This window comes from Bacillus sp. CPT56D-587-MTF (genome assembly GCF_058792335.1).
On record NZ_JBYTEF010000001.1, the window covers coordinates 773,831 to 889,173 of the forward strand.

100 protein-coding genes, 15 pseudogenes and 1 other annotated feature (1 of these 116 cut by a window edge) are annotated in these 115,343 nt (G+C 35.6%); of the genes and pseudogenes, 75 read left to right on the top strand and 40 right to left on the bottom strand.

Features of this window, described 5'->3' with window-relative positions; genetic code table 11:
* Window positions 1-111 precede the first annotated feature (111 nt).
* The 15 genes and pseudogenes from AC3WVZ_RS04050 (at window position 112) to AC3WVZ_RS04120 (ending at window position 9,345) form a co-directional block, all read left to right on the top strand.
* The gene (locus AC3WVZ_RS04050; RefSeq protein ID WP_000411162.1) at window positions 112-330 is read left to right on the top strand and encodes a hypothetical protein; all 219 of its coding nucleotides are present in this window, start codon (window positions 112-114) and stop codon (window positions 328-330) included.
* 49 nt (window positions 331-379) lie between these two features.
* Window positions 380-859 (top strand): hypothetical protein, encoded by a 480-nt coding sequence (locus AC3WVZ_RS04055; protein WP_100651206.1) that lies wholly within the window; start codon window positions 380-382, stop codon window positions 857-859.
* 231 nt (window positions 860-1,090) lie between these two features.
* Window positions 1,091-1,624, top strand: coding sequence for a hypothetical protein (locus AC3WVZ_RS04060; protein ID WP_000397230.1), 534 nt, complete (start codon window positions 1,091-1,093; stop codon window positions 1,622-1,624).
* Between the two features lie 635 nt (window positions 1,625-2,259).
* Complete coding sequence (locus AC3WVZ_RS04065) at window positions 2,260-2,670, top strand: Imm44 family immunity protein (protein ID WP_100651208.1); 411 nt, start codon at window positions 2,260-2,262, stop codon at window positions 2,668-2,670.
* A gap of 142 nt (window positions 2,671-2,812) precedes the next feature.
* On the top strand, window positions 2,813-3,280 hold the full coding sequence (locus AC3WVZ_RS04070) for a hypothetical protein (RefSeq protein ID WP_001242144.1): 468 nt from the start codon (window positions 2,813-2,815) through the stop codon (window positions 3,278-3,280).
* 320 nt (window positions 3,281-3,600) lie between these two features.
* A complete protein-coding gene (locus AC3WVZ_RS04075) occupies window positions 3,601-3,972 on the top strand; it encodes a hypothetical protein (RefSeq protein WP_065381916.1) in 372 nt (123 codons plus the stop codon).
* A 154-nt stretch (window positions 3,973-4,126) separates the two neighbouring features.
* Window positions 4,127-4,762 carry a hypothetical protein gene (locus AC3WVZ_RS04080; RefSeq protein WP_063220286.1) on the top strand — a complete coding sequence of 212 codons (636 nt, stop codon included), beginning with the start codon at window positions 4,127-4,129 and terminating at the stop codon, window positions 4,760-4,762.
* A 473-nt stretch (window positions 4,763-5,235) separates the two neighbouring features.
* On the top strand, window positions 5,236-5,676 hold the full coding sequence (locus AC3WVZ_RS04085) for a DUF7832 domain-containing protein (RefSeq protein ID WP_233936058.1): 441 nt from the start codon (window positions 5,236-5,238) through the stop codon (window positions 5,674-5,676).
* A 75-nt stretch (window positions 5,677-5,751) separates the two neighbouring features.
* Complete coding sequence (locus tag AC3WVZ_RS04090; protein WP_048656594.1) at window positions 5,752-6,069, top strand: ribonuclease E inhibitor RraB; 318 nt, start codon at window positions 5,752-5,754, stop codon at window positions 6,067-6,069.
* Window positions 6,070-6,336: 267 nt separating this feature from the next.
* Window positions 6,337-6,801 (top strand): DUF6882 domain-containing protein, encoded by a 465-nt coding sequence (locus AC3WVZ_RS04095; RefSeq protein ID WP_063220284.1) that lies wholly within the window; start codon window positions 6,337-6,339, stop codon window positions 6,799-6,801.
* 119 nt (window positions 6,802-6,920) lie between these two features.
* Complete coding sequence (locus AC3WVZ_RS04100; protein WP_061456910.1) at window positions 6,921-7,595, top strand: hypothetical protein; 675 nt, start codon at window positions 6,921-6,923, stop codon at window positions 7,593-7,595.
* Between the two features lie 40 nt (window positions 7,596-7,635).
* A complete protein-coding gene (locus AC3WVZ_RS04105; protein WP_001008993.1) occupies window positions 7,636-8,262 on the top strand; it encodes a suppressor of fused domain protein in 627 nt (208 codons plus the stop codon).
* A 108-nt stretch (window positions 8,263-8,370) separates the two neighbouring features.
* Window positions 8,371-8,555, top strand: a pseudogene (locus AC3WVZ_RS04110) (hypothetical protein); the annotation flags it as partial.
* A gap of 6 nt (window positions 8,556-8,561) precedes the next feature.
* Window positions 8,562-9,044 carry a hypothetical protein gene (locus AC3WVZ_RS04115; protein ID WP_033693220.1) on the top strand — a complete coding sequence of 161 codons (483 nt, stop codon included), beginning with the start codon at window positions 8,562-8,564 and terminating at the stop codon, window positions 9,042-9,044.
* Between the two features lie 136 nt (window positions 9,045-9,180).
* The gene (locus AC3WVZ_RS04120; RefSeq protein WP_000011709.1) at window positions 9,181-9,345 is read left to right on the top strand and encodes a hypothetical protein; all 165 of its coding nucleotides are present in this window, start codon (window positions 9,181-9,183) and stop codon (window positions 9,343-9,345) included.
* A gap of 42 nt (window positions 9,346-9,387) precedes the next feature.
* On the opposite strand, the gene cytK2 is transcribed toward AC3WVZ_RS04120, so the two are convergent.
* Both cytK2 and AC3WVZ_RS04130 read right to left on the bottom strand, forming a co-directional pair.
* Window positions 9,388-10,398, bottom strand: coding sequence for a beta-channel forming cytolysin CytK2 (gene cytK2, locus AC3WVZ_RS04125; RefSeq protein ID WP_074047566.1), 1,011 nt, complete (start codon window positions 10,396-10,398; stop codon window positions 9,388-9,390).
* 271 nt (window positions 10,399-10,669) lie between these two features.
* On the bottom strand, window positions 10,670-11,215 hold the full coding sequence (locus tag AC3WVZ_RS04130; protein ID WP_000410998.1) for a TetR/AcrR family transcriptional regulator: 546 nt from the start codon (window positions 11,213-11,215) through the stop codon (window positions 10,670-10,672).
* Window positions 11,216-11,384: 169 nt separating this feature from the next.
* On the opposite strand from AC3WVZ_RS04130, the gene AC3WVZ_RS04135 reads away from it, so the two are divergent.
* The 3 genes from AC3WVZ_RS04135 to AC3WVZ_RS04145 all read left to right on the top strand — a co-directional run bounded on the left by AC3WVZ_RS04135 (window position 11,385) and on the right by AC3WVZ_RS04145 (window position 14,669).
* A complete protein-coding gene (locus AC3WVZ_RS04135; protein WP_000301566.1) occupies window positions 11,385-12,302 on the top strand; it encodes an alpha/beta hydrolase in 918 nt (305 codons plus the stop codon).
* A gap of 146 nt (window positions 12,303-12,448) precedes the next feature.
* The gene (locus AC3WVZ_RS04140) at window positions 12,449-13,555 is read left to right on the top strand and encodes a metallophosphoesterase (RefSeq protein WP_063220280.1); all 1,107 of its coding nucleotides are present in this window, start codon (window positions 12,449-12,451) and stop codon (window positions 13,553-13,555) included.
* 136 nt (window positions 13,556-13,691) lie between these two features.
* The gene (locus tag AC3WVZ_RS04145) at window positions 13,692-14,669 is read left to right on the top strand and encodes an HD domain-containing protein (protein WP_063220279.1); all 978 of its coding nucleotides are present in this window, start codon (window positions 13,692-13,694) and stop codon (window positions 14,667-14,669) included.
* Window positions 14,670-14,712: 43 nt separating this feature from the next.
* Here the strand turns inward: AC3WVZ_RS04145 and AC3WVZ_RS04150 are convergent, their stop codons facing one another.
* Entirely contained in the window at window positions 14,713-15,837 is a 1,125-nt protein-coding gene (locus AC3WVZ_RS04150; protein WP_233936060.1) for an anti-sigma factor, read from the bottom strand.
* A gap of 5 nt (window positions 15,838-15,842) precedes the next feature.
* Window positions 15,843-16,328, bottom strand: coding sequence for an RNA polymerase sigma factor (locus AC3WVZ_RS04155; protein WP_000824008.1), 486 nt, complete (start codon window positions 16,326-16,328; stop codon window positions 15,843-15,845).
* Between the two features lie 137 nt (window positions 16,329-16,465).
* Between AC3WVZ_RS04155 and AC3WVZ_RS04160 the strand changes: the two genes are divergently transcribed.
* Complete coding sequence (locus AC3WVZ_RS04160; protein ID WP_000446855.1) at window positions 16,466-17,368, top strand: AraC family transcriptional regulator; 903 nt, start codon at window positions 16,466-16,468, stop codon at window positions 17,366-17,368.
* A 681-nt stretch (window positions 17,369-18,049) separates the two neighbouring features.
* Here the strand turns inward: AC3WVZ_RS04160 and AC3WVZ_RS04165 are convergent.
* Window positions 18,050-19,792, bottom strand: coding sequence for a sensor histidine kinase (locus tag AC3WVZ_RS04165; protein WP_233936062.1), 1,743 nt, complete (start codon window positions 19,790-19,792; stop codon window positions 18,050-18,052).
* 9 nt (window positions 19,793-19,801) lie between these two features.
* Complete coding sequence (locus tag AC3WVZ_RS04170; RefSeq protein ID WP_000283871.1) at window positions 19,802-20,506, bottom strand: response regulator transcription factor; 705 nt, start codon at window positions 20,504-20,506, stop codon at window positions 19,802-19,804.
* A 140-nt stretch (window positions 20,507-20,646) separates the two neighbouring features.
* Between AC3WVZ_RS04170 and AC3WVZ_RS04175 the strand changes: the two genes are divergently transcribed.
* The 9 genes and pseudogenes from AC3WVZ_RS04175 to aceB all read left to right on the top strand — a co-directional run bounded on the left by AC3WVZ_RS04175 (window position 20,647) and on the right by aceB (window position 29,343).
* A complete protein-coding gene (locus AC3WVZ_RS04175) occupies window positions 20,647-21,495 on the top strand; it encodes a CPBP family intramembrane glutamic endopeptidase (protein WP_233936063.1) in 849 nt (282 codons plus the stop codon).
* Between the two features lies 1 nt (window position 21,496).
* Window positions 21,497-21,853: pseudogene (locus AC3WVZ_RS04180) on the top strand (hypothetical protein).
* Window positions 21,854-21,884: 31 nt separating this feature from the next.
* Complete coding sequence (locus tag AC3WVZ_RS04185; protein ID WP_001006050.1) at window positions 21,885-22,184, top strand: DUF2101 family protein; 300 nt, start codon at window positions 21,885-21,887, stop codon at window positions 22,182-22,184.
* 237 nt (window positions 22,185-22,421) lie between these two features.
* The gene (locus AC3WVZ_RS04190; protein ID WP_001233315.1) at window positions 22,422-23,690 is read left to right on the top strand and encodes a M48 family metallopeptidase; all 1,269 of its coding nucleotides are present in this window, start codon (window positions 22,422-22,424) and stop codon (window positions 23,688-23,690) included.
* A 134-nt stretch (window positions 23,691-23,824) separates the two neighbouring features.
* A pseudogene (locus AC3WVZ_RS04195) lies at window positions 23,825-24,604 on the top strand (MCP four helix bundle domain-containing protein); the annotation flags it as partial.
* 156 nt (window positions 24,605-24,760) lie between these two features.
* Window positions 24,761-25,552: a methyl-accepting chemotaxis protein gene (locus AC3WVZ_RS04200; RefSeq protein ID WP_407543961.1), complete on the top strand. Its 792-nt coding sequence runs from the start codon at window positions 24,761-24,763 to the stop codon at window positions 25,550-25,552.
* 418 nt (window positions 25,553-25,970) lie between these two features.
* Window positions 25,971-26,627: an S-layer homology domain-containing protein gene (locus AC3WVZ_RS04205; protein WP_000727102.1), complete on the top strand. Its 657-nt coding sequence runs from the start codon at window positions 25,971-25,973 to the stop codon at window positions 26,625-26,627.
* A gap of 138 nt (window positions 26,628-26,765) precedes the next feature.
* Window positions 26,766-27,533, top strand: coding sequence for an S-layer homology domain-containing protein (locus AC3WVZ_RS04210; protein ID WP_127063856.1), 768 nt, complete (start codon window positions 26,766-26,768; stop codon window positions 27,531-27,533).
* A gap of 220 nt (window positions 27,534-27,753) precedes the next feature.
* Complete coding sequence (gene aceB / locus AC3WVZ_RS04215; protein ID WP_000107336.1) at window positions 27,754-29,343, top strand: malate synthase A; 1,590 nt, start codon at window positions 27,754-27,756, stop codon at window positions 29,341-29,343.
* A gap of 155 nt (window positions 29,344-29,498) precedes the next feature.
* Here the strand turns inward: aceB and AC3WVZ_RS04220 are convergent, their stop codons facing one another.
* Window positions 29,499-30,728: an IS110 family RNA-guided transposase gene (locus AC3WVZ_RS04220; RefSeq protein WP_233936067.1), complete on the bottom strand. Its 1,230-nt coding sequence runs from the start codon at window positions 30,726-30,728 to the stop codon at window positions 29,499-29,501.
* Window positions 30,729-31,099: 371 nt separating this feature from the next.
* Between AC3WVZ_RS04220 and aceA the strand changes: the two genes are divergently transcribed.
* Entirely contained in the window at window positions 31,100-32,377 is a 1,278-nt protein-coding gene (aceA, locus tag AC3WVZ_RS04225) for an isocitrate lyase (protein WP_000787346.1), read from the top strand.
* Between the two features lie 108 nt (window positions 32,378-32,485).
* On the opposite strand, the gene AC3WVZ_RS04230 is transcribed toward aceA, so the two are convergent.
* The 3 genes and pseudogenes from AC3WVZ_RS04230 to AC3WVZ_RS04240 form a co-directional block, all read right to left on the bottom strand.
* A complete protein-coding gene (locus AC3WVZ_RS04230) occupies window positions 32,486-33,277 on the bottom strand; it encodes a phosphotransferase (protein ID WP_000073790.1) in 792 nt (263 codons plus the stop codon).
* A gap of 19 nt (window positions 33,278-33,296) precedes the next feature.
* Window positions 33,297-33,581 (bottom strand): annotated as a pseudogene (locus AC3WVZ_RS04235) (DUF6584 family protein); the annotation flags it as partial.
* A 153-nt stretch (window positions 33,582-33,734) separates the two neighbouring features.
* Window positions 33,735-33,944, bottom strand: a pseudogene (locus AC3WVZ_RS04240) (DUF6584 family protein); the annotation flags it as partial.
* A gap of 283 nt (window positions 33,945-34,227) precedes the next feature.
* Between AC3WVZ_RS04240 and cspA the strand changes: the two are divergent.
* Window positions 34,228-34,431 carry an RNA chaperone/antiterminator CspA gene (cspA, locus tag AC3WVZ_RS04245; RefSeq protein ID WP_000301522.1) on the top strand — a complete coding sequence of 68 codons (204 nt, stop codon included), beginning with the start codon at window positions 34,228-34,230 and terminating at the stop codon, window positions 34,429-34,431.
* Window positions 34,432-34,628: 197 nt separating this feature from the next.
* Here cspA and AC3WVZ_RS04250 read toward each other — a convergent pair whose 3' ends face one another.
* Together AC3WVZ_RS04250 and AC3WVZ_RS04255 are read right to left on the bottom strand one after the other, a co-directional pair.
* The gene (locus tag AC3WVZ_RS04250; protein WP_000356912.1) at window positions 34,629-34,832 is read right to left on the bottom strand and encodes a hypothetical protein; all 204 of its coding nucleotides are present in this window, start codon (window positions 34,830-34,832) and stop codon (window positions 34,629-34,631) included.
* 345 nt (window positions 34,833-35,177) lie between these two features.
* Window positions 35,178-35,363 carry a hypothetical protein gene (locus AC3WVZ_RS04255; RefSeq protein ID WP_000391373.1) on the bottom strand — a complete coding sequence of 62 codons (186 nt, stop codon included), beginning with the start codon at window positions 35,361-35,363 and terminating at the stop codon, window positions 35,178-35,180.
* Between the two features lie 284 nt (window positions 35,364-35,647).
* Between AC3WVZ_RS04255 and AC3WVZ_RS04260 the strand changes: the two genes are divergently transcribed.
* From AC3WVZ_RS04260 to AC3WVZ_RS04285, 6 genes are all read left to right on the top strand, one after another.
* Window positions 35,648-36,229: a competence protein ComK gene (locus AC3WVZ_RS04260; RefSeq protein WP_065381911.1), complete on the top strand. Its 582-nt coding sequence runs from the start codon at window positions 35,648-35,650 to the stop codon at window positions 36,227-36,229.
* 435 nt (window positions 36,230-36,664) lie between these two features.
* Window positions 36,665-37,258 carry a TVP38/TMEM64 family protein gene (locus AC3WVZ_RS04265; protein ID WP_000347517.1) on the top strand — a complete coding sequence of 198 codons (594 nt, stop codon included), beginning with the start codon at window positions 36,665-36,667 and terminating at the stop codon, window positions 37,256-37,258.
* Window positions 37,259-37,314: 56 nt separating this feature from the next.
* Window positions 37,315-37,878 (top strand): signal peptidase I, encoded by a 564-nt coding sequence (gene lepB / locus AC3WVZ_RS04270; protein WP_000751919.1) that lies wholly within the window; start codon window positions 37,315-37,317, stop codon window positions 37,876-37,878.
* 116 nt (window positions 37,879-37,994) lie between these two features.
* Complete coding sequence (gene addB, locus AC3WVZ_RS04275) at window positions 37,995-41,510, top strand: helicase-exonuclease AddAB subunit AddB (RefSeq protein WP_065381910.1); 3,516 nt, start codon at window positions 37,995-37,997, stop codon at window positions 41,508-41,510.
* Window positions 41,507-45,229: a helicase-exonuclease AddAB subunit AddA gene (addA, locus tag AC3WVZ_RS04280; RefSeq protein WP_233936069.1), complete on the top strand. Its 3,723-nt coding sequence runs from the start codon at window positions 41,507-41,509 to the stop codon at window positions 45,227-45,229. The genes addB and addA overlap by 4 nt, the downstream gene beginning before the upstream one ends.
* 12 nt (window positions 45,230-45,241) lie before the next feature.
* Window positions 45,242-45,529, top strand: a complete 288-nt coding sequence (locus AC3WVZ_RS04285) for an RNA polymerase alpha subunit C-terminal domain-containing protein (RefSeq protein WP_000255728.1) — start codon at window positions 45,242-45,244, stop codon at window positions 45,527-45,529.
* A 137-nt stretch (window positions 45,530-45,666) separates the two neighbouring features.
* Here the strand turns inward: AC3WVZ_RS04285 and gerPF are convergent, their stop codons facing one another.
* The 7 genes from gerPF to AC3WVZ_RS04320 form a co-directional block, all read right to left on the bottom strand.
* Entirely contained in the window at window positions 45,667-45,882 is a 216-nt protein-coding gene (gene gerPF / locus AC3WVZ_RS04290) for a spore germination protein GerPF (RefSeq protein WP_001141566.1), read from the bottom strand.
* Between the two features lie 42 nt (window positions 45,883-45,924).
* Window positions 45,925-46,311: a spore germination protein GerPE gene (locus AC3WVZ_RS04295; RefSeq protein WP_000902324.1), complete on the bottom strand. Its 387-nt coding sequence runs from the start codon at window positions 46,309-46,311 to the stop codon at window positions 45,925-45,927.
* Between the two features lie 15 nt (window positions 46,312-46,326).
* Window positions 46,327-46,521, bottom strand: coding sequence for a spore germination protein GerPD (gene gerPD / locus AC3WVZ_RS04300; RefSeq protein ID WP_001052807.1), 195 nt, complete (start codon window positions 46,519-46,521; stop codon window positions 46,327-46,329).
* 6 nt (window positions 46,522-46,527) lie between these two features.
* Entirely contained in the window at window positions 46,528-47,142 is a 615-nt protein-coding gene (gene gerPC, locus AC3WVZ_RS04305; RefSeq protein ID WP_001070760.1) for a spore germination protein GerPC, read from the bottom strand.
* Window positions 47,143-47,209: 67 nt separating this feature from the next.
* Window positions 47,210-47,416: a spore germination protein GerPB gene (gene gerPB / locus AC3WVZ_RS04310; RefSeq protein ID WP_001012508.1), complete on the bottom strand. Its 207-nt coding sequence runs from the start codon at window positions 47,414-47,416 to the stop codon at window positions 47,210-47,212.
* 14 nt (window positions 47,417-47,430) lie between these two features.
* Window positions 47,431-47,652: a spore germination protein GerPA gene (gene gerPA, locus AC3WVZ_RS04315; protein ID WP_001111187.1), complete on the bottom strand. Its 222-nt coding sequence runs from the start codon at window positions 47,650-47,652 to the stop codon at window positions 47,431-47,433.
* Window positions 47,653-47,748: 96 nt separating this feature from the next.
* A complete protein-coding gene (locus AC3WVZ_RS04320; protein WP_000462841.1) occupies window positions 47,749-47,928 on the bottom strand; it encodes an aspartyl-phosphate phosphatase Spo0E family protein in 180 nt (59 codons plus the stop codon).
* A 247-nt stretch (window positions 47,929-48,175) separates the two neighbouring features.
* Here AC3WVZ_RS04320 and AC3WVZ_RS04325 point away from each other — a divergent pair, with 247 nt between their 5' ends.
* On the top strand, window positions 48,176-49,075 hold the full coding sequence (locus AC3WVZ_RS04325) for a fumarylacetoacetate hydrolase family protein (RefSeq protein WP_001213071.1): 900 nt from the start codon (window positions 48,176-48,178) through the stop codon (window positions 49,073-49,075).
* A gap of 36 nt (window positions 49,076-49,111) precedes the next feature.
* Here the strand turns inward: AC3WVZ_RS04325 and AC3WVZ_RS04330 are convergent, their stop codons facing one another.
* Window positions 49,112-49,393, bottom strand: a complete 282-nt coding sequence (locus AC3WVZ_RS04330; RefSeq protein WP_065382234.1) for a hypothetical protein — start codon at window positions 49,391-49,393, stop codon at window positions 49,112-49,114.
* A gap of 110 nt (window positions 49,394-49,503) precedes the next feature.
* Window positions 49,504-50,694: an ornithine aminotransferase gene (gene rocD / locus AC3WVZ_RS04335; RefSeq protein WP_000616662.1), complete on the bottom strand. Its 1,191-nt coding sequence runs from the start codon at window positions 50,692-50,694 to the stop codon at window positions 49,504-49,506.
* A gap of 150 nt (window positions 50,695-50,844) precedes the next feature.
* Between rocD and AC3WVZ_RS04340 the strand changes: the two genes are divergently transcribed.
* Window positions 50,845-51,210 (top strand): YisL family protein, encoded by a 366-nt coding sequence (locus AC3WVZ_RS04340; RefSeq protein ID WP_000233494.1) that lies wholly within the window; start codon window positions 50,845-50,847, stop codon window positions 51,208-51,210.
* 130 nt (window positions 51,211-51,340) lie between these two features.
* Here the strand turns inward: AC3WVZ_RS04340 and AC3WVZ_RS04345 are convergent, their stop codons facing one another.
* The gene (locus AC3WVZ_RS04345) at window positions 51,341-51,895 is read right to left on the bottom strand and encodes a DUF2777 domain-containing protein (RefSeq protein ID WP_000616046.1); all 555 of its coding nucleotides are present in this window, start codon (window positions 51,893-51,895) and stop codon (window positions 51,341-51,343) included.
* A 239-nt stretch (window positions 51,896-52,134) separates the two neighbouring features.
* On the opposite strand from AC3WVZ_RS04345, the gene asnB reads away from it, so the two are divergent.
* On the top strand, window positions 52,135-53,982 hold the full coding sequence (gene asnB, locus AC3WVZ_RS04350) for an asparagine synthase (glutamine-hydrolyzing) (RefSeq protein ID WP_000334000.1): 1,848 nt from the start codon (window positions 52,135-52,137) through the stop codon (window positions 53,980-53,982).
* Window positions 53,983-54,111: 129 nt separating this feature from the next.
* Here asnB and AC3WVZ_RS04355 read toward each other — a convergent pair.
* Window positions 54,112-55,481: pseudogene (locus tag AC3WVZ_RS04355) on the bottom strand (IS1182-like element ISBth7 family transposase); the annotation flags it as partial.
* Window positions 55,482-55,765: 284 nt separating this feature from the next.
* On the opposite strand from AC3WVZ_RS04355, the gene hemH reads away from it, so the two are divergent.
* From hemH to AC3WVZ_RS04370, 3 genes and pseudogenes are all read left to right on the top strand, one after another.
* A complete protein-coding gene (gene hemH / locus AC3WVZ_RS04360; RefSeq protein WP_000727377.1) occupies window positions 55,766-56,725 on the top strand; it encodes a ferrochelatase in 960 nt (319 codons plus the stop codon).
* Between the two features lie 59 nt (window positions 56,726-56,784).
* The gene (gene katB, locus AC3WVZ_RS04365) at window positions 56,785-58,251 is read left to right on the top strand and encodes a catalase KatB (RefSeq protein ID WP_001069177.1); all 1,467 of its coding nucleotides are present in this window, start codon (window positions 56,785-56,787) and stop codon (window positions 58,249-58,251) included.
* A 360-nt stretch (window positions 58,252-58,611) separates the two neighbouring features.
* Window positions 58,612-59,981, top strand: a pseudogene (locus AC3WVZ_RS04370) (IS1182-like element ISBth7 family transposase); the annotation flags it as partial.
* Between the two features lie 128 nt (window positions 59,982-60,109).
* Here the strand turns inward: AC3WVZ_RS04370 and AC3WVZ_RS04375 are convergent.
* Window positions 60,110-61,342 (bottom strand): ammonium transporter, encoded by a 1,233-nt coding sequence (locus tag AC3WVZ_RS04375; protein WP_233936071.1) that lies wholly within the window; start codon window positions 61,340-61,342, stop codon window positions 60,110-60,112.
* 158 nt (window positions 61,343-61,500) lie between these two features.
* Between AC3WVZ_RS04375 and AC3WVZ_RS04380 the strand changes: the two genes are divergently transcribed.
* Both AC3WVZ_RS04380 and AC3WVZ_RS04385 read left to right on the top strand, forming a co-directional pair.
* Window positions 61,501-62,856, top strand: coding sequence for an alpha-amylase family glycosyl hydrolase (locus AC3WVZ_RS04380; protein ID WP_065211711.1), 1,356 nt, complete (start codon window positions 61,501-61,503; stop codon window positions 62,854-62,856).
* 305 nt (window positions 62,857-63,161) lie between these two features.
* Window positions 63,162-64,057: pseudogene (locus AC3WVZ_RS04385) on the top strand (helix-turn-helix domain-containing protein).
* A 943-nt stretch (window positions 64,058-65,000) separates the two neighbouring features.
* On the opposite strand, the pseudogene AC3WVZ_RS04390 reads toward AC3WVZ_RS04385, so the two are convergent.
* Both AC3WVZ_RS04390 and AC3WVZ_RS04395 read right to left on the bottom strand, forming a co-directional pair.
* Window positions 65,001-66,370 (bottom strand): annotated as a pseudogene (locus tag AC3WVZ_RS04390) (IS1182-like element ISBth7 family transposase); the annotation flags it as partial.
* A gap of 131 nt (window positions 66,371-66,501) precedes the next feature.
* Complete coding sequence (locus AC3WVZ_RS04395; RefSeq protein WP_001040149.1) at window positions 66,502-66,993, bottom strand: YajQ family cyclic di-GMP-binding protein; 492 nt, start codon at window positions 66,991-66,993, stop codon at window positions 66,502-66,504.
* A gap of 230 nt (window positions 66,994-67,223) precedes the next feature.
* Between AC3WVZ_RS04395 and AC3WVZ_RS04400 the strand changes: the two genes are divergently transcribed.
* Together AC3WVZ_RS04400 and AC3WVZ_RS04405 are read left to right on the top strand one after the other, a co-directional pair.
* Window positions 67,224-68,078 (top strand): CvfB family protein, encoded by an 855-nt coding sequence (locus tag AC3WVZ_RS04400; protein WP_233936073.1) that lies wholly within the window; start codon window positions 67,224-67,226, stop codon window positions 68,076-68,078.
* A 285-nt stretch (window positions 68,079-68,363) separates the two neighbouring features.
* Window positions 68,364-70,466: pseudogene (locus AC3WVZ_RS04405) on the top strand (DNRLRE domain-containing protein); the annotation flags it as partial.
* Window positions 70,467-70,585: 119 nt separating this feature from the next.
* Here the strand turns inward: AC3WVZ_RS04405 and tnpC are convergent.
* On the bottom strand, window positions 70,586-71,989 hold the full coding sequence (gene tnpC / locus AC3WVZ_RS04410; RefSeq protein WP_233935200.1) for an IS66 family transposase: 1,404 nt from the start codon (window positions 71,987-71,989) through the stop codon (window positions 70,586-70,588).
* A gap of 102 nt (window positions 71,990-72,091) precedes the next feature.
* On the opposite strand from tnpC, the pseudogene AC3WVZ_RS04415 reads away from it, so the two are divergent.
* The 8 genes and pseudogenes from AC3WVZ_RS04415 to AC3WVZ_RS04450 all read left to right on the top strand — a co-directional run.
* Window positions 72,092-76,291: pseudogene (locus AC3WVZ_RS04415) on the top strand (RHS repeat-associated core domain-containing protein); the annotation flags it as partial.
* Between the two features lie 380 nt (window positions 76,292-76,671).
* On the top strand, window positions 76,672-77,106 hold the full coding sequence (locus AC3WVZ_RS04420; protein ID WP_224742196.1) for a WapI family immunity protein: 435 nt from the start codon (window positions 76,672-76,674) through the stop codon (window positions 77,104-77,106).
* A 217-nt stretch (window positions 77,107-77,323) separates the two neighbouring features.
* Window positions 77,324-77,522: pseudogene (locus AC3WVZ_RS04425) on the top strand (ribonuclease E inhibitor RraB); the annotation flags it as partial.
* Window positions 77,523-77,542: 20 nt separating this feature from the next.
* Complete coding sequence (locus AC3WVZ_RS04430) at window positions 77,543-78,328, top strand: RHS repeat-associated core domain-containing protein (protein WP_233936553.1); 786 nt, start codon at window positions 77,543-77,545, stop codon at window positions 78,326-78,328.
* Window positions 78,329-78,337: 9 nt separating this feature from the next.
* Complete coding sequence (locus AC3WVZ_RS04435) at window positions 78,338-78,580, top strand: hypothetical protein (RefSeq protein WP_233936077.1); 243 nt, start codon at window positions 78,338-78,340, stop codon at window positions 78,578-78,580.
* Between the two features lie 232 nt (window positions 78,581-78,812).
* Window positions 78,813-79,520, top strand: a pseudogene (locus tag AC3WVZ_RS04440) (RHS repeat-associated core domain-containing protein); the annotation flags it as partial.
* Between the two features lie 431 nt (window positions 79,521-79,951).
* The gene (locus tag AC3WVZ_RS04445) at window positions 79,952-80,821 is read left to right on the top strand and encodes an RHS repeat domain-containing protein (protein WP_492226180.1); all 870 of its coding nucleotides are present in this window, start codon (window positions 79,952-79,954) and stop codon (window positions 80,819-80,821) included.
* 384 nt (window positions 80,822-81,205) lie between these two features.
* Complete coding sequence (locus tag AC3WVZ_RS04450) at window positions 81,206-81,469, top strand: hypothetical protein (RefSeq protein WP_053565029.1); 264 nt, start codon at window positions 81,206-81,208, stop codon at window positions 81,467-81,469.
* A 39-nt stretch (window positions 81,470-81,508) separates the two neighbouring features.
* Here the strand turns inward: AC3WVZ_RS04450 and prsA are convergent, their stop codons facing one another.
* Both prsA and AC3WVZ_RS04460 read right to left on the bottom strand, forming a co-directional pair.
* On the bottom strand, window positions 81,509-82,366 hold the full coding sequence (gene prsA, locus AC3WVZ_RS04455) for a peptidylprolyl isomerase PrsA (RefSeq protein WP_025687955.1): 858 nt from the start codon (window positions 82,364-82,366) through the stop codon (window positions 81,509-81,511).
* Window positions 82,367-82,494: 128 nt separating this feature from the next.
* Window positions 82,495-82,626 carry a DUF3941 domain-containing protein gene (locus AC3WVZ_RS04460; protein WP_001120851.1) on the bottom strand — a complete coding sequence of 44 codons (132 nt, stop codon included), beginning with the start codon at window positions 82,624-82,626 and terminating at the stop codon, window positions 82,495-82,497.
* A 100-nt stretch (window positions 82,627-82,726) separates the two neighbouring features.
* On the opposite strand from AC3WVZ_RS04460, the gene AC3WVZ_RS04465 reads away from it, so the two are divergent.
* Window positions 82,727-83,584: a YitT family protein gene (locus tag AC3WVZ_RS04465; protein ID WP_000364431.1), complete on the top strand. Its 858-nt coding sequence runs from the start codon at window positions 82,727-82,729 to the stop codon at window positions 83,582-83,584.
* A 25-nt stretch (window positions 83,585-83,609) separates the two neighbouring features.
* Here AC3WVZ_RS04465 and AC3WVZ_RS04470 read toward each other — a convergent pair whose 3' ends face one another.
* The 3 genes from AC3WVZ_RS04470 to AC3WVZ_RS04480 all read right to left on the bottom strand — a co-directional run bounded on the left by AC3WVZ_RS04470 (window position 83,610) and on the right by AC3WVZ_RS04480 (window position 84,863).
* Window positions 83,610-83,807, bottom strand: coding sequence for a DUF3813 domain-containing protein (locus AC3WVZ_RS04470; RefSeq protein WP_000527407.1), 198 nt, complete (start codon window positions 83,805-83,807; stop codon window positions 83,610-83,612).
* Window positions 83,808-83,948 carry a hypothetical protein gene (locus AC3WVZ_RS04475; RefSeq protein ID WP_000516816.1) on the bottom strand — a complete coding sequence of 47 codons (141 nt, stop codon included), beginning with the start codon at window positions 83,946-83,948 and terminating at the stop codon, window positions 83,808-83,810.
* Between the two features lie 105 nt (window positions 83,949-84,053).
* The gene (locus AC3WVZ_RS04480; protein WP_001041232.1) at window positions 84,054-84,863 is read right to left on the bottom strand and encodes a Cof-type HAD-IIB family hydrolase; all 810 of its coding nucleotides are present in this window, start codon (window positions 84,861-84,863) and stop codon (window positions 84,054-84,056) included.
* 491 nt (window positions 84,864-85,354) lie between these two features.
* On the opposite strand from AC3WVZ_RS04480, the gene AC3WVZ_RS04485 reads away from it, so the two are divergent.
* Both AC3WVZ_RS04485 and clpB read left to right on the top strand, forming a co-directional pair.
* Complete coding sequence (locus AC3WVZ_RS04485; RefSeq protein ID WP_000531421.1) at window positions 85,355-85,534, top strand: YjzC family protein; 180 nt, start codon at window positions 85,355-85,357, stop codon at window positions 85,532-85,534.
* 209 nt (window positions 85,535-85,743) lie between these two features.
* Window positions 85,744-88,344, top strand: coding sequence for an ATP-dependent chaperone ClpB (gene clpB, locus AC3WVZ_RS04490; protein ID WP_233936080.1), 2,601 nt, complete (start codon window positions 85,744-85,746; stop codon window positions 88,342-88,344).
* Between the two features lie 38 nt (window positions 88,345-88,382).
* Here the strand turns inward: clpB and AC3WVZ_RS04495 are convergent, their stop codons facing one another.
* On the bottom strand, window positions 88,383-88,565 hold the full coding sequence (locus AC3WVZ_RS04495) for a YjzD family protein (protein WP_001211116.1): 183 nt from the start codon (window positions 88,563-88,565) through the stop codon (window positions 88,383-88,385).
* Between the two features lie 156 nt (window positions 88,566-88,721).
* Between AC3WVZ_RS04495 and AC3WVZ_RS04500 the strand changes: the two genes are divergently transcribed.
* From AC3WVZ_RS04500 to AC3WVZ_RS04530, 7 genes are all read left to right on the top strand, one after another.
* Window positions 88,722-89,456, top strand: a complete 735-nt coding sequence (locus tag AC3WVZ_RS04500) for a lipase family protein (protein WP_000028712.1) — start codon at window positions 88,722-88,724, stop codon at window positions 89,454-89,456.
* A gap of 29 nt (window positions 89,457-89,485) precedes the next feature.
* On the top strand, window positions 89,486-90,358 hold the full coding sequence (locus tag AC3WVZ_RS04505; protein ID WP_002164601.1) for an NAD-dependent epimerase/dehydratase family protein: 873 nt from the start codon (window positions 89,486-89,488) through the stop codon (window positions 90,356-90,358).
* 54 nt (window positions 90,359-90,412) lie between these two features.
* Window positions 90,413-90,589, top strand: coding sequence for a ComZ family protein (locus AC3WVZ_RS04510; RefSeq protein ID WP_001986215.1), 177 nt, complete (start codon window positions 90,413-90,415; stop codon window positions 90,587-90,589).
* Between the two features lie 388 nt (window positions 90,590-90,977).
* Window positions 90,978-91,910 carry a beta-ketoacyl-ACP synthase III gene (gene fabH, locus AC3WVZ_RS04515; protein ID WP_001100547.1) on the top strand — a complete coding sequence of 311 codons (933 nt, stop codon included), beginning with the start codon at window positions 90,978-90,980 and terminating at the stop codon, window positions 91,908-91,910.
* 31 nt (window positions 91,911-91,941) lie between these two features.
* The gene (gene fabF, locus AC3WVZ_RS04520; RefSeq protein WP_233936082.1) at window positions 91,942-93,180 is read left to right on the top strand and encodes a beta-ketoacyl-ACP synthase II; all 1,239 of its coding nucleotides are present in this window, start codon (window positions 91,942-91,944) and stop codon (window positions 93,178-93,180) included.
* Window positions 93,181-93,286: 106 nt separating this feature from the next.
* Window positions 93,287-94,075: a DUF2268 domain-containing putative Zn-dependent protease gene (locus AC3WVZ_RS04525; protein ID WP_000513277.1), complete on the top strand. Its 789-nt coding sequence runs from the start codon at window positions 93,287-93,289 to the stop codon at window positions 94,073-94,075.
* A gap of 143 nt (window positions 94,076-94,218) precedes the next feature.
* The gene (locus tag AC3WVZ_RS04530; protein WP_000966127.1) at window positions 94,219-94,965 is read left to right on the top strand and encodes a YjbA family protein; all 747 of its coding nucleotides are present in this window, start codon (window positions 94,219-94,221) and stop codon (window positions 94,963-94,965) included.
* 236 nt (window positions 94,966-95,201) lie between these two features.
* On the opposite strand, the gene trpS is transcribed toward AC3WVZ_RS04530, so the two are convergent.
* On the bottom strand, window positions 95,202-96,191 hold the full coding sequence (gene trpS / locus AC3WVZ_RS04535; protein WP_000110982.1) for a tryptophan--tRNA ligase: 990 nt from the start codon (window positions 96,189-96,191) through the stop codon (window positions 95,202-95,204).
* A gap of 76 nt (window positions 96,192-96,267) precedes the next feature.
* Window positions 96,268-96,484 (bottom strand) — a binding site (T-box leader).
* A gap of 105 nt (window positions 96,485-96,589) precedes the next feature.
* Window positions 96,590-96,970, bottom strand: coding sequence for a DUF3899 domain-containing protein (locus AC3WVZ_RS04540; protein ID WP_233936084.1), 381 nt, complete (start codon window positions 96,968-96,970; stop codon window positions 96,590-96,592).
* A gap of 319 nt (window positions 96,971-97,289) precedes the next feature.
* Here AC3WVZ_RS04540 and AC3WVZ_RS04545 point away from each other — a divergent pair.
* The 5 genes and pseudogenes from AC3WVZ_RS04545 to AC3WVZ_RS04565 all read left to right on the top strand — a co-directional run bounded on the left by AC3WVZ_RS04545 (window position 97,290) and on the right by AC3WVZ_RS04565 (window position 103,004).
* Window positions 97,290-98,945 (top strand): annotated as a pseudogene (locus AC3WVZ_RS04545) (peptide ABC transporter substrate-binding protein).
* Window positions 98,946-99,071: 126 nt separating this feature from the next.
* The gene (opp3b, locus tag AC3WVZ_RS04550; protein ID WP_000534167.1) at window positions 99,072-100,001 is read left to right on the top strand and encodes an oligopeptide ABC transporter permease; all 930 of its coding nucleotides are present in this window, start codon (window positions 99,072-99,074) and stop codon (window positions 99,999-100,001) included.
* Window positions 99,998-101,014 (top strand): oligopeptide ABC transporter permease, encoded by a 1,017-nt coding sequence (opp3C, locus tag AC3WVZ_RS04555; protein ID WP_000974106.1) that lies wholly within the window; start codon window positions 99,998-100,000, stop codon window positions 101,012-101,014. Before opp3b ends, opp3C begins: the two co-directional genes overlap by 4 nt.
* Window positions 101,015-101,032: 18 nt before the next feature.
* Window positions 101,033-102,076 (top strand): ABC transporter ATP-binding protein, encoded by a 1,044-nt coding sequence (locus AC3WVZ_RS04560; RefSeq protein WP_233936086.1) that lies wholly within the window; start codon window positions 101,033-101,035, stop codon window positions 102,074-102,076.
* Window positions 102,069-103,004: an ABC transporter ATP-binding protein gene (locus tag AC3WVZ_RS04565; RefSeq protein WP_000166348.1), complete on the top strand. Its 936-nt coding sequence runs from the start codon at window positions 102,069-102,071 to the stop codon at window positions 103,002-103,004. Before AC3WVZ_RS04560 ends, AC3WVZ_RS04565 begins: the two co-directional genes overlap by 8 nt.
* 143 nt (window positions 103,005-103,147) lie before the next feature.
* Here the strand turns inward: AC3WVZ_RS04565 and AC3WVZ_RS04570 are convergent, their stop codons facing one another.
* Window positions 103,148-104,593, bottom strand: coding sequence for an MATE family efflux transporter (locus tag AC3WVZ_RS04570; RefSeq protein WP_002164600.1), 1,446 nt, complete (start codon window positions 104,591-104,593; stop codon window positions 103,148-103,150).
* Window positions 104,594-104,945: 352 nt separating this feature from the next.
* Between AC3WVZ_RS04570 and AC3WVZ_RS04575 the strand changes: the two are divergent.
* Window positions 104,946-106,592 (top strand): annotated as a pseudogene (locus AC3WVZ_RS04575) (peptide ABC transporter substrate-binding protein).
* Window positions 106,593-106,621: 29 nt separating this feature from the next.
* Here the strand turns inward: AC3WVZ_RS04575 and AC3WVZ_RS04580 are convergent.
* Window positions 106,622-106,825, bottom strand: coding sequence for a hypothetical protein (locus tag AC3WVZ_RS04580; protein WP_000559968.1), 204 nt, complete (start codon window positions 106,823-106,825; stop codon window positions 106,622-106,624).
* 593 nt (window positions 106,826-107,418) lie between these two features.
* Here AC3WVZ_RS04580 and spx point away from each other — a divergent pair.
* A complete protein-coding gene (gene spx / locus AC3WVZ_RS04585) occupies window positions 107,419-107,814 on the top strand; it encodes a transcriptional regulator Spx (protein WP_000258267.1) in 396 nt (131 codons plus the stop codon).
* A gap of 49 nt (window positions 107,815-107,863) precedes the next feature.
* Here the strand turns inward: spx and AC3WVZ_RS04590 are convergent, their stop codons facing one another.
* Window positions 107,864-108,538 carry a TerC family protein gene (locus AC3WVZ_RS04590; RefSeq protein ID WP_000362607.1) on the bottom strand — a complete coding sequence of 225 codons (675 nt, stop codon included), beginning with the start codon at window positions 108,536-108,538 and terminating at the stop codon, window positions 107,864-107,866.
* Window positions 108,539-108,883: 345 nt separating this feature from the next.
* Between AC3WVZ_RS04590 and mecA the strand changes: the two genes are divergently transcribed.
* From mecA to pepF, 4 genes are all read left to right on the top strand, one after another.
* Window positions 108,884-109,567: an adaptor protein MecA gene (gene mecA, locus AC3WVZ_RS04595; RefSeq protein WP_233936088.1), complete on the top strand. Its 684-nt coding sequence runs from the start codon at window positions 108,884-108,886 to the stop codon at window positions 109,565-109,567.
* A gap of 72 nt (window positions 109,568-109,639) precedes the next feature.
* Entirely contained in the window at window positions 109,640-111,184 is a 1,545-nt protein-coding gene (locus tag AC3WVZ_RS04600; protein ID WP_233936090.1) for a cardiolipin synthase, read from the top strand.
* A gap of 80 nt (window positions 111,185-111,264) precedes the next feature.
* On the top strand, window positions 111,265-112,509 hold the full coding sequence (locus AC3WVZ_RS04605; RefSeq protein WP_233936091.1) for a competence protein CoiA: 1,245 nt from the start codon (window positions 111,265-111,267) through the stop codon (window positions 112,507-112,509).
* Between the two features lie 50 nt (window positions 112,510-112,559).
* Complete coding sequence (gene pepF, locus AC3WVZ_RS04610; protein ID WP_233936093.1) at window positions 112,560-114,386, top strand: oligoendopeptidase F; 1,827 nt, start codon at window positions 112,560-112,562, stop codon at window positions 114,384-114,386.
* 129 nt (window positions 114,387-114,515) lie between these two features.
* On the opposite strand, the gene AC3WVZ_RS04615 is transcribed toward pepF, so the two are convergent.
* A complete protein-coding gene (locus AC3WVZ_RS04615; protein ID WP_000750355.1) occupies window positions 114,516-114,689 on the bottom strand; it encodes a hypothetical protein in 174 nt (57 codons plus the stop codon).
* A 229-nt stretch (window positions 114,690-114,918) separates the two neighbouring features.
* Window positions 114,919-115,343, bottom strand: partial view of a ClpXP adapter SpxH family protein gene (locus AC3WVZ_RS04620; RefSeq protein WP_000360645.1) — the final stretch only. 469 nt of this gene lie beyond the right edge of the window; the window shows 425 of its 894 coding nt (coding positions 470-894); its start codon lies beyond the right edge, outside the window; the stop codon is at window positions 114,919-114,921.

A 115,343-nucleotide genomic window follows, 5' to 3' on the forward strand; every position in this document is an offset into this window, starting at 1 on the left:
ATTAGAGAGTTTTGCATGTGTAGAATAACTCCAAAAATATAAGGATATATTCTGAGGGCGTATGATTATATAGTATATTTATTGATTCGAATCTTTAAAAGGAGAGGAAACATGGAGAAAATAATAGGGATTATTCTGATTATAGGTGGTATGATTCCATTAATTTATGCAATGATACAAATCTATCGGCAATGGAAAGAAAAAGGACCTTCTTTTGCCCTTAAATCAATAATTTTCCTAGCCGTAAGTATTTTGCTAGATACTGCAACAACTATTATATTGTGTATAGTAACAGTATTCATTGGTATTTGTTTAATTATCTACACATAATAAGTTCAAGAAGGCTAACTTATCGATTGTTACTAATTGGAGGGATTGGATGAACTTCATTTTACATGGATCTAAACATACAGTTTTAGCTTCCGTTTTTGACTCATTTGAAGGTAGGGAAAAAGAGTTTAATTGGCTTATAACAGACATGGAGATTGTCGCACATCAGGAAGAGAAACTTATCCGAGATTATCCTAAAATGTCGTATCCAATAGTTTGGATAGCAGGTGAAAATCTTTCAAATCTCGTAAAGAAATATAATCCTCAATTTATTTGGGGCGTACTATCTGCGTTTGATAAGTCTATAAACATTGATATTAATAATTTGCTTGTAGAGCCCTATGCAAATGGAAACGAAGGGCTCTGGGTACCAAGTCCAAATATTCAGCACCCTCAAGCAAAACTTGAAATTGTTTGTTGGGATTCCAGTTTGATGTTGTTATTAAGTAACGATATAAATATTGATGATAAATTTAGAAATTACTTTAAAGAAGCTAGGGATTTAAATGCCTATAATTCGGAATTTTGATTTAAATGGAGACAACATTAATCCGTTATACGAAACAGATATGGAAAAGGGAATGGTATGCATACTCTACAAGTAGCGTATTATAAGGTGAAAAGCGGATTCTCTGTGAGGAGAATTAGATTATTATTGATTTATAAAAACAAATAGGAATAGATAAACTTAATATTATTAAATGAGAATAGTAGGATGGAATAGGGATAAATATAACTTTGAGAGAAAAGAAGGTGTACTATGGAGTTTACATTCGAAAAGGTTCAACGTATTGAAGATGCAAATATATACCGTGTTAGTAATATAACTGATATTTATGAAACAGATTTATTTGATGATTATAATCGTAATGTTGATAATTTAAGTTTACTTGTTCAAGAGAGGATTAATCAGTTTATTGTACATGTAGATAAATCTGAGGAAAAAAATGTGAAAGAAGAAATAGAGTCTAAAAACATTTCCTACACAGTTTTTGATTCGGGAAGAAGGAACATTTTCTTTGTTTTTGATTCTATACCAAGGACAGAAGTATCATATATAATCAAGTATTTTTATGGTGTAAGTATAGAAAATACTTTTGCTATTATCAGTTTAGGAAATAGCGTTGGTATTAAACTAGAGGAAATAAATCAAAGTAAATTGATGAAGTGTTTAATGGGAGAATGTGTTGTACCACAAATCGAATTAGTTCCATCATCGGCGTGTGCATTTATTCAATATGATGGTGCGCTTTTAACGATTGCTAGTAATAATTTCGATATTTATGCAACATGAAAATAATAAGAGGTAATTAAATGATTTTTTTAGCGCAAGGAGATACTGGAGATGTCCAAAGTTAATTAATAGATATATGTCGCACCACTTATATTTTTCAGAAAAGGTAACTTTAAGAATATAGGAGGATAAAAGATACATGGATAAAGAATATGAAGAACTCATAGTTAGGAGTTTTTTTTTTTAAAATCCAGGATAGAATTATTTTTGAACTAACTTCACCTAAAAAAAGAGTGAAGGCATTAGGGCGTTTGGCGCATAACCATGACACTATCTTAAATTCTATGTATTTTGAATCTATCCCAAAAAATATGGAGCAAAGGATTCTTGTTACGTAATGTCCCTTATTAGTGAAATTGATGGGAGTTTTATGGGATTAGAATGTGCAATAGAAAAAGTTATTTGGTGTGGTTTACCTTGTTTAATTTCATGCATACCGAGTAAATTATTATATTTTCAAGCTGAGCAGGGGAGCGGCCCGCCTGAAAGATATATTCTACGTAAAATTTAAAAGTATATTCCTATAAAAAGATATATAAGGTAGGAGAAAGAGTGGCACCATCAATCCATTATATGAAACAGATAGAAAGCGTCCCCCGCTAAATAAAAGTAATAATTGAAAAGGATGAGTGATTATGAGGTTTTTTTTGAGTGGTGAATTAGAAGGTGACATTGCTGAGGAATTTATAAATATAATTTCAGAAATCGGTAGTGACCTTGAAAAATTAAATAGTAATAATTATGGTAGCGAAGTAGAAGAAATAGCTATAATCCCTATAGTAGTTAACATAACTCCGGAATATGAAGCTGCGGGTTTCTTTAAAGAAAGAAAGCTTTTTAAAAAGAAGAGTAAAGTAGCAGACTTTCGATTAAGGATTGACTATGAGACAGTTTTATCTGCAGATTATGCTACGAAGAAAATATTGATAATTGAAAATATTATTCAATCTATTATACTGTTAGGGGAAAAGGCTACGTCGGACTTTAATGCAATAAAGTTAGAGCAAGATATTTTACAAGTTTTTAATATCAAAGAATTGATATAGTGGGACATTTTACAGGTGAATATTATGTAGTACGAAAATACTAAGGAACACCCTGTAGTTCCTCATAAAACATTATTTTAACTGGAAAAAGGAAAAGAAGAACATACTGTATGGTACTCTCTAGGAAAGAAATGGTGATACTATGAGATTGTATGTAGCTGATGATTCAGAATATATAAACGAAATGCTCTCATTTATGTTTGAGGATATGAGCAAGTATGATTGGATATTTGCAGATATGGTGCCGCACGTATTTAAAGGCGGAGCGGAAGTGATGGATACCATATTTGAGCAAGAAAAATTTTATATTTCAGGTGAAAATCTTTATAGCTTTTTGAAAGAGTATAAAGTTTTACTTATATTTGGAGTGGTGATTGCTGTGGAGAAAGGAAATGAAAAACTCCTTGAAAGTATTCCAGACACTCCAATTATTACAGAAAACAGAGAGTATTGGAAAGATGAGTACAATTTAACGTTGCCAGGATCATTAATGGAGTTTGGTTTTTTTGATACATCAATTTTAATGTTTGCCAGTGATGACGACTATAGCATAGAGAAATTTAAAAGCAGTTTTCAAAATGTAGTATTTTATGTAGAAGATGAATTATAAAAGCGTTAGTGAAATTTGAAAGGAAATCCATCGAGTTTTGGAGAGACGTATATAAGTAATTAGTATCTCCATGAGCGGGGATACTTCGTATTGATGCAGAAGAGCTAGTGTTGGCTCTACTTTTTTCTATATGTATTTTATAAACAATTCGATATAATCTTGATAACAAATTAATGGTAGTTTAAGATGCATGGTAATGTTACATATTAGTATGATGTGAATGCAAAACGATTGTTGAATCTTTCTAGTAAAAATAGAATAGCTGCATTAAAAATTTACAATGAACCTTATGCTATAGGAAAAGAAAGAGGGAATTGTTGATGTGGATAGCGTTTCTAGAATTTTTAGAGTTTATTATAGTTTTGAGTTTAAGTCTTATATTAACATTGGTCGTTTTTTTTCAAGAAAATTATCTGTTTGATATTAAAGAAAGTATTAGTAAGAATAGGTTTTTGTTTATTATTCTAATCATACGTATGTCTCTAGGAGTGTGGATATTATATGTTACAGAAACTACTATAATTGCTGTCTCAAAAGTGACTGCAATTCAATTAATTATTTTACTTCTTTTTTGGGCATGCTCGAAGTATGTAAAAAAAACTCGTGAAAATTGGCTAATTACTATAGTTGCTTTTGTTGTTTATGGTGTTGGTACATACATGTATATTCAGTTTGCTTTTAGAGGCTATTAATATATCATCAGAAAAGTTAGTGGTTAGAAAGATGCATTTATTAAATGTTTGTATGAAGGAAGAGCGAATATAGGCTCTTTTTTCTTTATATATAGGATAGGACATGTATCTAATCCTCGTGGGATAAATCAAAATAGAGAACGGAAGGAATCATATGAACAAAAAAGAATTAAAATTAAAGCTACTGCAAGATCTAGGTGAAGAGTTAAAAGAAGACGGTTATAAGACTAGGATTACACAACAAAGTTTTGTGAAAAAATTTGATAAAGGAAAAATTAGTATGCATTTAGCTTTTATCGATCATCCAGAAGATTTTCATGTGACGGTGGATGTGGGAATTCGGTTTGACGAATTAGAGAATATGAAAAATCAATGGGATGAAGGTTTAACAATTAAAGAGAAAAAGGAAACCTATACGATTGGGGTTGAGTTAGGGAATTTAGTCCATAGGGAGCAAAAAAGATGGTGTGTTGAAAAGAAAACCGATATTTTGCCTGTTACCATAGATATATTAAAAGAGATCAAACAATATTTCATTCCATATATTGATAAGTATGTAGATATAGAAAATGTATTTGATTTATGTGTAAGAGATGATGACGAAGCTGCATTACTAGGTACAACATTTGAGGGATATCGAGCGCAAAATGCTATTGGATTAGCTTTATTATTAAATAAAGAAGAGATGTTAGAGCAAATCATTGAAAAGAAGAAAGAGTATTTAAAGACGCGGGATAAATTTCAATTGGAGTTATTTGAAAACTTTCTTTTTAATATGAATTTAAGATAGGTGAATTTAGTTATTTATTGTAATGATTATAGTAGGTTTAATTGTTGATATTTAGTTAGCCTTTCTAGAAAAACATTAGACTCTGTTTTTTATTAATTATAAATATTAGCATCCTCTATAAGGAATCATTCAAAGTTTTTATGATTATATACAAAACCTTGAATGTAACTTATGGGGGATTTTATTTACAGATTGTGTAATGCGGAAAAGTCTATATTGAATTTTATTCGGTTTGATAGTGCCTGAGAGTGGTGATAACACACGGTAATCTTGTGCGTCAGCGATAGACCGCGCTTTTGATAGCGACTAATCCATTGATTTTAGTTAGCTTGCCTCTTTATTGGGAGTGTCAAAGAATAATTTATTTTTATAAGTTAAATGATTAAGAAGTATTATTATAAAATACTAGATAGATGCTTTTTATTATAATATATTTGAGCTCAATTATATTATGTGAAATAGGAGTGAGAATTTTGTTCGAAACAATAGTTTACGATAAAGCTAAATATCATTATGAAGGAGATTTCCCACAAGAGTTACCGATGGAGCAAGCATTTGTACATACTGGAATGTTCTTAGGTTGGATTATTGATAATCATTTATTTAGTGATGAATTCTTAGAAGAGACCGAAGAGGAAATTAATAAATTTAAACTTAGAAAAATGATTGGAACTCAGGTTTATATGTTCTGGGATGGGGTTTTAAGCGATGACATGTTAAATGATGAAGGGAATCAATTTGCAATAGATTATTTTGATTTTGAAAAAGGTTTATATTTAGATGATTATGATGATGTATTTTTAGAGTGTGATACATTATATCAAGTGCAAGATACTTGGGGAAATTACTTTAAATTAAAAGAAGTGATCGATACTAGGTATAAGGAATGGAAAAAACTTAAAAGTAACGGATAAAGAGGACTTTAAGTAATGAAATATTTTTTGTTCCAAATGAAGGTTTATTATATGCTGTAGAAAAGGGGAGAAATAATGAAATTCCCAAAAGATGAAGATGGACAAGTGTTAAATATGTTATACAAGCAAGGGATAGATTTTAATAAAAAACACATAGTAGATTTCTTTATTGCAATTCCTGATCAAGGTAATGGAGAAAAAGTAATTGGTAGATTACAAGCATTGGACTTAAATTGTGAATTAGATTTTAATGAAGAATTTGAAGATTGGACATGTACTTGTTCTAAAGAAATGTTCTTAATTTATGAGGATATCGTAGAGATGCAAAAGGAATTGAATAAACCGGGTGAAGAGTTTGGTGGATATACAGATGGTTGGGGTGCATTTGTGTAATATTGAATTTATTTATCGTGATAAAATAAATTAGACGGAGTAAAGAAACTATTTATGGAAAGAAGGGCTTATATAAGTTCTTCTTTCTTTGTATATATTAAGATATCTTAGTGATAGAAACGTATATGATATGTGGGCGGGGGGATACCGGTAAAAGCCCGATTGGTAAGGACTAATTAAAGTTTCACTTTATATAGGTTTTGAGAGAGTAAGATATAAGGTATATTGTTTGTAGCGGAAATCTTGACGGAAGGAAGCGTGTGATAATTGGCAATGACGGATGAACAATTCGAGAATTATCTTGTTATGTGTTATGACAAATTAGAAAGTAAACAGCAAAAATTCATTTCGGATTATAATATCTATAACTTTGATGAGTATTGGTATGATCAAGATCAATGTATATTACAGTTTAAAAAAAATGGTCAAGTATTACTTGAATTTAGTGTTGTTTTTATAGGGTCTTGGTCTGGAAAGCGTAACAGTTGGATGTGGTCTTGGGCTAATGAGAATGTGGCTGATTATACAAGAAGTAAGTCTAACTGTTTGAAAGATTTACAAAAGATTACAGGAAGTGAGGTTTTTATAAATCCACTTTTTGAATGCGATCAAGAAATGGCGTATGAGCTAGCAGCCTTTTCCATTGAATATTTAGATGCAGAAGGAATGTATATGGCACCAGGTGAGAGAAGTGATGTATTTATGGCTGTTATGTCACCGCATGCGTTGTGAGTAGAGCATATGAAAAATATAGATAAGGTAAAATGAATAAGGAGTACAGTTTAATAAATTAATAAAAGGTATCATAGGTCCCTGATGCCATGGTGATAAATTTAAAGGAGTGAATTATATTGCTTGAAGTAAAGTTTTACGATTGGAAAAAAAAACGTCCTAAAAAACATTATTTGCTTGTACATGAAATTAGAATTTTCGAGCTAATTTTCTCAAAGAAAGTTAGCGAGTTTGAGATGGGATTAAGAGAGATTGAAAAAGTAACTGTCTTTTGTTTAGCTAACGAAAACACTGATATTTCATATGAAGTGAATAGAGCTTTGGGTGAAATTCGTATATATGTTCCATATGATTTTATGGACTTTTTAGCATTAAATTCAGTTGAAGAGAAATACAAAGAGTTTTGCAAATTAGTACGCCAATATGTTGTCCTTGGACTTGAAGAAAACTCTACTCTTTCATCATCTGTTGTTAAAGGGTATATAGAGGAATCTTTAGATGAAATTGTGAAGCAAAACTATGAAGGAATATTTTTAGTTGGGAAGACACCTAAGAAAAGCCCAAGCCGTAAGAAGATAGCGATATTAAAAGGAATTCATCGTGTTAAAGGTTTCCAGCTACGATGTGAAGTGTATGATGAAAAGGGATTAAAGATTCGAGATCAATTATTGGTGGAAGAGGTAGGAAATGAAATGGTGTATGCAAGATTTTTGGGTACATTAAAATGGGAAAGTGAAAATCTAATAGTAGTTCAATCTAAATCCAGTAGTTGGAAAGAAGAAATCTATCTTTAATAACAAGGTTGTATAGTAGAAAGAGGGTTGTAGAGCATAAATGAATTTTTTTCGAAAAAATAAATTAAGTGACATTCAGAAAAAATACTATGAACATTTTGGAGAGCCTAGTCAGATTCTTGAATATACCTGGGGTGAAAGAGGAGCTAAAAGAGTAGAATTAGATAATACCGCTCTAAAAAAAGGAATGCTATACGTTTTAGAATTCCCGAAAAATGAAGATAGGCCAGTATGGACATATGTGACATTAGGGATGTCAGCTGAATATATGACCAATGGTGCTAAAGGAGAATTAATTTGGTTAAATGCAAATCAAAATGAGGAAATGATTGATTTGCTTGCTGGATTAGCACATTATCCATTTATAGATGAGACCTCGTTTGATTATGGGGATACAATTTCTAATGCGGATGCTGAATCTGATTTTTCAATGAATGTGCTTTTAGTAAGCCCGGCAGTTATTGAGGCAGGAGAGTCTCCAGAGCTAATGGAGTTTTTTGAAGAAAAGGAGCTTGATTTATTTTGGTTATTACCTATTCATCAAGCAGAAAAAGAGTATATGATGGAACAAGGAGATGGAGATATTAGTGCGCTCTTTGACCTTTGGCTGGAAAAAGAGATTGATACAGAAACTTTCTGTGATCCACATCGTTTATCTACGGTTTGATAAAAATATTTTAAATAATAATTGTGAGTAAGCATCAAACTTATTAATATTAAGGAAGTTTGATGCTTATTTTTTATGTTTAGAATAAACGAGAGGTTTTTGATATATATGAAAGATATTGTATGTAAAGAATTAATAAGTCTTAAGTCTATTGTTGAAGCCTATCAATTTAAAAAAATGAGTTTGGATTATAACAAAATGTAATTTTGCTAGTAAAAGACAATCAGAATCGACCTTTTATTATTGATTTAGATAAAAAAAATGTGAATATAAATATTTTTAATTTAGAGGTGATAAATGTGAATGAACGTCTAAAGAAAATTGCAATGTTAAGAGAAAAGGTAGAGGAAAAGGCTACTAGAGAAAAGTTTTTAATGTTATGTCCGTCTATAAAAGAATTTCAGATTATTAGCGGGAAGAAAATTGCTTCATTAGTAAACTTTTTAATTGATGAAACACCGAATCCTATCAAAGTTATGAGTGAATTAAATGCTGAACAAGTTATCAATGAAATAAAAGAATTTGAACGTGAATTAACTAGTTTATTGTCTAAGAAGATTATTGTATGGTATGCACATGAAAATTGGGACTTTGGTGTGCAATTAGAATTAGAAGATTTCATGTTATATACAAAAGAAGTATTACATTTCATTGGATATGACGATGCTCAAAGAGGATTAATTTATTCTAGCCTTATTGTAGTAGATGAAGCAATGAGAAGTGCTTTTTCTTTTCTAAAGAATGAGTATAATGTCGAGATAGTACTATGGAAAGAAAGCTGAGTGTATTAGAGTGTTTTAAAACAAATTGGATGAATGGTTGAATTTATTATTAGAAGAAGTGGTGCGTGGTTTAGTGTGATAGAAAGAAAAAGAGAGTCTTCAAGGGATATGTATAAGAGAGTAAAGGAGAGAAAATATGTCTTTTTATAAAGAGGAAATAAAAGGGGATAAATTGATTATAAGTGATGAAAGCATTGATATTTTAATGGATGCTTTTCAAAATAAAGGTGAAGAGATGCCTAAAAATATATCATGGAATTTCATAGCGACGGTATTACTCGCGGGATCTTATTATGAATAAGTAAAAAACGAAGAGTCTAAATAGTCCCTTCGTTTTTTTTACTTATTTTTTCTCTACTAACTTTTTATTCTTCCAATCTAGTGTAAATAATTTATTAAATGTTTTTTGATCAACGTCTTTTACGTTGTTTCCAACCCAGTTTGCAGTTCCGAATGTGTAGCCTGGACGAAGTTGGTAATCGTCGGCGTGTTTTGTATAAGCGACTTGTAAGTTAGATTGATCTGTATTTTTTTCAGAGATAACAACAGCGATCATACCAGGAGAGAAACCGCTATTTGTTAGCGCTGGAAGTTGATCCATCGGTATTAAATTACCTTTTGCATCAGATTCATATAGGTATGTGCGAGAGTACATGAAAAGTTGGTTTCCATATAAAGAATGATAGGAGTCACGTGTATAAATACCCCAGTTTTGATTGTTATATCCGTTAAAGAATACGTTCCACTTTACGTTTTTGTTTGTTTGGTCAATTAAATTCGTTTTATAACTAGTTTGTTTATAGCTTACAGAGTCAGACCAAGTGACTTGACCAGTTGCACCAGCTTCACCGCTAGGGCCATTAGGCGTTACAGAAGCTTTAACAGAGCCACCAAGTTGATAAGATACGCTAGATGTTACAGTCGTTTCTTCTACAGCATTTGTAGGTGCTACGTTAAAGAAACGAGCGCTGTTATCTTGAAGGTTAAATGCAACATCATATTGTGAAGGATAACGTAATGTTGCACTAGCGCCAGAGATTGGGTAGTTATCAATAGGTGCATCACTTATAGTAGGATTTGCTTTTAGAAAACTACCAGTTGTATTAATAACGGCAATCTGTTTATCAGCGCTTGGGTCATCGATAAAAGTTACCTTTAAAGACATTGTCATATTATCAGCTTGGTCATTATTAAATGTATTATAGCTCGTATGTGTTTTTGCATTTTGCCCGATATCTGTTACAACTTGCGATGTTGTTTGAGCATAAGCAGCAGGTGTTGAAAGAGTTACAGCGCTACTAGCAAAAACAGCGGATAATGCTAAATATTTTAAGTATGTTTTAGAACGTTTCATACAATCACTTCCTTTTATCTTTGTCGATATATGTCGTATTACATTTATATCGTAACATGAAAATAAAACGGAATGGATGGTTATGCATAATTGCATAGATGAGTTTTGAAGGATAACGATAATAGCATTTTATCAATCCTTATTAAGGAAATTGATGTGATTTTATTTTATCCCGCTATTTGCTGGGCAGTAAGACCCCCACCTCAAAATGCAGCGAAAGCAAAGAAGTTAGGTGGGGGATGAATAAATCCCCACTGATTAAAGTTTCATTTTATATATTCCTCCTAATCAATTCTCCAACTTGCGTCGCAACAAACGCAACATCACTATCAATTTCATCCAACACGTAAGACTCTAAAATGCCCATTACAGCTGTTCCTAAAAATTTTAAGACGATATGTTTATCGATGTTTTTATTTACTGATGTGTCTGTATTTAATTTTTTCTCTATTTCACCCATGATGAAAGTTAGTAATTTTTTTTGAAATGATAAGGTGCTGTTACTTCTAAATAGTGCCGCAAAAAATGGTTTGTGTTCTTTGAAGTATTCAAACCATATGATTGTTCCTTCTATAAATTCTTTGTTTTGCTTCTCGTAGCATATTTCTTTTAATTGGTCTAAATGATCGTCCACAATTTTATCTAATAAATTGTACTTATCTAGATAGTGTAAGTAAAACGTTTTTCTTCCGATATTTGCTTTTTCGGTAATGTTTTTAACTGTAATTTCATCAAATCCATCTGTAATTAACATTTCTATAAATGCCGATTGAATGGCGTTTTGTGATTTTATAATTCTTCTATCGATTTTCTCCATATCGTGTTCCTCCGTTGTTGATACACATATTTCTTTATGTGTGTATTATCACCCAAATGCGTAAATGTGGTCATTGAAACAAGGTTCTACTCATTTTATTATAAATATACATGTGAGTAATAACTCTCACAAGTGTAAAATTAATAATAAGATAAGGGTGGTTTTATATATGGCAGTTACGAAAAGAAATGTCCGTTTTTATGCAAGAGGATTACAAGTTGCAGGTATTTTAAATATTCCTGTAGGTGCTGAGGGAAAGAAACAAAATGCAGCGATTGTTTGTGTGCATCCAGGTAGTAGCTGTAAAGATCAAACGGCAGGATTATATGCAGAGAAGTTAGCAGAACAAGGCTATGTAACGCTTGCGTTTGATGCATCGTATCAAGGTGAAAGTGAAGGTGCACCGAGATATATGGAAGAACCAGCTGCGCGCGTTGAAGATATTCGCTCAGCGGTAGATTATTTGACTACTCTTTCTTATATAGATGAAGAACGTATCGGTGTGTTAGGCGTTTGTGCGGGCGGTGGTTATGCGGTAAATGCCGCAATGACAGAGCGCCGCATTAAAGCAGTTGGCACAGTTGTTGGTGCAAATATTGGCCGATTAAATCGTGAAGCTGATCCAATTGGGGTGTTAGAGGCGATTGGTAAACAACGTACTGCTGAAGCACGCGGAGCAGAGGAACTGATTACAAATTGGATTCCTAAAAATCAGGAAGAGTTAGTAGCAGCGGGTATGACCGATATAGATATTGTAGAAGCAGTTGAGTATTACACAACGCCACGAGGGCAAAGTGTTAACTCTCCAAATAAGCTAAACTTTACGAGCATGGGATCGGTAATTGGTTTTGATGCGTTCCATTTAGCAGATACGTTATTAACGCAGCCGCTGCAAATTATTGTCGGTAGCAAGCAAGGCGCATTCGGTTCTTATAAAGATGGTCATGAGCTGTATGAGAAAGCAGCTTCAGAGAAAAAAGATTTACTTGTTGTGGAAGGTGCGAGTCATTACGATTTATACGACCAACCAGAACCAGTAAGAATTGCAGTTGAAAAATTAACAAGTTTTTATAAAGAGCATTTGTAAAAACAATGTTGATATAAATGGTGCCTATAGTTGTTAGATACAAGTCTAACAACTATAGGTTTTTACTATGATGAGCGAAGTGCTTAATATTTACGTTATAAGTGCATAACAAGTTATAATAAAAGAAATCAATAAGGAGGCTGGCTGTGAAGAATCTTCGTTATCTCAATATATTTACGATATTAATTATATACACACTACTTATGTTTTACATCGGCTGGAACGGATGGGTTTGGCTTCATGCGGTATTTGGCTGGGAATCTTGGGGATATTATGCTTTCATAGTCGCATTTATTTCATATGCGTACATTCTCGTGCAAGTGTTTAAGTTTCTGCCATTTCTGCGAACGATAGGTTCGATTTGGTTTGCGGTCATACAATATGCACTTATGTTGTTGCCATTAGCTAATATTATGGTCTTTCTTTTACAGTTTTCAGTAGAGAAAGAAGAGGCAATTATTTGGACAGGAGCGGCTGTGATAGCTGCATTTATCTTTATCTTTGCGTACGGAGTATTTAATGCGTATAGTCCGGTAGTAAGAAAGTACGAGGTGCACATACCGAAAAAGGTAGAGGGGCGTAAAAGTTTACGCATTGCGATGGCTTCTGATATGCATTTCGGTAAACTGTCTGGCGTTTCACATTTAAAAAGACTTGTTCGTCATGTAAATGAGATGGAACCTGATATTATTTTACTGCCAGGTGATATTATCGATGATCATCCAGGTGTGTTCATTCAAAAGAATATGGGATCGATCATGAAACAAATGAAAGCTCCATTAGGCGTATATGGCGTTTTAGGAAACCATGAATACTACGGCAGAGCAGTTCCAGAGTTTTTACAAGAGATGGATAAGATTGATATTCGTATTCTTTTAGATGAAGTAATTACAATTGAAGATGACTTTTATCTCGTTGGAAGAAGAGATAAAACAGAGCGAGATCGTCAAAGCTTTAAACAATTAATGAGTACGGTAGATAAATCGATGCCTGTTATCGCAATGGATCACCAGCCATTTGAGTTGAAACAAGCAGCAGCGGCAGGTGTAGATTTATTATTATCCGGTCATACGCACCGCGGACAAATGGCGCCCAATCATATTGTAACGAGAAGAATGTACGAGCTAGACTGGGGATACGCACAAAAAGGCGCGTTCCACGCAATTGTTTCTTCTGGATTTGGATTTTGGGGACCCCCGCTTAGACTTGGTAGTAGGTCGGAGATTGTGCAGGTAGAAGTTACGTTTGAATAGGGGTTATGAAATAGAGAGCTGATTGCTCTCTATTTTTTTCAATAAAAACAAATAACAATAAATATTTATGTTGGTGCTAATTTCATAAAAGAGATACGATTATAAGACTCGATTAAAATAAAGGGGGGGATTGTAAGTGATCATATCAGATGTACTATACGGAGAATTTGAAGTGGATCAAGTAGTAGAAGAATTAATTTCAAGTAAGTCTATGCAAAGACTAAAGGGAATTCATCAAAATGGCGCAAGTTACTTAGTGAACGAGAAATGGAATGTAACGCGCTTTGATCATTCAGTTGGTGTTATGTTATTAGTTAAAAAACTAGGTGGTTCAGTAGAAGAACAGATCGCTAGTTTACTGCATGACGTATCGCATACTGCCTTTTCCCACGTGATTGATTACGTTTTTGATAATGAAGATGAAAGTTATCATGAAGAGATATTTAGTTCTGTTGTGAAAAACTCAGAAATTCCAGCGATCCTTGCGAAGCATGGTTATAACTATGAAGATATTTTATTAGATGATTCGAAGTGGACATTACTGGAAAGGTCAGCGCCCGAATTATGTGCAGATCGAGTGGATTATACGTTACGAGATATGTATACATACGGATATATTTCTTTAGAAGAGGTTCATAGATTTTTAGAGGATATTATCGCAGTAGAGGGGAAAATGGTCCTTCAAAGTATCGAAATGGCAGAGTGGTTTACAGAAACGTATTACAAAGAAGTAATCGATTTCTTTATGAAACCAATGAATATTTACGGAAATGATATGTTAGTGAAAACGTTAAAGTTAGCTCTTCATAAAAAGGTTATTCATGCAGATGATTTCCTTCTTGAAGATGATGAGCTTATTTCGAAATTGCAGCAATGTAATGATTCAGAAGTCCATGCTTTATTAAGAAAAGTTCATCCCAATGTAAAAGTAAAAGAAGATAGAGACGATTACGATTTGTATCAGAAAAATAAAGTCCGTCTTATTGATCCTCCGTTACTTCGTGAAGGTGAAGTTATTCCAGCATCTGTTGTGTCAGAAAACATAAGACAGATGAGTGATATTGCTTATGAAAAAGCGGTGAGAGGGATGTATGTGAAAGTGATTTCGAATTAAAAAAGAAGTAGCGCATCGTTTTTAGAGCGCTACTTCTTTTTTATTAATGATCAAACCAATTCCAAATCTCAATATCTCCAAGAGTCGCATAACGTACGTGCGGGGAGTTTTGTAATTTTAATAACTCTTTCGATGGGCCAGTAATAACAATTCCGTATACTTTTACACCGTTGTCCTTTACATATTGATAACGTTTATCTAAGTTTAGTTCTTTCTCAGAAAGCGCTGATATTTTGCTTACCGTTTTTTTATGGATAGAAAGGATGCGCATCATTTCGGTTACTTTGTCTTCTTGCGTTTTCTGTCCGTCAGTTTCATTAGCGAGGAATCTTACATGTTCTGGAAACCCTATAGCTTCTCCGCCATGTAGGATATAGTCATCTACATTTTTTCTTTCTTGTCCTGTATCTAAAGCGTACCATACAGGAGTTGGAGGGAGTTCTTGTGCCTCGAATGTACTATATAAAAGCGGTTCTAATTCTTTTAAAGTGTAAGCTTTATCAAAAGAAATTGCTACTTCTGCAACGGTTCCATCATGTACTTTTGCAAGTGTATCCCATACTTTTTTTGATGAATCCTTTAAATAATCACCCTGCTCTGTTTTTGGATGAACAAAGAAGAGTTTTGGTTGATAGAACGGATTCATCCAAGTTCGCTTCGTAACATCTACAGATGATAAGAAGCTTTTTGTTTCTATTGTACCGAGGGGCATTTCTTTTTTACCGACGGTTCGTACTAAATCAAATTGGCTATTCGTACGGAAAAAAGCTTCTACACTTGTTCCGCCTCCCATAACACGGCTATTTGGGATCGTTGCTTCAAGTGCAAGCGAAGGAACCTCTCTAATTTCTTCTAGACTTTTATCATTATTAGCTTGAAAATAAAAGGCTGATAATACCCCGCCGATTATATAGATAACGATGCAAATTGATAATATAAAACCAAACGTTTGTAAACGATGTTTCCACTTAATTCTCCAAAAAGGAATTTTAAGATTTTTTGGAGGTAACTTTTTCTTAATTGGTTCTGTTTTTGTTAACAGCTCATCTAAGTAAGCTTCACACTCTTCACATGACTCAATATGACTTTCTAACAGTTCTTGTTCATCATGCGTGAGCGTTCCATTTTCATACTTCTTCCATAGTTTTTTAAATTCTGTACAACCCATCCGTATCACTCCTTTATGCTTTTCGTGTCTTTCCGTCCCCTGTGTAATTCAATTTTCACTTTCGCTAATGAGAGACCAGTCATTTCTGCTATTTCCTTATAGGAGAATCCATAGTAATCTCGTAGTAGTAGGACATTTCGTCTTTCGAGCGGAAGAGCGTATAAACTGTCTAACCAACTAGCAATCTCATGTTTTACGAAATATTCATGTTCTGTACTTGGCACGTTTGGTAAATGGAATTCTTCCACTGTAGTTGTTTTATACTTTTTTTCTTTTCGATACCAATCGATAAAGGCATTGTAGGCAATTGTAAATAACCACGGCCTAATTTCTTCTCCTTTATAATAGTCAATATGGACGAGCATTCGGTAAAATGTTTCTTGCATGAGATCTTCCGCATAGTGGGAATCTCCGGTTAGGGAGAGAAGATAGCGAAATAAATCTTGCATATGCTCTGAGTAAATTTCTTCTAATGATTGTTTACGTTTCACTACATTTCCCTCCCTTCATACATAACAACGAAATACATATAAAAAAGTTACAATTTTTTATGGAATTATAGTAAAAAACGTCAAGAATTGGATTACGTTCTCTTTTATCATAATACATATAAGGCGGGTGAACAGAGATGGAAAGCTATGAAACACAAATTCAAAGGTCAATTGATTATATTGAGGAAGATGTAATGGAAAAACAAACGCTGCGTAATTTAGCGCGGGTTGCAGGTTTTTCTGAGTCTCATTTTCATCGTGTATTTCAGGCGTTAGTAGGTGATACGGTAATGGAGTATGTTCGAAAGAGGAGGTTAGCCCGGGCAGCTTATCAACTTTCTCATACGGATGAAAAAGTTATTGATATCGCGTTTGAACATGGCTTTCAATCTCACGAAACGTTCACGAGAGCCTTTAAAAAATTATTTCAAATGACACCGAGTGAATATCGAAAACAAGAAATCGAAACACCGATGTATTACAGAGTAAATGTAAAGCAAAGAAAATTAAATCCGTATTTAGGAGGCATACAAATGGAATATCGTATTGTAAATAAACCAGAATTTTTAGTGGCGGGTTATGAACTGAAGACGACAAGTAAAGAAGGGAAAAACCATCAAGACATTCCAGCATTTTGGCAAGAATATTTACAAAAAGATCTTGGAACGACGATTCCGAATCGTAAAGATACGAGCCAATGGGTAGAGCTTGGATTATGTACTGATTTTAATTTAGAAACAGGAGACTTCACTTATATTATCGGAATGGAAGTTACAGACTTTGAAAATGTACCAAATGAAATTGCAAAGCGTACTTTCCCGGCAGCAACATATGCAGTATTTACAACGCCGAAAGTTCCTCATGAAGAAATGGTATCGTCTATCCACCAAACTTGGAATGCAGTATTCTCAGAATGGTTTCCGCATTCAGGCTATGAACATTGCGGCGTTACAGAGTTTGAATTATACGATGAGCGTTGCCACGAAGATAAGAGTGAGTTTGCACAAGTAGAGCTTTGGATACCGGTGAAGAAAAAATAATAGGGTAAGAGCGAATCATTGGGAGATGGTTCGCTTTTTTTATAAGTGGATTGTTAAATTTGTATTGTTTTATCTGTAATACATATGAAAATGGTAAAATAAAATAGCAATTAAATATTGCGGGTGGAAGGTTATGCCCTTTCTTCATTTTGTGAAGAAAGGAGGTGTAATCGTATGGAATTTCTTTTGCAAATTTTGTAGGAAATTACAAAAACTATAGCTAGAGAAGGTATAGTTTTTGGATTTAAGAAATTAACGGCAAAAAAGCGCAAAAAGAAGACCACCCGTCTGCCTGCGAAGCGTGGGAAGTCTTCTAAGCGCAAATAAGCTTTAGTTGCAACCTTCCACCTTGCGGTAATTAGTTGCAGTGACGGGGTGTTGGAAGCACCTCGTCTACTTCATTTTATGCAAAACTTAGTTAGTTTATACTTCTATTTATAGTATAACAGTTTAGAAATGTATTTGTTAATAGTTTTATTTTTACTTTGTATAGTAGGGAAGCATGTTAGTATTGTCGGTTTTTGTCGGTAAGTCGATATATCTAGAAAATCGCTGATATAATTCGAGTTGCGCCGATATAATTTCATATACCGATAAAACACCTCAAAAAAAAGATCCACATAATTTCAATTACTGTAAAATCATCCCAGAAAAGAAAAAAGACGCCACATAGCGTCTTTCCTACGAACGAAACGGAAATACAAGAATAATCGTCGTTCCTTTTCCGAGTGCACTATCAACGGAAATTGTTCCGTTATGAGCATGAACGAGCTGTTTTGTAATGGCTAGGCCAAGTCCAGTTCCGATGTTGCTTTCTTCTGTGTTTGTTCCGCGGTAATATCGTTCAAATAGAAGTTCTTTCGTTTTTTCATCCATTCCTTTTCCATCATCTGAAATGGAGAGTGTAAAGGAATTAGCGTTTTGTGATAGTTTTACGATGACAGTAGTTGTTTCATTATTATGTTTTACAGCATTTACGAGTAAGTTTTCGATAATACGCTGGAACCATTTTTCTTCAATGAAATATTGAATTTTATTTGAGCTCGGTACGAATTCAATATTTTGATTTTGGAGTGTTGGATTGTTAATAAATTGCAATAACACTTTTTGAACGAACTGATTGATTTCAACGTTTACGTGTTGGGCAGGAAGGCTGTTATTTTTTAATTGATACGTTAAGCTTAAATCATCAATTAATGTTGTCATATATTGAGATTTCTCTTTCATAACACTACCAAATTGCTGAATATCACGATCAGTCCAGTTATATTGATTCGATTCGAGTAATAATGCGTAGCCATATATAGAGCTAAGTGGTGTTTTTAAGTCGTGTGTTAGACCGGTAATCCATTCTTCTCGTGTTTGCTGGAGGACTTGCCTCATCGCATCATTTTTTTTGAGTGTAATAGAAAGGTGTTCTAGTGAACTTGTTACATCTCTAAACAAACGGAATGACCATTTTTCTTTACCAGATCGCCGGAACCTGACGGGTTTTCCTTTTTTACTAATAGGTTCTTCATACTTTCCACCAGCGATATTTTTAAGCCAGCGCATCGCATGTAATAACGGTTTCCCGAATTTATTACCGTACCAAATAGAAAGAATGACTAAATAAACAAATACGATAAGAAGGATTAATCCACATCCGATGAGAAACTTCTTAGTAAATACATCTTCAATTTCGTCACCTGGATAGTAGTGCTCATTTTTTGCAGTTACAACGAGAAGGTTGCCACTATTTGCATCGTAAAAGCTAGACGTATTTTCTTTATGATTCCACGGTTCTTTTTCATTAAGGGCGATTTGTATTGCTGAAAATGTTTTTTTCTTTCCAGCTGGATAGGCAAAAAACTCTTCGCCATTTTGATTAAATATTTGAAGTGCTGCTTTTTCTTTAGACAGTAACTGTTTTTCTTGATCTGTTAATGTGAACGAATCCATCGTTAAAGAGGAGTGATCCTTTTGAATTGCTGTCAGTAACGCATTGCTTTTTAACATACCACCATAAATAACAAGTACTTTCTTTTCTTCTAATTCAATTTCCCAATATGTAAATTTATAATTACTTTCGATATGATGTTGTATATATGCGACTAAAGATGTCTTCGTATAAGCATTCGGAACATCATTTGGTGTATTAAAGTGGTAGAGGATTTTTCCGTTTTCATCTACAACTTGGAGCCAATCATTTTGCTCCTTTATTAAATCTTGCACTTCAGATTGTAACGAAATATGCCCATCTTCTGAAGAGATGTATCTTGAAATTGTAAAACTATCAGAATCTGGAATGTTAGGTTCGTATAAAGTACTAGTAAGAAGAAAAATTAAATAAGTAAAAGCAGCAACTACAGCGATAAGTAATGTAACTAAAACAAAAACGTGTTGCATGATAAATTGAATAATAAGTCGTTTATTAAAATTCATATCGTCACCCTACTTTGTAACGAACTTATAACCAAGCCCGCGAACGGTTTTTATATATTCTGGTTTACTTGGATCATGTTCAATTTTTTCACGTAGTTTTCGAATGTGGACCATAACAGTGTTGTCATCGCCATTATAGGCAGGTGCTCCCCAAACTTTTTCGTATATTTCCTCTTTCGAAAATACGTAGTTCGGATTCTCGCAAAAGAAGAGTAGTAGTTGAAAGAGTTGAGCGGAGCATTCGACAATGTGCCCATCTACTGTTAGTTCTGCAGAGTGCTGATCAATTTCAAATCTTCCAAATGAAATCGAGTGTGATTTTTGTTCGTGTGGTACGGTTTGTTTCATATGTCTCCGAAGCTGTGCTTTCATGCGTGCTACTACTTCTAATGGATTAAATGGTTTCGTAATATAATCATCTGCACCGTATGAAAATCCGGATATTTTATCTAAATCAGATGCTTTTGCTGATAGGAAGAAAATTGGACAATCTGTTTGTTGGCGAATGATTGGACAAATATCAAAACCAGATTGTCCAGGAAGCATTACATCTAAAATAATTAAATCGTAATTGTTTTGCTTAGTTAGAGATAAAGCCATTTCAGCTGATGTTGCAGTTGTAATATGAGAAAAGCCTTCTTTTTCAAGAATGGTAGTTAGTAATTGTAAAATTGCTGTTTCATCATCAACGAGTAAAATATTTGCTTGGTACATAAACATCCCTCCTAATTTTCTCGAATATCATATCATCATTTTGTAACTTATGGAATTTTTAAGGAAATTTTAAGGTTTTCTTTCGCAAAAAATTAAGAATCAAATGATATGATAAAAGTAACATAGGGGAGGAGATGAGTGTGAACCCGTTTCAAGTGATGCGAGCTAGATATTTTTTAATTGTATTTGCACTATTAATTTTAATAGCGAGAAGTAGTGGCGATTTGCTAACAAGTATATTTCATATACAAAATTCTTCTTTTATAAATATCCTTATATTCTATATCCTTCCGATGGTATGGATTTCTTATGAGTATAGAAAGCACCACATTTCATTTTCATTATTTGTTAATAAAAATGAAACATTTAACTTGGTACAAGTTTTATACATTACGGTTATGTTATGCATGTTTAGTTACGGGTATCTTATTTTGTATATGTATAGTTTTGCATGGATTACACCGGACTTTATTATGAACGCCCTGCATGAACCAATTGTAGATAGTACTGGAGGATATGTATCTCAAGTCATTAGGGTCGTATTCATCGCACCAATTATTGGGGAATTTGTTTTTCGCGGATTTTTACTTCAACGTTTTGCAACAAAATGGGGAACGAGCATAGCGACCATCGTTGTAGCAATATTGTTTGCGTTGTTACATGTTGATTTCCTCGGTGCAGCCATATTCAGCATCGTATTGTCAATCGTATATATTCGTACGAAAAGTTTACTCATGCCAATTGCAATACATATGTTAAACAATGCATTTGTAATAGGTGCGTCTTTTCTAATAAGTAGAGAAAAAATTATGAGTTTTGCCGATTTCTCAAATTATACGACATTCTTTCCTGGACTTATTATTTTTATAACAGGATTAAACTTAGTACTTATCTTTTTATTTGTTAATCGTAAATATTGGAGTAAAGAAGTGCCAGTTATATATGCAGAGCAGGAAAAGAGCTTTTCAGATATAGTCGGGAGTAAATGAGATGAAGAAGACGGTTGAAAAAATATTAAAAGACATTATAGATGTTACGTCTATTACAGATATGTGTGATAAAACATTTTGTAATCGGCTTCAACCTGTAGTAGATACGATTGTGTTTCCAGAGTAGTACTTATTTTCTAGTACTCATTTAAAAGAAAATATTATTTCTCTTCTGATTGTGTTCGGGGTTTTACTAATATTTGGTCTAATTGTAGAAGAAATGATGAAGCGCATCTTCAGAAAGAATGAAGAGAAGTATATGTGGATTCATAAAGTATTCGAGAAAGTAATGGTGGCTTTCCTTTTGTTTTATGGTATAAAAACAATCATTTACTTTATAGCTTTGAAACATCATTAATTCGAAATTTGAAAGGGATGTATAAAATTATATGAATGAAACGATATCATCAAATAAGTTTTTTTATTTGATTTTACTTAGTCTAGTGTTAATAACGACGGTGAATGTTATTTTGCGCTGGGAGGAAGCTTATTTTTTCATGTATTTAGCGCTTCATTTGCTAGGGATTTTATGTATAAGTGGTGGAGTCGTTACTGAAAAAAAGAATGAAGAAAGCGTTAATTATATGTGTGTGATCGGTCTTGTTTTACTTTTAGCTGTACAGGGGATTATGAAATATAGTTCTTTCTCTTTACAAGATTTTAGTTTATTAATAGATGTACTTCCTTAAAGAGGCTCTTTATGTTATCTAAAAAGCAAGTAGGGTACGTGTTGGTTTGCAAGTGCGATCCTTATTCCGGATTGTGAACCGAAGAAAGTGTTTAAAGATAGGCAAAACTCTTCTTATGTAGAAGAGTTTTTTTTGTAAATAAAAGGATTTCGAGCAATTCACATAATAAGCTTGTTCTAATTTAGCGTGTATGAACTTACAATAATAATAGACAGGCAGCATAGAGGAGGGAATAGCGTGAGGAAGGTTATCGGTTGGTCGCTTTTTTTGTACGTTGGATTTGCGTTACTTATATATTGGTATTTATTTGGATGGAATCATGAACTTATTCCGGACATGTATAAGGGAACGAGTGCAGATCCAGAAACGTTTATGAGTGCTAGAGAGCTTACGCTAAGCCAAGATTATTCGCGCGTGAAAAATTTACTATACTTTTTAGCGACGCCTCTTGAATGGATTATTTTATTATTTGTACTTGTGCTAGGTATTTCAAGAAAGTTTGAGAAATGGTCGAAGGAAACGACTAAAATAAGTGTTTTGCAAGTTGCGATTTATTTCTTTTATTTATCATTACTGACAACAGTGCTTGCCTTACCGATGCAATGGATTGGCCGGAAAGTGTCCGTTGATTACGGCATTTCAACGCAAAGTACACAAAGCTGGATAAAAGATCATGTTATCGGTTTTTGGGAAAGTTATGCGACTATGTTAATTGTAGTTACCGTTCTATTATGGCTTATCCGTAAATTTCCGAAGAGATGGTGGCTCGCAGGATGGGCACTCTCTGTTCCATTTACAATCTTTTTAACATTCATACAGCCTGTCGTTATTGATCCGCTTTATAACGACTTCTCGACGCTGAAAAATAAAGAATTAGAAACGAAAATTTTAGCGATAGCAGACAAAGCGGACATTCCTGCTAAACACGTATATGAAGTAAATATGTCAGAAAAAACGAATGCATTAAATGCTTACGTAACAGGAATTGGCCCTAACGCCCGTATTGTAATGTGGGATACAACGCTTAAGCAGTTAAAAGATAAAGAGATTTTATTTATCATGGCCCATGAAATGGGGCATTATGTTATGAAGCATATATATTTTGGCGTTGCAAGTTATGTATTGCTATCGTTTATAGGTATGTTTTTAATTAGTCGTATTATAAATATGTGTATTCGCAAATGGGGAGATACATTGCAAATTTCAAAAGTGGCATGTTTCTCCATTTTACCTTTATTTTTCTTAATTTCTTCTATACTCTCATTTGCAGTACAACCAGCAACAAACTATGTTTCACGTATAGAAGAAAGAGCGGCAGATCAATATGCTTTAAATATGACGAAGGACGGAAAATCTGGTGTGAAAACTTTTCAATATTTATCAAAAACAAGTTTAAGCCAAGTAAATCCGCCTGCGTTAGTGAAGTTTTTCTTATACACGCATCCACCAATTTTTGAAAGAATTCATGCGTTTGAACAATATGAGAAACAAAGAAAAAAGGAGTAGCTATTATGCTACTTTTTTTTATAGAAATATAAGTTTCATATTGGGAATATTTATCATTGCTTTTTATTGCGATTTTGTAAATAATAAGCTATAAAATTCTAAAAATCTATATATAAAGGAATAAAGGTGAAAAAATGTATTTTTTACAAAATTTAAAAGTGAAATATAAATTATTAGCGCTTATTTCATTAGCAGTTTTAGGTATGGTAATTATAAGCAGTGTAGCAATTCATTCTATTAATAAGATTAAGCACGATACAGAGGTTGTAGTAGATGATTATCAATATTCTGCAATTTTATTAGAAGGAATGCTTCGCACACAAAATTCACTAGAATATAACTTATTAGAGTTAATTACGGCATCACAAAATGAAGTGGCAAATAAAGAGGGAATAATTGATAATATTGAAAAGGATCTTAAAAAATATGATTCTTTATTAAAAGAATATGATGATGGTTTTAATTTAAGTAAGCAAGAGGATGAACTGTTTCAGAAGATGAAGAAATCTTTGCCAAGTTATAAAGATACATATAAGAAATTATTTGAAAAGGCGAAGGCAACAAACGAGCCACAAATGGTAAATGAATTTCAGAAGGAATTAAAACCGAAGGGAATAGAGTTAGCTGGTTATGCAGTGGATCTAGAATCGTATGTTTCAAATTTAGCTGACCAAGTATTTAAAGATTCTCAAAAAATGATTGATCGTTCCGTTATTACCTTTATCATTCTTGTAGTAGTTACTACAATCGTTATATGTATAGTAAGTTATATTATTAGCAAGCTTATAGTTGCTCCTTTACAAACGGTTAGTCGTATGATGGAAAGAGCGAAAGAAGGAGATTTAACTGTACATGGTGATTATACTGCTAAGGATGAATTAGGTGTATTAGTAAGTAATTTTAATGAGATGATTGCAGGGCTAAGAACAAATATGCAAGAAGTAGAGAATAATATTCAGCTTCTATTCCAATATGCAGACGGAGTAGCATCTGCGTCAGAAGTATCTAGTAGTGCAGCCAAAAAAATCACTATGGATATTGAAGAAGTCGCAAATGGTGCAGAGAGTCAAATGCAAGCAATGGAACAAACTGCGGGTGCGATGGAAGAGTTGACACAAGGAATGCAGAGTATAGTCAATACATCATCCTCTGTAAATGAATTATCTGCTCAATCAGCATTAGATGCAGAGAGTGGTAACAAATTAATGAAACAAATGATTCAACAGATGGATACAATCCAAAATTCGGTACATAGCGGTGTGAAACAAGTAGAGACTATGAAAGAACAATCAGAAGAAATTGTTAAAATCATTGATGTTATGCAAGGTATTACCTCCCAGATTAACTTATTAGCATTAAACGCCGCAATTGAGGCTGCACGTGCTGGTGAAAGTGGTAGAGGATTTGCAATTGTGGCAGATGAAGTGCGGAAATTAGCAGAACAATCTAGTGATTCTGCAAAACAAATTGAGAATCTTATTACTCAAGTTATGGGAACAACGAACCATACAGTACATATGATGGGGAAAGTAGATAATGAGGTACAGGCAGGTACACAAGTAGTAATGCATACAGAAAAAGTATTTGGAACAATTACAGAAAAAGTACAACAAGTATCTGAGCAAATTCAAACGGTATCTATGTCTACAGATGAAATTGCAGCGAGTAGTGAGGAAATCTCGGCTTCTGCAGAAGACATGGCTCAAATTTCTCAAAGATCATCTGACCGAACTGATAGGGTAAAAGAGTCTATTCAACAGCAAGAAAAATCTGTTCAAGAGATTTCGATTTCAATTGAACATATGCATAACGCAGCAGGAAAACTAAAACAAATAGTTGCCCAATTTACTCTTCAAAAGTAGTAGCATATTTGAGTGTTAATAAAGATAAAAAATCATCCTCTTTTAAGAAAAAAGGATGATTTTTTTATCTCGTTATTTGCTGGGCAGTAAGACCCCCACCTCAAAATTCAGCGAAAAATGCTACCCCTGAAATATAAACCATGAATATAGTAGCCTCCACTAGGTATCTCCTTTAGGTGCCAATAAAGGGAAGTTATAAAGTGAAAAGGAGTTTATAAAGAGATTGTAGAATGTTTTAGTATATAACACCTTAGATGTGACAACTTCCTTTTTGAAAAAGAAAGAAGGGAGTATAAAGCAGAAAGGTAGTGGAAATATTTCTTCTAGAAGATTTACATTTTATCTTACATTCACCAAAAAATAATACTCCTGAAACAATGAAGTTCATTTTATTTGAATGAAATAGGGAGAGAGGACAATGAAGAAAAAAATATTGGGTGTAATGATGATTGCGACAATGGCAGGAGGTATATTTGCAGGGACGAATGTGACGCCTGTAAAAGCGGAAGAGTATCCACAAATGATTGTGTTTGAAGATGTTCCATACGGATTTTGGGCATATGATGCTATTATGGACTTAGCATATCATAAAATTATATTAGGGTATGGAAACGGGAAGTATGGTGTTGGCGATCTTATAACACGTGAACAAGTAGCTGGGACTATTTACAGAACACTTGAGATAAAAGAAGAAGGGCCAGTAGCGAATCCATATAAAGATGTTTCTGATAGTACAACAACTTTTAAAAAGGAAATTTTGGCGTTAACAAAACGTGGTGTTTTTTCAGGGGATGGCCAAGGGAATTTTAGGCCGAAAGCACCAATCTCTAGAGCGGAAATGGCTGTCATTTTAAAACGAGCATTTCATTTTGAAACGAAACAAAAACATACATTTAAAGATATTCCAAAAGGCCACTGGGCAGAAGATGCAATTAGTGCGTTACAATCTAATAATGTTGTGAGAGGAACTGGGAATGACATGTATGAATTAAATCGCCCTGTACCTAGAGAACAATATGCTCAGTTTATTAATAATGCGATTATTAATTATCATTTGAAAGAGGATTGGAAGTAGAGTGAAATATGAAAGCACAAATAGAAATATTTGTGCTTTTTTGTTTGTTTAAAAAAGAATTATTATTCGTATTTATGTATTTTTATGGTTATACACAAGCTTTATAATCAACCCGATGAAAAAGACATGATGTTTAATATGATTCACAAAACCGTCACGAAATGTGTCGAAAAATATATTGTCACTATACCATTTATTCTGTATATTTTTAAAAAAACATATACATATTGGGGAGATAATTTGATGAGCAAAAAATTATTAAAAACAGCTACAGCATTAACAATTATGGGTGGGGTGTTATTCTCAGCAGAGAGTAACAGTGTAAAAGCGGAAAGTGCACCGTTGCAAAAAACAAATACAATTGTATTTAAAGATGTACCACAAGGGCATTGGGCATATGAGGCAATTCATGAATTAGCGGAACAAGAAATTATTTTAGGATATGGCGATGGAATATTCGGTTTTGGGGATAATGTAACACGTGAGCAAGTTGCAGCTTTAATTTACCGTGTGTTTGATATGGAAGAACAAGATGAATATGAAAACCCATATGGAGATATTGATGAAAATTCAACAAGCTTTATCGAGGAGATATTGGCTTTAACGGAAATGGGAATTTTCCAGGGAGACGAGAATGGAAACTTTAGACCGAAGGCGACGTTAACGCGTGCGGAAATGGCACAAGTTCTTACGAATGCTTTTGACTTACAGGCAAAGGGATCTCATAACTTTAATGATGTTTCAACAAATTCATGGGCAACGAATGCAATTAGTGCAGTACAAACAAATGGTATTACAATGGGAATCGGAGAAGGTAAATTCGGTCCGTCTATGAAGGTAACGAGAGAACAATACGCACAGTTTTTACATAGAGCAATATTGCATGATATGGAACAAGGGCAGTAATAAAGTTTAACTAGTCAAAGTGAAATTTAAAAATAATACAAAAAGGTCGTTGTTGTATAACAGCGGCCTTTTTTGTATGAAATAAAGCGCGAAAGAATGGCGTTTTGAAAAAAAAATGAAATGAATTTTCAAAAAAAACTTCCTTTTCTGAAGATTTGTTATATAATATAAAACATGAAATCAAATCTGTTATAAAACAGTTTAAGAAGGGGATGCTAATATGTCGACGCAAACTTCACGGGTTACACTCGTTGGAGAAATGTTACCAGCGTACAACGAAATATTGACACCTGAGGTGCTTAGTTTTTTGAAGGAACTACATGAGAATTTTAATGAGCGCCGCATAGAACTTTTACAAAAACGTGTAGAAAAACAAAAGAGAATTGATGCAGGGGAGTTTCCGAAGTTTCTAGAAGAAACAAAACACATACGTGAAGCGGATTGGACAATTGCCAAGCTGCCAAAAGACTTAGAGGATCGCCGCGTAGAGATTACTGGACCGGTAGATAGAAAGATGGTCATTAACGCTTTAAATTCAGGAGCGCATCTTTTTATGGCGGATTTTGAAGATTCGAATGCACCAACTTGGGAAAACGCAGTTGAAGGGCAAATCAATTTACGAGATGCAGTAAAGGGAACGATTTCACATGAAAATGATAAAGGGAAAGAATATAGATTAAATGAGAAAACAGCTGTACTCATTGTACGTCCAAGAGGATGGCATTTAGAGGAAAAGCATATGCAAGTTGATGGGAAAAATATGTCGGGTAGTTTAGTAGATTTCGGCTTGTATTTTTTCCATAATGCGAAAGCTCTTTTAGCAAAAGGGAGCGGCCCATACTTTTACTTACCGAAAATGGAAAGTTATTTAGAAGCGAGATTATGGAATGATGTATTCGTATTTGCTCAAAAATATATCGGCATTCCAAACGGAACGATTAAAGCAACTGTGTTACTGGAAACGATTCACGCTTCGTTTGAAATGGATGAAATTTTATATGAGCTAAAAGATCATTCTGCTGGCTTAAATTGCGGAAGATGGGATTATATTTTTAGCTTTTTAAAGAGTTTCCGTAATCATAATAAATTCTTACTACCAGATAGAGCACAAGTCACGATGACAGCGCCATTTATGCGTTCGTATTCTTTGAAAGTAATTCAAACATGTCACCGCCGTAATGCACCAGCAATTGGAGGAATGGCGGCACAAATTCCGATTAAAAATAATCCAGAAGCAAATGAAGCAGCTTTTGAAAAAGTGCGTGCTGATAAGGAACGCGAAGCTTTAGACGGTCATGACGGGACTTGGGTTGCCCACCCTGGACTTGTACCGGTTGCAATGGAAGTGTTTAATCACATTATGAAAACACCAAATCAAATTTTTAGAAAACGTGAAGAAATATGTGTAACAGAAAACGATTTACTAGAGGTACCGGTAGGAACGATTACAGAAGAGGGCCTTCGCATGAATATTAGCGTAGGTATTCAATATATTGCATCTTGGTTAAGCGGACGGGGAGCAGCACCCATTTATAACTTAATGGAAGATGCGGCAACAGCTGAAATTTCAAGAGCACAAGTATGGCAATGGATTCGTCATGAAGGTGGAAAACTAAATGATGGTCGTAATATTACGCTTGAATTAATGGAAGAGCTAAAAGAAGAAGAATTAGCAAAAATAGAAAGAGAGATTGGTAAGGAAGCCTTTAAGAAAGGGAGATTCCAAGAGGCGACAACGTTGTTTACAGATCTCGTTCGAAATGATGAATTCGTACCATTTTTAACATTACCGGGTTATGAAATTTTATAAAAAATGAAAAGACCTGCGGTAGTATGTCAACTGAAAAATAATACCTTTTGAAGTTATCAAAGGACAAATTGCTTAAAAAAGACATCACGAAACTAGACCAGTAATTCATGTAAAATACTGGAATTACTTAAAAGGTAGCGATGACAAGTTTTATGTCACACGTTCACACACCTTTCAGGCGTAAAGAGTTGGTGATTACGTAGTAGCGCATCCACCAATCGCACAAATTTTCTTGCGGTTAGAACGAGTGCACGTTTGTGTTGATGTTTTGGTACTTCATTATACTTTTTTGCGTAATATTCTTGGTATTCCAATACATGCTTCCTTACAGAGTTGGCGGCTTCAACTAAGTAATACCGCAAGTAATGATTCCCATTACGAGATAATGAAGTGTTTTCAGCGGTGAACCGACCAGATTGATATGTACGCCAATATAACTCGGCATATTTGGCGATTTTGGTTTCATCGTCAAATCTTTCGATTTGGCCAATTTCAGCGATAATACCAGCGGCATATATAGGTCCAATTCCAGGAATGGATTCTAATGTTTGCGTTAATCCAGCCATGATCCGCTTAATAGATTTTTCTAGTTCTTTAATTTGTCTTTGATAGGTACGAATGATTTCAATTGACGTTCCTAAAAGAATATCGATTGAGTCTTCTACCACCTTATCTAAACGATACGATGTGCGAACAGCCTTTTGAATGGTTGATGCTACACATTTCGGGTCACCAAATCGGTTTTTACTCTTTTCCTGTAGGAACTCAGCGAGTTCCTCTAAAGGCATATCAGCTAGCTCTTCTAGACTGAATTTTTCAAGAAACAATTCCATCATGGCGTTACCAAATATAGAAGAATCGACTTCTTGTGAGAACGTATTACATTTATAACTTAGATGTTGTAGAAAATGTTGCTTCTCCTTTGTCAACATTCTAACGAGTTGATAACGAGATCTTGTTAATTGCTGTAATGCCACGTATTGACGCTCTTTCACGATGGACATTTGATTCCGTCCAAACCGTAGGTAATCAGCGATGACAAAGGCATCAATTTCGTCAGTCTTATTCATGTCTGAATAACTTTTCTTGAAGTTGGCGACTTGTTTTGGATTTAGAAGAAATACCTTTGTTCCAAATCTTTTTAAGTCTTCATCATGGTGGAGAAACATAGATGGATGAAAACTATAAACAGATGTAGATTCTAAGCCGATTTTTAAAGTTTCAACCTCTTGATTGATTGTACACTGTAATAATCGTTCTTTCAGAACCTGTGCACCTGGTAAGTCATTACTAACTGAAAAAGAATCTAATCTTTCTCCTTCACCATTTAAAAAACAAACTTTCATATCAAACGAACTTACATCTAGACCAACAAATAATCTCACGTAAGAGACCTCCTTTCGATTTAGAATCATTGCTTGGACGTCTCGAGATATCTCTAGTGTGTACGCCGACCAACAACCTCGTGTATAAGAGCTAGTCCTGAATCGAAAGCCGCCCTAGAGCTACTAACATCTAGGTTCGAGGGTCAGGCTGCTCAGCCTGCGAGTAGGGAGCCCCGCGCGTTCACTGAGAAACACTCTTTTCGTGTGGTAAATCCACAGGGGAATGCAGAATTGTCCCAAATGATCCTAAGACCATTATCTAGAAATATCTTGAGACGTCCAAGTATTTTCTTTATTACAGGACTCTTATTAGAGAGAAAAACTAAGCCTGAGATAGGGCTTAAATATTAATATACGAGGGGATGGAACAAATGAAAAACGAAAGAATCGAGAAGTTACAAGAAAGCTGGGAATTAGATGAGCGTTGGAAAGGGATCACACGTCCATATTCGGCAGAAGATGTAATTCGCCTGCGCGGGTCAATTGATATTGAACATACGTTAGCGCGTCGCGGTGCTGAGAAGCTTTGGACATCGCTTCATACAGAAGACTATATTAACGCACTTGGCGCATTAACAGGAAACCAAGCGATGCAACAAGTAAAAGCTGGGTTAAAAGCGATTTACTTAAGTGGTTGGCAAGTAGCAGCTGATGCAAACCTTTCTGGACATATGTATCCAGACCAAAGTTTATATCCAGCGAACAGCGTACCTGCTGTAGTAAAACGAATTAATCAAACGCTTCAACGTGCGGATCAAATTCAGCATATGGAAGGAAGCGATGATACAGACTATTTCGTACCGATTGTAGCAGATGCAGAAGCTGGATTTGGTGGTCAATTAAATGTATTCGAACTGATGAAAGGTATGATTGAAGCAGGTGCATCAGGTGTGCATTTTGAAGATCAATTATCTTCAGAGAAAAAATGTGGCCATTTAGGTGGAAAAGTACTACTACCAACGCAAACAGCAGTACGCAATTTAATTTCTGCACGCCTTGCAGCAGATGTAATGGGAGTGCCGACAATTATCGTTGCAAGAACAGATGCGGATGCAGCTGATTTAATTACGAGCGATATCGATCCTGTTGATAAAGCATTTATTACAGGAGAAAGAACACCAGAAGGGTTTTACCGTACGAATGCAGGTCTTGATCAAGCAATTGCGCGCGGTTTAGCGTATGCACCGTACGCAGACCTCGTTTGGTGTGAAACGTCAGAACCAAATTTAGAAGATGCAAAACGATTTGCGGACGCAATTCATAAGGAGCATCCAGGGAAGCTACTTGCATATAACTGCTCACCTTCATTCAACTGGAAACAAAAACTAGATGAAAAAACAATTGCAAGCTTCCAAAAGGAAATCGCATCTTACGGTTACAAGTTCCAATTCGTAACACTTGCTGGATTCCATTCATTAAATTACGGTATGTTTGAACTAGCACGTGGCTATAAAGAGCGCGGCATGGCAGCATACTCTGAACTACAACAAGCAGAATTCGCAGCTGAAAAACATGGCTACTCTGCAACACGTCATCAACGCGAAGTAGGAACAGGTTACTTTGATGAAGTAGCACAAGTGATTACAGGCGGAACTTCATCAACGACAGCGTTAAAAGGATCTACGGAAGAAGCACAGTTTACGAAATAAAAGGAAGGGCACCTTTTTGAAGGGTGCCCCTTGTTATTTTCTAAACGATTCGAAAAGAGAGATTGAGTTGTCGGCAAAAAACGATACTTCCTTTTCTTTATTACTAAATCAACTCCACTCAGCCCTATGATTACGAATAAACTTCATATCTTTCTCATAATGCTCTAGATGTCCTTCATCAATCATTCTTTGGAAATTCAAGTCGCCTTCTTGCGCTTTTCGTTTCATATATGTACATAATCCTTCTAATCGAAGCAACACCATTCCTAAGTAATCTTCATCCATATTTTTATCATAGGACTGAACGAACAAATTCATTCTCTCTTTAATGCGATCTGCATGTTGCGATGAGTCATAATGAACAGCTTCACCGGATTCTGTATAATACACTCTACTTAAAGGCACACAAGTATAAAGTGTATAAGCGATATCCCATAGTCTTGGACCAGGAGCAGCAACATCGAAATCAATAATCCCTACTGGCTTCTCATTATTAAAAATAATGTTATATATGGCAAAATCATTGTGACATAAAACCTCAATGTTATTTGGCGTGTGATCCATCGGTTTCCAATCATCTAATAACAGAAAATCACTTACAGCATCATGGTAAAGGCGGAGCATCTTTGCTATTTCTTTTAATACATTATTAGATCGCATATATTCTTTTAAAGGATAATTGCCAGCTTCTCCTTCAATAAAGGATAAAATCTCTCTATCCTTTTCATCTACACCTAAAAACTTTGGAGCATAATGAAATCCTTTGTTTTCTAAATGTTGCAATAACTTATGAATCTTTTCATTGCCTGGCTTTAACTCTCGCCGAACAGTATTTTCAGAACGATATACGCTTGAGACGTTTCCCCCTGTTAGCCTTTCTTCTTTAGCGTAGTTTGACATGTGAAAATTCCCCCTGTGATTAAAAAATCCAATTCCAAATAGTAAATAGACCAACAACGGCAGAAAAGAGAAGGGAAGCAAGCAATGCTAGACAGCAAAAAGGAACTAGCTTATCTTGCCATGTTTCTTTATACTCATAAATTAACTCCTCTGCTACTTTCTTCTGCACTGAAGATAAAGGTTGATCTTTATACAAACCTTTTATATGGTTAGAATCGCCTTTAAACTTTAAAGCACGTGCAATATGATGAGGACTATTTCCCATTGATTTTTCAAATAATAAACATGATTCATGCATAATGTCTGTTTTATCCCGCTATTTGTGGGCAGTAAGACCCCCACCTCAAAATTTAGCGAAAGCGAAGAAGTTAGGTGAGGGATCAACTGCCCGTAAAAGCCCGATTGGTTCAACTAATAATCAGTGGGGAATGAACAAAACCCCCACTGATTAAAGTTTCACTTTATGCTCCTCTAGATACCAGTAACGTCCAGCCATTTCTGGATATTGTAATGTATAATAAATATCTCCGAGTTGTTTTCGAAGATGTAATTCATTTGGGTATGTAAAGATGAGGCCATGCAATCTATCCCTTGCTTTTCCAAGATTATTATTTTCAATATCCTCTTCAATTCTTTTTAATGTTTTTCTAGGAATTTTATTGGTCATAAACTCCTCCTTATTTAGAATAGAGATAATTATATTTTATAAGAAATACTAAAAATTAGAAATTCTATTTTCGAAAAAGATTGTACATTTTATTTTAATGTGCTATGATGATGTCAGTTGAATAGTTAAATTAAGCAATCCATATGTTATCAAGTGCTGGAAACGAACGAGAAAAAGTATGTGAGAACTAGTTTATGTTTCGTATTTGATAATGTGTGGATTCTTTTTTTAGACAGGAAGACTAAAAAATTAAAAATTTGTATTTTCTTAGGAGGAAATAATCATGGCAGTAACAGGACAAGTAAAATGGTTTAACAACGAAAAAGGCTTCGGTTTCATCGAAGTTCCAGGCGAAAACGACGTATTCGTACACTTCTCTGCAATCGAAACTGAAGGTTTCAAATCTCTAGAAGAAGGCCAAAAAGTTAGCTTCGAAATCGAAGAAGGTAACCGTGGACCTCAAGCTAAAAACGTAATCAAACTATAATTTTATAGTTGATGATGGAAAAAAGGATGGCTAATGCCATCCTTTTTTTGTTGTGGGGAAAGTTTTTTCAGAGCCTGTTTTTATATCTAAATCTCTTTTTCTATGTTACAACGGGTGAAAAATTATCTGGAATGCGTATTAGTTTCTGTAGAAGAATTAGTTCAGCAAGAGTATTTGCTGCGTATGATAGTAAATAACTATAAATTTGTATTCTCTATTGAAATAGGGGAATCTTTTCCAGATAGACCTTGAGTAACATCTTTTTTGTTAGCATTGTTGTTGGAATTTTGTACGTTTTGAGATGATGTTTCTAACAGTTGTTCTTGTTCCTTACTAGGGGTATTCAGAGCATCTGAGGGGATGCTATTAACCTGCTGGCTTAATAGATTTTCTTTGTCCATAGTATACAGCTCCTTTTTGGAATTCGATAAAAAGCAATGTAATTATAAATAGCTACTTATATATATTGTGTTTTTGAATGACATTATATACAAAACTTATATTACAAAGTTAACTAATTAACGAATTGTTAGTGATGGATAAAGATGTACAAATTTGAAGTGTTTAATAAAAATTAAAAGCGGGTAACAAGTACCAATACTCTTTCTCATGTTTTATATAAGGACCATATTACAAATCAAAAAAGATGTAGAGAACCTTGGGAGAAAATATAGTTGTTTTTTAGGGAGAAGAATAAATAAAATGATACTACAAATGTAAAAAGGCATTCCATAAAGGAAGGCCTTTTATTGTTCTTGTCCTGATTTTTTCTTCTCACGTTTTTTACATTCTGGACATTTTGATTTACGAAACGGTTTAGCAAAGAATAGCAGAATGAAAAATAAACCGAATATAATACTAGCTGAGTTTTTCACGATAATGACGCTACTATTTTTCATTTGAATCGATGGTTGGATCTCTTTTTCCTCCATAGTGGCCCTCCATATATTGGATTTACATTTTAATTATAGCAAAGTTAATTGTTTTCATGATGTGAAAATAGGAAGGGATAATAAATATTTATAGGTAGTATAAATGCTGTTTTTATAACTTTAAAATTAAATCATTACTATATCGTGATTTTTTTATTTAACAAATGTTTGATAAATGATAAAAAATTGTAAAAAAGCGGAACTTGTAAGCTATTTCCTTTTCATAGATGCTAAAATTATATATGCAGCTGCTAATATAAATGGAAAAAAGGAGATAATGGAGTATGGAAAGTAAAGTGGAACGCTATGTCGAAAATTATGTTGTAACGAAAAATACGATGGCCTTACTTCCTGTCGTTCTAAGTGAAAAGAAAATTGTTACGCGAGTCGTTGAAATGAATGATTCTTTTTTCGTATTTCAAAAACCTCTAGATATTATAGAAAGAAGTTGCCGCAAGCATGGCTCTAGTTTCTTAGGCAGAAAAGAAGGAACGAAAGAGTTAACTCATATTACACATAAAGCACCGATTGCGATTAGTCCAGCAGATCAACTTTATTTTTTCCCTACCTATTCTTACTCTAGAAAAGAGTGCGCTTGGTTGTCTCATTTTTATATTGAAAGTAATAAAGAATTAAAAGATGGAAATCTTATTATTAGATTTATAAATGGCTTTGCTGTGAAATTAGAAATATCAAAAACTAGTTTTGAAAATCAACAAAATCGTACAGCAAAATTACGTACTGAATATGAAGATCGTAGGAAAAAACAAGGGAGTCCTTGTTTTAAAGAGGTTGATAAAAAAGAGGAATCAACATTAAGACCCGCTTATGAGAGTGTGTATTTTGTGAAGGAAGGCGAAGTGTGAAAGGATGGGGGAATCCCCATTCTTTTTTGTTTATCCTGTTATTTGTGGGTAGTAAGACCCCCGCCTCAAAATTCAGCGAAAGCAAAGAAGTTAAGCGGGGGATCAACAAAATCCCCACTGATTAAAGTTTCACTTTATCAGTCTTTGTAGGTAAGGCGATATATTAGAAAAACCGAGTTGTAATTGTTATATTTAGAAAATCACCATTGTAATTTCATTTACTGAAAAAATCAAAAAAACAATCTAAATAACAAAACGAATGACACGTCCTGTCGAATATTGATAGATTATCATAGCTAAATAATGAAGGAATTCTTATGAAAGATATGGAAACTTTAATAAATACATCTCCATATGTCGTATCTACCATTTCCTCTTTCATATAAGCAATGATACAGTAGGGATAGTATTTAGAGTAAAGGGGTAAAGTGTAGAATGGATTTTCAGACAATCAAAGAGTATTTTTCACCAGAAAATATGGATCATATTGTTGAGAGTTATAAAGCGTTCGGACCACTTCTTGGTATTGGTTTACCGATGATAGAGGCGTTGATTCCAGCATTACCGCTTATCGTATTTGTACTGGCGAATGCTGTTGCATTTGGCTTTTGGCTCGGTTTTCTTTATTCATGGCTTGGATCAGTAATGGGTGCATTACTTGTCTTTTTCATCATCCGCCATTTTGGTCGCAGTCGTTTCTTTTCGTTTGTAAATAAGCATGAGAGAGTACGAAAAGCAATGGGGTGGATTGAAAGGAAAGGATTCGCACCGATTTTTGTTATATTTTGTTTTCCGTTTACACCGTCAGCGCTCATAAATGTTGTCGCTGGTTTATCCCGAATTAGTGTAAAACAGTTTGGTCTAGCGTTAGCATTCGGAAAACTTGTGATGATTTTTATTTTAACGTATATCGGTCATGATTTAATGTCATTTATTCATAATCCGGTGAAATCAGTTATTGTAGCGATTGGTATTTTTATTTTATGGTATGTCGGTAAGAAAATCGAAGTAAAGTTAGAACTACATTAAGAATAGTCTTCTTTGTAAAGGAAAGCTTCAGTATTAAAGGATAAGGGGAGAAGCAGATGAAGAAAACTTTGAAAAAAGAAGGCATGGAGTGGATACGAACAATTTTAATTGGTGTATTATTAGCTGTATTTTTTCGAACGTTTTTCTTTTCAACGTATGTTGTAGAGGGGAAGTCAATGATGCCGACATTGCAAGATGGCAATATGCTAGTTGTAAATAAGGTGAGTTATCAAGTTGGGGACTTGAACAGATTTGACGTTGTGGTATTTCATGCGAATAAAAAAGAGGACTATGTAAAGCGGATTATCGGTTTACCTGGAGATCATATTGAATATAAGCAGGATAAGTTATATATAAACGGTCAATTTATTGATGAGCCGTATTTAGAGAAGTATAAGAAAGAGATAAACGGAAGGCAACTAACAGGCGACTTTACATTAGAAGAGTTAACGAAAGAAAAACTGGTGCCACCTGGGTTTATTTTTGTAGTAGGTGATAACCGGCTCGGGAGCTGGGATAGTAGACACTTTGGCTTTGTAAAAGCTGATACAGTCGTCGGTAAAGTTGATTTGCGATATTGGCCAATTCAAGAGGTGCAAACGAATTTTTCAAAAGGTTGATATAATAGATAGAAGTATAGAAAAAGGCAAACAACTCAGTTTGTCTTTTTTCGTGTCCTATAATACAATTATAGTAGCAAACTAACGTTCGTTATGTAAGTGAAAGGTGGGGTTACATGTCACTTCGATTTGTGATTGGTAGAGCGGGAAGTGGAAAAAGTACACTTTGTTTACGCGAAGTGCAAGAAGAGTTAAAACAACGCCCGAGAGGGAAAACAATATTATATCTTGTGCCAGAACAGATGACATTCCAGACGCAGCAGGCGTTAATTGGAAGTGAGGATGTAAGAGGTTCTATTCGGGCACAAGTTTTTAGTTTTTCACGATTAGCGTGGAAGGTACTGCAAGAAGTTGGCGGAGCGAGTCGTCTTCATATTGATGAAGCTGGTGTACATATGTTACTCCGTAAAATTGTAGAGTCTCGTAAAGATGGATTATCGGTGTTCCAAAAAGCAGCGGAGCAAAACGGTTTCTTTGAACATCTTGGTAGTATGATTGCAGAGTTTAAACGTTACAATGTAACGCCATCTAACGTATATGAAATGTGGCAACAATTAGATGCGCATAGTAGCAGTGCCGAACAAAAGTTACTAGCGAATAAAGTGTATGATTTACAGCTGTTATACGATGATTTTGAACGTGCTTTAATTGGAAAATATTTAGATTCAGAAGACTACCTGCAATTGCTAGTGGAAAAGCTTCCGCAGTCTGAATATGTAAATGGTGCGGAAATTTATATAGACGGATTTCATTCATTCTCCCCGCAAGAGTTAGAGATTGTAAGACAGCTTATGATTTGCGGAGCGAGAGTTACGATCACGTTAACGATAGATGAAAAAACGTTAGCGCAGCCAGTAAATGAACTCGATTTATTTTATGAAACGACGTTAACGTATGAAAAAATAAAACAAGTAGCGCGTGAAGAGAAAATAGAAATTGAAAAAACAATTCCACTTATGGAACAGCCGCGTTTTCATTCTCCGGCATTAGCGCATTTAGAAGCTCATTATGAAGCGCGTCCGAATGAAAAATTTAACGGTGAAGCGAGTGTAACGATTAGTACAGCTGCGAATTTACGAGCGGAGGTAGAAGGTGTTGCTCGTGAAATTCGTAAACTTGTTGCCGACGAAAAATATCGTTACCGGGATATTGCAGTGCTTCTTCGTAATGGGGAAAGTTATTACGATGTGATGCGAACGTTATTTACAGATTATAATATCCCGCACTTCATCGATGAAAAGCGCCCGATGTCACATCACCCATTAGTAGAATGTATTCGTTCTGCACTCGAGATTATTAGTGGGAATTGGCGTTATGATGCGGTGTTCCGCTGCGTGAAAACAGAGCTGTTATATCCATTAGACGTAAGAAAAGAAGCGATGCGTGAAGAAATGGATGAATTTGAAAATTACTGTTTAGCGTACGGTATACAAGGAAAGAGATGGACTGCTGAAGATCCATGGATGTATCGCCGTTATCGTTCTCTTGATGATACGAACGGGATGATTACAGACAGTGAACGTGAAATGGAAGAGAAAATAAATAGGCTACGTGACGTTGTAAGAACACCTGTTATTCGCATGCAAAAAAGGTTAAAGCGTGCAGGAACAGTTATGCAAATGTGTGAAGCAGTTTACTTGTTTTTAGAAGAACTGGATGTTCCGAAAAAACTAGAAGAATTACGTATACGTGCAGAAGAAAGTGGAGATTTCTTATTTGCGACAGATCATGAACAAGTATGGGAAGAAGTAATGAGCCTTCTTGATACATTTGTAGAGATGCTTGGGGAAGAGAAAATGTCTCTTTCTATGTTTACTGACGTTATGTCGACTGGTCTTGAGGCACTTCAATTTGCTAACATTCCGCCGTCATTAGACCAAGTGTTAATTGCTAATATTGATCACTCCAGATTATCTGATGTGAGAGCAACGTTTATTATAGGTGTAAATGAGGGTGTCATTCCAGCAGCACCTATGGATGAAGGTATGCTTTCTGATGAGGAAAGAGAAGTTCTTGGTGCGGCAGGGATTGAATTAGCGCCAACGACGAGACAAACTTTGTTAGAAGAACAGTTCGTTATGTATCAAATGGTAACAAGAGCATCTGAGAAGTTATACATTTCATGCCCGCTTGCAGATGAAGAAGGAAAGACGTTACTTGCGTCTAGCTTTATTAAGAAAATAAAAAGAATGTTCCCTAATGTGAAAGATTCATTTATTACGAATGACGTAAATGATTTATCACGTTCAGAACAAATTTCATATGTAGCAACGCCAGAAGTAACGTTATCTTACGTTATGCAGCAACTACAAACGTGGAAGCGATACGGATTTGAAGGGAATTTAGACTTTTGGTGGGACGTATATAATTTCTACGTAACTTCAGATGAATGGAAACAAAAAAGTAGCCGCGTCTTATCAAGTTTATTCTATCGAAATCGTGCGAAGAAACTAAGTACAGCAGTAAGTAGAGATTTATACGGAGATATAATTAAAGGAAGCGTCTCTCGTATGGAACTATTTAATCGTTGTGCATACGCTCATTTTGCGCAGCACGGTTTATCGCTTAGAGAGCGTGATATTTTCAAGCTTGATGCGCCAGACATCGGCGAATTATTCCATGCGGCATTAAAGAAAATTGCGGACAAGTTATTGCGTGAAAACCGCACTTGGGCGGATTTATCCATAAAAGAGTGTGAGCATCTTTCTGTTTTAGTAATAGAAGAAATTGCGCCGTTATTACAACGACAAATTTTATTAAGTTCAAACCGTCATTTCTATTTAAAACAAAAACTACAACAAATCATTTTCCGTACGTCAATCATTCTTCGTGAACATGCGAAGTCAAGCGGATTCGTACCAGTTGATTTAGAGGTGCCGTTCGGTATGGGAGGTACAGGGTCACTTCCGCCGATGGAATTCTCATTACCAAATGGTGTAAAGATGGAAGTAGTCGGCCGTATTGACCGTGTTGATAAGGCAGAAGATGAAAACGGGACGTTCTTACGTATTATTGATTATAAATCAAGTTCAAAAGCGTTAGATTTAACGGAAGTGTATTACGGATTAGCACTTCAAATGTTAACGTATTTAGATGTTGTTACTTCGAATGCACAGACGTGGATGAAAAAAGGCCAAGCAGCATCACCAGCTGGTGTATTGTATTTCCATATTCATAACCCAATCGTTGAGATGAAAGGTGACGCAACGGAAGCTGAAATTGAAAAAGAAATTTTAAAGAAATTTAAAATGAAAGGACTCGTATTAGGAGATGCTGACGTTGTTCGTTTAATGGATAACAAACTTTCAACAGGAAGCTCAGATATTATTTCTGCTGGCCTGAAAAAAGACGGTAGCTTTAGTGCGCGTTCAAGTATTGCAAGTGAGCAAGAGTTTAACGTACTGCAAAAATATGTACACCATACGTTTGAAAATATCGGAAAAGATATTACAGAAGGTGTTATCGATATTGCTCCTTATAAAATGGGGAATAAAGCAGCATGTACGTTCTGTAACTTCAAATCTGTTTGTCAATTTGATGAGTCACTGGAAGATAATCAGTTCCGATCGTTAAAAGATATGAAAGATAGCGAAGCGATGGAGAAAATAAGAGAGGAGGTTGGCGGAGAATGATAGAAAATTGGCCTAAAAAACCAGAAGGTAGTCAATGGACAGATGACCAGTGGAAAGCTGTTGTAGCTAACGGACGTGATATTTTAGTTGCGGCTGCAGCTGGATCAGGTAAAACAGCAGTATTAGTTGAACGTATTATTAAAAAGATTATTAATGAAGAGAACCCAGTCGATGTCGACCGCCTGCTCGTTGTAACATTTACGAATGCAGCAGCACAAGAGATGAAAAACCGAATCGGAGAAGCGTTAGAAAAGGTATTAATTGATGAACCAGGCTCTCAACACGTAAGAAAGCAGCTGAGCCTATTAAATAAAGCTTCCATTTCAACAATTCACTCATTCTGTTTACAAGTAATTAGAGGATATTACTACATGCTTGATGTTGATCCTCGTTTCCGTATTGCGAATCAAACAGAAAATGAATTGTTAAAAGAAGAAGTGCTAGATGACATATTAGAAGAAGAGTATGGCATCGAAGATAATACGATATTCTTTGAACTCGTTGATCGTTATACGAGTGACCGTAGTGATGATGACTTACAACGTATGATTTTAGCGCTTCATACAGAATCAAGAGCGCATCCAAATCCGGAAAAATGGCTTGATAAATTAGTAGAAGCATATGACGTAGAAGGAAAGACAATTGAGGATTTAGTATATGCTTCTTATTTATTAGAAGATGTGAAATTCCAGCTTGAAACAGCGGAACAGCATATTCGTAAGGCAACTGAACTCGCAATGCTTCCTGACGGTCCAGCGCCTCGCATTGAAACCCTGCAAGCAGATGTAGCTTTACTTGGAACGCTATCATCAGCTGCTCGTGAGTCGTGGACAAGTTTGTATGAAGCGATGCAAAACGTATCGTGGCAAACGTTAAAGCGTATTAAGAAAAGTGATTACAATGAAGATGTTGTAAAACAAGTAGACTCTCTTCGTAATAAAGCGAAAGATGAAGTGAAGAAATTACAAGAAGAGTTATTTAGCCGCAAACCTGAAAGTTTCTTACGAGATTTTCAAGATATGCACCCAGTATTAGAAAAGCTTGTTCAACTTGTAAAAGTATTTACAGAGCGTTTCCAAGCGATGAAGCGAGATAAAGGAATGGTCGATTTCACAGATTTAGAGCATTTCTGTTTACAAATTTTAAGTGAACAAAGTGAAAATGGTGAAATGAATCCGTCAGCAGTGGCGCTCCAATATCGTAATAAATTTGCTGAAGTATTAGTCGATGAATATCAAGACACGAACTTTGTACAGGAATCCATTATTAAATTCGTAACGAAAGATTCTGAGAGTGAAGGAAACTTGTTCATGGTTGGTGACGTAAAGCAGTCGATTTATCGTTTCCGACTAGCCGAGCCAGGCTTATTCCTAGGAAAGTATAAACGTTTCACACAAGAAGGATTGGGCGGCGGAATGAAGATTGACTTAGCGAAAAACTTCCGTAGTCGTCATGAAGTACTAGCAGGTACGAACTTTATTTTTAAACAAATTATGGGCGAAGAAGTTGGGGAAATTGACTACGATGCTGACGCTGAACTAAAGCTAGGTGCTACCTATCCAGAAGGTGAAGATGTAGCAGCAGAATTATTATGTATTCAGCAAACGGAAGAAGTAATAGACGGTGAAGAAGGTGCAGAAGTCGAAAAAGCACAGCTTGAAGCTCGCCTTATGGCGCAGCGCATTAAAGCGATGGTTGATTCCGGTTATGAAGTGTATGACCGTAAAAATGATAGTATGCGTCCGGTGCAATATCGCGATTTCGTTATTTTACTTCGCTCCATGCCGTGGGCCCCGCAAATTATGGAAGAGTTAAAATTACAAGGAATTCCAGTATACGCTGACCTCGCGACTGGTTATTTTGAAGCGACGGAAGTAAATATTATGATGAACGTATTCCGCGTTATTGATAATCCGATGCAAGATATTCCGCTTGCCGCTGTACTTCGTTCCCCAATCGTTGGATTGAGCGATGAAGAACTTGCAACGCTTCGTGCTCATGGAAAGAAAGGCTCGTTTTATGAAGTAATGAGCTCATTCTTAAAAGGGGCACCGCTTGAAGAGGAGCAAGAACTTCATGATAAATTAGAGTGGTTTTATAACTTACTGCAAGGATGGCGTGAATTTGCCCGTCAACAATCCCTTTCTGATTTAATTTGGAAAGTGTACGGTGAGACAGGTTATTACGACTTCGTTGGCGGTTTACCAGCAGGAAAGCAAAGACAAGCAAACTTACGCGTACTATATGACCGTGCAAGACAATATGAAGCAACATCATTTAGAGGGTTATTCCGCTTCTTACGTTTTATTGAACGTATTTTAGAACGCGGTGATGATATGGGTACGGCGAGAGCCCTAGGTGAACAAGAAGACGTTGTTCGCATTATGACGATTCATAAAAGTAAAGGGCTAGAGTTCCCGGTCGTATTTGTAGCTGGACTCGGTCGTCGTTTTAATACACAAGACTTAATGAAACGTTTCTTATTGCATAAAGATTTCGGTTTCGGTTCGCAATTTATCGATCCGCGTAAACGAATTAAATATACAACATTATCACAGCTTGCGATTAAGCGTAAAATGAAAATGGAATTAATTGCGGAAGAAATGCGCGTACTATACGTAGCATTGACGCGTGCGAAAGAGAAGTTAATTTTAATCGGAACAGTTAAGGATGCAAATAAGGAAATGGAAAAATGGCTTGATGTGAGGGAACATAGTGAATGGTTATTACCAGATCACATACGTGCCGGAGCGTCTTGTTATTTAGACTGGATTGCACCTTCATTATATAGACACCGTGATAGTGAAATGCTTCTTGAATTAGGACAAGGAAGTATTCCAGATGAAATTTACGGATATGACACTAGCTGGAAAGTAGAAGTTGTGGACGGTAACACACTACTTGCACCAGAGCCAGTTCAAGAAGAGAAACAAGAATTGTTAGAAGCACTTCGTGAGAAAAAGGCTGTTCCCCTGCAAAGTGAACGGAAAGAAGAAGTGTACGACAGATTAATGTGGAAGTACGGATATGAGGATGCGACATCTCATCGTGCGAAGCAATCTGTTACAGAAATAAAGAGAAATTATCAATCTGAAGAAGGTAGCGATAACGCCTTTATTAAAAAACTACGTGCACCAATTAAAACACGCCCGCGCTTTATGGAGAAAAAAGGGTTAACGTACGCAGAGCGCGGAACAGCAGTCCATGCCGTTATGCAGCATGTTGATTTGAAGAAGCCGATTACGGTTGAAGTTCTTCAAGAGCAAATTGCTGGAATGGTAAATAAGGAATTATTAACATTCGAGCAGGCGGAAGAAATAGCGATTGAAAAAGTAATTTCATTCTTTGACAGTGACTTAGGTAAAAGGGTATTAGCGGCGAAAAGTGTTGAGCGTGAAGTACCATTTACGATGATGCTTGCAGCAGAAGAAGCATATCAAGATTGGCAAGGGAAGAGTGAAGAAACGATTCTTGTCCAAGGGGTTATCGACTGCATGATTGAAGAGGAAGATGGCATTACGTTAATCGACTTTAAAACAGATACGATTGAAGGGAAATTCCCAGGCGGATTCGAACAAGCGAAACCAATTTTAGAAGATCGATATAAAGTGCAGCTTTCGTTATATGCAAAAGCACTGGAGAAAAGCTTACAACATCCTGTAAAAGAGAAATGTTTATACTTCTTTGATGGGAATCACGTTGTAAATATTGAAGAATAGAGGGGCTTGAAAATGGTAACGGAAAAAACGTTAAGAACTTGTGAACAGGGACACGAGTACTATAAAAGTAGCGATTGTCCAACTTGCCCAGTCTGTGAGAAAGAGAGAAAACCAAAAGAAGGTTTTCTCTCTCTTCTTTCAGCGCCAGCAAGAAGGGCATTAGAGCACCGTGGAATTCAAACTGTAGAAGAACTCTCAAAATATAGTGAAAAAGAAATTTTAAAACTGCATGGTATGGGACCTGCGTCTTTGCCGAAGCTTAGGAAGGCTTTGGAGGAGAGTGGGTTATCATTTAAATAAAATGAAATAGTGCCTCTTCACTACTTACGTGTTTATACCACTATTTGTGGACAGTGAAGCTCTTGCTTATTAAAATTTCATTTTAATAATTTTGAATTACATAAAAGAAAAAAGTAGGAGAATATCTCCTACTTTTTTTACGCTGTTCCAATCTGATCTTGATCTGCCACATCAGAATCAAATGTATTCGTTGCACTAACACCGTTAAACGTATTCACGACAAACCCAACATTGGAAGCTCCAGATCCGTTATAGGCTTTCGTGTTTTCTTTCGGAGATACGTTATAAAAATCTCCTAAGTTGAAAGAGCCGTTACTGTTTTGCACGACGAGATTTCCTACAACTGAAGGCATACCATCCACCTACTTTACTAAGCTTTTTAATTACTATATGAATTATTGTGCGGAAGGTTCATCCGTAATATATTGGCGGATTTGTATAATACGAGAGTTATTAAAACCATAATCAACATTTCCAATTTGAAAGCAACCAGAATTTAAAAGTGTCCGCAATTCAACGTTATTCACTTCAATAAAAGGGCATTCATTTACAATATTTAATTTTACATCTGTCGTTCGTTTTGGAATTGTAATGTGTTCATCTGTAAAGATTTCAAAAGCATCAAAGCGACCTTCTCCCCGTATATAAAAAGGAATTTCACGGTGGACGGCAATAGCTCTACTTTTTAATTCCATTTGGTTTGCATCTCCAACTTGAAATACGGCAGTAATCCCTAAAGAAATAATAGAAACATTTTGGACAATGGACACATGATGCAACATAATTTTTCAGTCTCCTTAACCTGGAGTAGGAGGGACATCTGTTACTAATGGTACAAATGGACCCTCTGTAACTGTTTCAAATGGTGTATCGAGAATAGAAGATAGAATGAGGAGATTTGCATCTCCAATTAAAAAGAGTGCGGACGACGATACACCGTTCATTTTAATCTGTCCGACTTTTAACTCACGGTTTACAACGTTAAGGTTCATACATACTTACTCCTTTCGGAAATTTCCCGGTATGTGCTGAATAAAGGAGAGAAAGGCTTTGTCAATATCTTGTTTCATTGCCTGAATAATGATATCTCGTAAATAATCTGGATCTGTTGAAATACCTTCATATGATTGCGCTTGTGATAAATAATAAGGGAGTCGATGCTCCATCTGTTTTTTTATGTCATCCACCATCATTTGTCGATACATTTCATCAAGCGGTGTTCTCTCTTCTTGTTCAAAATGGAGAATACGATTATATGCTTCTTCATCTAAGTATCGATGCATTTCTTGGAGGATACCTTGATAAAAGTCTGGGTTTGTTTCGGTTTCAGGGTTTACCTTCAATGTTTCTGTATCCACTTGAAAATCTTCAATTTGTTGTCCTTTTGCTGAAAATGGGTTTAAACCAATATTTAAAGTACCATTTAAATTTTCGACTTTTAATTGATCGAATTTGTATTCCACTTTTCCTACAGAAGAGGAGGGGCGATTTTTTAATTCGTTAAGCTCTTCTTGGAGTTGGCGCACTTGATCTTCTAAATTTAGGATGGCTGCTTGTTGTGTTTGAAGAGCTTGTTGAAGTTGGTGTAAGTAAGTATATATATCTTGATTCATTTGTGAAACCTCCTTTTCAATAGGGAGGGTAAAAATATTCCTGCTATATATTTATGACAAGGATGTCTTAAGAAGAACTAGTTGATGGTTTGATAGAAATAATTTGTCCTTTTGCCTGTAATGGGCGAAGCGGTTCCGTAAATCCGCCCGTATTTGAAAATTTAGATAGGGCTTTAATACTTCCGGCAGTACCAATTTGGAACACAGAAGAGGTTGTAATGCTATCAATTTTAATACTGTTGATGATGATACTTTGGTTTACATAAAAATTCAATGCAATTGCCTCCTTTAAGTTGAGCCAATTATCGCTTGATCGATTACATCTGAATCGTTGACAGTCGTTGCACTTTGATAATTGTAGACAGAAACATTATCTCCAACGTTGAAAGAGCCGGCCCCGGCGAAAGCACGTGAGTAACTAATAGGCCTAATCGCAAATACATCTCCAATATGAAAAATACCACTTGATCCAATATTGACGATACGAATATGTCCGACCATAGCTGGCATACAAAACACCCTTCGTTTTTAAAATTTTCTTTTCTACTATTGTATGGGCGTTTCCAATAAAATGTGTATTTTTTTGAAATAAAAGAAACACACGCATTATTGCGTGTGTGTTTTGAACGTTTGATTAGGGTGTAAATCCGTATGTACATGACAAATTACATTTAAGAGCCTGTCCAGTTCTTGGCTACAATCCACTGTTTTTTGAGAAGTCATTCCATAGCGTTCAGCAAAATAAATCATTTTTTCACGTTTTTTTTCAATCGCTTGCTCAAACATTGAAATCGGCTCCATCTCTAAATGAAATTTTTAGTATATATGTAGTACATATTATACAAAAACTTCATAAAAAAGAAATGCATTCGCTAAAAAAAGTAAAATTTCTACATTTTATGCCAAATGATAAAGGGGTAACGAATAGGGGATGAGAAGAATATTGTAAAAATTAGCGTGCATGAGAAGGTTTTTTTCTTGCGGATGCGAATACAATTAAAGGGTATGAGTTTTAGGATGGAGAGTGGAAATATTGCGTTTTGTAACGGCGAAGAAAGAAGAAAAGGTATTTGTAGGTATTGTAGATGAAGAAGAAGAAAAGGTATTACACTTAAGAGAAGCGCAAAGACAAAAAGGGGAAAAGGTTACAATCCCTATTACAATGTTAGAGTGTATTGAAAGAGGGACTGAATGCTTTGAGAAAGTATGTGAAATTGTAAATTGGGCAAAAGAGAACGGGGAAGCGGCGTATTATCCGTTAACAGAGGTGAAAATATTAGCGCCGATTCCAAGGCCAAGAAAGAATATTTTGTGCGTTGGAAAAAACTATCGTGAGCATGCGGTAGAAATGGGCGGAGTAGAGTCTATTCCAGAAAATATAATGATCTTTACGAAAGCCCCAACAACAGTTATTGGCATAAATGAGCAAATTAATGGTCACCCTCATGCAACGGACGAACTAGATTATGAAGGAGAATTAGCTATCATTATTGGTAAGCGAGGGAAGCAAATAAAAAAAGAAAAAGCGCTTGAGCATGTTTTTGGTTATACGATTATCAATGATGTAACAGCTCGAGACATTCAAAGAAAACATAAACAGTTTTTCCTTGGGAAAAGCTTCGATACATTTTGTCCGATGGGACCGTATTTAATTCATAAATCGGTGGTTAATGCGCCGAATGCATTACACATTGAAACGGTAGTAAATGGAGAAGTAAGGCAAACTTCTAACACAAATAAAATGATTTTTTCAATAGAAGAAATTATTTCAACGATAAGTAAAGGAATGACTTTAGAACCAGGTGATATTATCGCAACAGGAACGCCGGCTGGTGTCGGAAAAGGTTTTACACCACCGAAGTTTTTACATGCTGGTGATGAAGTGGTCATTACAGTAGAAGGAATTGGTACTTTACGAAATGTAGTGAAATAAAGAAAAGAGCTATCTTGTTAAAAGATAGCTCTTTTTTTATGGCCTTGGGTTATAGAGGTAATCGATAACGGCAAAAGTGTAAAGACCAATGAATGCAAGTGTACAAATGCCAAATAGTATAACCGTAAGTGTGCTTTTTTCTCGTCCAAAACCAATGATAGTAAGAATAACAGCAGTCCAAAATGATGCTTTCAGTAGTGTGAGTGTAGTAGGAGTTGAGTAATGAAGCCATGTTGTGGAAAGTAGGAAACCAAAGAATGTAACTAAAATAAAAGCTGTAGCTAAATAGTTAATATGTTTACCATATCTTAATAGCATGTCGCACCTCCTTTACGATTTTAAAATACAGAAAATTACAATTTCATCTTAATATAAATGAATATAAAAAGAAAGAGGTTGTCCCAACATGTCGGACAACCTCTCTATCATTACGATAATACAGCTTTAATTTTTTGGAATGCCCACTCTAAATCTTCTTCAGAGATTACTAGAGGTGGTGCGATACGAATTACATTTTCGTGTGTTTCTTTACATAATAGACCAGCTGCTTTTAGTTGTTCACAGTAAGGACGAGCTGGCTCGTTTAATTCGATACCGATGAATAAACCTTTACCACGAACTTCAGTGATCATTGGGTTATCAATCTCTTTTAATTGCCCAACTAATTTTTCACCTAATTGAAGAGAACGCTCTGTTAATTTTTCTTCTTCTAACACTTCAAGAGCCGCGATAGAAACAGCACATGCAAGTGGATTACCACCGAATGTAGAACCGTGAGAACCTGGCTCAAATACACCTAAAATGTCGCGGTTTGCTGCTACGCAAGAGATTGGGAACACACCGCCGCCAAGTGCTTTACCAAGTATGTACATGTCAGGAGTTACATTGTCCCAGTCACAAGCAAATACTTTACCAGTACGGCCTAAGCCAGTTTGGATTTCATCTGCTACAAATAAAACGTTTTCTTTTTTACATACTTCAAAAGCTTCTTTTAAGTAACCAGTTGGTGGGATATTAATTCCTGCTTCACCTTGAATTGGCTCTAAAATGAATGCTGCTGTGTTTGGTGTAATTGCGGCTTTTAATGCTTCTAAATCACCGTAAGGAATTACAACGATGCCAGGAAGCATTGGACCGAATCCACGCTTGTACTCTTCATTTGAAGACATAGAAACAGAACCCATTGTACGTCCGTGGAAGTTATCTTCACAAACGATGATTTCAGCACGGTTTGCTTCCACTTTCTTCACATCATAAGCCCAGCGACGAACTGTTTTAATTGCAGTTTCAACAGCTTCAGCACCTGTATTCATTGGAAGTACCATTTCTTTATTAGTTAGTTTCGCAACTTTTTCGTACCAAGGACCTAATTGATCGCTATGGAAAGCACGAGAAGTTAACGTAACACGATTAGCTTGGTCAATTAAAGCGTTAATAATTTTCGGGTGACGATGACCTTGGTTTACTGCAGAATATGCACTTAATAAGTCCATATAGCGGTTTCCTTCAGGATCTTCTACCCAAACACCTTCTGCTTTAGAAATAACGATTGGAAGTGGGTGATAGTTATTTGCTCCGTATGTGTCTGTAAGTTCGATAATATCCTTAGTTTGAATCATGATTGTTCCCCCTTTTGTTATTACAAGAAGTTTGTAAATACTCTAAATATTATAGCATTTAAATGTAAAAAAGCGAAACATTTCCTGAAAATAAATGAACATGTTATCATATAGAGTGAAAAAGTGTGAAAAGAGGAGGTAAGGGATACGATGGTACATATGCATATTACAGCATGGGCGTTAGGTTTAATTTTATTCTTCGTTGCGTATTCACTTTATTCAGCAGGAAGAAAAGGGAAAGGTGTACATATGGGGCTTCGCCTAATGTATATCATTATTATTGTGACAGGCTTCATGTTGTACATGAGTATTGTGAAGACAGCAACAGGTAGCATGCACATGTGGTATGGCTTAAAAATGTTAGCTGGTATTTTAGTTATCGGTGGAATGGAAATGGTTCTTGTGAAAATGAGCAAAAACAAACCAACAGGGGCGGTTTGGGGCTTATTTATTGTTGCGCTAGTAGCAGTATTTTACCTTGGGCTGAAATTACCGATTGGCTGGAAAGTATTCTAATAAAAAATAAAGCCACCTTATAATCTCAAAGACTTGGGAGATTATAAGGTGGTTTTTTACTTTATCCCGTAAACATCAGATTGGTGAAGGCTAATAATCAGTGGGCTCCCCCGCTGATTAAAGTTTCACTTTATGTCGCATCGATATGCAACTCTTCTCCATTTACTTTCGTAAAACGGAACATATTTTTATTTGACGTAGTGTGACGGACGAAATGGTGCTGCAGTGTACAGATCATTTCTTCGTTATCAAACAAAAGAATATTTACTCCTTCGCGTGACTCCTCTTGCGGTAAGAAAGATAAATAATTATGACAATACATGCAATCATATAAAGAGTAGTGAAGTGATTGCAATGATTCGGTTAATAATGTGAAGACAGAGTCAGGTAATTCCTCCAGCCATTCATTATAGCTAAGAAGTAACTTTTTTCGAATACGTATCATTTCACCATTTTGCAAATGGTGTTGCTCGTTGGCGATTTGTAATACATCTTGTTCATAGAAACGGGCTGGTAGCCAATTGTTATTATACAAAATTTCAAACCCATCTTCGGCAATATCTTCTAATAAAAACGCTTCATCATTTTCATCATCAAAGAATACCCACTCATTGTTTATATATTCTACATTACCGACTGTATGAGCACGGGGCTGATTATATAAAATATGTTTACGTTGTATCATACACGATTTCTCCTTTATGAAAAGTAGTTATTCCTGTTATAGACAGTTCGTGCATTCTTTATAACTAGACACATATAGACATAGGTGGGCATACAATAAAACACGTTTTACTGAGTGAAAATGCTATTCCATATGTGGATAGTAGGTTATCGTCAAGTTTTTCATTTTTTTGATCCACACTCACAGGGTGGGGATTACTGCACGTTCGAGAAAAGAAATAAGATGGAAGGATGATTTATATGTGCGGGATTACAGGATGGGTGGATTATAAACGCTCATTAGAAGGAGAAAGAGATGTCGTTACGAAGATGGCTGAGACGTTAGCGAAACGGGGGCCGGATGATAATAAAGTTTGGATTAAAGGAAATGTCGCATTTGGGCATAAGCGGTTAATCGTTGTGGATCCTGAGGGCGGTAAACAGCCGATGACTTGTTTAAAAGATGAAACGAATTACGCCATTTGCTATAACGGTGAACTTTATAACACAGAAGACATTCGAAAGGAATTATTAAGAAGAGGATATACGTTCAAAGGTCATTCTGATACAGAAGTATTATTAGCTTCTTATATTGAATGGAAAGAAGAATGTGTCGATCATTTAAACGGTATATATGCGTTTGCAGTATGGGACGAACAGAAAGAACAAGTATTTATTGCGAGAGATCGATTAGGTGTAAAGCCACTTTTTTATAAATATGATAGCGGACGCTTACTATTTGGTTCGGAGTTAAAAGCGATATTGTCGCATCCAGATGTGAAGGCGGAAGTAACGTTAGAAGGATTATCAGAAATATTCGGGCTCGGACCGTCAAGAACGCCTGGCCACGGTATTTATGCTGGTATAAAAGAATTGCGTCCAGGTCATGCGATGACATTTTCAAAGAACGGTTTGTGTATATGGAGATATTGGAATGTAGAAAGTAAAAAACATGAAGACTCTTTTGAAGAAACAGTAGAGAAAACGCGCTTTTTATTACAAGATGCTATTACAAGACAGCTTGTTTCTGATGTACCACTATGTACTTTTTTATCGGGTGGTGTAGATTCGAGCGCTATTACAGCTATTGCAGCGAAAGAATATGAGAGATCGGGAAAAGGGCAATTACACACGTATTCTATTGATTACGAAGATAATGACAAATACTTTAAAGCGAATGCATTCCAGCCAAATTCAGATGCTCCGTTTATTAATTTAATGACTGAGACATTTCAAACAACCCATCATCGCTGCGTCATTTCGAATGAAAAATTAGCAGAGTATTTAACTGAAGCAGTACTCGTTCGTGATTTGCCTGGTATGGCAGATATCGATTCGTCATTATTATGGTTTTGCCGAGAAATTAAACAAGATTTTGTCGTTGGCTTATCTGGAGAATGTGCAGATGAAATATTTGGTGGATATCCGTGGTTTTATAGAGAAGATGATTTACAATCGAGTGCATTTCCGTGGATGCGTTCTACAGAGGCACGTGAACAACTTCTAAAAAAAGAATGGAGAAATAAATTAAATTTACAACAATATGTACAAAGGCGCTATGAAGAGTCGATTCAAGAAGTTCCTATTTTAGAGGGGGAAAGTCCGCTAGAAGCAAAAAGACGCCAATTATTTTATTTAAATATGATATGGTTTATGACAACATTATTAGACAGAAAAGACCGCATGAGTATGGGAGCGAGCTTAGAAGTACGTGTTCCATTTGCAGATCATCGTCTTGTCGAATATGCGTGGAATATTCCTTGGGAAATGAAAATGTATAAAAACCGCGAAAAAGGTCTATTACGTAAAGCGTTAGAAGGTGTACTTCCACATGACATCTTATATAGAAAGAAGAGTCCTTATCCGAAAACGCACAATCCGCACTATACAAAAGCAGTAACAGTATGGCTTCAAAATCTATTAACGGATAAAGGTTCAATTTTACACGAACTGTTTGATAAAGAGCAGTTGAGCGGATTAATTCAGTCTGGCGGCAGTGCATTTCAAACACCATGGTTTGGTCAATTGATGACTGGGCCACAGCTTTTAGCTCATTTAGCACAAATTCACGTTTGGTTTAAAGAATATGGGGTAAATATTAAAGAATAGGAGAAAAGCGACTTACTTTATAAGTAAGTCGCTTTTTCAGAGTGTTGGGAAACCCTTTAGGGTTCCCAACACTCTGGAATCTTTTTTGATTTTAGCGAATAAAAACAACATAAAATAATAGAATTTTAAAAAATAGCCCTCCACCTGACCCTTTTTGGTCAGGTGGAGGGCTATTTTTTTCATGTTTTGACAAGCTGCGGTGAGATAAGCTTGCATTTGGACAGACTTCAGCCCTCGAAACCGGGCATAGCGGTAGCCATGTAGTTCTTTGGCGTCTGCAAAGCTTCGCTCTATAGTGGAACAGCGTACTTTATACAACCTTTTCCCTGTAGCTGTTAGCTTGTTTTTTCTAGCAATATCCTTATATTTCTCCCACACATGATGAGTGATAACTTTTTGTTTTTGTTTCTTTGAAAAGCACACCTCACGTAACGGACAAACAGCGCAGTCTTCTGGATTCGATTTGTATTGACGGTATCCTTCACGATCAGTTGTTACATATTCTAGAATACATCCCATCGGACAAGCGAAAACATTCATTTCTTCTACATATTTAAATTGGCTTTTCGGTACTTCTTTATTCCGTTTTCCAAATCGGCGATACCCCATCACCATAAATATATTCCGTTCTGATAGTTTCTTACAGATATATCCTGTAAAATAGCCAGCATCAAGGGCAACAGCTTCTACTTTGAAGTCGAATTTATCAATCTGAGCTTGGAGGCGTGCTAAATACGGCTCGGAATCTGCCATATTTCCAGCCGTTACATAGGTATCTGTAATAATATTGTACTTCGCATCAGTCGTACGATGATCCAAGAAATGAAAACCATTTGGTTTTCCATCTCTCATTAAAAATCCACTATCTGGATCCGTTGTACTTATACGAGTTTTTTTGGTAGGGGTATCACTTTCCTTTCTAGGTTTTAATTCTTTTTTCCATGTACCTCACGATCTTCGATTACCGCAGCTTCTAGCTCGTCTATATAAAACTTTGCTTTTTCTTTTTTATATTTATGTACAAATTTATTTTTATTGGCATTGGCCTTAATATGTGTAGAATCTGTCATCAGTGCACGTCCTCCTACCATCCGGTGCTCCGTCGCTTGTCTCACAATCTCATCAAAAATTTCTTCGAAAATATTTGTATGAATAAAACGAGTACGACGATTCCAACTGATTGTAGAGTGATCCGGAATAGTATCCGATAGAGAAAACCCTAAAAACCAACGGTAGGCAATATTCGTTTTAATTTCCTTTTCCAATTGACGCTCAGAACGAATACCGTAAAAATATCCAATAAACATCATCTTAAATAAAACAATAGGATGAATGGACGGGCGTCCATTGTTTTCACAGTAATAAGGGCGTAACTTCTCTTCAATAAAATCAAAACTAATTGTCGCTTCAATTGCACGAAGGAAATGATCTTGTGGAACCAACTCTTCTACAGAAACAGATACACGCTCATCACGATGATTTTTTAAAGCACCCATCATAAAAAATCTCTCCTTTTCCTCTTTTTTATCAGTGTTGACACATAAAAAGAGGTTCAGACACAAAAACAGGCTGTGGAGAAGACTTTCTCCACAGCCTGGAAAAGCGACTTACTTTATAAGTAAGTCGCTTTTTATTAAATAAATTGTCATATAAAATTCAGAATCATATTAGAAAAAATCCTTATTTAGAATAATTATCTTTACGTATTTATTATTAGTTGTTATAATTGGAAACAAATGTTTTTGAAAAAGATTCTCATTTATAAAATTGAGGTGTTATATAGATGAAAAAGAAAAAAATAGGTTTACTCGTAATGGCGTATGGAACACCAGAATCATTAGACGATGTAGAGGCGTATTATACACATATCCGTCACGGGCGTAAGCCATCAGAAGAAGCGCTTGAAGATTTAATTGGGCGCTATAAAGCGATTGGTGGAATTTCGCCGCTTGCAAAAATTACGAAAGAACAGGCGCATAAATTAACAGATTCAATGAATAATATATTTACAGAGTATGAATTTACTTGTTACTTAGGTTTAAAACATACTGCTCCGTTTATAGAAGATGCTGTAGAAGAAATGAAGCGTGATGGGATTGAGCAAACGATTAGTATCGTATTAGCGCCGCATTATTCTACATTTAGCATTAAAGCGTATAATGACCGTGCTATTCGTCTTTCAAAAGAAATCGGTGGTCCTGTTATTGAATCAATTGAACAATGGTATGATGAACCGAAGTTTATTTCGTATTGGGCAGACCAAATAAAAGAAACGTTTACAGAAATTGATGATAAAGAGAAAGCAGTCGTAATTTTTTCAGCGCATAGTTTGCCAGAAAAAATTATTGCAGCAGGAGACCCATATGTAGAACAACTAAAGCATACGGCAGATTTAATTGCAGAAGCTGCAAATATTCAAAACTATACAATCGGTTGGCAAAGTGCTGGGAATACTCCAGATCCGTGGATTGGTCCAGATGTGCAAGATTTAACGAAAGATTTATATGAAGAGCATGGGTACGAATCTTTCATATATTGCCCAGTTGGTTTTGTAGCGGAGCATTTAGAAGTTTTATATGACAACGATTATGAATGTAAAGTTGTAACGGATGAATTAAATGCCAAATATTTTAGACCAAATATGCCGAATGCGCAATCTGCATTTATCGACTGTTTGGCTGAAATTGTTTCCAAAAAAGTGAAGGAAATAGTTGACAAAGATCTAGTTTTGAATAATAATTAGTTTATAATAATTTTAAATAAATAATAATTACTATGAAAGAAAGAGGAGGATCCCCCTAGATGAATCCAAATAATCGCTTAACAACAAACCAAGGTGCTCCAGTTGGAGACAACCAAAATTCTCGTACAGCTGGTCGTCGTGGACCAGTATTATTAGAAGACTATCATTTAGTAGAAAAACTTGCACACTTTGATCGTGAACGTATTCCGGAGCGTGTTGTGCATGCGCGTGGTGCAGGTGCTCACGGTGTATTCGTAACGAAAAATAGTATGAAGCAATATACGAAAGCTGCATTTTTACAAAATGAAGGAACTGAAACACCTGTATTTGTTCGTTTTTCAACGGTTATTCATGGTCAAGGTTCTCCTGAAACAGCACGTGACCCACGTGGGTTCGCTGTTAAATTTTATACAGAAGAAGGAAACTACGATATCGTAGGTAATCATTTACCAGTTTTCTTCATTCGTGATGCAATTAAATTCCCTGATATGGTACATTCTTTAAAACCAGCACCTGATACGAATATTCAAACGCCAGATCGTTACTGGGATTTCATGACGTTAAGTCCAGAATCTACACATATGATGACATGGGTATTTTCTGATTACGGTACACCAGCAAGTTATCGTGAAATGGAAGGTTTCGGTGTCCATTCATTTAAATGGATTAATGAAGAAGGTAAAATTGTTTATATTAAATACCACTGGAAACCACAGCAAGGTGTACGTAACTTAAATGCGAAAGAAGTGCAAGAGGTACAAGGGAAAGACTTCAATCATGCTACTCGTGACTTGTTCGACGCGATCGAAAAAGGAAATCACCCGAAATGGGATTTACACGTACAAGTTATGCAATTAGATGAAATGGATTCTTTAGACTTTGATCCACTAGATCCAACGAAAGTATGGCCAGAAGATCGCTTCCCGTTAATTGAAGTAGGGACAATGACGTTAAATCGTAATCCGAAAAACTTCTTTGCAGAAGTAGAACAAGTAGCGTTCTCTCCAAGTGCCACTGTAAATGGTATTGAGCCATCGGAAGATAAATTATTACAAGGTCGTTTATTCTCTTACCCAGATACACAGCGTTATCGTCTTGGTGCAAATTACTTACAAATTCCTGTAAACTGCCCATACGCAGCTGTTCATAATCAACAACGTGATGGTGCGATGCAAGTGAATCAAAACCCATCTACAATCAACTACGAACCGAGCCGTCATGCTGAAAATCCAGTTGAAGACCCAGCTTACCGCGATTCAACTATGAAAGTAGAAGGCTATGTATCTCGTGAAAAAATTGAGAAACCAAATGACTTTAAACAAGCAGGTGAGCGTTACCGTTCATTCTCTAAAGAAGAGCAAGATAACTTAATTGCAAACTTAACAAATGACTTGAAAGACGTAAATGAACGCACGAAATTACTAGCTGTTTGTAACTTCTTCCGTGCAGATCAAGAATACGGTATGCGTTTAGCGCAGGCATTAAATGTTGATATTACGCAATATGTAGGAAATGCTCCGAAATAAATCGGAAAAGACGACTGGGTTTCGGTCGTCTTTTTTATGTGTAAAGTTACACGCGGGTATTCTTCAGTTTCGTTATGTCGGAATTTGTTGGTAAATCGATATCTTGTGTCGAAACGTTGATATATTGAAAGGAACAATCGATATATTTGAAAAATCGTTGATATATCCAAAAAACCGTTAATATATTTCCGGTTATACTAGGTGGGGTATGTTGCCCGGTGCGCAAAAAAGAGATGCAATCTATTACTAATAGATTGCATCTCAGGCTGTGGAGAAAGTCTTCTCCACAGCCTGTTTTTGTGTCTGAACCTCTTTTTATGTGTCAACACTGATAAAAAAGAGGAAAAGGAGAGATTTTTTATGATGGGTGCTTTAAAAAATCATCGTGATGAGCGTGTATCTGTTTCTGTAGAAGAGTTGGTTCCACAAGATCATTTCCTTCGTGCAATTGAAGCGACAATTAGTTTTGATTTTATTGAAGAGAAGTTACGCCCTTATTACTGTGAAAACAATGGACGCCCGTCCATTCATCCTATTGTTTTATTTAAGATGATGTTTATTGGATATTTTTACGGTATTCGTTCTGAGCGTCAATTGGAAAAGGAAATTAAAACGAATATTGCCTACCGTTGGTTTTTAGGGTTTTCTCTATCGGATACTATTCCGGATCACTCTACAATCAGTTGGAATCGTCGTACTCGTTTTATTCATACAAATATTTTCGAAGAAATTTTTGATGAGATTGTGAGACAAGCGACGGAGCACCGGATGGTAGGAGGACGTGCACTGATGACAGATTCTACACATATTAAGGCCAATGCCAATAAAAATAAATTTGTACATAAATATAAAAAAGAAAAAGCAAAGTTTTATATAGACGAGCTAGAAGCTGCGGTAATCGAAGATCGTGAGGTACATGGAAAAAAGAATTAAAACCTAGAAAGGAAAGTGATACCCCTACCAAAAAAACTCGTATAAGTACAACGGATCCAGATAGTGGATTTTTAATGAGAGATGGAAAACCAAATGGTTTTCATTTCTTGGATCATCGTACGACTGATGCGAAGTACAATATTATTACAGATACCTATGTAACGGCTGGAAATATGGCAGATTCCGAGCCGTATTTAGCACGCCTCCAAGCTCAGATTGATAAATTCGACTTCAAAGTAGAAGCTGTTGCCCTTGATGCTGGCTATTTTACAGGATATATCTGTAAGAAACTATCAGAACGGAATATATTTATGGTGATGGGGTATCGCCGATTTGGAAAACGGAATAAAGAAGTACCGAAAAGCCAATTTAAATATGTAGAAGAAATGAATGTTTTCGCTTGTCCGATGGGATGTATTCTAGAATATGTAACAACTGATCGTGAAGGATACCGTCAATACAAATCGAATCCAGAAGACTGCGCTGTTTGTCCGTTACGTGAGGTGTGCTTTTCAAAGAAACAAAAACAAAAAGTTATCACTCATCATGTGTGGGAGAAATATAAGGATATTGCTAGAAAAAACAAGCTAACAGCTACAGGGAAAAGGTTGTATAAAGTACGCTGTTCCACTATAGAGCGAAGCTTTGCAGACGCCAAAGAACTACATGGCTACCGCTATGCCCGGTTTCGAGGGCTGAAGTCTGTCCAAATGCAAGCTTATCTCACCGCAGCTTGTCAAAACATGAAAAAAATAGCCCTCCACCTGACCAAAAAGGGTCAGGTGGAGGGCTATTTTTTAAAATTCTATTATTTTATGTTGTTTTTATTCGCTAAAATCAAAAAAGATTCCAGAGTGTTGGGAACCCTAAAGGGTTTCCCAACACTCTGAGATGCAATCTATTACTAATAGATTGCATCTCTTTTTTAGTTCACTCGCTCAGTATACTCATAAGCTTTCTCCCCATGCATCGAAATATCAAGTCCCATATGTTCCTCGTGCTCATCTACCCGGACAGGGAGGAAGAAGTTGATTGCTTTAATAATGGCATACGTCATTATAATTGTGAACGCATATGTTGCGCCGATCGCTACAAGTTGTTTCAACAGCAGCGAGGCGTTTCCGTAAAATAATCCGTTAGCGCCATCGCCGTTTACGGCAGTAGTTGCAAATAATCCTGTCGCAATACCGCCCCAAGTTCCACCGATGCCGTGACATCCGAATGCATCGAGTGTATCGTCGTATCCGAATTTTGTTTTTAAGAAAAAGACCGCTCCGAAGCATAATACGCCGCCAATTGCTCCGATAAGAAGAGCTGAGAAAGGTGTAACGAACCCGCAAGCTGGTGTAATAGCGACTAGACCGGAAACGGCGCCACAAGCAGCTCCCATCGCAGTCGGTTTTGATTGGAAGAACCACTCTGAAAGCATCCAAGTTAATGCTGAGGCAGCAGCGGCTATATTTGTATTAATAAATGCAGTTAAAGCTACGTCGTTTAAGGATAATGCGCTGCCGACGTTAAAACCGAACCAGCCAAACCATAATAAGCCTGCGCCTAACATTGTAAATGGCAAATGGTGAGGAGAAGAACCATTTATGTTTTTTCGTTTTCCGAGGAAAATAGCTAATACAAGACCAGCAACTCCGGAAGTGATGTGAACGACGTTTCCGCCAGCGAAGTCTAGTGCACCAAGTTCCCTTAGCCACCCGCCGACGCCCCATACCCAATGAGCGACAGGATTGTAAACAATCGTTGTCCATAAAAGGATAAAAATAAGAAAGGCAGAAAATCGCATTCTTTCAGCAAATGCACCTGAAATTAAACCTGGAGTTAAAATGGCGAACATGAGTTGAAACATCATGAATAAATTGTGAGGAATAGTAGATGAGTAGTCTGGATTTGGTGCGTAGGTAACTCCGTTTAGACCGAACCAATCAAGTGTACCGATAAGCCCGTGCCAATCTGGTCCGAATGATAAAGAATAGCCGATAACAATCCATTGAATCGAAACGATAGCCATTGCACTATAACTATGCATCGTTGTACTGAGTACATTTTTGCTGCGAACCATACCTCCATAAAAAAGTGCCAATCCTGGTGTCATCAACATGACCATTACTGTCGTCACAAACATAAAAACTGTATCTCCCATATTCATGAGCTCTCCTCCTATAATGTTAGAAAAAATAACATCGTTTTGTTATGTTTCATATCATATTCGAAAAAGAACTAAAAATCAACTAAAAATTCAGAAAAATATATACATGATGTTAGAAAATATAACATAGATTATTTTGTGAGGATTGAAATCGACATATGCGTTTCTCTCGGATAATTGGTATAATATTCTTACAATTAAAAACTTGGGGGATGCGTGTGGGAAAAATACGGACTAGGAAACTATTCATTTGTTTTTGCTTAGCTTTTGTTTTGTTTGTACCAATACATACTTTTGCAGACGAAAAAAGAGAGTGGAAAGATGAAGTTATATACTCCATTATGATTGATCGCTTCAATAATGGAGAACCGAAAAATGACAAACAATTAGAAGTTGGTAATTTAGAAGGGTATCAAGGCGGGGATATAAGAGGAATTATAAAAAGGTTGGATTACATAAAAGAAATGGGTTTTACTACCGTTATGCTTTCGCCGCTTTTTGAAAGTGGAAAGTACGATGGATTAGACGTGCGAAATTTTAAAAAGGTAAATGAACATTTCGGGACAGACAATGATGTGAAAGAACTTGTAAAAGAAGCTCATGCAAAAGGAATGAAAGTTGTATTTCAATTTCCGCTTGGAGAAAACGAACGACAGGTAATTGACGCAATGAAATGGTGGATAAAAGAAGTTGATTTAGACGGAAGTTATGTTATACATAGTGAAAAAAAGCCGCGTTCCTTTTGGGATAACGCGCAAAAAGATATGCAAGTGATAAAGAAAGATTTTCGTATTATGACAAAGGAGGATAGCGAATACAACGAAAAAATCGTAGAATCGTTTTCCGAAGCGGATGTATCGGTGAAATCGTTATACGATGTGAGTAAAAAAGAAGGGGAATTTGTTACGTTTTTAGATGATCAAGAAACAAAAAGATATGCGCGTATTGCAAAAGAAAATATGTATTATCCGCCATCACGTTTAAAACTGGCGCTTACTTATTTGTTAACATCACCTGGGATTCCGAATTTTTATTACGGAACGGAAATTGCATTAGATGGAGGAAGTGTACCCGATAATAGACGATTAATGGATTTTAAGTCAGACGAAAAATTTATGCAGCACATAACAAAACTAGGTGAAATTAGGCAGGCGAGACCGTCTTTACGACGCGGTACGTTTGAGCTTCTGTATGATAAGAGCGGGATGAGCATACTAAAACGAAAATATAAAGATGAAGTAACTTTAGTAGCAATTAATAATACGAAAGAAACACAAAAAGTCTCCTTACCTGCAAGTGCAATTGGTGAAAAACAAGAGTTAAGAGGATTGTTACAGGATGAAATTATAAGAGAGGAAAACGGAAAGTTTTATCTCGTTTTAAAACGTGAAGAATCAAACGTGTATAAAGTTAACGGAGAAACAGGTGTGAATTGGTTATTTATCTCCTTAATCGTTGGTGTGAATGTATTATTTATTGCGTTTCTAATTGCAGTTAAAAGGAAGCGTAGATGAGATGAGAAATTACTCGCTCTATGTTCATGTCTTCTTATTGTATTTGTAAGTTTGTTCGGCGGGGCAATAGTGTTATTCTGTTGATATGAAATTTCTTAAGAGAAACGACGTGAGAATGAAAACGTCCCTAGTGAGAGGAGGGCTAGGTTAGGAAGAGGATTTTCTTCCTAACCTGTTTTTTGTGTTAGCACCGATAGGGAAGAAGCTTTGAAGCAATCAATAATTGCAACTATATTAATTTTACATTACATTAAAAGTTAGAGAATACTCTTATACTAATACAGTGCTAAATAGTAGGTGGGAAAATGGAGTTTTACGATTTGGGTATTACCATTAAAGAGCTTAGAATTAAAAAAATATATCACAATCCGAATTATGTCATGGAATATGTTCGCAAAGTCAAATTAGCAAAATAGAAAAAGGTGTGATTTATCCATCTAGTATATTGTTATATCAATTATCAGAAAGACTTGGTATTGACCCAAATAATATATTTGCATTAACTCAAAACAAAAAATTAAAATATGTAGAAAATGTAAAATGCGTAATAAAAGATTGCTTAAAGCAAAAACAATACAAAGAACTTTATGAAATAGTGAAAAAAGAGAAAAACGAAAATAACTTCCAATCAACAGAAGATAAACAATTTTTAATATGGCATGAAGCGATTGCTATATTTATGGTGGATAAATCAATAAAAACTGCTTTAGATTTTTTAAATAATGCATTAAAATTAACTGTAACTAATTCTGATTTTTTATCAGAAAGAGAAATAGATATTATGCAGACAATTGCTATATTCCATGGGGAAAATAAAGAATATGAAAAAAGTATTAATATATTAAGAAGGTGTTTAACTAATTTTAATAAGTTAGATTTTCCTAGAGATAAAGAAATTAAATTGAAAATTATTTTTAATTTAGCAAAAATTTTAGGTCATGCAAATCAACATGAAGAGGCAGTAAAATACAATGATATGGGTATCAAACTAGCTATTAATCTAAATACTTTATATTTACTAGGTGAATTATACTATGGAAAAGCTTGGAATTTATTGAAACTTAAACAACCTAATGAAGAAGATGTTGCAAATAACATGAAAAAAGCATTATTTATATTTGAACTAACAGAAAAAGAAAATCTGATAAAAATGGTTAAAGAAAAATATTTTGAAAACCAAACTGAAAAAAGTCACTCATAATTCATTTGGAAATCACTTGAAATATAATAAAACCTACAGGGGAAATCTCTGTAGGTTTTATACTTATAAACTTGCTTCTAAAATATTAGTGCTTAATATAAATTTTTGAATAAGAGTTTACTTAGCGCTTTAGCGTACTTTTTTATTTTGAAGCCTGCATCTTTATTAAAGATGTATGCTTCTTTTTAAATCCATCCGAATATTATTGGTTCAAGTCGGAGGAAGGTACTTTGGGGTGTCTTTTCTTTAGATCTTTATCATTAACTATTTAATGTTTTTTAAATGATTACATGACATATTTTTCTTGTACCAAGCTTTGTTGATACAGTTAGATTTATCCGTTAGTGTATTCGTATTATTAGAACATCCTACAGTATTTAGGGAGAATGTGGCTAATAAAAACCATAATATTAATTTCTTCAAAAAACCACTTCTAACTCTTTTTTAATTAACATTTTTGAGATCCTTACTAATTTTACATTACATTAAAGGTTGGGAAATATTCTTATACTCATAAATTGTTACGTTTTGGCGGGGAGAGGAATTATGAGTTACAGCGATTTTTAAGATGACTTTGGCCCAGGATGTGGTTATTAAGAAAAGTAATTCAAATTGAAGGGGAAATGTCTTAAGGTATATTTTTCTTATTTTCAATAAGGTCTGCTAAATACATGTATAAAACAAATTCTACAATAAGGCCTAGTTTAATCATGCGCTCACTTGTAAAGTATTCGTATGGTTAGACTCTGTTCACTTAGTGATTTTCACCGCATATACCATTTTTCTATGGTTTGTTCTCGGAATATTGTCTCTACAAAACAAAAAACTCCTCTAATTAAGAGGAGTTTTCTCAGAGTGTTGGGAAACCCTTTAGGGTTCCCGACACTCTGGAATCTTTTTTGATTTTAGCGAATAAAAACAACATAAAATAATAGAATTTTAAAAAATAGCCCTCCACCTGACCCTTTTTGGTCAGGTGGAGGGCTATTTTTTTCATGTTTTGACAAGCTGCGGTGAGATAAGCTTGCATTTGGACAGACTTCAGCCCTCGAAACCGGGCATAGCGGTAGCCATGTAGTTCTTTGGCGTCTGCAAAGCTTCGCTCTATAGTGGAACAGCGTACTTTATACAACCTTTTCCCTGTAGCTGTTAGCTTGTTTTTTCTAGCAATATCCTTATATTTCTCCCACACATGATGAGTGATAACTTTTTGTTTTTGTTTCTTTGAAAAGCACACCTCACGTAACGGACAAACAGCGCAGTCTTCTGGATTCGATTTGTATTGACGGTATCCTTCACGATCAGTTGTTACATATTCTAGAATACATCCCATCGGACAAGCGAAAACATTCATTTCTTCTACATATTTAAATTGGCTTTTCGGTACTTCTTTATTCCGTTTTCCAAATCGGCGATACCCCATCACCATAAATATATTCCGTTCTGATAGTTTCTTACAGATATATCCTGTAAAATAGCCAGCATCAAGGGCAACAGCTTCTACTTTGAAGTCGAATTTATCAATCTGAGCTTGGAGGCGTGCTAAATACGGCTCGGAATCTGCCATATTTCCAGCCGTTACATAGGTATCTGTAATAATATTGTACTTCGCATCAGTCGTACGATGATCCAAGAAATGAAAACCATTTGGTTTTCCATCTCTCATTAAAAATCCACTATCTGGATCCGTTGTACTTATACGAGTTTTTTTGGTAGGGGTATCACTTTCCTTTCTAGGTTTTAATTCTTTTTTCCATGTACCTCACGATCTTCGATTACCGCAGCTTCTAGCTCGTCTATATAAAACTTTGCTTTTTCTTTTTTATATTTATGTACAAATTTATTTTTATTGGCATTGGCCTTAATATGTGTAGAATCTGTCATCAGTGCACGTCCTCCTACCATCCGGTGCTCCGTCGCTTGTCTCACAATCTCATCAAAAATTTCTTCGAAAATATTTGTATGAATAAAACGAGTACGACGATTCCAACTGATTGTAGAGTGATCCGGAATAGTATCCGATAGAGAAAACCCTAAAAACCAACGGTAGGCAATATTCGTTTTAATTTCCTTTTCCAATTGACGCTCAGAACGAATACCGTAAAAATATCCAATAAACATCATCTTAAATAAAACAATAGGATGAATGGACGGGCGTCCATTGTTTTCACAGTAATAAGGGCGTAACTTCTCTTCAATAAAATCAAAACTAATTGTCGCTTCAATTGCACGAAGGAAATGATCTTGTGGAACCAACTCTTCTACAGAAACAGATACACGCTCATCACGATGATTTTTTAAAGCACCCATCATAAAAAATCTCTCCTTTTCCTCTTTTTTATCAGTGTTGACACATAAAAAGAGGTTCAGACACAAAAACAGGCTGTGGAGAAGACTTTCTCCACAGCCTGAAAAAACTCCTCTAATTAAGAGGAGTTTTCTTTTTAGCGGTAGTTAATGAACTGTACGTCGATTGGTAAATCAGCGCTACGAACAGCTGCGATTACTGCTTGTAAGTCATCACGGCTTTTCGCTGTAACACGTACTTGATCATCTTGTACTTGTGTTTTTACTTTTAATTTCATTTCTTTAATGATGTTGTTAATTTTTTTAGCGTTATCTTTATCGATACCTTGTTGAAGTGTTGCGCGTTGGCGAACAGTGTTGCCAGTTGCAGCTTCAACTTTTCCGTAATCTAAGTTCTTAATTGGAACGTTACGTTTTACAAGTTTAGAGATAAGAACGTCTTTTACTTGCTCTAATTTAAACTCGTCATCAGAAGTTAAAACAAGTACTTCTTTTTCTAATTTAATATCACTTTTACTTCCTTTAAAGTCATATCGGTTTTGTATTTCTTTTAATGCGATATTAATTGCGTTTGTTACTTCAGGTAATTCTACTTTCGAAACGATGTCAAAAGAACTATCTTTTGCCATATTTAGCACCTCCAAATAAATTTCTAATCTTGTTATGTACTGTACATACTAAAGTATAGCTGAAAACGAGTCTAGACTTAAGTGTTTTCGTACTTATATTCATGTAACCTCATTTTATTATAGTGAATTTTGGGCAGTTGGACAAATACAGGAAAAATCATGTTATAATTAACTTTTGTTTGGAATGATAAAAAAGATAATTTTATATATATAGAAGGGAATTAAAAAATATGTATTTGCAAATAGGATCGATTGAACAGGTAACTGTTTTACGCGAAACGGAAATTGGATATATGGTTGGGAATGAAGAAGAAGAAATTTTCCTACATAAAAACGAAGTAGCTGGAGAAATTGAAGAAGGCGATACGATTGACGTATTCTTATACCTTGATCACCAAAATCGTATTTCAGCAACAATGAAGGAGCCAATTATTACAACTTATGATTGGAACTGGGTAAAGGTTGTAGAAGTTATTCCTAGTTTAGGTGTGTTTGTTGATATTGGTGTGCCAAAAGATATACTAATTCCAGCTGATGAGTTCCCGATTTATATGCCAGTATGGCCAGAAGTAGGCGACGAATTATATTGTACGTTAAAATTAACGAATCGTGATCGTTTAATTGCTCTTCCAGCAAGAGATAGTGATATGCAAGAAATCGTTGTAGATGCGACACCATCTATGCGTAATAAAAACGTAAACGGACGTGTGTATCGTTCACTTCAAGTTGGTTCGTTCGTATTAACAGATGAGCATTTCCGTGCATTTTTACATCATACAGAAAGAAAAGAGCAAGTTCGCATCGGTCAGCGTGTAACGGGACGTATTATTGATGTAAAAGATGACGGTACAATTAACATTTCACTTCTTCCTCGTAAAGAAGAAGGAATGGAAGATGATGCTGCAGTAATTTATGCATATATGGAAGAACGAGGCGGAGCAATGCCGTTTTGGGATAAGAGCCATCCAGAAGATATTAAAGAACGTTTCAACATGAGTAAAGCTGCATTTAAGCGCGCACTTGGTAAGTTGATGAAAGAAGAAAAGGTTTACCAAGAAGAAGGCTGGACTTACTTTAAGAAATAAAGTAAATGAAAAAAGAACTATTCTTTCTCTGAATTTTTAAGAGAAGAGATAGTTCTTTTTTATTATAAAGTAGATAAAAAGTAAATAAAGTGTAATAAAACGTTTAATCTACAAATATTTTACTGTATTTATAAGGAAAAATGAATATAAAATGGTAAATTGTCGGAAAATATACATTTTTAGAAAAAATGTCACAATATTGTCATTTTTATGTTGAACCCCCTCGGAAAATTCTTTAAATTGTTAATTGTAAGAATAAAACCGATGCGAATTAGGGGTGAATGTATGGAAAAGAGGCCAGTTAAGAAAAAATGGTATAGGCAATTAATCCAACTTATCGTAGTTGCACTAATTGTTACTTCTATACCACTGAATGGATTGGCAGAAACGGCACCACCGTTTACACCGTCACCAAATTCAGAACAAAGTCCAGAAGTGGAAAAGAAAGAGGAGCAGGAATTACCAGCTCTACATCCAGATCAATTAAAGAAGGATAAGGCTAAAGCACAGGCGAGTCCGACTGAGATTGTAGAAGAAAGAACGGAAACCGAAAAGGTTTTTGATAACAATGATGGTACTTTTACAAAGAGGGTATATACGGAACCGATTCATGCAGAGAAAGATGGAAAGCTAGAAGAGGTTTCACCAAAATTAGTAGAAGCACCAAATGAAAAAATTGTAACGGAAAATACAACATTAGAACCAGAGTTTGAGAAAGCGACACAAGATGGAAAGTACGTTCAATTTAAAGTAAAAGATCATACGATTCAGTATAAACTAATAAGTGCAAATGGTGAAAAAGGTGAAATGAAGCCATCACCAGTCACTGCAACACATGAAAATAATACAGTATGGTATAAAGGGGTCTTCCCAAATATTGATTTAAAGAGTACGACATTCAATGAAAATGTAAAAGAAGATTTTGTATTACGTGAGTATACAGGACACCACATTTTTACATTTGCATTAGAAACAGATTTAACACCTAGCTTACAGGAAGATGGTTCAATCGACTTCCAAGATGAGAAAAAAGAAAAAGTATTCACATTGCCGAAACCATATATGAATGATTCCAATGTGGATCAACAATCAGGTGAGGCTGTAACGTCAGATGCGGTTCGCTACAATATTGAGAAGACAGCTGAAAAAACATATACATTAACTGTTACCGCAGACCCGCAGTGGTTACAAGCACCAGAGCGAAAATATCCGGTATATGTAGATCCTTCGGTTCAGTTGAAGGATTTTGATAATGCATATGCTTCAAGTGCGTATCCAACTGTCAATTATTCAGGAGGAAAGCTTTGGGATGCTGGTCAAAATGCTTATACGTTAAAAGTAGGATATTATGATGGGTCATCTGGGACAAACTTTGCATTTATTAAACCAGACGTTTCGAGTTTTAAAGGTGCAAATATTGAAAGTGCAACATTCAATGTACATACCATTTGGCATTATTATGCGAATCAACCAAATGGTGTTTGGTTAGATGAAGTAACGAGTGCCTGGAATGAAGGTAGTTTAAATTGGAATAATAAACCTGGTTCAAATAATATTGCACATGCTGATGTAACAAGAGGACAATTGGCGAAGTTTAATGTAACTAACACAGTAAAAGCATGGGTAGAAGGCGCGAGACAAAACAATGGCTTTAAGCTACATGCAAATGGTAATGGTCAAAACCATTGGAAGAAATTCATTGCAGCTGAAAATGGAACGAATGCACCATTCTTGGAAGTGAAATATTCCTACGCAAAACCAAATAAGCCAAGAGTACAAGCTTACTCAAATGGCAGTGGGAGTGGTTCTGGTCACTTCAATGTACAATGGGACGCAGTTCCAGGAGCAACAGGTTATAAAGTTGCCATTTTTAATGGATATGACTATGAATATATTCCTGTTGGGAATGTGACAAGCTGGACGACGAAAGATAAAAAGATATTCCCGACGCCAGAAGAAATTGCACAAGGGCGTTACTGGATACATGATGACGGGAAAGGTGCAGAAGCGCCTACTAACCCAGGACAAATATATAAAAATGCTTACGAGTCAGGAGGTCCGTACGGGGATTATAGCGGAAGAAGTAGCTACTGGATTCGTATTGTAGCAGAGTATCCGTTTGGGGATAGTCCACTTTCAGATGAAATAGTTCCATTTATTCCATTAGAACAAGTGAAAAAGCCAGACGGATCGGCCTACATTAATGCGACAGATAAGGAAACAGGATATGTCACATTAAAGTGGGATGCAGTTCCGGCGGCTGCAGGCTATAAAGTTTGGATTTATAACGGAAAAGATTACGAAGCGTTCGATGTAGGAAATAAAACAAATTGGACAACGCAAAATGAGAAAATTTGGCCAACGAAAGATGAAATTGCAAAAGGCCAATAGTAACTACTCAGCTTCTTCAAATAAAAAAACAGGCCAAATACATGTTTCCGATTCGAAAACATGAAAAGAAAATACTCCAATCAGAGAAAGAATCTATGCCAAATAGAGAAATTCTCTTATGAAGTCGTGTTATTCCAAGGAACCGTTCTAGTTTCTATGACTTGGTTTATCGCTTGTAAGACCGATTGTTTTTGTTTTTTCATGGTACTCATAAAGCTTCGTATCTGACAAAAAGATTCTGCGCCTTTCTTACTTCGGAAAGTCCCAGACACTTTCTGTTTTACTTTCGTCATCCGAATATCCCGTTCTGCTTGATTGTTATCAAATGGAATGGCTGGATGTTCTAAAAACCCTAGAATTCTGTCAGAATACTTGACGAAGCGATTCCATAAATTTTGAGAAGGCGTCTGCTTTCCTTTCTTCTTTTGTTTCGTGGAAAGAATCTGTTGTTCTTTCAATATGGATTGATACATAATAAACAGATTCTTTTGCGTCGCTTTTGGCATGGTACCTTCGGATTGCTTTTTCATCGTCAACGCTTGCGTTAGAAATTTCTGCATCTGTTGTGCCCATTGTTCTCCAGTACTATCTATAATTCCTTGTAAATCTCGTAAGAGATGGGCATTACATAAAACGTGACGACAATCTGTATACGCATCATACGATTTCCAACCATCATGCATCGCAATTCCAGAAAAAGATGGCAAGATTTCTCCAGCATCCATTGCTTCTTTTCCACGTTTTTGATGAATATGTTGCAATGTCACCTCCGGTGTACTGGCAGTATGTAACCATTGTGTTTTGTTTTCTACACGCATACCAGTTTCATCAAAATGGACAACAGGAGACTGCAGAATCTTTTCCTTTACTTCTTTTATGAATGGCTGCAATTGAGAAGCGAAAGCCTGTGTATGATTTACCAGGGTTCCTTCGCTTATAGAATGTCCAAAACAATCCTGAAAGAATTCTTTTGTTCGCTTCAAAGAAATGCATTGATAATGCGTTAAATAGGGAATCAGTCTTTTTATATTTGGACCATATTGAACAGGACGAGATACTGTCGAAGGAAATTGGGCTTCTTGGATAGAATGGCAATGTGGGCATTCTTTCTGTTCTACTTTATGTTCTGTCACTTCGATCTGAATAGGTGGTAAGTCATACACTTGGCGAATGCGATACCCTTTTACAGGCTCGTGGTTCAAGGAAGTATGACAACAAGTACAATATGTAGGAGAATGTGTAATCGTATGATCTGGAGTCGCTGTCAAACCAAGAGTATGTCCCTTGTGGCCCAACTGGCCACCCGTTTGACGATGAGACGGTTTGCGCAAACTTTTTGTAACGGGCTTACCCAAACCATCTGTAGAAGGTGGCTTATGACTATTTTTGGAGTTTTTTTTTGAAGCATTTTCTAGTTCTTGTATACGTTTTTCTAACTTAGAAAATGTTTCTTCAAATAAAGAAATAACAGCTTCAGGTCCTTTTTTATATGTATCTAAAATAATTTTTCGATCGACCATAAGATTCACCTCCCCTGTTTGATATACTCAGTATTTACAAATGGGAGGCATATGAAACTAGTAAAATTTAAAAAAGACACCGAAAGGTGGCTGAGTAGTTACGGCCAATATTTACTTCATCATGATAAAAAAGGTGCAGAATTAGCAGTTGATCCATCACCTGTGTATAAAAATTCTGGCGGAATTTATGCTGGCTTTAAAAATTATTGGTTCCGTGTAACAGCGTATAGTAAAGCCGGACATGCTGAAAGTGAAATTTCGCATGAGTTTGTACCTAAATTTGCTCAAGACTTTGGGTTTATAGGGATGTTTGATTACTGGGCATCAGTTCCGGTACTAAATGGCACAGTGAATGCTACAAATGGTAACTTTATCATGAGTGAAAAAGATATTACGTTATCAGGGCGCGGACCGGATGTATCAGTGGAAAGAACGTATAATAGCCAAAGTAAAAAAGTAGGTCTATTTGGTACAGGGTGGTCTAGTGGATTAGAAGAAAGAATTTTGGCTGAAGGAAATGGAAACCTACTATTAATTTCTGCCGATGGCGCAAATATTACTTTTACTAGAACGGGAGATAATACGTATCAAGCTCCTACAGGTATATATTTAGAAATTAAACAAGTATCAGGCGGATATGAAATAAAAGATAAAGACCAAACGGTTACTTTCTATAAATCTGGAGATGCACAAGGGCGTATCGAGTATACAAAAGATAAATATGGAAATACGACGACATATGAGTATGATGGGGAATCACGTTTATCAAAAGTAAAGAATGCTTCTGGTAAAGAGTTAGTCGTACAATATGATGGAAATAATAAAAAAGCAGCAAGAGTAATCGGCCCAGATAGCAAAACAATTACATTTAATTACGATGGAGATTTACTCGTTTCTTCTACAACACCAGAAGGAAAAGTATATAAATACGGATATGATAATGGATTACTAACATCTATTTATGATCCGCAACATACAGATACCAAACCATATAAAACATCATATGCATACGAGAATAATAGATTAGTAAAAGTAACGGATCCATTAGGAAAAGCTACGACATTAGCATATAATACAGATGCGAAAGAAGTTACGTTAACGAATCCTAAAGGGCGTAAAACTGTTTATACGTATAACGATGCTGGAAACCCAGTCAAAACAGTTGAAGATTCTGGGCGTCTAAATTTAACAACAACGTATGAATATAATGCAAATAACCTAGTAAAAACAACAACTCCTAAAAATCAAACAGAAACAGCGACCTATGATGGTAATGGGAATGTAACTTCTGTTACTGATGAAATGGGAACAGAAAAGTTTGAGTACAATAAAGACAACGGGCTTATAAAAGCGACAGATAACGAAAATCGTGAAACAACAGTTGCTTATAAGGCTGCAAATACAGAAGTATCTGAAACAGACCAAGCAGCAAATACATCATCTTTCATGCAGTATAATCAGTTTGGAAATCCAATTGCAACAACTAGAGAGCTGGGAACAGGAGAAAACCTGATTCAAAATCCAAGCTTTGAAATGAACGGTACGGAAAAATGGGTACCAGTAAATGTGAATAATTCCGGATCTATTACAAAAGATGCAACACCGGCACCAGGTGGTCTGGGCGGAGAATCATCACTTAAAATTTCAACAAAAGCAACGAATAATGATTGGGGCTATATTGCTGCAATTCAAGAAGTAACGTTAGAACCAAATACAACGTATACGTTAAGTGGTATGATGAAAACGGATTTAGCCAATGGTGCTGGTTTCTTCAATGTACAGTTATTAAATGAAAACGGTGCTGGTGTAGATGGTGGATGGCATGATACTCGTCACAATAAAGTTCAAGGAACGAGGGATTGGGTTAACCGTCAAGTTACTTTTAAAACAACAGAACAAACGAGAAAAGTACAAATCTATTTACAAGTAGAAAATGGCGGTTCTGCTACGAGTGGTTCTGTCTGGTTTGATAAGATTCAACTAGAAAAAGGTGAAGTTTCTTCTAGCTTTAACCCAATTGAAAATAGTAGTTTAGAAAATATGGCGGGAAATGGCTGTATGCCAGGTTGGATTCGAGGAGATGGAACAAGTTGTGATCCGAAAGATGTTTCTCAGCAAGAGGGCTTTACGGGACATTCATCTATTGTATTAGAGCGTAGCCAATATGGAGGGTCAGATGTTGGCTATAGTAAAAGAGTTATATTGAATCAGAAAAAGGCAGAAACATTAACGCTAACAGGAATGTCTAAATCTGAAAATGTAGAAAATGATGCGCCAGATAAACTTTCTCGAGACTATGCGATTTGGGCGGATGTACATTATCAAGATGGCAGTGGTGAAAATTATCAAGTAAAATTCCCAAGCGGTACAAATGATTGGAATCGTAGTGCGGTTGTAATTCCAGCTAACAAACCAATTAAACATATTCAGGTGTACCTATTATTTAGAAACAATAATAAAGGGAAAGTATGGTTTGATGATATTCGTTTACTAGAAGGAAACGCTCTTATTAAAAACGAGTACGACAACGATGGAAATGTTGTTGCTGCGTATGATGAAGAAGGACAGAAAAACACCTTCACATATGATACATCAGGAAATAAAAAGAGCGAGACAGATGAAAAAGGAAATACCAAACTATATGATTACAATAAAGATAATCTATTAATGAAGGTTACTTTGAAAAATGGTACCTCTGTAAATTATCGTTATGATCATAATGGAAATACAACAGAGAAATCTGTCATGTTTGGTGGGAAAACACAGACACACAAATATGAATATGATGCAGATAATAAAAACACGGTGTATATCGATGCGTTAAACCGTCGTATTGAAAATATGTACGATGAAAATGCAAACAAGATTAAAACAACAATGCCAAACGGCTCTATTTTAGAATCTGTATATGATACAGCAGATCGCGTCGTTGGTGAAAAGCGCAACGGAAAAGATTCATTTACATTCGAACGTGATCAAAATGGACAAGTTACGAAAGTAAAAGACCATGTCAACGGCGTAGAACGTACAAAAACATACGACAAGGCAGACCGCGTTACAAGTGCAACAGATAGTCGAGGCGGAAAAATTGATTGGGCATACCACGACAAAGCAAACAGTAAGACAGAAAAACTAAAAGAACAAACAATTACGCAAGGTGGATACACAAATAAAGTATCGTATGACTACAATACGTTAGATCAAAACATTCGTGTAACAGACGGTTCTCAAACGTATCGCTTTGATTATGATGATCAAGGAAACGTTCGTACGTATACAGCTGGTAATGGTTCAGGTTCTACCTTTAACTATGATCATGCGAACAAAATTAAAGATTTAGTAGTAGGTACGTCAAACAGTATTCTACTTTCTGAAAGATATGAATATGACCAAGCAGGCAACCGTACGAAGATTAAACATGAAGGTGCGAGCGGAAAAGTAACAGAAACAAACTTTGTATATGACCCGATTAACCAATTATTAAATGAAGCACTACCAAACGGAACAACTAAATCATACACATATGATGGATTTGGAAACCGTACAAGTGTGAAAGTTGTAGAGAATGGAAAAGAAACAAAATCTATAGCGGCAACATTTAATGACGGAAATCAGCTTGTGAAATTCGGAAACGAATCATTAACGTATGATGCGAATGGAAATCGTACATCTGATGGAAAGTACAAGTATACATGGAATGAACATGACCAAATTGTTGCTATCACAAAACAAGGTGAGAGCAATGCATTCGCGACTTATAAGTATGATGAGGATAATCGTCGTATTGAAAAGAGTGTAAATGGTCAAGTAACACGTTATTTCTATGATGGAGACAGCATTAATCCGTTATATGAGACGGATGGTAGTGGAAAGGTACTTCGCCAATATGTGTATTCCGTAAATGGTTTACGTATGGCTATGAAATCGCAAGGACAAACATTATACTATCACTACAACCCACGCGGTGATGTAGTCGCAATGACAGATCAAAATAGAGAAGTTGTAGCAACGTATGAATATGATTCGTGGGGCAATGTAATAAAGAGTGATACGAAAGGTATCGCCGCAGAGAATCCATTTGGATATGCGGGATACATGTATGATAAAGAAATTGGGATGTATTATCTGATTGCGAGATACTATAATCCAGAACATGGTGTGTTTTTATCGGTAGATCCTGATCCGGGTGATGAAGATGATCCAATTACCATGAATGGGTATACGTATGGTGATAATAATCCGGTGATGAAGATTGACCCAGATGGGCATGTCGCTTGGTGGATAGCTGGTGCGTTAGGTGGAGCTGCTTGGGATGTTGGTACTTACTTATGGAATAATCGAAAAAAAGGGTATTATTGGAAAGGAGTAGGGAAATCAGCACTAAGAGGAGCGGTGGCAGGAGTTGCACTAGGTGGAGTTGGAAGAGTTGGCTATTTCGCAGCAAAATTAAAATATAGTATTCATGCGACAGAGCACTTAGCGAACCCAGCGCGTCAAATGTCTAAATCTGCTACAGTATTAGTTCGAAGTTTTGGTAGAAAGCATATAGATAAAAGAAATCCACATGACCGATTTGTGCAAACGTTAGGTAAAAAACATATTGTTGTATCAAAAACTAAAAAAAATAACATTATTAGTCTAGGGCATCGCTCGAAGAAGGATAAAAATTGGAAGAAGGTGGAATGGTGGAAATAAAAAAAGAAATTGAGTTGGTGTTTTTAGGGGATGAAAAAAAGATAACCATTGTATCATTTGGGTCTATGTATCCAAATGATGATGAGCTGTATTTACGTGATTTACAACTGAATTTCTTAGCTGTATCCTCGAATAATATTCATTATGAGTGTAAAGGGCCAATGTTTTTGACGAGTGAAATAATTAAATTTGGGGAAGAACTAGAAGCATTACTACGAAAAGATATTAAGGAAGCTGTATTAAGTGCTGATGAAGAGGAAATAGAATTTAAAGTGAAGCTAAAAAAAAATCGATTTTTAGTATACTTTACTTTTGTTAAAAATGATTTGATTAATGAAAAATGGGAGTATGAAACATCATTCGGGATGGAAGTAAAAGTTGTAGAAGAGATGTGTTGTAAAATAAAAAAAATATATAGTTAATTAGGAGGTCATTGAAAAAGTCCACTTAAAAAGAAAAAGGAGTTCATCACCTACTATTTACAGGGGATGAACTCCTTTTTTCGAAATAATCACTTTTTTGGTGGAGGGTTTGATAAAATGATTTCTTATGGTATTTATTACAAAGGCTATGAATCTAATAAAAGGGTATAGTTATTAAAGACTGCTTGTATTTATTGATAGCAAGGAGGGGATGATAATGAAATTCCTAAAATATGAAGATGGACAAGTATTAAATATGTTATATAAACAAGGTATAGACTTTAATAAAACACACATAGTGGATTTCTTTATTGTAATTCCTGATCAAGACAATAGGGAAAAGTAATTGGCAGATTACAAGCATTGGATTTAAAGTGTGAATTAGTTTTAATGAAGAATTTGAAGATAGGGATTGCGCGTTATTATAATCCAGACCATGGTGTGTTCTTATCGGTGGATCCTGGATCCGGGTGATGAAGATGATCCGGTTACGATGACGAATCAGGATAAAGAAGTTGTAGCAACGTATGAATATGATACATGGGGTAACGTCTTAAAGAGCGAAGCAAAAGGAATCGCAGCAGACAACCCATTCGGATATGCGGGATACATGTATGATAAAGAGATTGGTATGTATTACTTGATCGCGAGATACTATAACCCAGACCATGGTGTGTTCTTATCGGTGGATCCAGATCCGGGTGATAGTGATGATCCAGTGACGCAGAATGGGTATACGTATGGTGATAATAATCCGGTGATGATGGTGGATCCGGATGGGCATTGGGCATATCGCTTTTGGGGTACGACGCCGATGCCGTATCATAATAATCGGACAGCATATGCACATGTTAAGGGAGTTAAGTCTGGGTTGGTTGCGGTAAGAGATAGTTATGCAGGATTTGTTGGAATGGGAAATGGATTGAATAAGGCATTTACTTTTGGTGTCGGCTGGGCTTTTGGATGGAAAACATCTAAAAATAACTCAAAAAAGAAAATTGCAAACTTATCTCCTGGACAGCGTGTTGCAAAACAGCAAATCATAAAAAATACAGTGAAATCAGCGGCTAAAGGAGCGTTTTTTGTTGGTAGTAAAGCTGTTGGAGGAATAGGGCTTATCCCGGACTTGGTAGTTTATGTAGATGGATATTATAAAGGATATAAAAAAGGATATACGGAGTATAGAACGAAAAAAACTAATTCTAAGAAAAGGAGGAAGTAGATTAGTAATATGGAGATGACACAGATATTTATTGGTGTATATAATGTTGTTTTAATTTTAGTTGTATTAGCGATTATGTTAAAAAAGAAACAATATAAAGTGGTAACGGTGTTAGTAGTGAGTCTAATATATATATTCATAGCAACCTTTACTCCATATAGATCGTTCTTTAGTAATATAATGAATGTATTAATAGTGATCTCTTTGATGATTAGTGGAATATTAGCTAGTATGTTTGAAAAAGAAAAATAAAGTAAAGTTGATTCAGTGTATCTCAAAATTTAAACAGGTAGTTTAATTTTGGGATACACTTTTTTATTTAAAATAACACCTTCCTGCTACTACAATTTTTGATTTGGGACGAAATTTGAGTAGTTGTTTAGAGAGTCGAAATGATGCTAGATTACATTCAATAGCATTAGATAGTTTATGTAATCCACTATGTCATTTAGAGGGGGCATACCTAGCTGCTTTTTATCATGCAAATAGAGAAGTTGTAGCAACGTATGAATATGATTCGTGGGGTAACGTACTAAAGAGCGACGTAAAAGGTATCGCAGCGGACAATCCATTTGGATATGCGGGATACATGTATGATAAAGAAATTGGCATGTATTATCTAATTGCGCGTTACTATAACCCAGAGCATGGTGTGTTCTTATCGGTGGATCCTGATCCGGGTGATGAAGATGACCCAATTACCATGAATGGGTATACGTATGGTGATAATAATCCGGTGATGATGGTGGATCCGGATGGGCATTGGGCATATCGTCCTTGGGGAACGACACAATTGTGGGTTTATGATAAGAGAACGGCTTATGCCAATGATAGAGCAGTACGAGCCGGAATAAAAGGTTGGGCAGAGAGCTATAGTTTTAATCTTATGGGTGGAGGGAATTTTGTTAGTAAATTGGGACCATTTATAACGGGAGCATCTAAAGGGTGGAAACAATCTAAAACAAAATCAAAGGTAAAGGCATCTCAAGTAAAAGTTGGAAATCGAAAAGGGATGCAAAGTGTGTTGAAAGGTGCAGGTAAACAAGCAATAAAGGCTGCTATAGTAAGAGGTAGTAAAGCTGTAGGAGTATATGGGTTTGCTGCGGACGCAGGCATCTTCTTGTATGAATATCAAAAAGAGTATAAAAAAGCCTATATAAATTATAGGCCTAAGAAGAAAAAAAGAAGATAGGAGATGGTTTTTATTGGAGGTGGAGCAATTATTACATGGAGTATAGGGATAGGTTGGATTTTATATTTGTCAATAATGTTCTTAAAATCAAGAGAATACATTCCGTTTACTATTACAGGAATATGGCTCGTATATATAATAGTTATAATCTTCACTCCATATTTTAACTTTTTAAGTTGGGGTATTAAAATTTTGATTTTATTCTTTTTTGCGCTGGCTGTTTGTTGCTCATTTGTGTTTTATAAAACTAGGTGATTTCTTTTATTAATAGAAATTGTGTAGTTGATTGGAAGTACGATGATAGTAAGTAGGGACATAACTTTATGTCCTTACTTATATAGGACGAGATAGATCAACTTGTTGCTTTAACGAGAAAAGGTGAAAAGAACGTAAACGGACAAGTAACCCGTTACTTCTACGACGGTGACAGCATTAACCCGCTATACGAAACAGACGGGAACGGAAAAGTCCTCCGACAATACGTTTACAACAAAGACGGCGTCCGCCTAGCAATGAAAATACAAGATCAATCGGTATACTACCATTACAACCCGCGCGGTGACGTAATAGCAATGACCGACAAGGACGGACAAATAGTCGCAAGCTATGAATACGATGCATGGGGGAACGTCTTAAAGAGTGAAGCAAAAGGAATCGCAGCGGACAATCCATTTGGATATGCGGGATACATGTATGATAAAGAAATTGGGATGTATTACTTGATTGCAAGATACTATAACCCAGAGCATGGTGTGTTCTTATCGGTGGATCCAGATCCGGGTGATGAAGACGATCCGATTACAATGAATGGGTATACGTATGGTGATAATAATCCGGTGATGATGGTGGATCCGGATGGGCATTGGGCATATCGCTTTTGGGGTACGACGCCGATGCCGTATCATAATAATCGGACAGCATATGCACATGTTAAGGGAGTTAAGTCTGGGTTGATTGCGGTAAGAGATAGTTATGCAGGATTTGTTGGGTTTGGAAATGTAATGAATAAGTTGCTAACTTTTGGTGTGGGGGCAAATTATGGATGGAAAACATCTAAAAATAACTCGAAAAAGAAAATTGCAAACTTATCTCCTGGACAGCGTGTTGCAAAACAGCAAATCATAAAAAATACAGTGAAATCAGCGGTTAAAGGAGCATTTTTTGTTGGCAGTAAAGCTGTTGGGGGAATAGGGCTGATCCCGGACTTGGTAGTTTATGTAGATGGATATTATAAAGGATATAAAAAAGGGTATACGGAGTATAGACCGAAAAAAACTAATTCTAAGAAAAGAAGGAGATAGATTAGTAAAATGGAGACGACACATATAATAATTGGTATATATAATGTTGTTTTTATTATAGCTGCATCGGTGTTTATGTTAAAAAGGAAAAACTATCGAGCTGTAATAGTGTTAGTAGTATGTCTCATATATACAATTCTAGTAAGTTTTACTTCATATATGTCGTTCTTTGGTTACACAATTAACACGTTAATTGTAATTTTTCTGGGTATTATTTTCTTCTTAGCTAGTATATTTGAAAAAGAAAAATAAAGTAAAGTTGATTCAGTGTATCTCAAAATTTAAACAGTTAGTTTAATTTTGGGATACATTTTTTTATTTAAAATTACTTATTCTTCTATGACGGTAATAGAAGCAATCCATGAGGAAAAGGGAGTTATGATAATGCAAGATAATGTACTAGAAAAATTAATAAAACGACTTTCCGTATTATCCACTGAAAAAGAACGTGAACTATTAGCGGTGGATTTAAATGATATATATGAGAGTAGTAAAAGTTTTGAAAAATTGCTTGAAAATATTATGAACTCACAACAGTCTAAAGAAGACTTAATAGATGCGCTAATTGAAGTGGAGATAGAATTAGATCACATCAATTGGCATTACAAAAGCTTGAAGAAAAAGTTGGGAATATTGATGGAAGATTAAAAAGCACAACCTTATGTAAAAAGATAAGGTTGTGCTTTTTTAATTTCCTTGCGGTGAAACAAGAGTAAATGTATCTTTCAAATCACTATCATTTATTTTAATATTTGCCTTTTTTAATTCCTCTTGTAACAATTTTTTGCTGAATACAGGATCAGCAGTACGTTCTTCCTCTAAGTTTTTGCGAATAGAGTTTTTTACCTCATCGTAAGGTTTTAAATCTTTTTTATCAGTTAATTTAATAACGTGATAACCGTTTGATGATTTTACGGGATTGCTAATTTGTCCAACATTTAGTTTGTAGGCAGCGGTTTCGAATTCAGGAGCCATTGTACCTGAATTGAAGTATCCAAGGTCTCCACCTTTATCTTTTGATAGCAGATCTTGTGATTCTTGTTTTGCTAATTCTTCAAATGAAGCACCAGCATCTAGTTTACTCTTTATTTCTTTCGCTTCATTTTCGTCACTTACTAAAATGTGACTCGCTTTAATTTCTGGCTTATAGTGGTCTTTTACATCTTTTTCTGTAATGCTTTTCTTAATCGCTTCATTCATAGCAAGTTTGAACTTAATTTGATTTTTGAAATCCTCTTCATCTTTTAAACCATAATTTTCTAATACTTTTTTGAATTGATCTCCATATTGTTTTTTTACTTTTTCTACTTCTTTATTTACCTCTTCATCAGGTACTTTATATTTTTTTGTGATGACGTCTTGTGCCATCATTTCGTATAGCATGTCTTTTCCGTAACGATCTTTCAATTGTTTTTCGAAGTTATCCTTTGTAATGGTGGAGTCTGTTGCTGTAGCGACTGTAGCTGAGCCATTCTTTTGTCCGCAAGCAGATAGCATCAATATACTTATTAGTGCAGTAATAATGAAAATATGTTTCCCTCTCATGCCAACACCTCATCCGAATATGTTATCGCTATTGTAGAATATAGAAGTGAACATGAAGTGAATTTTTAATGTTTTTTCCTTTAAAATGTAAAAAAGTACATCAACATAATTGTTGATGTACGATGGAATCAAAGGTGATCGGTCTTTTTAGAGTATGCACGTTTACCTTGCTGAATATTTTTTTGCTCTTGCTCATTTTTTTGTGTGCGTTTTGCGTTATTATCGCGTGCTTTTTTGTCGTTATCACTCGTATGTGGCATATGTATCAACTCCATTTCTAAACGTTGTACGTTTATCATTTCCTTTTTCGTAAAGACTATGTATAGCGGTGCATTTATGAAGGGTAAAGGTGGATTCGAAATGGATTTGAAGTTGAATTATACTGAACTTATAAAGAAGTTAATCGTTGTAATCATCGCAGGTTTATTAAACGCGATTGGGATGAATTTATTTTTAACGCCAGCAAAAGTGTATGCGAGCGGCTTTGCTGGATTGTCTCAATTATTATCACAAATATTAGGTGATTTTTTATCGATTCACATATCTACGGGAGTATTGTTTAGCTTATTTAATATTCCTGTCGTTATTTTAGCGTGGAAAAAGGTTGGAAAGGCCTTCACCTTTTTTAGTTTTCTTTGTGTTATATTTATGACTCTGTTTCTAGAAATCATCCCTGTTAGAGCGGTTTCGAATGATATCATATTAAATGCGATTTTTGGCGGGATTATTTCGGCAATTGGAGTAGGGATTGCTTTAAAGTGGGGTGCTTCTACAGGTGGATTAGATATTATCGCCATGATTTTATCAAAAATAAAAGATAAGCCTGTCGGTACATACTTTTTCTTTTTTAATGCAATTATCATTATCGCTGCTGGCTATGTATATGGATGGGAAAAAGCGTTATATACGCTAGTGACTTTATATGTATCAACGAGAATTATTGATGCAATTCATACTCGTCATGTAAAGATTACAGCATTAATTGTTACGAAGAATGGGGCAGATGTAAGAAAGGCGATTCACTCGCGATTAGTAAGAGGGATTACAACGATACCAGCAACAGGTGCTTATACGAATGAAAATAAAGAAATGTTAATGATGGTTATTACTCGTTATGAGTTATACGAATTAGAGAGGATTATTAAACAAGTGGACCCAGGTGCATTTACAAATATACTGCAAACAGTTGGGGTGTTCGGATTGTTTCGGAAAGATTAAAGAGGACCAAAGTTGGTCCTCTTTTTTAATGTAAATTCGTAATGTTTTGCAATTGCTCTTGCATTTCACGGAGCTGAACTTTTTCAGCAGTTGAAGAGTTTGCGTAAGCGGATTGCAAAGCATTTTTTGCTCTATACACCAGATCTTGTTGCTCAGTACCGCTTGAACAAGATACGGCATTTTCAACAGCATCTCTAGCTTGTTGGAATAGTAAGTTCCCCATTTAAACCCCTCCAAAAGAAGAGTTACTTCTTGCTTTTTCTGCCTCAGCTAATGTACCTCTGTACGGGAATCTTGCATCATGCTTCATAACAGCATCGGCTCCTTGTTGGATAAAACGTTTTGATTTGTTCTTTTTACCCATTCGAAAAACCCCCTTTATTTAGCTGAAAACAATCGACGCAATGTCTCATGCGTCTACTTATAGTATGGACATTTGGCAGGAAACTATAAGTAGGGAATTTTTAGATTACAACCCAAGAACCTCTTCTAAATATAAAGCAATACCATCTTCTTCGTTCGTTAACGTCGTATGGTTTGCGAGTGATTTTAATTCAGGGATGGCATTTCCCATTGCGATGCCGTGACCAGCAAATTCAATCATTTCAAAATCATTATCTTCATCACCGAAAGCGATAATGCGCTCTTGTGGAATGTTGTAATGACTAGAAATTTTTTGTAATCCAACTGCTTTATTTAATCCGCTTTTCACAATTTCAATAATCGGCCAAGGTGCGCCCCATTTTCTATGGTCGATTACTTCCGCATGCATATCGGTTAAATGTTGACGAATTGCAGTAGAATGCTCGTCATGTGCGTCAATTAATAAGCAAGTTGGATGATCGTTTAAAATATTTAATAAGTCTCCCGTAAAAATCTTAGGAGAGCCGAATTCGAAAATATGTTTTTTATCTTCATCAATTTCACGAACATACACATCGTCCATTACTTCCGCGTATATATTTTTTACGCCAAAATCAAAGCAAGCTCGGACAATTTCTTGCGCTGTTGCTAGCTCAAGAGGAGAGTGATGTGTTCCCCAGTTTGAATCAAGAGGATGATGTACGTAAGCGCCGTTAAAGTTTACGATAGGTGTGTTAAGATCAAGTTCTTTATAGTAATCATAACTAGCACGGAATGGACGTCCTGTTGAAATAACGACAATATGTCCCTGTTCTTTTGCTTTTGCAATTGTATGTTTCGTTCGAGTGGAAATTATTTTGTTGTCTGTTAATAAAGTGCCGTCTAAGTCTAATGCGATTAAATGTTGTTTGTTCATAATTTCACCTCTTATAATAATTTTTTGTATCTATCTGTATTTCCGTTTTTAATATGCAGAAATAAGAGGTTAGACTCGGTGAAATCACCATAGATGGAAATTTCACTATATATCCATCTTACGTCTCAAAGTGCTGTGGTGTCTACTATTTATCGTTGGAAATTAAGAAAAGTCAACATCTTTTTAGAAAGTTCAAACAATGTTTCTTTCATTATGTACAAATTGTGAAAAGGGTTACATTGCTCGTGTGATGAGGCATATAATGAACATGTAATCTTCTCGTATATGTTTGACTCTCCTTTGAAACTAGCCTAGAGTAGGTTGGTTTCTTTTTTTTTTCTACAGGTAGGAAAGAAATCCCTGCTTACGCTTGTGTCATTCATATATATGTACAAGAATGAGATGTAGTACTGTTTCCTAAACATGACAGAAAAGCTTTCTTTTAAAATGGATATACTAATGAGGCAAGACGTCATGGAAGGAGAATGAAGATGGGACAAAATCGCAGGTTTCGTTCTGGACAAAAAGCGCCGAATGATGGCATTTACGTAGAAATTGGTGAAACGGGAAGTATGGTGAAAGATCCGCAAATGGTGAAATTAACTGCCGGTGAAAAGTTTCCGGATAACACGAATCATAACCGCCAGTGGACATATAAAAGAAAACCGTAACAGAAGCCGCAATCATTATTGCGGCTTTTTTGTCGTTACACATTGTAATTTCATTTACCGTATTTTTTAGCAGTATAATGAATGCTCTCTTTTTCTTTTTCAAATAATAAGTTTGAAAATACATAGGCAAAATTATTGTATAAAAAAGTCAGTTGGCGTATAATCAAATCAAAGGTCAAAGAAAGTCAAACTTTTGGAGGGCTGTAAAGATGGACTTAAATCAAATGACAACAAAAACACAAGAGGCGATTATGAGTGCCCAATCTTTAGCGGTATCTCATCATCACCAAGAGGTGGATACTGTTCATCTATTACTTGCATTATTAGAAGAGCAAGATGGATTAGCAGTACGTATATTTCAAAAAATGAATGTTGATATAGAAGCATTAAAGCAAGGTGCTGAAAGTTTAATTAAAAAGAAACCTTCTGTAACGGGGAGCGGTGCAGAAGTTGGAAAATTGTATGTAACGAGCGCTCTGCAACAACTTCTTGTAAGAGCAGGAAAAGAAGCAGAAAAACTGCAGGATGATTACATTTCAGTAGAACATGTATTGCTTGCTTTTTCTGAAGAAAAAGGCGATATAAATCGATTATTTACAAGATTGCATATTACGAAAGATAACTTATTACAGTCTTTAATGACAGTTCGGGGGAATCAAAGAGTGACGAGTCAAAATCCAGAAGCAACTTATGAAGCGTTAGAAAAATATGGCCGTGATTTAGTGGCGGAAGTGAGAGCAGGGAAAATTGATCCTGTAATCGGCCGTGATAGTGAAATACGACGTGTAATCCGTATTCTTTCACGTAAAACGAAAAACAATCCTGTTTTAATTGGGGAGCCAGGTGTTGGTAAAACAGCAATCGTTGAAGGGCTAGCACAGCGTATCGTGAAAAAGGATGTACCTGAAGGATTGAAAGATAGAACGATTTTTGCGTTAGATATGAGTGCACTCGTAGCTGGTGCGAAATTCCGTGGTGAGTTCGAAGAGCGTCTGCAAGCTGTATTAAATGAAATTAAAAAGAGTGAAGGACGCATTTTATTATTCATTGATGAACTTCATACAATAGTTGGAGCTGGTAAAACAGAGGGAGCCATGGATGCAGGAAATATGTTAAAACCGATGCTTGCGCGCGGTGAACTGCATTGTATCGGGGCGACGACGCTCGATGAATATCGCAAATATATTGAGAAAGATCCAGCGCTAGAAAGACGTTTCCAACAAGTATTAGCAGAAGAACCAACTGTTGAAGATACAATTTCAATTTTACGTGGATTAAAAGAACGCTTTGAAATTTATCACGGTGTAAATATTCATGACCGTGCGATTGTAGCAGCGTCAGTTTTATCAGATCGATATATTTCAGATCGCTTCTTACCTGATAAAGCAATTGACCTTGTTGATGAAGCGTGTGCAACAATTCGTACAGAAATTGATTCTATGCCAACAGAATTAGATGAAGTAACGCGCCGCATTATGCAGCTGGAAATTGAAGAAGCGGCTCTTGGGAAAGAAACGGATCGTGGTAGCCAAGAGCGTCTAAAAACATTGCAACGTGAATTATCGGATTTAAAAGAAGTTGCAAGTGGCATGAGAGCGAAATGGGAGAAAGAAAAAGAAGACATTCACAAAGTTCGTGACTTACGTGAACATTTAGAACGTTTGCGTCGTGAATTAGAAGAAGCAGAAGGCAATTACGATTTAAATAAAGCAGCCGAACTTCGTCACGGGAAAATTCCCGCAATTGAAAAAGAGTTAAAAGAAGCGGAAGAAATGGGCGCGCATAATAAACAAGAAAATCGTTTATTACGTGAGGAAGTAAGTGAAGAAGAAATTGCAGATATTGTTTCACGCTGGACTGGTATTCCTGTTGCGAAACTCGTGGAAGGTGAACGCGAGAAATTATTACGCTTAGAGCAAATCTTATCAGAGCGTGTCATCGGACAAGAGGAAGCAGTAAGCTTAGTGTCAGACGCAGTTCTTCGTGCTCGCGCTGGTATTAAAGATCCGAACCGCCCGATTGGTTCTTTCATCTTCTTAGGACCAACAGGTGTTGGTAAAACAGAACTTGCAAAAACGTTAGCCCAGTCTTTATTCGATAGTGAAGAGCAAATGATTCGCATTGACATGTCTGAGTATATGGAAAAACACGCCGTGTCTCGCTTAATTGGTGCACCTCCTGGATATGTAGGATATGAAGAAGGCGGTCAATTAACAGAAGCGGTAAGACGTAAACCATATTCCGTTGTTTTATTAGATGAAATTGAAAAAGCACATCCAGAAGTATTCAACATTTTATTACAAATGTTAGATGATGGACGCATTACAGATTCACAGGGCCGTACAGTGGACTTTAAAAATACAGTTATTATTATGACTTCAAATATTGGATCTGCTCATTTACTAGATGGATTAGAAGAAGATGGTTCCATTAAAGAGGAATCAAGAGACCTTGTAATGGGGCAATTAAGAGGACATTTCCGCCCTGAATTTTTAAACCGTGTGGATGAAATTATTTTATTCAAACCTCTTACAACGAATGAAATTAAAGGCATTGTTGATAAAATTGTAAAAGAACTACAAGGTCGTCTAGCTGACCGTCACATTACAGTAGAATTAACAGATGCAGCAAAAGAATTTGTTGTGGAAGCAGGTTTCGACCCAATGTACGGAGCTCGTCCATTAAAACGATACGTACAGCGTCAAGTGGAAACGAAATTAGCACGAGAATTAATTGCAGGAACAATTACTGATAATAGTCACGTAGTTGTTGATGTAGAAAATAACGAGTTAGTCGTTCATGTGAAATAAAAATAAAAAAGAGTTCGGATAAAATCCGGACTCTTTTTTTAGTGTTGTTCTACTGGCTCGTTTGGAATTGCAGCTGAAATTGCTAGTACTAACACAGCAAGAACAACTGAGAAAATAGACGCTTGGTTAAAGTCGTATGTACCGCCAGTCATAGAGCCGATTACATAGCTCATCATATGTACAAGTAAGAACGACCAAATTAATGCCCAAATGAAACGCATATTTTACACCTCTATTCGTTCAATCTGTCCTTATTGTAACACAATTGAAAAAAGAATATAGAAAAATATTTGTAGATTTTTCAACGCAAATTTGCATTCCGTTCATACATTATAAAAGAGTGGTTTTATATGTTTAGAAAATAAGGCGGGGGAAAAATGAGTATTACGGAACGTTTTTTTTACTTAGAAAAAGAACCATGTGTCATTTATTTACCGGAGAAGCCAAATGGATTTTCTGTTATGCTCCTCGGTGATTATAACTACTTTATTGAGAATGGTACAAGTTTATGGACACAGCATGCGGGTAGATCTTATTTTTTACATGGCCTTATTGAGCAAGGCTACACAGTCTTTTCTTCTAATTTATACGGAAGACATTGGGGAAACGACCAATCTGTTCGTCTAGCGAAACGTTTATATGACGTTGTGTTGAGAAAAGAGACATTGAATGCGAAAATGCACATTATGGCAGATGGTATGGGAGCACTTGTAGCACTCGAAATGATGAACAAATACCCTGAGTGTATACGCTCTGTCATTATGTTAAATCCGTGTTTAGATTTACCAGAATATGTGGAGTTTGAGAAAGAGCATAAGTTTTTTTACAAGAGACTCGTGAAGGAATTAAGTTTGGCGTATGATGCCAAAGAAGAAGAATTAGAATCAAAAATAAATAAGAAATCATTTACGCTTCTTCCATCTTGTGTACCTGTTAAAATTTTCGTATCAACACAAGAAAAAAGAGGAAGAAAACAGCAGTTGCGTAGATATGAGAAAATGAGGCAACTAAATCAATGTGATACTTCTGTCTTGTTCCATCTGCAAGATGTGAAATATAAAATGGTTAGGCAAACGACCGATTTCTTTAAAAAATATGAAGAAGAATTATGAAGCTCCCATATACATAAATGAGGAGCTATTTGTTTCAGAGGGAAAGGGTTGGTGGTATGGAACGCGTGCTAATTGTAGGTGCACTTACGTTTGTAGGTTATCACCTTGTAAATAAAATGATTGCAGAAGAAGTGGAAGTATATGGTCTTGATTTTGATGAATTCGATAGTATGACGAAAATTAATGAAGAGAAGTTATTATTAATTGGGCGAAATGCATTATTTACGTATTATTCGATAAGAGATGAAGATGGATGGAGATCGGTTGAGGAAGAGAGATTCGATACTGTTTACTTTTGCTTATATGAGCCAAATCAGCAAAGTGGATTTCGGAATGAAAGAGTCATATTACAATATTTAAAGCGAATTATAAGAATGTGTGAAGAACAAAAAGTGAAGTTAAATTTAATTTCTTCTATTGAAGTAGGCAGTACAGATGAATCCGAAAATAAGCGACTATTTTTGAAAGTAGAAGAAGGATTGAAAAAAGGGAATTTACAATATAGTGTATTTCGAGTTCCAACATTATATGGACCGTGGCAACCGTCCTTTATGATGTTTCATCAGCTTATTTTATCAGAATTAGGTGAAAAAGAGTGCCGTTGTACGATTGAGGAAAAGGGGAATGATTTACTTTACGTTGAAGATGTATGTGAATACTTATGGGAAAATGGAACGAACGGGGCGCATCTTGGTATATACAATTTACTTAGTGGTAAACAGTCATTATGGGAAAAAGGTATGAATCTTTTACGCGCGGATGATAAAGTAAATAAAAATAATAACGAAGTAAGAGATGAGGCTATCGAGGTAATTTCAATAAAAAGAAATACTCCGTTAGAATACGGTTTAAATAAGCAACTGGCACACATGAAAAAATATAAAGAGTTATACGAAGGGTAGTACGCGTGTTACACTATTGTATGTGAAAGTTTTAATGGAGAGGAAGAGCATAATATGAACGAAAAAAGCATGCAGTTTTTACAAATCGCAATGAAGCATTTACCGGAAGCAAAGGCAATTTTAGATGATAATGGAATTGCACTTGATATGGAGAAGGCACAGCCGGTGTTAGAGTTGTTAATGAAAGTTATGAACGAGGCCTATGAGCTCGGGAAAGCAGATAAAGAATAAAAAGAATAAAAAGCATCTTTTTAAGATGGAAGAGAGGCCCGAACCGTGGATAGAAGCGGTCAGGGCCTTTTTTATTCTCGCCTGGGGGGAAACCAGAGATATGAAGAGGATAAAGGAAAAGTAGTGAGGAGAACTCTCTAGTTTAGAAGGAAAGCAGATAAAGAATAAAAAGCATCTTTTTAGATGAAAGAGAGGATCGAACTGTAAATAGAAGCGGTTTGAGTCTTTTTATATTTGAGAGGTATGTTTCCGTTTCTTTTAATGAAAAATAACGTGAATAATGCGTTAGCTTTCTGTTTTATGCGAAATATATTCTAGACAAAAATACATTTATGTTTTAAAATTAGTACCAAGTCATAATAATTGATATAAAACGGAGGGCTGCGATGTGAACGTGGGCATTTTAGGGATCGGAAGATATGTGCCGGAAAAAGTAGTCACAAATCACGATTTAGAGAAAATAATGGAAACATCCGATGAATGGATTCGTACGAGAACGGGAATTGCAGAAAGACGCATTGCCGATGATACAATAGATACTTCATATATGGCCGTAGAGGCTTCTAAAAAAGCACTTGAAGATGCAGGAATTAGCGGAGAGGATATCGATCTTATTTTAGTAGCAACAGTAACACCAGATCGTGCTTTTCCAGCAGTTGCTTGTGTAATTCAAGAAGCAATAGGAGCGAAACATGCAGCCGCAATGGATTTAAGTGCAGCATGTGCTGGTTTTATGTACGGAATGATTACAGCGCAGCAATTTATTCAAACAGGAACGTATAAAAATGTATTAGTAGTTGGTAGTGATAAACTATCTAAAATTGTAGACTGGAACGATCGAAATACAGCAGTACTATTTGGAGACGGAGCCGGTGCTGTCGTAATGGGAGCTGTTTCAGAAGGTAAAGGCGTTCTATCTTTTGAATTAGGAGCAGACGGAAGTGGCGGCAAGCACCTTTATCAAGACGAGTATGTTATGATGAATGGCAGAGAAGTGTTTAAATTTGCCGTTCGTCAACTTGGTGATTCTTGTCTTCGCGTTTTAGATAAAGCTGGTCTTACGAAAGAAGATGTGGATTTCTTAGTACCGCATCAAGCAAACATTCGTATTATGGAATCTGCAAGAGAGAGGTTAAATTTACCACAAGAAAAAATGAGTATGACGATTGAGAAGTTCGGTAATACATCAGCTTCTTCAATTCCGATTGCAATGGTAGAGGAATTGCAAAACGGACGTATTCAAGACGGTGATTTAATTATACTTGTTGGTTTTGGCGGCGGATTAACATGGGGAGCAGTCGCTCTTCGTTGGGGTAAATAAGGACTGAGAGAAAAAAAGGAGTGTATTTTGTATGGAAAAAAAGAGGGTCGTAATTACAGGACTAGGAGCTGTTACACCGGTCGGAACAGATGTTGAAACAGCGTGGGAAAACATTAAAAAGGGTGTATCTGGAATCGGGCGACTTACAAGAATTGATCCAGAACTATTTCCAGCAAAAGTAGCAGCGGAAATTAACGACTTTGAAGTCGAGAAATATATTGATAAAAAAGAAGCGCGCCGTATGGATCGCTTTACACAATATGCAGTAGCAGCAGCGAAAATGGCAGTTGCAGATGCAAAGCTTGAAATTACAGAAGAAAACGGACCTCGAATTGGTGTATGGATTGGATCTGGTATTGGCGGTATGGAAACATACGAAGAACAATTTAAGATTTTTACTGAGAAAGGCCCACGCCGCGTGAGCCCATTCTTCGTGCCGATGATGATTCCAGATATGGCAGCAGGTCAAGTATCAATCGCAACAGGAGCAAAAGGAATTAACACTTGTTCTGTAACGGCTTGTGCATCTGGTGCAAACTCAATTGGTGATGCATTTAAAGCAATTCAGCGTGGTGATGCTGATGCAATGATTACAGGCGGAGCAGAAGCACCGCTAACAAGTATGGCATTCGCAGGATTTAGCTCAGCGAAAGCATTAACATTTAATGAAGACCCAGCAACGGCTTGCCGTCCATTTGATAAAAACCGTAGCGGTTTCGTAATGGGTGAAGGTTCAGGTATTCTAATTCTTGAAGAATTAGAGCACGCATTAGCACGCGGTGCTCACATTTACGCGGAAATTGCTGGTTATGGTGCAACTGGAGATGCGTTCCATATTACAATGCCTGCTCCTGGTGGGGAAGGCGGAGTGCGTGCAATGCGTCAAGCTTTAGCTGATGCAGGCCTACAGCCAGAAGATATTGATTACATTAATGCGCACGGTACAAGTACTGATGCGAATGAAAAATATGAAACGATGGCAATTAAAGAAACTTTCGGCGAGCACGCGTATAAAGTAGCGATTAGCTCAACCAAATCAATGACAGGTCACTTATTAGGAGCAGCTGGTGCTGTTGAAGCGATTTTCTCTATTAAATCAATTACAGACGGAGTAATTCCTCCAACAATTAACTATGAGACACCAGATTCAGAATGTGACTTAGATTACGTACCAAATCAAGCGAGACACCAAGAAGTAAATGCAGTATTAAGTAACTCATTAGGATTCGGTGGTCATAACGCAGTGTTAGTATTTAAATCGTATAAATAATCGATGAAATAAGGAGTTTTTTCGCAATAGATTGCGAAAAAACTCCTTATTTATTTTTACGCCTTTTTCTCCTGTAGCATATACATAAGAAAAAGGAGGGATAAAGATGGGGATTGTTGAAACAGCTGAATGGCTACATTTATATTATGGACGGCCAGAAAAACTTTGTGAGAAATTTACGAAGTATATTCCGTTGCCAAAAGAAAGGTTGTATCGCTTTTTAATTTCAAAAGGGATGTATCGCCCGATCATGCGCGGAGAAAAGGAAATTAAAGAATTAGAGGAAAAGGAAATTTGGAAAGAATTGAGCCTGGAGTATGATAAACTGAAAAATTGGTTAAAAGGTCCAGATGTCCCTGTCTTTATTTTATTATCAGATTCCTATAATCGAACTGTACAAGAAGAGTATAACGGTAGGGCTGGATTATCTATGCGTCATGTTATTTTCTTATTCGTATGTGGGCGGAATTCGGTAGAAGAATTAAAAGTGTTATTGGCGCATGAATATCATCACATATGCAGGTTACATCAAATTGAGACGAAAGAAACAGAATATACATTACTTGATACGATGATTATGGAAGGGCTAGCGGAACAAGCAGTAACAGAAAGGTATACAGAAAAAAACAATGCACCGTGGACGGCGTATCTTTCAAAAGAAGAGGCTGTTTATTATTGGAAAAATGTTGTACATGAAAGAATAAGTATAAAACGAGGAACGAGGGAACATGACATCTTATTAAATGGCTTTCACTCTTATCCGAAGATGCTTGGCTATGCGCTCGGATTTCATATTGTCAAAGATTGTGTAACTTTGGAAGGAGAAGATACACTTTCTTTATTATCTATAGATGCAAAAGAAATATTGAATAAAGCAAATACATTTCATATATAAAAAAACAGGAATTCTATTTCCTGTTTTTTTAGTATTAATAGAAGAAAAAATAATAATTAGAATATATTTCCTCAAGTGGAATAAAGTTAAGCAAAAATGAACATAATGATTGGTACAAACAGTAGTGAAGTGAGGGGTAGTGAATGTTATATCTACATGATGTATGGGTAAATTGGTTTGAAGGTGAAGAGAATGGGTATAACGTTTGTCATTTTTACGAATGGCGGAAAGATGATACGATTGAGCTATTAGATCAAGTGCCATTATTAAAAGTAGATGCCACATTATATCATTACATCGAGAACGAATTGTTAGAGCTTCCGCAAAAAATGCTGGAAGACGTACATCATAAGGCTTATATTCGTAAAAATCATGAACGTTTGCAGCAAGAGTATTGCTTTGTTGTTACAGATGGAAAAGGAATTATTGCGATTGACACAATTGGTTACAATGTACCAATTCGCAAAAGTAGACTTATACCACGTCAAGAGCAGATGGTATATGAGATGGTAGAAAACGTACAAGCAGAAAAGTATGAGTTCCAAGTAGAAGAAACAGAAAAAGAACATCATATTTTATCACCATCGCCTTTCATTATGAATGGCTTGACTCGTAAAGAAAGACAGCTAAAACAATTATTATTTATGGCGTTAGATCAATTACATACAACGAAAAACACAGCAGAAATTCGCTATTGGTTCACAGAGTGGGATCCATCAGCATATGGAATGGTTCAACATATGGAATTTGAAGATATTTGGGCTAAGCTGTATGATGAAGCGAAAACAGGCTGGTCTGATAAGCACGAACAATTATGCGAGCGTCTCGTAAAAGGACAGCCATTTTTTGAAAAGTTATGGGAAATGGAAAATGAGCAAAAGGTAAATTAAAAAACCGCCAATTGGCGGTTTTTTAATTTTGTAGAAATCTAGTTCCAGCGGCAAGAATGTTCGGTGGCTTCGCGCCTTCACATTCTAAACGAGCCGCCTCCGCTTTTTGTAGAAATCCAGCTCCGGCAGCGAGCTCTTCGTGTCTAAGAACCTTCCGCATAAGAAGACAAAAAGCGTCTTCTATGCGAAAGAACCTTATCCAGTCAGAGCTGAACGAGCTGCCTCCGCTTTATATGTTACCTACGTTTTCTGCTTAGTCCCATTGCGTTTTCTACTTTGCGTAGTTGTTTGAATGCAACGCGGTTTGCTTTTTCTGCACCTTTGTCTAGGATTTCGTCTAGTTCTGGTGAGTTGATTAGTTCGTTATATTTGTCTTGGATTGGACGAATAGCTTCTACGACTACTTGCGCTAGGTCGCCTTTGAAGTCGCCGTATCCTTTTCCTTCGTACATTGCTTCGATTTCTTCAACTGTTTTTCCAGAGAATGAAGAGTAGATTGTTAATAAATTAGAGATACCAGGTTTGTTTTCCTTATCAAATTTCACAATACCTTCAGAGTCAGTTACAGCACTCTTAATTTTCTTTTCAATTGTTTTTGGCTCATCAAGCATACTAATCATTGATTTTGGATTCGGATCAGATTTACTCATTTTTTTCGTAGGCTCTGTTAATGACATAACGCGAGCTCCTACTTTTGGAATGCGAATTTCAGGCATTGTGAAGATTTCGCGGTAACGTTTGTTGAAACGCTCTGCTAAGTCACGTGTTAATTCGATATGTTGCTTTTGGTCATCACCAACCGGCACGATTTCAGTGTTGTAAAGTAAAATATCAGCAGCCATTAATGGTGGATACGTAAGTAATCCAGCTGGAACTGAATCTCTACCAGAAGCTTTATCTTTATATTGCGTCATACGTTCTAATTCTCCAACGTAAGCAACAGATTGCATGATCCATCCTAGTTGAGCGTGTGCTGGTACTTCTGATTGTACAAATAAAGTAGCTTTTTCAGGATCGATGCCGCATGCTACATAAAGTGCAGCAAGACTGCGGATGTTTTTACGAAGCCCGACGGGATCTTGAGGTACTGTAATCGCATGTTGGTTTACAATACAGAAATAACAGTCGTGTTCATTTTGAAGCTCTGTAAACTGCTTCATTGCTCCTAAATAGTTTCCAAGTGTAATCGTTCCACTTGGTTGAATACCAGAAAAGATAACTGACATAAGTAATTCCTCCTAAAATAGAATGCGTGATGTGGGGAAGAGAAGGCAAACAAAAAAGCCCATTCATCCCAAAAACTATAGGGACGAATGGACCGTGGTACCACCCTAATTATTTCACTACTGTGAAATCTCTCTAATCCATAATAACGTTTGGATATAACGCCAAAGCCTACTACTTTCGGTTCGGTTTGGTGCTCAAAAGCCCATTCCATACTGTACAATTACTTGTTCACACCAACCACAAGCTCTCTGAAATTGCCTCAATATGTACTCTTCTTTATCATCGCATACATATAAATTTATTTATTGTTACTTGAGCTCTTTTAATATGAAAGAACTAAAGTTTTATAACAAAATGTTTTGCTGATTATTATATCATATGGGATAGTGTTTGCAAACTACATCAAAATAGTAAAGCTAATGAGTGTCGAGAACAACCCAAGGAAGATACCTGTAATACAAATTGGATATGTCCATTTGAATGAATATGTTTTATAAATACGTTCTTTCTTATCTGTAGGTTCCTCGACTTCTTCAATTAAAGAGTCAATCTTTTTGTTCGTACCAAATACTCTTTGGAATGCGTAAATGGTTACATTGAAAAAACCATTTTGAAATATGTATAAAAAACCGCCGATAAGAATAAAAAACAGTGCAATATAAAACAAAATGTTGACAAAGTTCAACAAAAATTGAGATGAAATGAGGAATGCACCAATACTAGAAGCAATCATCGCTATAAAAATTAGTATATAAGTATGAAAAAAAACTTTATTCAAAATATTCCCCTCCGTCAAAATATTACTAGAATTATTATACTATAAAAGCTATAATAAGTACTAGGATTAATTTTTTGAAAATTATACGCAATTAAAGGTCTGATTTTAAGATGATGGTAGCAATGTTAATGTATCCCTTTACGAAAAATTAAAAATATAAATATTTTATTAAAAATTTTAACAAAAAAACAAAAAACTATATTCACAATTGTTATATTATATGTATAATGAAAATTGTAGAAACTTGGAGATTATTCTTTCAATTCTACTTTTTAACAAGTGAGGGTACAGGAAGTGCAATTAGGGGAGGCAACACAACATGAAGAAAAAGATACCGTTATTACTTGCATCAACTTTAACTGCAAGTATGTTGCTTAGCGCGTGTAGCTACCAAAAAGATGACGCAAAAGCAAAAGGGAAAGAGAACGCTACGAGTAGTAGTAACGGAAAACAGATTCTTAATTTAACAGAGTTATCTGAAATTCCGTCAATGGATGCATCATGGGCATCTGATTCTTCATCTTCTACAGCATTAAATAATACGATGGAAGGTTTATATCGTATTGGCAAAGATCAAAAGAGAATGCCTGGAGTTGCAGAAGATGTCGAAAAGCTAGATGATGGGAAGAAATACATATTTAAATTAAGAAAAGATGCGAAATGGTCGAATGGGGAACCTGTAACAGCTAAAGATTTTGTGTATTCATGGAAAAGAGCAGTAAATCCAGATACAAAAGCAACGTATTCGTACATTATGTTCGATATTAAAAATGCAGAGAAAATTCATAAAAAAGAATTACCTGCTGACCAATTAGGTGTAAAAGCGATTGATGATTATACATTAGAAGTAGAATTAGACAATCCCGTTCCTTACTTTATCGATTTAACAGTTTATCCAGTATTTTACCCACTAAATGAAAACTTTGTAAAAGCACAAGGGGATAAATTTGGTTTAGAGGCAAATACAACATTATATAACGGTCCATTCGTTATGAGTGATTGGAAACATGAACAAAGTTTCCAATTCAAGAAGAATCCTTCATATTGGGATAATAAAACGGTTAAAATCGAAGAAATCAACTTTAATATTGTAAAAAATACAGCAACTGATGTAAATTTATATGAGACAAACGCGATTGATTGAGCGGCTTTAACGTCTGAATTTGTTGATAAGTTTAGAAAAAGCCCAGAGTTCCAAACAAGAAAAGAAGCAGGGGTTGCTTACTTAAGATTTAATCAAAGTAATCAGTACTTAAGTAATAAAAACTTAAGAAAAGCAATTTCAATGTCCTTTGACCGTGATAACATTGCAAAAGTTATTTTAAATAACGGTGCAATTGGAGCTTACGGATTTGTTGGAAAAGATTTCGCTGAAGGTCCGAATAAAAAAGATTTCCGAGCTGAAAATGGAAAGCTAGTTGAAACAAATCCAAAAGAAGCGAAAAAGCTTTGGGAAACAGCGAAGAAAGAGCTTGGAACTGATAAAATCGAACTAGAATTCTTAAACTTTGATAATGAAGATGCTAAAAAAGTTGGGGAATTCTTAAAAGGTGAGATGGAAAAGAACTTACCAGGTTTATCAATTAAAATTAAACAGCAACCATTCGCACAAAAAAATAAATTAGAAGATTCTCAGCAATATGATATTGCGTTTGGTATTTGGGGACCAGATTTCCCAGATCCAATCTCATATTTAGATATGTTTGTTACGAATGGTTCTCAAAATAAAACAGGGTATTCTAATCAGAAATATGATGAGTTAATCCTAAAAGCTAAAACAGATACAAAAGATTTACAAGCTCGCTGGGACAACCTTCTAGAAGTAGAGAAGATGTTAATTAAAGAGGATGCAGTTATCACTCCAATCTTCCAAAAAGGTTCAGCGTATGTAGTAAAAGGTGCCGTAAAAGATATTATCCCAATTAACTATGGTGGTAAATTAACTTACAAATGGGCATCTGTTGAACAAAAATAATCTTTTTTTCCATCGTTTACAAGGGTATATGCCTATGATGGGCATATGCTCTTATTTTAAAAAAATAAAAGTAAGAATATTTTAAACTATCTTATTGCTTTTGAGAAAAACGGGGAGGTGCTTGATATGGGACGTTATGTATTAAAACGTTTCGTGTACATGGCTTTGACATTATTTTTAATTACTACACTGACTTTCTTTTTGATGAAATTACTTCCGGGTTCTCCGCTTAAAAACCAGGAGAAGCTATCACCGGCACAAAAAGAAATCATTCTTGAAAAATACGGATTGAATGATCCGGTACCAGTTCAATACGCACGTTACTTAGGTAACCTAGCAAAAGGTGATTTAGGGGTATCATTCCAATATGATAACCGCCCAGTAACAGACATGATTGTGGATCGTATTGGACCATCAGCCCAATTAGGTTTACAAGCGATTATATTAGGAACATTTATCGGTTTAATTTTAGGTATTGTTGCCGCACTTCGTAATAATACGTGGGTAGATTATAGTGCAACAGTTATTTCGGTACTCGGAATGTCGGTACCATCATTCGTATTCGCCGCATTACTGCAATATTTCGTAGGGGTAAAACTTGGCTGGTTCCCAGTAGCATTCTGGAAAGGACCAGAGTTTACTGTAATGCCTACAATTGCATTATCGATGGGAGTTATCGCAACAATCGCACGTTTCTCTCGTGCAGAATTAATTGAAGTTATGCAAGCCGATTACATTTTAACAGCGAAAGCGAAAGGAATTAGCCAAGGCGTTATTATTGTCAAACATGCACTTCGTAATGCGTTAATTCCAGTTGTAACAATTTTAGGACCAATGGTTGCGGCATTAATTACAGGAACACTTGTTATCGAGCAAATTTATGCTGTACCAGGACTTGGGGAACAATTCGTTAAATCGATTACTTTAAATGACTATACAGTTATTATGGGAACTACGATTTTCTATAGTGCAATCTTCATTTTAGTTATTTTCATTGTCGATATTTTATACGGAATTATTGATCCTCGTATTCGTTTAGCGGGAGGGAAAAAATGATGAAAGATGTACAAAAATTATCTCCAGATTTATTTCAACAAGCCAATCAAAATAATGTTGATAATGAAGTCATTGCCCGTCCAAGCCTAACGTTTTGGCAAGATGTAAGAAGACGTTTATTCCAACATAAAGGTGCGATGCTTGGCCTTGTATTATTAGTTATCATTGCACTATTAGCGATTTTTGGACCGATGGTAAGTAAACACTCGTATAAAGAGCAAGATTTAGGTCGAGCGAAATTGCCACCAAAAATTCCAGTTATTGAAAATGTTCATTGGTTACCATTTGACGGTACAGATCAATATGGTGTTGACCAATATGAAAAACGTGATATTAAAGAGTACTTCTGGTTTGGTACAGATGATCTTGGCCGTGACTTATGGACAAGAACATGGGAAGGTACACGCGTATCATTATATATCGCTCTTTTAGCAGCAGCAATTGACTTAGTAATTGGGGTTGCATACGGAGGTATTTCAGCATTCTACGGCGGTAGAGTAGATAACATTATGCAACGTATTATGGAGATTATTAACGGTATTCCATACTTAATCATCGTTATTTTAATGGTAATCATTATGGGATCTGGTATTTGGTCAATTACACTCGCGATGGCGATTACAGGTTGGATAGGGATGTCGCGTATTGTTCGTGGACAAATCTTAAAGTTAAAAAACCAAGAATATGTATTAGCATCTCGTACATTAGGTGCAACAAATACACAATTAATTGTGAAACATTTAATTCCAAACGTAATGGGACCTATTATCGTAATGACAATGTTTACAATTCCATCAGCGGTGTTTGGTGAAGCGTTCTTAAGTTTCATCGGTTTAGGAATTCAGCCGCCATTTGCGTCACTAGGTTCTCTTGTAAATGATGGTTATAAATCTATTCAAACGTATCCGCATATGATGTTCATTCCTGCGGTTGTCATCAGTATATTAATTTTAGCGTTTAACTTAATGGCAGACGGATTACGCGACGCGTTAGATCCAAAAATGCGTAAGTAAAAGAGGGGAGAGGCAAAGATGAAAACATTGTTAGAGGTAAAAGATTTACAAGTCTCCTTTGATACACATGCAGGTGAAGTACAAGCTGTACGCGGCGTTACTTTTGATTTGAAAAAAGGAGAAACATTGGCGATTGTAGGAGAATCTGGTTCAGGGAAATCAGTTACTTCTAAAGCGTTAATGGGATTAATTCCGAATCCTCCTGGACGCATTAAAAATGGTGAAATCGTATTTGAAGGTCGTGACTTAACGAAATTAACAGAAAAAGAAATGCAGCAAGTACGCGGTAAAGATATCGCGATGATTTTCCAAGATCCAATGACATCATTAAACCCAACGATGACAATTGGAAATCAAATTATGGAAGGTCTAATTAAACACCAAGGGATGAGTAAAGCAGATGCACGTAAAGTTGCTTTAGAATTAATTGACCTTGTAGGTATTCCAAATCCAGAAGCTCGTTTAAAACAATATCCTCACCAATTCTCAGGTGGTATGAGACAGCGTGTAGTTATTGCGATGGCGTTAGCTTGTAACCCGAAATTATTAATTGCCGATGAGCCGACAACAGCGCTAGACGTTACGATTCAGGCGCAAATTTTAGAACTTATGAAAGACATTCAGCAAAAAACAGAAGCAGCAATCATTTTCATTACGCATGACTTAGGTGTAGTAGCAAACGTTGCGGACCGAGTGGCAGTTATGTACGCTGGTAAAGTTGTTGAAATTGGAACTGTAGATGAAATTTTCTACAATCCGAAACATCCATATACTTGGGGTTTAATCGCATCTATGCCAAGTTTAGATGGTTCAGAAGAAGAGTTATATGCAATCCCTGGAACGCCTCCAGATTTATTGAAGCCGCCAAAGGGAGATGCTTTTGCACCACGTAACCCACAGGCACTGAAAATTGATTTTGAAATGGACCCACCTTTATTTAAAGTAAGTGATACGCACTATGCGGCAACTTGGTTACTTCACGAGCAAGCTCCAGAAGTAAAACCGCCAACAGTCGTTGAAAAACGCATTCTTCAAATGAAAGCAGGTGAACAACATGACTAAACAACGTGAGAAATTAATTGAAGTAAAAAATGTAAAGCAGCACTTCGACGTGAGTGGTGGTGTTGTCAAAGCGGTTAATGATATTTCATTTGATATTTACCGCGGAGAAACATTTGGTCTTGTAGGAGAATCAGGTTGTGGTAAATCGACAACTGGAAGAACGATTATTCGTTTATATGATGCAACTGCTGGTGAAGTATTGTTCGATGGTGAAAACGTACATGGTAAGAAATCACGCGCAGAACTGAAGAAATTCAACCGTAAAATGCAAATGATTTTCCAAGATCCATACGCATCATTAAATCCTCGTATGACAGTAGGGGATATTATCGCAGAAGGTATTGATATTCACGGATTAGCGAAAAGTAAAAAAGAGCGCATGGACCGTGTTCATGAACTATTAAACACAGTTGGTTTAAATAAAGAGCACGCAAACCGTTTCCCACACGAATTCTCAGGTGGACAACGTCAGCGTATCGGTATCGCTCGAGCGCTTGCTGTAGACCCAGAATTTATCATTGCCGATGAGCCGATCTCAGCACTTGACGTATCGATTCAGGCGCAAGTTGTAAACTTACTGAAAAAGTTACAAAAAGAAAAAGGTTTAACATACTTATTCATCGCCCATGATTTATCAATGGTAAAATACATTAGTGATCGTATTGGTGTAATGTACCGTGGCCAAATCGTTGAGTTAACAACAAGTGATGAATTATATGCGAATCCAATTCATCCATATACGAAATCACTATTATCAGCGATTCCACTTCCAGATCCAGATTATGAGCGCAATCGTAAACGTATCGTATATGATCCATCACAGCATAATTATGGTAGTGAAGCACCAACAATGCGTGAAATTCGCCCGGGACATTTCGTACTATGTTCGGAAGCGGAGTACAAGAAATATAAAGAGATTTATCAATAAGAAAAAGAGCCATTCTTCTGTTATGGAAGGATGGCTCTTTTTCTACTATATAAAAGAATTGTATACATTTGTCGGTCAGTCGATATATTTAAAGAATCGCCGATATAAATCTCATGTATCATTAGTGATATCCATATGCAAAATTACTGAACTTGAACAGAGACATTCTCCTCTTGTTCTTCAGGTTTAACAAGTGCATAACGCTCCCATGCTCTACTTTTCCAGCGGAAGAACATAATAATGGCACGTGTCCATTCGTCGATGGCGATTGCTAGCCAAATACCAACGAGCCCCATATCTAAATGAAAGGCGAAAAAGTAACCTAGTGGTAAACTCATTAACACCATAGAGAATGCACCGATTAAAACAGGATATTTTGCATCACCAGCTGCACGAAGCGAATTAATGATGACGATATTCATCGTACGTCCCGTTTCAAGTAGTACACTTAGTAAAAGAACACTTGCGCCTAACCCGATAATGTACGGATTATCTGTAAACAGTCCCATTAATTGTGTACGGAATGTAATAACGAGAGCGACCATACATAAAGTTACACCAATCGCCCATTTTACACTTTTCCACAAGCGTTCGTATGCTTCATCTTTTTCGCCACCACCAACGAGGCGGCCAATAATAATGGCTGTTCCCATACCAATTGCAATAGCGAATAAATAAGTGAACATAGAAATGTTCGTAGCGTATTGTCTAGCCGCTAACGATTCCGTTCCTAAATATGTTGCATAGTATAAGAAGACAATTTGACAAGCTTGATACATAACTTGCTCAAAAGCAGATGGAATCCCGATTTTTAAAATTTTCCCGATATATTCTTTTGATAAGGTGAAATAATATTGTAATTTTACACGATATTCCATAACGCGGTATAGTAACCAGAAGAAAACAATAAGCGCTATAAGTCGGCTGACAGCAGAAGAAATGGCAGCCCCTTGTACACCGAGCTCAGGGAAACCAAATTTCCCGAAAATGAGTACATAGTTTCCAGCGATATGAATCATATTCATTCCGAGTGAAATAAACATCGCTTGCTTTGTGAAACCGTGTACACGGATAATTGCGGCTAATGAGTTAATAATAGCTTGTAGGAAGATGGCTCCTCCGACGATAGATAAGTAGTTTTGCGCATACGTTAGTACATCGCCTTGTAAGTTCATTGCGAGCATCATATGTTTCGAAAATAAAAGAAACCCAGCGCTTATAACGAGCCCAACTATTAAATTTAATGTGACGGCTAATGCTGATATTTTAGATGCTTCCATAAAGCGTTTGGAACCGAGGTATTGAGATACGACGATAGCTGCGCCGTTCCCGATGACTTCTAGTACCAAAATAGCGATATGGAGGTATTGATTCGCTGCACCAACCCCAGATACAGCATCGTCTGATAATGCACTTAACATGAAAGTATCAGCGATCCCCATTAACATAAAAAGAAAAACTTCTAGAAAAATAGGCCATGTTAATAAGAATAAACTTAATTTCTCAGTAGGCCCGTTTTTTGCCTGAATTGCTGCCATGTCCGTCCCCTCTTTACCGATATCTATTTTTAGCAAAATGTATCGTAACATACTTTCTTAACCTTTGCACTCATTTTAGCCTACATATTTTTATTATGAAGAGAGTGCTATTTTATGATAAAAACAAAAGGATAATTATACATAAAGTATTATGAGATATAAAATTCATTTTTCTCTGATAATTTAGAAAAGTATAAAAAATATTGTTTTTAACACTTTAGTAAGAATAATCAGCAATATGAAACGTTTACAAAGATTTATTTTTTAACAGGAAATTTTAATGAAATAGAAATATAAATATACAAAAAATATATTTGTGTGTATAATATGAATTATTAGAACATATATATATTTCTTTCTGTTTGAAAATGAAAGGGCTAACATTTTTATGGAGGGTGGAAGTATGAAAAAAAAGATGCCAGTTTTTGTAGTATCAACAGTAGCAATGAGCATGATGTTAGGGGCATGTAGCTACCAAAAAGATGAACCGCAAGCGAACGCAAAAGGGGATAGCGGGAAAAGCGGTGCGAAGCAAGTTATTAACTTAATTGAAACGCAAGAAATTCCAACGATGGATCCAGCGTTATCAGCTGATGCAGTTTCTTCAAGAGTAATGGGTAATACGATGGAAGGCTTATACAGTTTAGGAAAAGATGATAAGCTAGTTCCTGGTGTAGCGAAGGAATTCCAAAAATCAGAAGATGGTAAAAAATATACATTTAAATTACGTGAAGACGCAAAATGGTCAAATGGTGATCCTGTGACGGCAAAAGATTTCGTATACGCATGGCAAAGAGCGATTAACCCAGATACAGCTGCGAAATCAGCGTACATTATGTATGATATAAAAAATGCAGAGAAAATTAATAAAAAAGAGATGAGTCCGGATTAATTAGGGGTAAAGGCGATTGATGATTATACATTAGAAGTGGAATTAGATAATTCAATTCCATACCTTGTAGATTTAATGGTATATCCAATCTTCTATCCTGTGAATGAAAAGTTTGTGAAAGAGCAAGGTACGAAGTTTGGTTTGGAAGCGAATACAACGCTTTATAACGGACCATTTACATTAAGTGATTGGCAACATGAACGTAGCTTTAAAATGACAAAGAGCGCGTCATATTGGGACAATAAAGAAGTGAAGATTGAAGAAGTAAACTTTAATATTGTAAAAGATACATCTACGCCAATTAACTTATATGAAACAAATGCAATTGATCGAGCGTCGTTATTAGCGGAGTTTATTGATAAATATAAAGGAAAACCAGATTTCCAAACAGTAGAAGATACATCTGTATTCTTCCTTCGTTTAAATCAAAAAGATCCAGCTTTAGCAAATAAAAATATTCGTAAAGCAATTTCACTTGCTTTTGACCGTAAGCCATTCGTGGATACATTATTAAATAACGGTTCTAAGCCAGCAACAGGATTAATTCCTGATAACTTCATTAAAGGACCAGATAAAAAAGATTTCCGTGCTGTAAACGGGGATATTGTAAAACCAAACGTGAAAGAAGCGAAGAAATATTGGGAAGCTGGTAAAAAAGAACTTGGTAAAAATGAAATCGAATTAGAATTATTAAATGAAGATGTAGAGTTATCAAAGAAAACTGGTGAATATTTAAAAGGTGAATTAGAAAAGAATTTACCAGGTTTAACAGTAAAAATTAAACAACAACCATTCGCACAAAAACTAAAATTAGAAGATGCGGGCGATTATGTCATGTCATTCTCTGGATGGAGTGCGGACTTCCCAGATCCAATTACATATCTTGATATGTTTGTAACAGATGGGTCACAAAATAAGATGAAGTACTCTAATCCAAAATACGATGAAATCATTATGAAGGCGAAAAAAGATGGAAGCGATGTAAATGCTCGTTGGAAGAACTTATTAGAAGCAGAAAAAATGTTACTTGATGATGCTGCGATCGTTCCAGTATATCAACGTGGTAGAGCATATTTACAAAGAGATTCAATTAAAAATATGTATAACCATAAATATGGCGGCGATTTAAGCTTTAAATGGGCGTCAGTAGAGAAATAAAAAAAAGCAGGTGATCGCCTGCTTTTTTTTTAATACGTTCGTTTCTTATAAATGCCTTTTCCGCCAACTTGGTTCCAGCCAGATTGTACATCCAAACTTTTGTTAACAAACTTCATTTTTTCTTTTCCACCAAAGAGCTTTTCGCCGATGCTATTTGTAATGATACCAATCAATGCTGTTATTCCGATGATGAGGGCAGCAACCGTAATAAAATCAATAAAAAAAGCAATCATTTGAAAACTCCCCCTTTGCCTGTCTGTATGTTTATTGTATGAGATAAAAAATGAAAAAGAAAGAAATGTCAGAAAAATATTTAATTTACTTTAGAAATCGTGTAGACAGGAGGGAGGATATTTGTTAAAATGAGAACAAATGTTCCTTTTTATTCTCATTTGTATAGTCTTACATTTCTTAATTGATTTATCAAGAAAAAGTAAGAAAACGTTCTCTTTTTCATAGGGAAGATTATAGATAAATAACTATATATTATATGAAAAATCTATGAGAAGTGAGTAGTAAAAGGATTGAAAGTTATTGTTAAAGTACAGCTGAAGTGAGCGTAATCATGTTACATAGCAGTGAAATGCACGGAAGAGTTTTCTCAACTAGCAGGAAATTTACTGTATATTTCTTGCAAAATCTATTGTATAATGATTATAGAAGTTACTTATTAAAAGTAATTGTTGTTTATTATAAGTTGTTGCTTACATGAAATGCGATTTTTGTACTTTTCAATAAGACAAGTTATCGCGAAAAATTGCTGAAGTTAGAAATTAAAACTGTATTTAGTACAGAATTTGTACTCTTTAAGGAGAGTGAGCTTTGTATGGTAACATTATATAGTTCTCCAAGCTGTACGTCTTGTAGAAAGGCGAAATTATGGCTAGAGGAAAATCATATTCCCTATACAGAACGTAATATTTTCTCAGATCCATTAACGATTGAGGAAATTAAAGAGATTTTACGTATGACAGAAAGCGGAACGGATGAGATTATTTCTACTCGTTCGAAAGTTTTCCAAGAATTGAATGTAAACTTAGAGTCTTTACCACTTCAAGATTTATATAAGATGATTCGTGACTATCCAGGGATTTTACGTCGTCCAATTATGATTGACGAGAAACGCCTTCAAGTTGGTTACAACGAAGACGAAATTCGTCGTTTCTTACCACGTACAGTAAGAACGTTCCAATTACGTGAAGCACAACGTCTTGTAAATTAATTATAATAATATGAAAACCTTCTACCTATTATATAGTAGAAGGTTTTTTTTAATGTTTCACATTGCGTAATCGAACTTGTTGTACGATAAAGCCGATGCATAAAATAGTGAAAATGAACAAATAAGGAATGCTTGTAGTGAAACTTGGATTGTTATGAAAAAAGGTTGCAAGTCTGTCTTCATGTGTAACCATTTTTCCTGCAGTATAGGCAAGAATCGCTGCACCGCAATAAATGAGGAATGGAAATCGTTCCATAAGTATTAAAATAAGTTTGCTGCCCCAAATAATAATCGGGATAGAAATGAGTAAGCCGATTATGACGAGTAAAAATCTCCCGTGAGCTGCACCTGCAATGGCAATAACATTATCAAACCCCATAACGAGATCCGCGAAAACAATTGTCCGCACAGCTTGAAATAAAGTTGTTTTTCCTTGAATAGAAGAAAGATCGTTGCTATTATCGGTTAATAAATTGACTGCAATTAATGTAAGTAAAACCCCGCCAATCAATTGTAGAAATGGAATGTCGAGTAAATAGACAGCTAGTATAGTAAGGATGATTCTTAGTACAATCGCTAAAAGAGTACCGATCAAAATAGCCTTATTTCGTTTCGATTCAGGTAAATTTCGGCTAGCTAGTGCGATGACGATTGCATTGTCACCACCTAATACAACATCGATACCGACAATCATTAGTACGGATGTTAAAAACTCTAAGTCCATTCGTCTGCCTCCATTTATGATGTTTTAATAAGCGAACTATATGTATGTGATGAAGAAAGTTGTTGTTAAATAATCTCTTCTAATAGAAGTTTCACTTTATTACAGTGTACGGTGGAATGTGGAAATGTATGTCCAAATTTTTTGTAAGTAAGAAATCGCTATAATAATATATTTATGTAGTTTATCGAGTAAAGATAGGCATATAACTATTTTTGTAAAATAAATCGATTTTATTTCCATTCTGGAGAATCTTATCATAAAATGAGAGTACAAGAATCTATTGATTTGTCATATGAGTGGGGAATCCCTTCATAACAATTCTAAGCAGGAAGGGAGAGTTGTATTTTGGATATTGAAAGAATTAATGATTATACGATGAAATTTTTTATTACGTACATTGATATAGAGGATAGAGGATTTAATCGTGAAGAAATTTGGTATGATCGCGAACGAAGTGAAGAGCTCTTTTGGGAGATGATGGACGAAGCTCGTGATCATGACGATTTCTTTATTGATGGACCGTTATGGATTCAAGTGCAAGCAGTCGATAAAGGGATTGAAGTACTTGTCACGAAAGCAGAGCTTTCAAAGGACGGACAAAAGCTGGAACTACCGATAGGGGTAGACAAAATTATAGATATTCCTCTAGATGAAGGCATCGAATCATTATTCCAACAAGAATTAGTCGAAGAGGTAGAAGAACAAACAGGAACAAACTTTAATGAAGATGGTACGTTTGGCTTTTTAATTAAATTTAATGATTTTGAAGATGTCATTTCATTAAGTCATCGTCTTATCTTTGAAGATATAAAAGATGAGCTGTATTCATTTGAGGACCGCTATTATGTATATGTGGAATTCGATGAAGTGCTACATGATGAAGAAGAAATCGATCGTATTTTAAGTATTATTTTAGAATATGGAGAAGAATCAACTTTAACAATTCATCGTGTAAGTGAGTATGGAAAACAAATTGTGAAAGAGCATGCGCTTGAAACGATTCGCAATAATTTTCCTGCTAAAACGTAGGCCGATTTCTGTAGTATGAAATCGGCTTTTTATATGAAGAATAGGAAAGTTTTCTTAGTTAGGAGGTAAGAGATGAAAAATACGTTAAAGCTGATTTTCTTTATACTGCTATTGTTCGCATTATTTGTTTCGTTACGTATGTTTATTGATGTAGCATTTTATTCAGATGTGATTGGGATAAAAGATGTTTCGATTTTAGGTATTATTAGTATTTTATTTACAGTATCTGCGTTTTTAATTGGTTGCGTTATTTTCTTAGAAAATCGACATCCATCTAAAACACTTACATGGTTAATTGTTTTAGGAATTTTTCCGGTATTTGGTTTCTTTGCTTATTTATTATTCGGACAAAATTTTCGAAGAAAAAGAATGTTCCAAAAGAAGGCGTTACTTGATGAACAGGCGTTTTTACAATATAAAGGGCATGAAGATTACGAAGAACGAATTTTACGCAATCATAAGCATCAAGAACTGTTATTTCGTTTAGCGGATCGATTAGGAGCTTTAAATATTTCATTTCAAACTGAAACGAGGACATTAACAAATGGAGATGAAACGTTTCGGGCTATTTTAAATGGGTTAAAACGAGCGAAACATCACATTCATATGGAATATTACATTGTGCGTGATGATAAATTAGGAACAGAAATTAAAGATATTTTAATACAAAAATCGAAAGAAGGCGTTGTTGTTCGCTTTTTATATGATGCGGTTGGAAGTTTTAAGTTATCGAAATCGTATATTGAAGAATTAAACGATGCAGGTGTAGAAATGATTCCATTCTTTCCTGTGCGCTTTCCGATTTTAAACGATAAGATTAATTATCGAAATCATAGGAAAATTGTTGTGATTGATGGGAACGAAGGATTTGTAGGCGGATTAAATATCGGTGATGAGTATTTAGGGAAAAATAAATATTTTGGCTTTTGGCGAGATACGCATTTGTATTTACGTGGTGAAGCGGTTCAAAGTTTACAACTTATTTTCCTTCAAGACTGGTTTTATATGACTGGAGAGGCTGTGCTAGCCCCTGAATATTTACAAGCAAAAGCAGTTGAGGGTGATCATTGGGGAGGAGTGCAGCTAGTTGCAGGTGGCCCCGATAATAAGTGGGAAACGATTAAGCATTTATATTTCGCAATGATCGCTTCTGCTCGGAAATCTATTTGGATTGCAACGCCGTATTTTATTCCGGATGATGATATTTTATCCGCATTAAAGGTTGCTGCACTTGCTGGTATTGATGTTCGTTTATTAATGCCGAGTAAACCGGATAAGCGTACTGTCTTTTACGCATCGAGATCGTACTTCCCAGAGCTTTTAGATGCAGGAGTAAAGATATATGAATACGAAAAAGGTTTTCTTCATAGTAAAATTGTCATCGTTGATTCTGATTTAGCTTCAATTGGGACAGCTAATATGGATATGAGAAGTTTTCATTTGAATTTTGAAGTAAATGCCTTTTTATATGATACAGATAGCATTCGAAAACTTGTTCACGACTTTAAAGATGATTTAGAAGAATCAAGTGAAATTCATGGTGATCATTTTCATAAAAGACGTCTTCATAGACGAATTGTTGAATCAACGTACCGATTATTATCACCTTTATTATAAAAAGAGATGTCCGAAATTGGGACATCTCTTTTTTAAAAGGAATTTGTAACAAATTGTAGAATATAAGGAGCTGAAAGGGTGTGATTACGATATTTATCGCTAAAAGAGAAAACGGTGAAAAAATTCATTTACTCTATAATTGTAATGAAGAGCTTTTGCGCCGTATGCGTCAACAAGAACGATTCTTTTGTGTAGCTTGCGGAAAGGAAGTGCAAATGAAATTAGGGAAACAAAAAAGTTGGCATTTTGCTCATAAAAAAGTGGATTCATGTCTTGCCTTTTATGAAGCGGAATCAAAGTATCATATGCATGGTAAAGAATTGTTATATAGATGGTTCAAACGTCAAAACTTTCAGGTGGATATAGAGTACTACCTCCCAGAAATTAAGCAACGACCAGATGTTTTTGTAGAGAGGGCGGGTAGGAAAATTGCAATTGAATACCAATGTGCAAACCTCGCTATAGAGCAGCTGTACAAAAGAACATATTCGTATTGGCAAGCTGGTATACAGGTCATTTGGATCGTTGGTGGAAATCAATTGAAAAAGCAATTTGCATATTGGATGAAATTTTCCTCACTTATGGCTTTCTCCTTACAATCTTATCCTCAGCCACTTCTTATTTTCTTCTGTCCGAAACAAAAATCATTTATGAAATGTGCATTTGTCACTCCCTTTTCTACAAATGTTTTTTTCTCACATACTATATATTTACCAACTGATGCGACTACTTTTGAAATGCTTTTTTCTCCTGTTCCTTTCGGGAAAGAAAGACTGGGTGAAGAGTGGAAGAAGAGAAAGAAAAACTTTCGCCAAAATGCCTTACCGATTTGGAATTATAATTATAAGTCATTATTACGCCTCTTATATCAATTTAAATGTACCCCAGCGAGCTTTCCTTCTGAAATTGGTGTTCCACTCCCTTCTGCATTTGCTTTTCAAACAAACCCATTTATATGGCAAGCTTTTCTATATATGAAGTGTATAGGGGAGCTTGCAGTGGGAGAGTGTATTTCTCTTCAATACGTGTGTAGTTATGTAAAAAGGTATACGAAAAGGCGGATACTTCCGTACTTTTCGCAGCACATATGGAAAATGGCAGTTACTGAATATATGACATTTTTATGCTATATAGGTGTTTTACGTAAAGTGGGAACTTATACGTACCGAAAAATAAGGGATGCCGTGATATTAAAAACAGAGGAGGAAATTATGAAACATGATGAGATTTGCTTAATACATGCGCTATCTTTATTTGAGGCAAATTTTAACATGAGAGGAGGAAAAGCGGATATAATAAAGAATGATTGTGAAGGAATTACATAAGAAAAAACGAATTGTACTTAAGTAGAGATATTTAAAGGAGGGCTTAAAGAATGTCTGAACAAAACAAAGCGAAAGCATTACCAGATCGCAACGAGATTGAAGAAGCAAGTACGTGGCGATTAGAAGATATTTTCCAAACGGATGCAGAATGGGAAAAAGAATTCCAAGCTATTAAAGAGCTATTACCGAAGTTAACTGAATTTAAAGGGAAACTTGGGGACTCTGCGGACAATTTACTTGAGGCATTGCAATATGAAGATGAAATATCAATGCGATTAGGTAAGTTATATACATATGCTCATATGCGTTACGATCAAGATACAACAAACTCTGTATATCAAGCATTAAATGATCGTGCAACAAATTTATATTCACAAGTATCTAGTAGCACAGCGTATATTGTGCCTGAAATTTTATCGATTTCAGAAGATACATTGCAAACATTCTTGAAGGAAAATAGAGATTTAAGTGTATATGAACATGCATTAGAAGAAATTACACGTCAACGCCCGCACGTATTATCAGAGGCTGAGGAAGCTTTATTAGCGGAAGCATCTGAAGTAATGAGTTCATCAAGCAATACATTCGGTATGTTGAATAACGCGGATTTAAAATTCCCATCTATTAAAGGGGAAGACGGAGAAGAAATAGAAATTACACATGGCCGTTACATTCAGTTTTTAGAAAGTGATGATCCTCGTGTTCGCAAAGATGCATTTAAAGCTGTATATGAAACATACGGGAAATTTAAAAACACATTCGCAAGTACGTTAAGCGGAGCAGTAAAACGTAATAATTTCAATGCGCGTGTTCGTAAATATGATTCTGCTCGCCAAGCTGCACTGAGCAATAATAATATTCCGGAAGCAGTATACGATCAACTCGTTGAAACAGTAAATGACAACTTACATTTATTACACCGTTACATCGATATTCGTAAGCGTGCACTAGGACTTGATGAGCTTCATATGTATGATTTATATACACCACTTGTACCAGAAGTGAAAATGAATGTGAAATACGAAGAAGCGCAAGACCTTTTATTAAAATCTTTAAACGTACTTGGTGATGAATATGTTGATATTTTGAAAGAGGCATATGAAAATCGCTGGGTAGATGTGTATGAGAATAAAGGAAAACGAAGCGGGGCATATTCATCTGGTGCATATGGAATAAATCCGTATATTTTAATGAACTGGCATGATAATGTAAATAATTTATTTACACTTGCTCATGAGTTTGGTCATTCGGTGCATAGTTACTATACAAGAAAAACACAACCGCACGTATATGGTGATTATTCCATCTTCGTAGCAGAAGTGGCATCTACTTGTAATGAAGCGCTTCTAAATGATTATTTATTAAAAACGACAGAAGATAAGAAAGAGCGTCTATATTTATTAAATCATTATTTAGAAGGGTTCCGTGGTACTGTATTCCGTCAAACGATGTTTGCAGAGTTTGAACATATTATTCATAAGAAAGTACAAGAAGGACATGCTGTTACGCCAGACATGTTAACGGAAATTTACTATGATTTAAATAAAAAATATTTCGGTGACGCTTTAGTAATCGACGAAGAAATTGGTTTAGAATGGTCTCGTATTCCACACTTCTACTACAACTATTACGTATATCAATATGCAACAGGATTTAGTGCAGCGACAGCTCTATCTAAACAGATTTTAGAAGAAGGACAACCAGCAGTAGAACGTTATATTAATGAGTTCTTAAAAGCAGGAAGCTCTGATTATCCAATTGAAGTACTGAAAAAAGCAGGAGTAGATATGGCATCTCCTGAACCAGTAAAAGAGGCGCTACAAGTATTTGAAGAGAAATTAAATGAATTAGAAGCATTATTATTTGAAGAAAAGTAATGAAAAAAGACGAGGGATTGTATCCTCGTCTTTTTGTTGAATAGATTCAATGTCGATATTTGTCGGAGAGAAAGGTGAATTTCTTTGTTTTTCTAACTGAAAGGATAGTTTTACGACTGATTTTTAAAATTAAAACCCTTTGAATCGTTTTTTATAATTGAAATAAGAGAGAGTGATAACGATGATTCCGAATAAAAGAGGTAAGGCAATAATTTTAGGAAAAGCTTGTAGTAGAGAGAGGATGTACAAGAAAAAAGAAACGATGACAGCTAGAAAGAGAAGAGCAATATAAGATTTTTTCATAAATAAACCCCCTAAATGACCTTTTTTATAGCTTATTCAAAAATGAAAACGTTTAGAATGTGACAAAAGTGTGAAATTCGACAAAAGGGGTTGTCATCTGACGTCGAATCTTGTAATATAATAAGCGTGAACGAATTCACATACAAACATATACCCCTTTGTTTGAACGTGAAAATTTCTCCCATCCCCTTTAATATTTTTATAAGCCGTAAAGAAGAAGACCTGGTGTTTACACCAGGTCTTTTTCTTTTGCTATCCATTTCCAATAACGTTCGCATTTTACTTCTATCATTTGTACTTTTCGTTTCAGTTGTAATTTTTTTAGTTCGCGTTCAATTTCTTGTTGCGGACAATCATAAATAAATGCTACTTCTTTTGAAGATATAAATTGTGTTGCTTCTAGTAACACTTCTAAAGGTGGTAATGGTTCTGGCTCAATTTCACATTTTACAAGTTCTTTCAATAATTGTACGTATACATCGTAGGAATAATTTCCAGCGATTTTAATACCTTCTTCATCTGAGTTCGCATGAAAAAAGACGAGGGAAGGTATTTCTGTAATATGCATTTCATTCGTGAATTTCAAGTCACACTGGAAAGCTTTTTTTGCACTAGCAGAATGTAGATCTTTTTTAAATTCTTCTACATCAATAT

Excerpts from the sequence above, each read along its gene's own strand:
- AC3WVZ_RS04050 (WP_000411162.1), top strand. The coding sequence starts at position 112 with ATGGAGAAAATAATAGGGATTATTCTGATTATAGGTGGTATGATTCCA.
- AC3WVZ_RS04055 (WP_100651206.1), top strand. The coding sequence starts at position 380 with ATGAACTTCATTTTACATGGATCTAAACATACAGTTTTAGCTTCCGTT.
- AC3WVZ_RS04060 (WP_000397230.1), top strand. The coding sequence starts at position 1,091 with ATGGAGTTTACATTCGAAAAGGTTCAACGTATTGAAGATGCAAATATA.
- AC3WVZ_RS04065 (WP_100651208.1), top strand. The coding sequence starts at position 2,260 with ATGAGGTTTTTTTTGAGTGGTGAATTAGAAGGTGACATTGCTGAGGAA.
- AC3WVZ_RS04070 (WP_001242144.1), top strand. The coding sequence starts at position 2,813 with ATGAGATTGTATGTAGCTGATGATTCAGAATATATAAACGAAATGCTC.
- AC3WVZ_RS04075 (WP_065381916.1), top strand. The coding sequence starts at position 3,601 with ATGTGGATAGCGTTTCTAGAATTTTTAGAGTTTATTATAGTTTTGAGT.
- AC3WVZ_RS04080 (WP_063220286.1), top strand. The coding sequence starts at position 4,127 with ATGAACAAAAAAGAATTAAAATTAAAGCTACTGCAAGATCTAGGTGAA.
- AC3WVZ_RS04090 (WP_048656594.1), top strand. The coding sequence starts at position 5,752 with ATGAAATTCCCAAAAGATGAAGATGGACAAGTGTTAAATATGTTATAC.
- AC3WVZ_RS04105 (WP_001008993.1), top strand. The coding sequence starts at position 7,636 with ATGAATTTTTTTCGAAAAAATAAATTAAGTGACATTCAGAAAAAATAC.
- AC3WVZ_RS04120 (WP_000011709.1), top strand. The coding sequence starts at position 9,181 with ATGTCTTTTTATAAAGAGGAAATAAAAGGGGATAAATTGATTATAAGT.
- cytK2 (WP_074047566.1), bottom strand. The coding sequence starts at position 10,398 with ATGAAACGTTCTAAAACATACTTAAAATATTTAGCATTATCCGCTGTT.
- AC3WVZ_RS04130 (WP_000410998.1), bottom strand. The coding sequence starts at position 11,215 with ATGGAGAAAATCGATAGAAGAATTATAAAATCACAAAACGCCATTCAA.
- AC3WVZ_RS04135 (WP_000301566.1), top strand. The coding sequence starts at position 11,385 with ATGGCAGTTACGAAAAGAAATGTCCGTTTTTATGCAAGAGGATTACAA.
- AC3WVZ_RS04150 (WP_233936060.1), bottom strand. The coding sequence starts at position 15,837 with ATGGGTTGTACAGAATTTAAAAAACTATGGAAGAAGTATGAAAATGGA.
- AC3WVZ_RS04160 (WP_000446855.1), top strand. The coding sequence starts at position 16,466 with ATGGAAAGCTATGAAACACAAATTCAAAGGTCAATTGATTATATTGAG.
- AC3WVZ_RS04165 (WP_233936062.1), bottom strand. The coding sequence starts at position 19,792 with ATGAATTTTAATAAACGACTTATTATTCAATTTATCATGCAACACGTT.
- AC3WVZ_RS04170 (WP_000283871.1), bottom strand. The coding sequence starts at position 20,506 with ATGTACCAAGCAAATATTTTACTCGTTGATGATGAAACAGCAATTTTA.
- AC3WVZ_RS04185 (WP_001006050.1), top strand. The coding sequence starts at position 21,885 with ATGAATGAAACGATATCATCAAATAAGTTTTTTTATTTGATTTTACTT.
- AC3WVZ_RS04200 (WP_407543961.1), top strand. The coding sequence starts at position 24,761 with ATGCAAGCAATGGAACAAACTGCGGGTGCGATGGAAGAGTTGACACAA.
- AC3WVZ_RS04205 (WP_000727102.1), top strand. The coding sequence starts at position 25,971 with ATGAAGAAAAAAATATTGGGTGTAATGATGATTGCGACAATGGCAGGA.
- AC3WVZ_RS04210 (WP_127063856.1), top strand. The coding sequence starts at position 26,766 with ATGATTCACAAAACCGTCACGAAATGTGTCGAAAAATATATTGTCACT.
- aceB (WP_000107336.1), top strand. The coding sequence starts at position 27,754 with ATGTCGACGCAAACTTCACGGGTTACACTCGTTGGAGAAATGTTACCA.
- aceA (WP_000787346.1), top strand. The coding sequence starts at position 31,100 with ATGAAAAACGAAAGAATCGAGAAGTTACAAGAAAGCTGGGAATTAGAT.
- AC3WVZ_RS04230 (WP_000073790.1), bottom strand. The coding sequence starts at position 33,277 with ATGTCAAACTACGCTAAAGAAGAAAGGCTAACAGGGGGAAACGTCTCA.
- cspA (WP_000301522.1), top strand. The coding sequence starts at position 34,228 with ATGGCAGTAACAGGACAAGTAAAATGGTTTAACAACGAAAAAGGCTTC.
- AC3WVZ_RS04250 (WP_000356912.1), bottom strand. The coding sequence starts at position 34,832 with ATGGACAAAGAAAATCTATTAAGCCAGCAGGTTAATAGCATCCCCTCA.
- AC3WVZ_RS04255 (WP_000391373.1), bottom strand. The coding sequence starts at position 35,363 with ATGGAGGAAAAAGAGATCCAACCATCGATTCAAATGAAAAATAGTAGC.
- AC3WVZ_RS04260 (WP_065381911.1), top strand. The coding sequence starts at position 35,648 with ATGGAAAGTAAAGTGGAACGCTATGTCGAAAATTATGTTGTAACGAAA.
- AC3WVZ_RS04265 (WP_000347517.1), top strand. The coding sequence starts at position 36,665 with ATGGATTTTCAGACAATCAAAGAGTATTTTTCACCAGAAAATATGGAT.
- lepB (WP_000751919.1), top strand. The coding sequence starts at position 37,315 with ATGAAGAAAACTTTGAAAAAAGAAGGCATGGAGTGGATACGAACAATT.
- addB (WP_065381910.1), top strand. The coding sequence starts at position 37,995 with ATGTCACTTCGATTTGTGATTGGTAGAGCGGGAAGTGGAAAAAGTACA.
- addA (WP_233936069.1), top strand. The coding sequence starts at position 41,507 with ATGATAGAAAATTGGCCTAAAAAACCAGAAGGTAGTCAATGGACAGAT.
- AC3WVZ_RS04285 (WP_000255728.1), top strand. The coding sequence starts at position 45,242 with ATGGTAACGGAAAAAACGTTAAGAACTTGTGAACAGGGACACGAGTAC.
- gerPF (WP_001141566.1), bottom strand. The coding sequence starts at position 45,882 with ATGCCTTCAGTTGTAGGAAATCTCGTCGTGCAAAACAGTAACGGCTCT.
- AC3WVZ_RS04295 (WP_000902324.1), bottom strand. The coding sequence starts at position 46,311 with ATGTTGCATCATGTGTCCATTGTCCAAAATGTTTCTATTATTTCTTTA.
- gerPD (WP_001052807.1), bottom strand. The coding sequence starts at position 46,521 with ATGAACCTTAACGTTGTAAACCGTGAGTTAAAAGTCGGACAGATTAAA.
- gerPC (WP_001070760.1), bottom strand. The coding sequence starts at position 47,142 with ATGAATCAAGATATATATACTTACTTACACCAACTTCAACAAGCTCTT.
- gerPA (WP_001111187.1), bottom strand. The coding sequence starts at position 47,652 with ATGCCAGCTATGGTCGGACATATTCGTATCGTCAATATTGGATCAAGT.
- AC3WVZ_RS04320 (WP_000462841.1), bottom strand. The coding sequence starts at position 47,928 with ATGTTTGAGCAAGCGATTGAAAAAAAACGTGAAAAAATGATTTATTTT.
- AC3WVZ_RS04330 (WP_065382234.1), bottom strand. The coding sequence starts at position 49,393 with ATGCTATTAAGATATGGTAAACATATTAACTATTTAGCTACAGCTTTT.
- rocD (WP_000616662.1), bottom strand. The coding sequence starts at position 50,694 with ATGATTCAAACTAAGGATATTATCGAACTTACAGACACATACGGAGCA.
- AC3WVZ_RS04340 (WP_000233494.1), top strand. The coding sequence starts at position 50,845 with ATGGTACATATGCATATTACAGCATGGGCGTTAGGTTTAATTTTATTC.
- AC3WVZ_RS04345 (WP_000616046.1), bottom strand. The coding sequence starts at position 51,895 with ATGATACAACGTAAACATATTTTATATAATCAGCCCCGTGCTCATACA.
- asnB (WP_000334000.1), top strand. The coding sequence starts at position 52,135 with ATGTGCGGGATTACAGGATGGGTGGATTATAAACGCTCATTAGAAGGA.
- hemH (WP_000727377.1), top strand. The coding sequence starts at position 55,766 with ATGAAAAAGAAAAAAATAGGTTTACTCGTAATGGCGTATGGAACACCA.
- katB (WP_001069177.1), top strand. The coding sequence starts at position 56,785 with ATGAATCCAAATAATCGCTTAACAACAAACCAAGGTGCTCCAGTTGGA.
- AC3WVZ_RS04375 (WP_233936071.1), bottom strand. The coding sequence starts at position 61,342 with ATGAATATGGGAGATACAGTTTTTATGTTTGTGACGACAGTAATGGTC.
- AC3WVZ_RS04380 (WP_065211711.1), top strand. The coding sequence starts at position 61,501 with ATGCGTTTCTCTCGGATAATTGGTATAATATTCTTACAATTAAAAACT.
- AC3WVZ_RS04395 (WP_001040149.1), bottom strand. The coding sequence starts at position 66,993 with ATGGCAAAAGATAGTTCTTTTGACATCGTTTCGAAAGTAGAATTACCT.
- AC3WVZ_RS04400 (WP_233936073.1), top strand. The coding sequence starts at position 67,224 with ATGTATTTGCAAATAGGATCGATTGAACAGGTAACTGTTTTACGCGAA.
- tnpC (WP_233935200.1), bottom strand. The coding sequence starts at position 71,989 with ATGGTCGATCGAAAAATTATTTTAGATACATATAAAAAAGGACCTGAA.
- AC3WVZ_RS04420 (WP_224742196.1), top strand. The coding sequence starts at position 76,672 with ATGGTGGAAATAAAAAAAGAAATTGAGTTGGTGTTTTTAGGGGATGAA.
- AC3WVZ_RS04430 (WP_233936553.1), top strand. The coding sequence starts at position 77,543 with ATGGTGTGTTCTTATCGGTGGATCCTGGATCCGGGTGATGAAGATGAT.
- AC3WVZ_RS04435 (WP_233936077.1), top strand. The coding sequence starts at position 78,338 with ATGGAGATGACACAGATATTTATTGGTGTATATAATGTTGTTTTAATT.
- AC3WVZ_RS04450 (WP_053565029.1), top strand. The coding sequence starts at position 81,206 with ATGCAAGATAATGTACTAGAAAAATTAATAAAACGACTTTCCGTATTA.
- prsA (WP_025687955.1), bottom strand. The coding sequence starts at position 82,366 with ATGAGAGGGAAACATATTTTCATTATTACTGCACTAATAAGTATATTG.
- AC3WVZ_RS04460 (WP_001120851.1), bottom strand. The coding sequence starts at position 82,626 with ATGCCACATACGAGTGATAACGACAAAAAAGCACGCGATAATAACGCA.
- AC3WVZ_RS04465 (WP_000364431.1), top strand. The coding sequence starts at position 82,727 with ATGGATTTGAAGTTGAATTATACTGAACTTATAAAGAAGTTAATCGTT.
- AC3WVZ_RS04470 (WP_000527407.1), bottom strand. The coding sequence starts at position 83,807 with ATGGGGAACTTACTATTCCAACAAGCTAGAGATGCTGTTGAAAATGCC.
- AC3WVZ_RS04475 (WP_000516816.1), bottom strand. The coding sequence starts at position 83,948 with ATGGGTAAAAAGAACAAATCAAAACGTTTTATCCAACAAGGAGCCGAT.
- AC3WVZ_RS04480 (WP_001041232.1), bottom strand. The coding sequence starts at position 84,863 with ATGAACAAACAACATTTAATCGCATTAGACTTAGACGGCACTTTATTA.
- AC3WVZ_RS04485 (WP_000531421.1), top strand. The coding sequence starts at position 85,355 with ATGGGACAAAATCGCAGGTTTCGTTCTGGACAAAAAGCGCCGAATGAT.
- clpB (WP_233936080.1), top strand. The coding sequence starts at position 85,744 with ATGGACTTAAATCAAATGACAACAAAAACACAAGAGGCGATTATGAGT.
- AC3WVZ_RS04495 (WP_001211116.1), bottom strand. The coding sequence starts at position 88,565 with ATGCGTTTCATTTGGGCATTAATTTGGTCGTTCTTACTTGTACATATG.
- AC3WVZ_RS04500 (WP_000028712.1), top strand. The coding sequence starts at position 88,722 with ATGAGTATTACGGAACGTTTTTTTTACTTAGAAAAAGAACCATGTGTC.
- AC3WVZ_RS04510 (WP_001986215.1), top strand. The coding sequence starts at position 90,413 with ATGAACGAAAAAAGCATGCAGTTTTTACAAATCGCAATGAAGCATTTA.
- fabF (WP_233936082.1), top strand. The coding sequence starts at position 91,942 with ATGGAAAAAAAGAGGGTCGTAATTACAGGACTAGGAGCTGTTACACCG.
- AC3WVZ_RS04525 (WP_000513277.1), top strand. The coding sequence starts at position 93,287 with ATGGGGATTGTTGAAACAGCTGAATGGCTACATTTATATTATGGACGG.
- AC3WVZ_RS04530 (WP_000966127.1), top strand. The coding sequence starts at position 94,219 with ATGTTATATCTACATGATGTATGGGTAAATTGGTTTGAAGGTGAAGAG.
- trpS (WP_000110982.1), bottom strand. The coding sequence starts at position 96,191 with ATGTCAGTTATCTTTTCTGGTATTCAACCAAGTGGAACGATTACACTT.
- opp3b (WP_000534167.1), top strand. The coding sequence starts at position 99,072 with ATGGGACGTTATGTATTAAAACGTTTCGTGTACATGGCTTTGACATTA.
- opp3C (WP_000974106.1), top strand. The coding sequence starts at position 99,998 with ATGATGAAAGATGTACAAAAATTATCTCCAGATTTATTTCAACAAGCC.
- AC3WVZ_RS04560 (WP_233936086.1), top strand. The coding sequence starts at position 101,033 with ATGAAAACATTGTTAGAGGTAAAAGATTTACAAGTCTCCTTTGATACA.
- AC3WVZ_RS04565 (WP_000166348.1), top strand. The coding sequence starts at position 102,069 with ATGACTAAACAACGTGAGAAATTAATTGAAGTAAAAAATGTAAAGCAG.
- AC3WVZ_RS04570 (WP_002164600.1), bottom strand. The coding sequence starts at position 104,593 with ATGTTACGATACATTTTGCTAAAAATAGATATCGGTAAAGAGGGGACG.
- AC3WVZ_RS04580 (WP_000559968.1), bottom strand. The coding sequence starts at position 106,825 with ATGATTGCTTTTTTTATTGATTTTATTACGGTTGCTGCCCTCATCATC.
- spx (WP_000258267.1), top strand. The coding sequence starts at position 107,419 with ATGGTAACATTATATAGTTCTCCAAGCTGTACGTCTTGTAGAAAGGCG.
- AC3WVZ_RS04590 (WP_000362607.1), bottom strand. The coding sequence starts at position 108,538 with ATGGACTTAGAGTTTTTAACATCCGTACTAATGATTGTCGGTATCGAT.
- AC3WVZ_RS04600 (WP_233936090.1), top strand. The coding sequence starts at position 109,640 with ATGAAAAATACGTTAAAGCTGATTTTCTTTATACTGCTATTGTTCGCA.
- pepF (WP_233936093.1), top strand. The coding sequence starts at position 112,560 with ATGTCTGAACAAAACAAAGCGAAAGCATTACCAGATCGCAACGAGATT.
- AC3WVZ_RS04615 (WP_000750355.1), bottom strand. The coding sequence starts at position 114,689 with ATGAAAAAATCTTATATTGCTCTTCTCTTTCTAGCTGTCATCGTTTCT.